Source organism: Agriterribacter sp. (genome assembly GCF_035445465.1).
Lineage (GTDB): Bacteria > Bacteroidota > Bacteroidia > Chitinophagales > Chitinophagaceae > Agriterribacter.
Map to the genome: position 1 here is coordinate 1 of NZ_DAOMQT010000017.1, position 85,839 is coordinate 85,839.

Annotated in this window: 68 protein-coding genes; 24 read left to right on the forward strand and 44 right to left on the reverse strand. The window is 40.3% G+C overall.

Annotated elements, in window-relative coordinates; translation table 11 throughout:
- Nucleotides 1-146: 146 nt before the first annotated feature.
- The 10 genes from traN to PLE34_RS10620 all read right to left on the reverse strand — a co-directional run bounded on the left by traN (nt 147) and on the right by PLE34_RS10620 (nt 8,411).
- Nucleotides 147-1,046 (reverse strand): conjugative transposon protein TraN, encoded by a 900-nt coding sequence (gene traN, locus PLE34_RS10575; RefSeq protein ID WP_324556632.1) that lies wholly within the window; start codon nt 1,044-1,046, stop codon nt 147-149.
- Between the two features lie 28 nt (nt 1,047-1,074).
- The gene (gene traM, locus PLE34_RS10580) at nt 1,075-2,403 is read right to left on the reverse strand and encodes a conjugative transposon protein TraM (RefSeq protein ID WP_324556635.1); all 1,329 of its coding nucleotides are present in this window, start codon (nt 2,401-2,403) and stop codon (nt 1,075-1,077) included.
- Entirely contained in the window at nt 2,390-2,677 is a 288-nt protein-coding gene (locus tag PLE34_RS10585; RefSeq protein WP_324556638.1) for a nitrogen regulatory IIA protein, read from the reverse strand. Before PLE34_RS10585 ends, traM begins: the two co-directional genes overlap by 14 nt.
- Nucleotides 2,678-2,688: 11 nt before the next feature.
- Nucleotides 2,689-3,312 carry a conjugative transposon protein TraK gene (gene traK / locus PLE34_RS10590; protein WP_324556641.1) on the reverse strand — a complete coding sequence of 208 codons (624 nt, stop codon included), beginning with the start codon at nt 3,310-3,312 and terminating at the stop codon, nt 2,689-2,691.
- Nucleotides 3,313-3,329: 17 nt separating this feature from the next.
- On the reverse strand, nt 3,330-4,325 hold the full coding sequence (gene traJ, locus PLE34_RS10595; protein ID WP_324556643.1) for a conjugative transposon protein TraJ: 996 nt from the start codon (nt 4,323-4,325) through the stop codon (nt 3,330-3,332).
- Nucleotides 4,326-4,328: 3 nt separating this feature from the next.
- Nucleotides 4,329-4,955, reverse strand: coding sequence for a DUF4141 domain-containing protein (locus PLE34_RS10600; RefSeq protein ID WP_324556645.1), 627 nt, complete (start codon nt 4,953-4,955; stop codon nt 4,329-4,331).
- A 64-nt stretch (nt 4,956-5,019) separates the two neighbouring features.
- Nucleotides 5,020-5,235, reverse strand: a complete 216-nt coding sequence (locus PLE34_RS10605) for a hypothetical protein (protein WP_324556647.1) — start codon at nt 5,233-5,235, stop codon at nt 5,020-5,022.
- Between the two features lie 22 nt (nt 5,236-5,257).
- Nucleotides 5,258-7,765, reverse strand: a complete 2,508-nt coding sequence (locus tag PLE34_RS10610; RefSeq protein ID WP_324556650.1) for a TraG family conjugative transposon ATPase — start codon at nt 7,763-7,765, stop codon at nt 5,258-5,260.
- Nucleotides 7,762-8,094, reverse strand: a complete 333-nt coding sequence (locus PLE34_RS10615) for a DUF4133 domain-containing protein (RefSeq protein WP_324556653.1) — start codon at nt 8,092-8,094, stop codon at nt 7,762-7,764. The genes PLE34_RS10610 and PLE34_RS10615 overlap by 4 nt, the downstream gene beginning before the upstream one ends.
- Nucleotides 8,095-8,105: 11 nt before the next feature.
- Nucleotides 8,106-8,411, reverse strand: a complete 306-nt coding sequence (locus PLE34_RS10620) for a DUF4134 domain-containing protein (RefSeq protein ID WP_324556655.1) — start codon at nt 8,409-8,411, stop codon at nt 8,106-8,108.
- 422 nt (nt 8,412-8,833) lie between these two features.
- On the opposite strand from PLE34_RS10620, the gene PLE34_RS10625 reads away from it, so the two are divergent.
- Both PLE34_RS10625 and PLE34_RS10630 read left to right on the forward strand, forming a co-directional pair.
- Complete coding sequence (locus PLE34_RS10625) at nt 8,834-10,792, forward strand: ATP-binding protein (protein WP_324556657.1); 1,959 nt, start codon at nt 8,834-8,836, stop codon at nt 10,790-10,792.
- Nucleotides 10,793-11,035: 243 nt separating this feature from the next.
- Entirely contained in the window at nt 11,036-12,178 is a 1,143-nt protein-coding gene (locus PLE34_RS10630; protein ID WP_324556659.1) for a hypothetical protein, read from the forward strand.
- Nucleotides 12,179-12,275: 97 nt separating this feature from the next.
- Here PLE34_RS10630 and PLE34_RS10635 read toward each other — a convergent pair whose 3' ends face one another.
- The 5 genes from PLE34_RS10635 to PLE34_RS10655 are packed head-to-tail and all read right to left on the reverse strand — an operon-like array spanning nt 12,276 to nt 14,674.
- Nucleotides 12,276-12,905 (reverse strand): conjugal transfer protein TraD, encoded by a 630-nt coding sequence (locus PLE34_RS10635; RefSeq protein ID WP_324556661.1) that lies wholly within the window; start codon nt 12,903-12,905, stop codon nt 12,276-12,278.
- Between the two features lie 2 nt (nt 12,906-12,907).
- A complete protein-coding gene (locus PLE34_RS10640) occupies nt 12,908-13,180 on the reverse strand; it encodes a DUF3408 domain-containing protein (protein ID WP_324556663.1) in 273 nt (90 codons plus the stop codon).
- Nucleotides 13,181-13,191: 11 nt separating this feature from the next.
- Nucleotides 13,192-13,479, reverse strand: a complete 288-nt coding sequence (locus PLE34_RS10645) for a DUF3408 domain-containing protein (RefSeq protein WP_502875869.1) — start codon at nt 13,477-13,479, stop codon at nt 13,192-13,194.
- A gap of 19 nt (nt 13,480-13,498) precedes the next feature.
- Complete coding sequence (locus tag PLE34_RS10650) at nt 13,499-13,903, reverse strand: DUF3408 domain-containing protein (RefSeq protein WP_324556668.1); 405 nt, start codon at nt 13,901-13,903, stop codon at nt 13,499-13,501.
- A 12-nt stretch (nt 13,904-13,915) separates the two neighbouring features.
- The gene (locus PLE34_RS10655; RefSeq protein WP_324556670.1) at nt 13,916-14,674 is read right to left on the reverse strand and encodes a ParA family protein; all 759 of its coding nucleotides are present in this window, start codon (nt 14,672-14,674) and stop codon (nt 13,916-13,918) included.
- A gap of 719 nt (nt 14,675-15,393) precedes the next feature.
- Between PLE34_RS10655 and mobA the strand changes: the two genes are divergently transcribed.
- From mobA to mobC, 3 genes are all read left to right on the forward strand, one after another.
- Nucleotides 15,394-15,837 carry a conjugal transfer protein MobA gene (gene mobA / locus PLE34_RS10660; protein WP_324556672.1) on the forward strand — a complete coding sequence of 148 codons (444 nt, stop codon included), beginning with the start codon at nt 15,394-15,396 and terminating at the stop codon, nt 15,835-15,837.
- The gene (gene mobB, locus PLE34_RS10665) at nt 15,837-17,156 is read left to right on the forward strand and encodes a conjugal transfer protein MobB (protein ID WP_324556675.1); all 1,320 of its coding nucleotides are present in this window, start codon (nt 15,837-15,839) and stop codon (nt 17,154-17,156) included. The genes mobA and mobB overlap by 1 nt, the downstream gene beginning before the upstream one ends.
- A gap of 448 nt (nt 17,157-17,604) precedes the next feature.
- Nucleotides 17,605-19,602 (forward strand): conjugal transfer protein MobC, encoded by a 1,998-nt coding sequence (gene mobC / locus PLE34_RS10670; RefSeq protein WP_502875870.1) that lies wholly within the window; start codon nt 17,605-17,607, stop codon nt 19,600-19,602.
- Between the two features lie 124 nt (nt 19,603-19,726).
- Here the strand turns inward: mobC and PLE34_RS10675 are convergent, their stop codons facing one another.
- From PLE34_RS10675 to PLE34_RS10710, 8 genes are all read right to left on the reverse strand, one after another.
- Nucleotides 19,727-19,984 (reverse strand): hypothetical protein, encoded by a 258-nt coding sequence (locus tag PLE34_RS10675; RefSeq protein ID WP_324556677.1) that lies wholly within the window; start codon nt 19,982-19,984, stop codon nt 19,727-19,729.
- Between the two features lie 72 nt (nt 19,985-20,056).
- Complete coding sequence (locus PLE34_RS10680; RefSeq protein WP_324556680.1) at nt 20,057-25,465, reverse strand: helicase-like domain-containing protein; 5,409 nt, start codon at nt 25,463-25,465, stop codon at nt 20,057-20,059.
- A complete protein-coding gene (locus PLE34_RS10685) occupies nt 25,455-25,886 on the reverse strand; it encodes a DUF1896 domain-containing protein (RefSeq protein ID WP_324556682.1) in 432 nt (143 codons plus the stop codon). Before PLE34_RS10685 ends, PLE34_RS10680 begins: the two co-directional genes overlap by 11 nt.
- Before the next feature lie 64 nt (nt 25,887-25,950).
- Entirely contained in the window at nt 25,951-26,835 is an 885-nt protein-coding gene (locus PLE34_RS10690) for an ORF6N domain-containing protein (protein ID WP_324556685.1), read from the reverse strand.
- Complete coding sequence (locus PLE34_RS10695) at nt 26,832-28,916, reverse strand: type IA DNA topoisomerase (protein WP_324556687.1); 2,085 nt, start codon at nt 28,914-28,916, stop codon at nt 26,832-26,834. The genes PLE34_RS10690 and PLE34_RS10695 overlap by 4 nt, the downstream gene beginning before the upstream one ends.
- Nucleotides 28,917-28,934: 18 nt before the next feature.
- Nucleotides 28,935-30,389, reverse strand: coding sequence for a DUF3945 domain-containing protein (locus PLE34_RS10700; protein WP_324556689.1), 1,455 nt, complete (start codon nt 30,387-30,389; stop codon nt 28,935-28,937).
- Between the two features lie 81 nt (nt 30,390-30,470).
- A complete protein-coding gene (locus tag PLE34_RS10705) occupies nt 30,471-30,779 on the reverse strand; it encodes a helix-turn-helix domain-containing protein (protein WP_324556691.1) in 309 nt (102 codons plus the stop codon).
- Nucleotides 30,780-31,021: 242 nt separating this feature from the next.
- A complete protein-coding gene (locus PLE34_RS10710) occupies nt 31,022-32,284 on the reverse strand; it encodes a hypothetical protein (protein WP_324556694.1) in 1,263 nt (420 codons plus the stop codon).
- A 534-nt stretch (nt 32,285-32,818) separates the two neighbouring features.
- On the opposite strand from PLE34_RS10710, the gene PLE34_RS10715 reads away from it, so the two are divergent.
- Nucleotides 32,819-33,106, forward strand: a complete 288-nt coding sequence (locus PLE34_RS10715; RefSeq protein WP_324556697.1) for a helix-turn-helix domain-containing protein — start codon at nt 32,819-32,821, stop codon at nt 33,104-33,106.
- 34 nt (nt 33,107-33,140) lie between these two features.
- Here the strand turns inward: PLE34_RS10715 and PLE34_RS10720 are convergent, their stop codons facing one another.
- Nucleotides 33,141-33,500: a hypothetical protein gene (locus PLE34_RS10720; RefSeq protein WP_324556701.1), complete on the reverse strand. Its 360-nt coding sequence runs from the start codon at nt 33,498-33,500 to the stop codon at nt 33,141-33,143.
- Between the two features lie 19 nt (nt 33,501-33,519).
- The gene (locus tag PLE34_RS10725) at nt 33,520-34,224 is read right to left on the reverse strand and encodes a hypothetical protein (protein ID WP_324556704.1); all 705 of its coding nucleotides are present in this window, start codon (nt 34,222-34,224) and stop codon (nt 33,520-33,522) included.
- Between the two features lie 157 nt (nt 34,225-34,381).
- Here PLE34_RS10725 and PLE34_RS10730 point away from each other — a divergent pair, with 157 nt between their 5' ends.
- Nucleotides 34,382-34,894 (forward strand): REP-associated tyrosine transposase, encoded by a 513-nt coding sequence (locus PLE34_RS10730; protein ID WP_324556706.1) that lies wholly within the window; start codon nt 34,382-34,384, stop codon nt 34,892-34,894.
- 160 nt (nt 34,895-35,054) lie between these two features.
- Here the strand turns inward: PLE34_RS10730 and PLE34_RS10735 are convergent, their stop codons facing one another.
- The 7 genes from PLE34_RS10735 to PLE34_RS10765 all read right to left on the reverse strand — a co-directional run bounded on the left by PLE34_RS10735 (nt 35,055) and on the right by PLE34_RS10765 (nt 48,611).
- Nucleotides 35,055-35,432, reverse strand: coding sequence for a hypothetical protein (locus PLE34_RS10735; protein ID WP_324556708.1), 378 nt, complete (start codon nt 35,430-35,432; stop codon nt 35,055-35,057).
- An 11-nt stretch (nt 35,433-35,443) separates the two neighbouring features.
- Entirely contained in the window at nt 35,444-40,294 is a 4,851-nt protein-coding gene (locus tag PLE34_RS10740; RefSeq protein ID WP_324556711.1) for a DUF6443 domain-containing protein, read from the reverse strand.
- A gap of 38 nt (nt 40,295-40,332) precedes the next feature.
- A complete protein-coding gene (locus PLE34_RS10745; protein WP_324556713.1) occupies nt 40,333-40,887 on the reverse strand; it encodes a hypothetical protein in 555 nt (184 codons plus the stop codon).
- Between the two features lie 30 nt (nt 40,888-40,917).
- Nucleotides 40,918-45,279, reverse strand: a complete 4,362-nt coding sequence (locus PLE34_RS10750; protein WP_324556716.1) for a DUF5977 domain-containing protein — start codon at nt 45,277-45,279, stop codon at nt 40,918-40,920.
- Nucleotides 45,280-45,388: 109 nt separating this feature from the next.
- Nucleotides 45,389-46,252, reverse strand: a complete 864-nt coding sequence (locus tag PLE34_RS10755; RefSeq protein WP_324556719.1) for a hypothetical protein — start codon at nt 46,250-46,252, stop codon at nt 45,389-45,391.
- Nucleotides 46,253-46,358: 106 nt separating this feature from the next.
- Complete coding sequence (locus PLE34_RS10760) at nt 46,359-47,060, reverse strand: hypothetical protein (RefSeq protein WP_324556722.1); 702 nt, start codon at nt 47,058-47,060, stop codon at nt 46,359-46,361.
- A 33-nt stretch (nt 47,061-47,093) separates the two neighbouring features.
- Complete coding sequence (locus PLE34_RS10765; RefSeq protein WP_324556724.1) at nt 47,094-48,611, reverse strand: hypothetical protein; 1,518 nt, start codon at nt 48,609-48,611, stop codon at nt 47,094-47,096.
- A 1,277-nt stretch (nt 48,612-49,888) separates the two neighbouring features.
- Here PLE34_RS10765 and PLE34_RS10770 point away from each other — a divergent pair.
- From PLE34_RS10770 to PLE34_RS10795, 6 genes are all read left to right on the forward strand, one after another.
- Entirely contained in the window at nt 49,889-50,206 is a 318-nt protein-coding gene (locus PLE34_RS10770; protein ID WP_324556726.1) for a hypothetical protein, read from the forward strand.
- A gap of 951 nt (nt 50,207-51,157) precedes the next feature.
- A complete protein-coding gene (locus PLE34_RS10775) occupies nt 51,158-51,754 on the forward strand; it encodes an RNA polymerase sigma factor (protein ID WP_324556728.1) in 597 nt (198 codons plus the stop codon).
- Between the two features lie 54 nt (nt 51,755-51,808).
- Nucleotides 51,809-53,011, forward strand: a complete 1,203-nt coding sequence (locus PLE34_RS10780) for a FecR domain-containing protein (RefSeq protein ID WP_324556730.1) — start codon at nt 51,809-51,811, stop codon at nt 53,009-53,011.
- A gap of 177 nt (nt 53,012-53,188) precedes the next feature.
- Nucleotides 53,189-56,455, forward strand: coding sequence for a SusC/RagA family TonB-linked outer membrane protein (locus tag PLE34_RS10785; RefSeq protein ID WP_324556733.1), 3,267 nt, complete (start codon nt 53,189-53,191; stop codon nt 56,453-56,455).
- Nucleotides 56,456-56,487: 32 nt separating this feature from the next.
- Complete coding sequence (locus PLE34_RS10790; protein ID WP_324556734.1) at nt 56,488-57,843, forward strand: RagB/SusD family nutrient uptake outer membrane protein; 1,356 nt, start codon at nt 56,488-56,490, stop codon at nt 57,841-57,843.
- Between the two features lie 30 nt (nt 57,844-57,873).
- Entirely contained in the window at nt 57,874-59,154 is a 1,281-nt protein-coding gene (locus PLE34_RS10795) for a TlpA family protein disulfide reductase (RefSeq protein ID WP_324556736.1), read from the forward strand.
- A 119-nt stretch (nt 59,155-59,273) separates the two neighbouring features.
- Here the strand turns inward: PLE34_RS10795 and PLE34_RS10800 are convergent, their stop codons facing one another.
- The 5 genes from PLE34_RS10800 to PLE34_RS10820 form a co-directional block, all read right to left on the reverse strand.
- Entirely contained in the window at nt 59,274-59,540 is a 267-nt protein-coding gene (locus tag PLE34_RS10800; protein ID WP_324556738.1) for a hypothetical protein, read from the reverse strand.
- Between the two features lie 36 nt (nt 59,541-59,576).
- Nucleotides 59,577-60,038: a MauE/DoxX family redox-associated membrane protein gene (locus PLE34_RS10805; RefSeq protein WP_324556740.1), complete on the reverse strand. Its 462-nt coding sequence runs from the start codon at nt 60,036-60,038 to the stop codon at nt 59,577-59,579.
- Between the two features lie 94 nt (nt 60,039-60,132).
- Nucleotides 60,133-61,110, reverse strand: a complete 978-nt coding sequence (locus tag PLE34_RS10810; RefSeq protein WP_502875871.1) for an AraC family transcriptional regulator — start codon at nt 61,108-61,110, stop codon at nt 60,133-60,135.
- Between the two features lie 875 nt (nt 61,111-61,985).
- A complete protein-coding gene (fbp, locus tag PLE34_RS10815; protein ID WP_324556745.1) occupies nt 61,986-62,981 on the reverse strand; it encodes a class 1 fructose-bisphosphatase in 996 nt (331 codons plus the stop codon).
- A 336-nt stretch (nt 62,982-63,317) separates the two neighbouring features.
- Nucleotides 63,318-68,114, reverse strand: coding sequence for an FG-GAP-like repeat-containing protein (locus tag PLE34_RS10820; protein ID WP_324556747.1), 4,797 nt, complete (start codon nt 68,112-68,114; stop codon nt 63,318-63,320).
- A 561-nt stretch (nt 68,115-68,675) separates the two neighbouring features.
- Here PLE34_RS10820 and PLE34_RS10825 point away from each other — a divergent pair.
- Genes PLE34_RS10825 through PLE34_RS10840 form a run of 4 tightly spaced genes read left to right on the forward strand, consistent with a single transcriptional unit; the run spans nt 68,676 to nt 74,000 of the window.
- Nucleotides 68,676-71,627: a DNA polymerase III subunit alpha gene (locus tag PLE34_RS10825; RefSeq protein WP_324556749.1), complete on the forward strand. Its 2,952-nt coding sequence runs from the start codon at nt 68,676-68,678 to the stop codon at nt 71,625-71,627.
- On the forward strand, nt 71,614-72,771 hold the full coding sequence (dinB, locus tag PLE34_RS10830) for a DNA polymerase IV (RefSeq protein ID WP_324556752.1): 1,158 nt from the start codon (nt 71,614-71,616) through the stop codon (nt 72,769-72,771). Before PLE34_RS10825 ends, dinB begins: the two co-directional genes overlap by 14 nt.
- Before the next feature lie 26 nt (nt 72,772-72,797).
- A complete protein-coding gene (locus tag PLE34_RS10835) occupies nt 72,798-73,178 on the forward strand; it encodes a hypothetical protein (protein ID WP_324556754.1) in 381 nt (126 codons plus the stop codon).
- A 27-nt stretch (nt 73,179-73,205) separates the two neighbouring features.
- Nucleotides 73,206-74,000, forward strand: a complete 795-nt coding sequence (locus tag PLE34_RS10840; RefSeq protein WP_324556755.1) for an SOS response-associated peptidase — start codon at nt 73,206-73,208, stop codon at nt 73,998-74,000.
- Here PLE34_RS10840 and PLE34_RS10845 read toward each other — a convergent pair.
- The 3 genes from PLE34_RS10845 to PLE34_RS10855 form a co-directional block, all read right to left on the reverse strand.
- Nucleotides 73,997-74,239 (reverse strand): hypothetical protein, encoded by a 243-nt coding sequence (locus PLE34_RS10845; RefSeq protein ID WP_324556758.1) that lies wholly within the window; start codon nt 74,237-74,239, stop codon nt 73,997-73,999. The two genes, PLE34_RS10840 and PLE34_RS10845, sit on opposite strands and share 4 nt — an antisense overlap.
- 288 nt (nt 74,240-74,527) lie before the next feature.
- Complete coding sequence (locus PLE34_RS10850; RefSeq protein ID WP_324556761.1) at nt 74,528-75,154, reverse strand: hypothetical protein; 627 nt, start codon at nt 75,152-75,154, stop codon at nt 74,528-74,530.
- Nucleotides 75,155-75,162: 8 nt separating this feature from the next.
- Nucleotides 75,163-75,708: an OmpH/Skp family outer membrane protein gene (locus tag PLE34_RS10855; protein ID WP_324556764.1), complete on the reverse strand. Its 546-nt coding sequence runs from the start codon at nt 75,706-75,708 to the stop codon at nt 75,163-75,165.
- Nucleotides 75,709-76,014: 306 nt separating this feature from the next.
- Between PLE34_RS10855 and PLE34_RS10860 the strand changes: the two genes are divergently transcribed.
- From PLE34_RS10860 to PLE34_RS10890, 7 genes are all read left to right on the forward strand, one after another.
- Nucleotides 76,015-76,437 (forward strand): type IV pilin protein, encoded by a 423-nt coding sequence (locus PLE34_RS10860; protein ID WP_324556766.1) that lies wholly within the window; start codon nt 76,015-76,017, stop codon nt 76,435-76,437.
- Nucleotides 76,438-76,967: 530 nt separating this feature from the next.
- Nucleotides 76,968-78,398 (forward strand): GspE/PulE family protein, encoded by a 1,431-nt coding sequence (locus tag PLE34_RS10865; protein ID WP_324556769.1) that lies wholly within the window; start codon nt 76,968-76,970, stop codon nt 78,396-78,398.
- A gap of 51 nt (nt 78,399-78,449) precedes the next feature.
- Nucleotides 78,450-80,354, forward strand: a complete 1,905-nt coding sequence (locus PLE34_RS10870; protein ID WP_324556772.1) for a type II secretion system protein GspD — start codon at nt 78,450-78,452, stop codon at nt 80,352-80,354.
- Between the two features lie 2 nt (nt 80,355-80,356).
- Nucleotides 80,357-81,574: a hypothetical protein gene (locus PLE34_RS10875; protein ID WP_324556775.1), complete on the forward strand. Its 1,218-nt coding sequence runs from the start codon at nt 80,357-80,359 to the stop codon at nt 81,572-81,574.
- A gap of 141 nt (nt 81,575-81,715) precedes the next feature.
- Nucleotides 81,716-82,120: a hypothetical protein gene (locus tag PLE34_RS10880; protein ID WP_324556778.1), complete on the forward strand. Its 405-nt coding sequence runs from the start codon at nt 81,716-81,718 to the stop codon at nt 82,118-82,120.
- Between the two features lie 25 nt (nt 82,121-82,145).
- A complete protein-coding gene (locus tag PLE34_RS10885; RefSeq protein WP_324556781.1) occupies nt 82,146-82,475 on the forward strand; it encodes a hypothetical protein in 330 nt (109 codons plus the stop codon).
- Between the two features lie 13 nt (nt 82,476-82,488).
- Nucleotides 82,489-82,998: a hypothetical protein gene (locus PLE34_RS10890; RefSeq protein ID WP_324556784.1), complete on the forward strand. Its 510-nt coding sequence runs from the start codon at nt 82,489-82,491 to the stop codon at nt 82,996-82,998.
- Nucleotides 82,999-83,102: 104 nt separating this feature from the next.
- On the opposite strand, the gene PLE34_RS10895 is transcribed toward PLE34_RS10890, so the two are convergent.
- From PLE34_RS10895 to PLE34_RS10910, 4 genes are all read right to left on the reverse strand, one after another.
- Complete coding sequence (locus tag PLE34_RS10895) at nt 83,103-83,444, reverse strand: hypothetical protein (protein ID WP_324556786.1); 342 nt, start codon at nt 83,442-83,444, stop codon at nt 83,103-83,105.
- Between the two features lie 5 nt (nt 83,445-83,449).
- Nucleotides 83,450-83,845: a hypothetical protein gene (locus PLE34_RS10900; protein WP_324556789.1), complete on the reverse strand. Its 396-nt coding sequence runs from the start codon at nt 83,843-83,845 to the stop codon at nt 83,450-83,452.
- A 637-nt stretch (nt 83,846-84,482) separates the two neighbouring features.
- Nucleotides 84,483-84,968 (reverse strand): hypothetical protein, encoded by a 486-nt coding sequence (locus PLE34_RS10905; protein WP_324556791.1) that lies wholly within the window; start codon nt 84,966-84,968, stop codon nt 84,483-84,485.
- Nucleotides 84,968-85,839: RHS repeat-associated core domain-containing protein (locus PLE34_RS10910; protein WP_324556794.1), on the reverse strand; the 872-nt coding region annotated here is incomplete at its 5' end. The genes PLE34_RS10905 and PLE34_RS10910, both read right to left, overlap by 1 nt.

Here is an 85,839-nt window from a genome sequence, read left to right on the forward strand (position 1 = left end):
GGGCTTCTTTTCTTTCCACATCAGCGACCAAAGAAAAGAAGCAAAAGAACGCCGCCTGTTTGCAGTGAATTTTTTTGTAACGTGTGGACTTTATTGCATAAGGACATACTGCTGTCTTCAAATTGTTTTATTTATATTATTTTGACTTAGTTAATTTTTAAGTGCATGTCCTCAATAAGTTTTGCATGTACCAGGTCAGCATTTTCCACCCGTAACACTTGTTGCCTGCCGCCATTTTTTTCAAAGATTTCAATCATCAGCGCCTTGTCACCGGCGATAGTAAACTGATCTAACAGAAATACATTTTGTTCTGCCGTATTACCGGCTATGTCATCAAGGGGTTTATAAATGCGTATGGGCACAAGTGTCTTTTCCTGTACCACAGTGCGTTTTGCCAATTTTTTATCTATAACCCTGAAGGTTACAAAATCAATTTTAAAAGGAACATTGCTGTTGTTTCGCAGTTCGGTGTGGAAATAAAACAACCCGTTATGGATATATATGCCTTTGAGAAGAAACTGTATCCCGTAGCTTTCAGCCCTGATATGCCTGATGACCCTTTTATTTTTTTTGTAGATGCTTTGCATCAATAGCCCGGTCAGTGAAGGAGCATTACTGCCCAACTCCTCAAACAATACATCATTGCCATTCTCCCTGTCCGTAGATTTTTGCATTTGCAGCAAGTCATAATTCAGGGTTACAGGACTGCCGTTATAAACCACATTGAAATTGTAAAACCGTCCGTCATTGGTGATAACTGAAAAATTGGTTTCTTCTTTAAAATCCCTCAAAGCAGCTTTTATGCGCAACACATTTTCTGCGTCCTCTGCCTTACCGGCTATTAGGTACTCACTGCCAAGATCCACGTAACGGATGCCGGCAGGAAAAATAAGATGGGAAGTTTTGTTATAAGTCACTTCCATCCGGTATGGGTCTACCTTTCCGAGGTCTAACTTTGCGGTGTTGCAGACAGTTTGTCCATTTGACCAATTGTAAAAACCTATTATCAGGGTTAATATCAGAATGAATTTAATTATTATTTTCATGTCTATCTTTTATTGATTTTAAGAATTATTATTTAGAAACAAGCAGCACCTGGTGTCCTGCTTTCAGTGTTACTTTGGGCGTTCTTATTTTTTTAGAGAAATACCCTGAGATTCCCTGCACCACGCCACGGCCCAGGTCTCCGCCCATTTGCTGAGGGGCAGAACGGGTCATCATAATGCTGGTGCCGGAGGACTGGCTCATATTGGCGGCTATTTCGGAGAGCGCATTCATTTCAGGCGAATACGGTACGAACAGCCCCGGCTGCCCATCGAGATCATACACCGAAATATCCACCGGAATTATGTTGCCATCTATTTCAATGGAAGATATTTTTAGCTCCAAACGTCCGTTTTGAAATTTGGCATTTGCGGTGAGCACAGAACCTTCGGGGATGATTTGCCCCGGTGTTCCGGCCGCTTCCAGCAAGCGCAGTTTTACGGTGCTTTCCCCTGTAATGATTTTTGTCTGTTGCACAGTGGCCCGAATACTATTTTTTGATTGCATCACCTGGGCGGCGACACCGGCGGTATAAAAATCACGGTTCCTGGTTTGCGCAAGATTTACCGCGAAAGCACTGTCTGCAGGCTCCCGGTACAGCGCAGATACGGCGTTTTTTCTTGCAGGAGCAAAGGCGACAAAACTTTCCTTTTGGCGAGCAGGGGCGGGCGCCACAACAACCGGCGTTTTGGGCTGTTCGGTAGTTCCCATATTTGCAGGGAGGTATTTGGCCGCCATCTGGTAAGATTTTTCCATCAGCGCCAGTTGGTTATCAATATTACCGGAGGGTTGGGTCGTTTCCTTATCTGAAAGCTGCTGCTTCAGTTCTTCAATTTGTTTACGCAGTTCCTGCGCTTGGGAATGATCTTGCTGGTAGAACGAGTTCAATGCATCCCGGGTATTCCTGTAGTTATTCAATACTGTGTTACCATTGCTACGGTCAGGCAGACCCGACGATATGGTTTGGCTTCTTTCTTCATTCGGCAGATAGCCATCTTCGGCCTTTACACTGTCTTCATTCCAATAGTCTGACAGGGAAGCCAGGGCGCTTCGTTTTTCCTGTTCTTTCAGTTCCAGTTGCTCCTGCTCGTATGCCTTTTGTTTGTCCGGCTGTAATCCTGCAACTGTAGCCTGCGGTACTGCACCATTTAAGCCTGTATCCTGCATCTTTTTCTTGTTATCCGAAGGCTCAAAGATCAGGTACATGCAACTGGCAAATACGATTGCCATCAATGCAAAAATGACAGGCTTTTTCAGCTTTTCCGCTCTGTTCCGCACGGTGCTATCCGGCTCATTCCCATTTTTTTGCTGGTCGTTTTCTTCAACCAGTACACTTACGCTTTTGTTATTTAAGTTCATACATTTTATTTTTTAAGATTTTTGAAATAGAATCCTGCACACTGGTTCCGGAATCTTTCTTCGGCAGGATCGGGTTTTCAATATGTTCAATAGTCATCCGTTGACCAGGTTGCAACAGATCGTACCATACTTTCAGGATAACACCTATAGAAAGTAGCAGATAGAAAATAAATAATAGCAGTATATATTTTTGTTGCTTGCCCACTGGTAATGCTTGCCAACGGCTACCCCACTTGCTTAACCAGGCCTCCAGTCTGACTCTTAATTTTTCCATCAGATTATTTTTTACCGTTCTATCACTTCTTCATCCCTGTTGTCAAGCACTCTGAACTTTTCGATATTGAATCCCTGCGGGTTACTGTCGGATCGGACAGAATTCACCAGGTAGCAGGAAGTAATCAAACCACGCCTGGTGATATTGCTGGATCGGATGATAAACTGCTTTGCATAAGTTTTAACCCAGTAGGGATAGTGGTCAAAGTCGCACACTATGCTATCCACTTCTATGCGTTGCTGCACATTACCTGATATAATGCGATTGTAATAGCCCTTTTCAGAGAGGTCCTTATAATAATCAAATACCGATTTGTCCGCCAGGTAAAAGGCACGCTGCAAATTGCTTTCTATAGCATTCTTATCCGGCGCCAGCGTAAAGAAGAGTTCATGGAACCGGCGAACGTGTTCACGGGCTTCTACCGGCCGGTTGATGCTTGCATCCTGAGAAAGCGCCAGCATCAATGATTTGCCGCTGTCTAACACGTATATTTTCTGGCGTTGCAGTTCTGCGAAGCGGTAGGATTGCCAAAGCGCATACCCTGTAACAACGGTGCAGAGCGCAGCAAACACGATAGCATAAAGCCTGATCTGTTTGAAGCTGCTTTCTATATTTCTTAGCGTTTTGAATTCCATTTTTATAATAATTGATTTTATATTTTTAAAAGCCGACCGGTGATATTTCCTGCTACAGAGCCTGTGCCTGCTCCGGCAATATTCCCGGTTTTCATAGCAGTCTGGTTGACATTCCTGGCAAAATTGCCTCCGCCACCGGCCTGTATAATCCATCCTGTTACCGTCGGGATAGTGAAATACCCGATGATACCAATGATCATAAATATGATATACACCGTACCCGAGCTATCGGGTATGAAATTGGGGTCGGACAGACTTTCTATATCCTTTTGCAGGATTAGGGACTGGATCTTAGCCAGCATAGAACTGAACAGGTCTGCCACCGGCAGCCACAGATACACACTCACATAGCGGGTGATCCATTGGGTAAGGGTAGACTGAAAGCCGTCCCAAACCGATATGGCAAAGGCGATTGGCCCAAGAATAGAAAGTACAATCAGAAAAAATGTTCGTATCGTATCAATAACTAATGCAGCCGCCTGAAAGAGTATTTCCAAAAGATTGCGGAACCAATCTTTGATCACTTTTTCTAACTTGTATGCTTGTCTGTCCAGATACATCCCCGTCATGGTAGCAATATCTGAGGGAGACCATCCCAGTTCATCCAGCATCTTATCGAACTCTTCGTCTGATACCAGGTAGGCTGTTTCTGGATTTCGGAGCATGGCTTCTCTTTCCAACTGGTCTTTTTGCTGCTGCAGCTTATTAAGGTCAAGTACCTGGTTTTCCAGTATGCCGTGCGTGCCTTTTACCACCGGGCTAAGAATTGCATTAATGCTTCCAAGCACAATGGTTGGAAAAAACATAATACAAATACCCAGGGCAAAGGGGCGCAGCAGCGCAAACATATCAATCGGCTCGGCACGGCTCAGCGCCTGCCATACTTTTAATGCGACATAAAACAAGGCTCCCAGGCCGGCGAGGCCCTTTGCCACAGCCGCCATATCGGCGGACAGTGGCATCATCTCATCATATAATGAGCGAAGTACCTGATGAAGATTATCAAATTCCATAGCTTACCAGTATTTTTGTTCAGCGGTTCCGTATAGGCTGAGCACTCTTTGCGCAGCATTTTTCTTTTTTGATCTCAGGTAGCTTACCGATATATTTTTATTGGTATAGTAACGCACCAGGTTGTAATAGTCCTTTACTTCTTTGTGTACCCGGTCAATGATATCCATGCGTTCTTTGTCATTCAGTGAAAGGCTGGAAGAAGATACGATCTGCTTTAGTTCTTTTAGCAGCGCTGTACTTTCATTAAGCAAAATGGAATAGCCGTTGGCAATGGCTGAGAGTTCCTGCGGGGTGAAATTGGGATCGTTCATCATTTTTCCGAAATTGGTTACATACAAATCAGCCACATCACCTACCAGCAGTACGGTTTGCTGTACCTTACGGGCATCCTTCACCAGGTTATTTACCGCTTTGAGTTTATCATAATATTCCTTTCCCTGCTTGTATACTTTTTCTACTTCCTTAAAACTTTTTATCACATTGGAAACAGTAGATGAGGTTTGTACAATTTCATTGGCACTGTTAAGAATGCCCGAGATTAAATTGCCGGGATCAGTTACAATAAACTGTGCCTTCGCGGATACTGATACTAACAGTACCGCATACACTATAAATAGTATTTTTTTCATTTTTTTCTTGCTTTTAAAAGTGATTAATAATGGTTTGTTTTTTTTATATGTTACAGGCGCTGCTTTATATTTTCCTGCCTACCTTTCTGCTGGTTTCAGGGGATTGTTGCTGTTGCAGATTGCTTAGCCGGATAAAAAATTCCTGTATGCTTTGGGGCTGTGTTGCTGCAACTTCCCTGCATTGTTTTGCAAAATCCAGATCCGCCGTATTACCGGGATCGGCTTCAAATATCAAAGCCTTGTTATTGCCAATGGGCAGGGTGATTTTTTCTTTTTCCATACGACTTGATTTCCTGAAATAATTAATAATTGTTTTGCTTTTCTCTGTTTTGCGTAGCTATCCGTTTAATAGCCTGTTCCACGTTGCCATCCAGTTCCCCGGCGAGTTGCATAACCTCCAACTTCTCGGTTTCTTCTGTGGTATAGGCTAAGTATTCCTCAACACTAACTTCTGTGGCGTACACGGCGGAGTGCGTACCCCCTAAACCGATCCATACTTCTTTGTACAATCGTTTCGGGTCGTTGTTCATGTTGATGGAAAGGATTTGTGATTTTTCTTTTTCAGTCAGCCCGAGCATTGCCTGGATATCATCGAACTTGTTCATGTACTTGCGCTGATCAAGCAGTATTTTACAGTCGGAGTTGTTGATGATACTTTCCTTTACAATGGGTGACTGGATAATATCATCCACTTCCTGGGTAACCACGATGGCTTCACCGAAAAACTTGCGAACTGTTTTAAAGAGGTACTTGATATACTCAGCCATACCTTCTTTCGCAATGGCTTTCCAGGCTTCTTCAATAAGGATGAGTTTACGGACGCCTTTAAGCCTTCTCATTTTGTTAATAAACACCTCCATAATGATGATGGTGACAATCGGGAACAAAATCTTATGGTCTTTTATGGCATCAATTTCAAATACGATGAATCGTTTATTAAGTAAATCCAGTTGCTTGTCTGAGTTTAACAGATAATCGTATTCACCACCTTTGTAGTAAGGCTCCAACACGTTCAGGAAGTTGGCAATATCAAAATCCTTTTCCCTTACATGCTTTTCCTCCAGTTCCTTTTTATAATCTGTTTGTACATACTCATAGAAACCATTGAAGGACGGGCAGGCAATCGCCTGTTTGATATGTTCAATATATCCTGCTACCGCGTTGGACAGCGCCACTTCTTCCGAACGCGTGGGAGGTTCATCATCGCGTTTCCAAAGGGTTAGTATCAATGTCTTGATGCTTTCCCTTTTTTCGATGTCAAATACGCCGTCATCGGTATAGAATGGATTAAAGGCAATAGGGTTATCTTCTGTGTAGGTAAAGTAAACCCCATCTGCAGCTTTGGTTTTTCCTTTGATGAGTTCACATAAGCCCTGATAGCTGTTACCGGTATCTACCAGCAACACATGAGCGCCCTGCTCATAATACTGCCTCACCATGTGGTTGGTGAAAAAAGATTTACCCGAACCTGACGGACCTAAGATGAACTTATTGCGATTCGTGATAATACCCCGCTTCATCGGCAGATCAGAAATATCCAGGTGAATGGGCTTGCCGGTGAGCCGGTCAGCCATCTTAATACCGAACGGCGATGGAGAACTCTGGTAATTGGTTTCTTCGGTGAAAAAACACAGCGCGGGTTCTATGAAGGTGTAAAAACTCTCTTCAGCCGGGAAGTCACCTGCATTACCCGGCATGGCTGCCCAATAGAGCGTTGCTGCGTCTACGGTGTTGTGGCGTGGTTTGCATTCCATTAAAGCCAATGCGCTACCGGTATCATTTTTCAGTTGCTTTAATTCAACCGGATTATCTGACCACGCCATCACATTGAAATGCGCACGGATAGATGAAAGCCCGTAGGAATGCGCTTCGTTCAGGTAGCGTTCAATCCATTCCTTGTTAATCTGGTTGGCACGGCTGTAGCGTGCCAGCGAATGCATATTCCTTGCCGATTTCTCAAACTTGCGCAGGTTCTCCTCGCTGTTGTCAAGGAACAGGTACTGATTGTAAATGTGGTTACAGCTTAGGAGCAGTCCCACCGGAGCGGCAAAGGACAAAAGACAATCACTGCGGTCGGTGGACAGCTTTTCGTACCTGGTGTTGGATGACACCGCCGCGGGCAGATCATCTGTATCTGATAAAGTGTGCAGGCAAAGCCTTTTGTTGCCGATGCGAACTTCCTCCGCTGCCAGGGCGATATCCTGCATGGGTGTTCCTGCATCCCGCGACAAAGTGAAGTACTGCTCCAGTAAGCCTTGCTGCTCACCTGCGCCTATAATATCATCTTCGCTTAGTCGTTGCAGTTTGATAAAACCGCTGTCGTTTACAATTCGTTCAAACTGCGCTACTGCTTCCATAAAACGATGGATGGCTTCTTTGTCCCGCATTTCCCTGGGAACAAGCGCACCTTTGCAAAGCGAAGAGAAATTACTTTGCATCCGCATCCGGTCTTTGGTCGTCTTGGTCACAAACAGATAGCAGTAGTGATTAAGGAAGGGGCGTTCATTGAAATGCTGCTGATATGATTTTGCCAGAAAACTCAACCCGTCTTGTGCAATACCCGGTTCATAGTTTTCTTTGATAAACCAATCCTGTTTATGAACAATGGTAAAATCCGGTAGTGTTTTAATGGCTTTGTGCCACGCCGAATGTATGGCATCATATTCTGCAGAGGCTACTGTAAACAGTTCCGGTAAGTGTACCCGGAAGCAAGCAGTAATATCCGCATCCTTTGAAATGATGCAATGGTTCTCTACAGCCAGTAGCGGAAACTTACTTTCCAGCGTGGCGATTTTTGACATGTTTCTCATGGGCGATCGGATTTTGGAGTGAACTTCAGATAGCGACGGATGGACTTTCGGCAAACGATGTAGCGCGGATGCTTTTTATTAGCGGCTCGTTTCATTAAACCATGCTCACCATATTTTTTGTTGAGTGAGAAGGTTTGCCATACAATGAGCGAACCGCCACCGGCTCCAATGAACAGGCATACAAAGGAGTTTGCCCCTGCCATGTACAGGATCATCACCAGGATTAAAACCCCAAGTAATCCGCCGGCAAATATGAACAGGTACTGCGCTTTCAGGCCTTTGAACTCAACCGTTCTTCCAATGCCCTTATTGATATTGTAGTTACTCATACGATGGGGCATTAGAGGAAGAATGAACGAAGGATGGTAGCGGCCACAATGAGGAAGATGCAGGCGCCGAACCAGCTTGCCGCGGTCTTGCTGGTATCGGGATCACCTGCGCTGAATTTGTTGTACACTTTTACCCCACCGATAAGGCCAACAACAGCGCCAATGGCATAAATCAGTTTTGTTGCCGGATCAAAATAAGAGGTGACCATTTGGGTGGCTTCGTTGATCCCTGCCGAACCATTACCTTGCGCAAATGCGGACATTGCAGTAAGCATAACCATGCCTGATAACAGGACTTTTTTTCTTTGTTTTTCCATGATCTGAAACAATTTTTTATTACTCAATTCCGCTGTATGCGGGTGTGAGAACAAAACTGCCATAGAAAATGAATGGCTATAGTGATGTGGAAGTGAGAGGAATTATTTGTCTCGAATTGGCTTTTGAATACCTGCTTTTTAGGATAACAAGCATTAGAATGCAGGTGGCTGACAGGGTCTTGCAATATGGCGATGCGGCGAATCTATTACATCTCAGCACGCTGGGTAAGGGGAAACACATTATAATTTTCAATAAATTTCATTGACGCAATATGATATTCAAAATGAATAACATTAAAAACAACGTTTTCAATTATTTATGCTTTACGTAAATTGTGTACAATAATATAAATTTGAGAGTTGCCTGCAAGTGTATCGGACACACCCTATTAAATGAATGGACATAAAGACATACAAACCAAATGAGCAAGATAATAGACATCGGTGTTGAAAAAGACCATATTGAATCTTTAACTAAGGCGAACGGTATAAATGCACTTGCGGAACTTTTGTGGAATTCTCTTGATGCTGACGCAAGTGAAATAAAAATTGAATACCTGCCAACCAAATTAGGAAACTATGATTACATAAAAATAATTGACAATGGACATGGTTTGACTTATGAGAAAGCACAAGATGTTTTTTCAAGACTTGGCGGATCTGAAAAAAAACTCAAAAGCCAAAGCCCGAACGGCAGACAGTATCATGGGAAAGAAGGAAAAGGAAGATACAAAGGATTGGCTTTAGGCGACTTGGTAAAATTTACAAGCATTTATCAAACTAACGGTACTGCTTCACAATTTACAATCACTATTGACAGAAACCAATTATCAAAAACTGAAATCAGCGACCTAAAACAACTTAAAAAAGGAGAAGTTTCAACTGGATTTACCGTTGAAATCGCCAATGTCAATCTGAAGAATGCCGACTTTGCACTTAAAGCAGAAAACAGGAAAGAACTTGAAGAAAAGTTTGCATCTTATTGGATAAGCTATCCGAAATTTAAAATATTTTTCAACAACTCTGAATTGGAATTCGCCTCTCTTATCAAAAATTCAGATCAAACAGAAATACAAGCAGAAGTTGGTGAATTCACTTATAAGTTTGTTATCAAAGTTTTGGAATGGAATTTTGACAATAAGAAAAAAACATATCTCTGTAATGCACAAGGAATTCCCTTTTTAGAAACTAACTTAGGAATTCGTTCTAGCATACCTATTTCCGTTTTTATCCAATCAGTCTATATAGAAAAACTTCAAAGGGATAATACTATTGATTTTTACGAATCAGATGAAGCCATAGTAGGCATTTTAAAAGCAGCGAAAGAATTTTCTAGAGATTATGTTCGGAAAAGACTTCATGAATATTCAAAAGAATTTATAAAAGATTTAAAACAGAAAGGAATTTATCCATATAAAGAACCTGCAGAAAATCTAATAGAAGTATCAAAAAGGCAGGTCTTCGATATAGTCGCATTACAGCTTAATGAATATCTACCTTCGTTTAATGAGCAGGACGATAAAAACAAAAAGCTTACTCTAAAATTAATAAGCGAAGCTTTAGAAAAGGATTCCAATAATTTAAGAAAAATACTTGGAGAAATAATAGAACTCCCAGAAGAACAACGTGAAGATTTGGCAGAGTTGTTAGAAGATACTTCACTTTCAAATATCATTGATGCAATGACGGAGGTTAAAAATCGGCTTAATTTTCTAAACGGATTAGAGCAAATTATCTACGACAAAGATTTGAATAAAAATATTCTTGAAAGGAAACACTTACATAAAATTATAATCAACGAAACATGGATATTTGGCGATGAGTATACTTATGGAGTTGACGACCTAACATTAAAAAATGTGTTGAAAGCTTATCTAAAAGAATGCTTAAAACGTACCGACTTTGAAGAAGTTGTAAATTCCGAAGATAATCAAGAACTTGAAACGATTCCGGATGTTTGTCTTTGGCAACAATACAGTTTAGGCACAGCAGGAAAAGAAAATCTAATCATAGAGTTAAAGCGACCAAGCCTAAATGCAGGACTGGTTGAAATGGGACAAATAATGTCTTATGCTTCAAAAGTATCTACTGACAAACGTTTTCCAAAAGAGAAAACGAGATGGAAGTTTATGGTTGTAACCAAAGACGTTGACAAGGAGTTGGAACCACAGTTAAAGCAAAAGAATAGGAAATTTGGGCACGTATCGGAAGGCGAGAATTTTGATGTTTTTATACTTTCTTGGGGCGACATTATTAGTGAAGCTAAACAAAGACATGAGTTCATTAAAGAGAAATTGAACCTTAATTTGAAAAACAATGAAGAAGGCTTAAATTATCTTAAAACAAAATATAAACAATATTTACCAACAGAAAACGAATGACAGAATACCAGCAGGCAATAAAAGTATTTGCAAAAGCAGGGCAGGACAATGTAACATCAGCGATGTGCTACTATCAGTAGCGGTTCTGGCTTGACGTTCAATATTCAGCTTTAGTTCTTGGCTTCAACATCAGTTTTTCAAATGAGCATTTGTGCCGGGCTGGACGAACAATGAATTCCCTGCCTTTGCAAATACTCAAACGTTAGCGGCTTATTGACAAACTCCAACCTTTTTATAACAGAAATGAAAGCTCGCCAAACTTTAAGGCGACCTTCTAATTGGCAAGACTTTGAATCTCTTTGCAAAATTCTTTGGGGCGAAATTTGGAATTGCCCAGAGATTCAAAAAAATGGAAGGCTTGGACAAGAACAATCGGGAGTTGATGTATTTGGAATACCATCAAATGACGATTCTTATTACGGTATTCAATGCAAGGGTAAAAGTGAATACAACGACAACCAATATGACCATCCTCAGTTTACGGAGCAAGAAATTGAAATGGAAATTGAAAAAGCAAAAATATTTTCACCAGCTTTAACGAAATTTTATTTAGCGACAACTGCGTTAAACGATGCGAAAATTCAAGCTTTTGTTCGACAGAAAAACATTGAACATAGAAAGAATGACTTATTTGAAGTTCATCTTTTTTGCTGGGAAACAATAGTTGATTTAATTGATGAAAACAAACGAACACACGATTACTATGTCAAAAGTCAAAACTATAAAACAAACCAAAGCGTAGCTGTGACGTTTGAGAATAGCGAAACTGAAATTATTTGCAAGCCCAAATTCAAAAAACAAATAACACATTTTAGACAGAAAATTGTATTAGCTGAACCCAATTCCCTCTTTGAATCAATACGTAAACAACAAGTATTTTTAAAGGCTTTAACACCAAAGCCGATGTTCTCCAAAGAAGTCAACAAAAGTTATTTTGGGTTCAATATTAAAGTTCACAACAATGGAAAAGACCCAATCGAAGAGTACAAATTACTTTTAAATTTTGAAGGTGATGTTATAGGATTGAAAGATAGCAATGACTTCGGCATGAACATATTAGCACTTCCAAAAAACTATTTTCATACGACTTACCTGTGGTTTGATTCTCTGTCCGGAAAATTAATTCCAAGAGAGCCGATCCTTGTTGGTGACGATACTTTTTCATCTGAAAGAATTTACATTAAGACAAGGCCTGTAGAATCAGAAATATTCATAAAGTGGAAATTGCTATCAAAAGATTACAAAAACGAAGGGATACTTACAATAAAAGTTAAACCTAACATAATCACTGAGTATGAAGATATTTTAGTTGAAGACCCTTTAAAAGTAAAAACAGTTGAAGGTGAAATAGAAGACTACGTTACCGACAAAGATGATGACGACTGAAAAGCAGCCGCTACAACAAAAGTATCCGATCTGTTAGATAAACCTTTCATTTTCATTTGAGGGGGTAGTATATTTCAGAAAAAGGAAGCCTGTCCTTTCAGACAAACTCCCCAATATCAAATCCATCCAACCCTTTATTCCGCATAGAGGAAGAACTGAAATTTGTTTGCTCACTAAAACTCCTGTCCAATAGACTGGCTATCTTTTTTGAAGCATCATTGACAGATTTCTCCAAAAGGCTGAAAAGCTCGGTTCCCTGTATTTTGTGAACGATGTCCACTGCTTGTTTTTGCAAGGATGGCTCCAGCACTTTCTGCTGAAGCAACATCCCCACGGTGCTTAGTTCTTCAAAGGTAACCCCTGTGGCAAACCCGTCTTCGCCGTTTGGCTCTGCCTTAGCACTCCACTCTTGTTCCTCGTCCTCCCAATCAGGTTCATCGTTAAAAACATCATCCAGTTCTTCCTGCGGAATAGCTTTGTCCTGCTCCTGCAGACTTTCTGGTTTAAAACTACCACCATCTTTTAGCGGATTTAGCTTTTGACGCCCTATGGCTTTAGTTGGCGATGAATGTCTTTCAACCGGTTTGGGTAGGCCCATAATATCCGGTAGTCTGGGATTCACAGCCGGAAAATCCTTTTGCTTATTTGTGGGCTTGTTAATAACCACTTTGTCTTTTGCCAGCAGGATGATGACAATTACCAGGCATATTACGATGAGCGTTTCCATAACTAAGGAAAGGGTTTTGTCATTTCATTGTGGATGGCCCTTATTTCCTCACGGTAATCTTCGAAATGTTGTTTTAAAACATTAGTGAGGTAATCAGAAATAGTGATCTTTCTTCTTCCCACTATAAAAACGATCCGGGAAATGTTTTCATGAAACTCAGGACAGATATAAGACGATTTTCCATATCTGGCCATAAGATTGGTTGGCTTCAGGAATATGTCGCTGTACTCATTAACGCTTGTTGTCTTGTCCACTTGTTGTTGTATCTTTTTCATGATGATATATTTTAGAATATAGGTTTTTGTTTTCTGTTATAATCCTCAATGATTGCTTTTTCAAAGAGATTAAAATGATGTGTGAGAATATTATCCAGGTAAGCATACATGGGTATTTTACCTTCACCAATTACCTGCACAATGCGGATGAGGCGATGATGATAATCCTGGCGTATATAGATAGACCTGTCGCCTCGCCCAACCTGGGTATTATTTTGCAGAAACAGGGTTTCATAATTTTCATTCTTTGTTGATTGGTTGCCGCCTGTGGCAACAGTTGGCTTTGCATTCTTTTTCATGAATTTATTTTTTTTCGGGTTATAAAATTGGTTTAAACCTGCCAGTAAAGTATGCTGTAATGTCTGTCCCAAATTCCCTGAAGTGATAGTCAAGGATATTGTCTATATAGGAATAGAGCGTGGTTTTATCTTCTCTTGCCAGTTGAACAATCCGCAGAAGTCTTTCATGAAATTCGGGGCGTATATAAACTACCTTGCCGTTGCGACCTGAAGGATACCGGTTAACAAGAAAGATGTCATCATAATCTATTTTTTTAGAAGAGGACGAACGGTATTTTTCTTTGGATTTAGTCTCTTTAGCTTCCGGCTCCTGTTTGGTATTGTCATTACCCCCGGCAGTTGCTTCACCACTCATAATGTTCATCAGATACTCCTCATCTACATTGGGCTTATCAAAATCCTTACGCGATTTTTCAGTTGCCATACATTATTGGATTTAGGGGTTAATAATTTTTAAAAACTCCTCCACAAACAGGTCAAGCCTCGTAGCTTTCATCAATTGCGTTTCAGCGGGGAGCAGGCTGGAACGAAAGATGGAATTGCCGGCATCATCGGTCTCTTTGCGGAAGCGTTTGCTATCCATTATCCTTGCTTCCATTACCAGTAAACCTAACTGTTGTATTACACTTTGATAGGCTTCATACAGGTGGGTTTTTTCCCTGCCGTCCACCTGGTTCCAGAACAACCAAAAAGCCAGATCCTTGTTCCCGTTTTCTGTTTCGGGAAGCTGAAGGAAGGCTTTTGCAAAACCCAGTGTACTTTCCACCACCAAACGATCTGCAGTAACGGGCGAGAAAATAAAATCCATTGTTTTTAAGGTAGTCAGTACGCCTTTTGTATTTGCCGTTCCCGGCAGATCAAAGAAAATAATATCCGGTTCAACTGCCGGGCCATTTATATACTCTAATGCCTTATCTAATGCATATTCAGCCCTGCTTTTGATTATGGGATATGCCTTTTTATTAATCGCCTGAAACTGCTTCATAGCGGCCCGCTTGTGGTATTCGCTTTGCATAACCGTCTTCATGTCCCGCTCCCGCATATTGAACAGGCTATGCTGTGGGAAATCGCAGTCCATGACTATTACATTAAAACCTAACCGGTAGTGCAGTATGCTTGCCAGCAGGCTTGTCATTGTTGATTTTCCAACACCTCCCTTTTGAGTAGAGAAGCTGATCTTTAAAGTTTTTTTCATTGTTGCTATTATTTAAATATTTGTTGTTTTATACAAGGTTGTCAACGTGTTTGCGCAGACACCTGCTTTTTCTTTTTATTTTATTATAATCTCTGTTGTTTACTATTTGTAATGTTTTCTCCATTCTTCTACTTCTCTAAATCTGCATTACTATATATTTTTAGTGTCTGTAATTTTTACAGTTTTTAAAATGCGTTGCTGTTTTCTTTTTTTACCCGGTTCTTTTAAAACCCAATGTTTTTATGCTTTTATTACTTACCTGTTGTTAGCAGGTAAATTGTTATTGTCACGTTGTTTACCTCTTTACTTCAGATCCTGTTTTCAGCGCTCCTATACAACTTTAAAGCAAAGAAAATAGCAGATGAATGTCATTTTCTAAATGTGGTATTCATTGTCGCTTTATGTCTTCATTTGGCATTGTCTAATGCCATATAGCAACCGTTTGCCTGTGTTTACTTTGTAATGACTGAATTGTTGAAAGAAGAAACTGGACTATGGTTGTTTAAGTGAACAGTTTAATAATCGGCATGAAGCCGTTTTTTTCCCTGCTTACTTTAATCCCGCCCAAAGCGGGATTTTCCTTTCACCGGAAAGGAGCAAGTTGTGTTTTGAGCAGCGCCAAATGCAGGGCGCAGCTCAAAACGAACTTGTCCGCCACAGGCGGAGACTTAAAACACCCTCCGAAGTCGGGTTTTTTCAGCATTTTAAAATGATGTTTTATGGACGAGAATAATAAGAAGAATGGAACAAAAAAATATGGACGTCATCCCAAAAATGATCCTGCGGTATTCAGGTATTCTATATCATTAAATGCTCAGGAGAATGCCAGGTTCCTCTCACTATTTGAAACATCCGGTATGCAGGTAAAGGCGCATTTTATTACAGCCTGTGTATTCCAGAAGACTATTAAGACGGTAAAAATTGATAAAGCAAAAATGGACTTTTACATGCGGCTGACAACATTGTACGGACAATTTCGTGCAGTTGGGGTGAATTATAACCAGGTAGTTAAGATATTATACCGCAATTTTTCGGAGAAAAAAGCAGCCGCATACCTCTTTAAATTAGAAAAGCAAACAACGGAAATGGCTGCATTATGCCAGAAAATAATACAGTTGATACAGCAGTTTGAGACAAAGCATTTGAATAAAAACGGGCAGTAATGATAGCGAAGATCGGCAGGGGGGAGAATATTTACGGGGCTTTATCTTACAACCAGATCAAAGTAAATAATGAAAACGGAGAGATTTTGCTCCTGCATAAAATGCTGGAAACACCCAATGGCAAATATTCCGTGGCCCAATTATCCCGCTCTTTTGAACCTTACTTATTAGCTAACCGCAATACTGAAAAACCGGTATTACACGTCTCTCTCAATCCTGATCCCAACGATAAGGTGAGCGATGAAAGGTATAGGCTGATGGCGCAGCAATACATGCAGGAAATGGGTTACGCAGATCAGCCGTTTGTGGTGTTCAAGCATAACGATACCAGCCGTACTCATATTCATATCGTTTCTGTATGTGTAGCCGAAGATGGCAGGAAGATTTCTGATTCATTTGAACGAAAACGTTCTATGAATGTTTGCCGGTCATTAGAACAGCAGTATAATCTTATAGCGGCCGCAGAAAAAACCCGTGAAAAGGATGAGCGGATATTTAAACCGGTGAATTATAAAACAGGCGATATAAAAAGCCAGATGGCTGCCGCGGTCAGATACCTCCCCAAACACTACCAGTTTCAAACGCTTGGGGCATATAACGCCTTACTTTCCTTATTTAACATTACCGCCGAAGAAGTTAAAGGCGAGCTGAACGGCCAGCCAAAACATGGTTTGGTTTATATTGCTTTGAATGAACAGGGAGAAAAAGCAAGTAACCCGTTTAAGTCTTCACTATTTGGAAAATCTGCTGGTATAGTCTGGCTCCAAAAGCATTTTGAAAAATCAAAGGAGCAAATGAAAACAAACCAGGTAAGGGCTACACTTAAAAACAGCATTGAGACGGCAATGCATATAACTTCCAATGAAGCAACTTTTAAAAAACAATTACTGGAGCAGGGAATCAATACCGTTGTTCGCCGTAACGAAGAAGGGCGTATTTATGGAATGACTTTCATTGATCATGAAAGCCGCACTGTTTGGAACGGATCGCAATTGAGTAAAAATATATCTGCGAATGTCTTCAATGAATTATGGCAACAGGAAGTAACGCAAAATCATGAAGTCACTTTACCGGACAGTACCCGGTTTACCAGTTCGATAGACAGGACAAAAGATGATGATTCCGATAAGGATAAGGAACAGCCCCATGAACTTTTTGATTTTCTATACAAGGATAAACCTGCGGGTTCTACTGAAGGATTCGATTTAGCAGAAGGCATTGGCGGGCTTTTACCGCAGGCGCAGGGTGAGGATTATGAGGAACTGGCCTTTGAAAGGCAGATGAAGAAAAGGAAGCGGAAAGCCAGTAGAAAGTCCTAAGCTTAGCGTAATATAAAAACTACTGCTTTTGCGGATTGCGGGTCTTGTTATAAAATAATAGGGAGGTCATTTTCTAAGGTATGGAATTATGAACACCTCACACATGCCGGGAATATGTGATAGTTGAAGAAGGCTTAACGGATATGCTCAGATAGATGTTACGCCTTACGAACTGGAAGCAGCACTCTCATTTCGGATATACAAACGAAAAACAATTATATACAGCCTCGATTTGCATTATTATGATGAAGCATACGAGCACTTAACCCTGCCGGAAGATTTTGACAGATACATCACCACACATGAAAACAGGATTTTTTTTGCCGGTGAAAACAGGTATAAGATGAACAGGAAATAACGTTCATCTGCCATATACATCCAAACAAAGCCAATCAGTTCCAACAGTATAACCTCTTTTGCTCTAACGCATAATTTTTCAAAAAACATTATGCAGGGAGAAGACGATTTGAGAGGACTGGCCAAGATCATGGCGTTCATGCGTGCCGTAAGCATCATCATGGTGCTGATGCACTTCTATTGGTTCTGTTACGGGTTCTTTGCCCAGCGTGGCTGGACCCTGGAGGTTATCAATAAAGTGTTGGGCAACTTCCACAGAACAGCAGGACTTTTTTCAAATACACTTTACACTAAAATATTTGCATTGGTACTACTGGCATTAAGCTGTCTCGGTACTAAAGGGGTTAAGAATGAGAAGATAACCTGGCCGAGGATTTATTCAACCTTAGCCATCGGGTTTATATTGTTCTTTTTCAGCACAACGCTATTAAAATTATCGGCTAGCATAGCAGCATCTTCATACATCCTCACGACCTCAACTGGGTACATCGCTTTAATGGTTGCAGGAATATGGATGAGCCGCCTGTTACGTAACAACCTAATGAGCGATGTATTCAATAATGAGAATGAAAGCTTCCAGCAGGAAACCAAACTCATGAGTAATGAGTATTCTGTAAACCTTCCCACTAAATTTTATTACAAAAGCAAATGGAATGAGGGATGGATCAATGTAGTAAATCCTTTCAGAGCTACAATAGTATTGGGTACGCCTGGTTCAGGTAAAAGTTATGCCATCATAAATAATTATATCAAACAGCATATTGAAAAAGAGTTTTCAATGTACATCTATGACTTTAAGTTTGATGATCTTTCTACCATTGCTTACAATCATTTACTGAAACACAGCGGTAAGTACAAAGTAAAACCAAAATTTTATGTGATCAACTTTGATGATCCGCGAAGGAGCCACCGCTGCAATCCGCTTAATCCTGAATTTATGACCGATGTTTCCGATGCCTACGAAGCAGCTTATACCATCATGCTAAACCTGAACCGTAGTTGGATACAAAAGCAGGGCGATTTTTTTGTAGAAAGCCCGATCATTCTTCTGGCTGCTATCATCTGGTTTTTGAAAATCTATGATAACGGCAGCTACTGCACTTTTCCTCATGCCATTGAGCTATTGAACAAAAAATATGCAGATGTATTTACCATCCTTACTTCCTATCCCGAACTGGAAAACTACCTGTCTCCGTTTATGGATGCCTGGCAGAGCGGCGCACAGGATCAGTTACAGGGACAGATTGCATCGGCTAAAATTCCGCTTTCAAGAATGATCTCCCCGCAACTCTATTGGGTAATGACCGGCGATGATTTTTCTTTGGATATTAATAATCCGAAATCACCTAAAATACTTTGTGTAGGCAATAATCCCGACCGACAAAACATTTATTCCGCAGCATTGGGCTTATATAATTCAAGGATCGTGAAGCTCATCAATAAGAAAGGACAATTAAAGAGTTCTGTGATCATTGATGAGTTACCAACCATTTACTTCAGGGGACTTGATAATCTCATTGCAACTGCCCGTAGTAATAAAGTAGCTGTTTGCCTGGGCTTCCAGGATTTTTCGCAATTAACCCGTGATTATGGCGACAAGGAAAGCAAGGTGATTCAAAATACCGTGGGTAATATTTTCAGTGGTCAGGTAGTTGGAGAGACTGCTAAACACTTATCCGACCGCTTTGGTAAAGTGTTGCAAAAAAGACAGAGTTTAACCATCAACCGTAGTGATAAATCTACCTCTATATCCACTCAAATGGACACCCTGATACCAGCTTCTAAAATCGCTACGCTTACCCAGGGTATGTTTGTGGGCGCCGTATCAGATAATTTTGATGAACGTATTGAGCAGAAAATATTTCACGCTGAGATTGTAGTGGACAATGACAAGGTAACTTCGGAGACAAAAGAATACCGGAAAATCCCCCAGATATTATCTTTTGAGGAAGCGGGAGAAGATAAGATGAAACAGGAAATTGAAGCCAATTACCGGCAGATCAAACAGGACATTATTGGCATCATTGAAACCGAAATGGAGCGGATAAAAAGTGACCCTGCATTGCAGCATTTGGTGCAGCGGGGATAAAGTTGCGTGGTGAGGTCCTGTATTTTTATTTACTGGTTGATCATTAAACCGGCGCTGCCGGTTCGTTGGATCAGCAGCTATTGCGCATCCCGGCACATGAATTTGCTCTTTGCGATTAATTTTTTTAGAACCGGGGATAAAGCTTTTGAAGATTTTCAAGCCAGGTATTGATTTGTTCATCCCTGATCGCATCCCGACTTAAATCCTTTCCGGTGAAGCGAACGGTTTTGCCATTCTTGTTTTTTATGAAGATATAATTTCCTCCGCTGTAAAGCGTATAGGCGTTGGATACTGATCCAATGAGTTTATAGTATTTTTCTTCTTCACGGCCCGGAAAATCAGAAATAAAACACAACTGTTCCATCCGGCTAAGATAAGCCATTTGGTGCAGCGCTATTTGTTATTTTAATCTTATTGTTTAGACTATAGCTGTGTATTGTACAGGATATATTACTTACATTGCTTTCAATTTTGCTGAAGATTTAATGGAAACGCTTTGTTTTGTTTCATCGGACTGAAAATGATCAGTCTGATCATCTTTGCGCTGTTCAGAACTAATAGACAACAGTATTTTCCTGTCCAGTCCCGCAAGTTCATTTTTTAAATCTGTGAGCTGCTTTTCTTTCGTCCAGGTTCCGTTTACCACTTCCTGCAAAACAGGCAAATCTTTTTTCATACCGGCAATTTTCTTTTCTTCCTGTTCCATCAGTCCGGGTAGTTTTTCCAAAGCATTCAGAAAGTTCATGGAAGCCAGCTTTGGATCGGATGCCATCTGCCCGTTATTGTAGGTGTATTTGATACCGCCTTCGCCCATCACAAAAAAGCGGTTATCTTTTATATCCATTCCATCTTTCTTAGATATCTCGGTTTTTACAAGTAGGGTAAATCCATACAGGCTGCCGATTTCCAGGTATTCTCCTTCGGTTCGGGATTTGGCAGATAGTTCATTCAGTTTAGTGCCAATTTGTTTCACATCGGCGGTGGCAGGCAGGTCAGTTAACTGCACAGGATTGGCAATTGTGCCATCCTGTCTTTTCTGTATGCGTTTTTGAAGGTTATCCCAATCTGTTTTCATTCGCTCAAGGCGTGAGCTTGCAGCTTCCATTGATACTGTTATATCTTCCAGCTTATATTTGGAACTGAACTTAGAGCGGTTGAATGCCTGGCGTTCACTGTGCAGACCTGCAATTTGTTTTTCCAATTTTGCTTTTTCCAGCAGATCGGTGTTGCCTGAAAGTATGGCTACGTATTCAGAAAAATTCATTCCGGACTTTTCATCAATACCACCTTCATCAATGGTTCGTTTTCCGAGGTTATTGCTTTTGAGCTGATCAATAAAAACCTGTTTGTTGTACAGGAGATTGAACTTATAACTATCCAAAGATTTTTCCACCGCGTAAATAATAACATCCACTGTATTCCCCGCAAAGAATTTTGCAATTTCATTGCCTTTGCGGATAGCCCGGCCATCGCGTTGGGCAAGGTCGCTGGGTCGCCACGGCGTATCTAAGTGATGAATGGCTATAGCCCTCTTTTGACCGTTAACACCTGTTCCAAGCATGTCAGTGGAGCCGAATAACACACGGATTCTACCCTCGTTGAATGCTTTAATTATTTCTTTCCGTTGCTTTTCATTCTTCACTTCCTGGATAAAGCGAATTTCATAGGCCGGTATGCCATAATCTTCTATCAGCTTGCGTTTGATCTCACTATACACATTCCATCCGCCAGGCTTATAGGTTCCCAGGTCAGAAAAGACAAACTGCGTTCCTTTCTGAGCATTGAACCTTTGATAGTATTTGGCAATATTGGCAGCGCAATGAGATGCTTTGTTATCGGGATGGTCGTCATACTTTGAACTTATCATCCGCATATCCAGTGACATCTTACGGGCATAATCAGTAGCAATCAGCATCTTTGCTTTTTCTTCTGACTCAGATAATTTTGATCTTCCAAGCAGGGTAGCATCACCCGTTTTGGCAAACTCCATCAATTTTTTGATAAACACTTCCTGCTGTGGTGTTGGTGGAATATTGTGCAGTATCTCTTTTTTTTCAGGACGATCAATTCCGATATCTTTTGCGGTTCTGTAGTCTGTTATTTCTGAATAGAACTGCGCCAGTTCAGGTACTTTAATAAAAAAACGGAAGCGCTCTTTCTGTACAATATTGTTGGCTACAGAAAATTCATAATCGGTGGTTTTTCTTGCATAAATAGCCGCCCAGGCGTCAAAACAGTTAATACCCTGTTTTTCCAATGCTTTAGGGCGCAGGTATTTGAACAACAGATAAAGCTCTGTCAGTGAGTTACTGATAGTAGTCCCCGAAAGAAAGGTTGCACCTAAATCTTTACCGGTACGTTCCTGAATAGTGCGGATAGCAAAGAGCAGGTTCATTGCCTTTTGGCTACCCTGCATATTACCGAGCCCGGCAACACGCTCATGGCGGGTATTGAACATCAGGTTTTTAAAACGATGGCTTTCATCAACAAATAAATGGTCTATACCCATCATTTTAAAATCCACTACATCATCCTTGCGGCTTCCAATATCGTGCTCCAGTGTTTTGAGCTTCACTTCAAGGTTTTGCTTTCGGACTATAACACCTTTGAGCATCGCTCTTGAAATCTCTTTACTCTGCTTTTGTAAAGCGGCAAGATTTTCTTCCACACTATCCAGTTCAATTTGCAGTATCTCCTTTTGCAGCTCCGGTGATTGTGGTATCATGCCGAACTGGTCGTGTGTGAGTATCACGCAATCCCAATTGTTGTTTTTAATCTCGCCGAAAATGCGTAGCCGTTTCTTAGGGGTAAAATCCTCTTTACCAGGGTAAAGAATCCTGGCGTGTGGATAGGCGGTTCGGTAAGCCTCGGCAATTTCGTGGACGTTACTTTTCAAACCAATGATCATCGGTTTGTGGGCTAAGCCCAAACGCTTCATTTCCTGTGCTGCCGTACACATCACTAATGTTTTTCCGGCTCCTACTTCGTGATCACAGATAGCGCCGTTGTTCAGCTTGATCATCCATACCGTATCCTTTTGACTCGAATACAGGTCGTCAATGCCCAGGCCTTTCCTGTTCAGTTCGGGAAACTCCTGGTGGCTTCCATTGTACTGCGGACGAACAAAGCAGTTAAACGTATCGTTGTATTTATCGGTAAGTCTTTTTTTAAACTCATCATTCTGGGCGTGCAGCCATTCGGTAAAAGCAGTACGTATCTGATCAATTTTAGTGCCGGCCATCTGTATAGCCTCCATATCCCGCACCTTCATTTCCTGGTCGCCCACCATAATCTTTTTGGTGATATCGGGCGTAGTATTTACCAACGCATGTTTTAACAGCGCAATGCCATCATAAGTACGGCTTTCAGATTTTACAGCATACTTGTCCCATATATGCACATTCTTCCGGTCGCAATTAATGGAAAAATCATCTGTGTTTTCACTGTAGTGAATCCTGACTTCTGTATCGAATAAAGATGAGGCAAACCGGTTGTAAATACCTTGTGGTATCCATCGTTCACCCAGGTTAAAATCCAGTTCTTCAAATTCAATTCTTGTTGGACGGGCTTGTGTTAATGCCTTCAAACTTTCAACTGCTTCCTTATCACCGGGGTTTTCATTTACATAAGTTTGTACAGCCGCTGCTTTTTCTACCACATCTCCGCAAACCCATCGCTCGGAAATTTCATATTCCCTGTCAAGTGGATTATAATAAATCCGGCCATGTAAAGCAGTCTTCAGCTCCTCTGTAGTTATTCCACTGATCCGGGACATAAAATCCAAATCAACTTTACCTGATTTGTTGAGAGACGCCGCTAATGCTTCATCAGGATTACCGGCAGCTATTGTGTTTGTAGAAAAACTTACCGGGCGATGGAAGATATCTGCCTTATGTACAACACCGCCCACCACGCGTTCCATGTAGGGTATCTCATTTCCGACGCTATCTGTTTTTATCAGCTTTATATTGTCAGCGCTGTTCAGGTTGCCATACCGTTTTACAAAGCCGTCATACAGCCTGTTAAGTGTTGCCCGTTCTTCATTATGTTCACTTTGTAGTACTGCTTCTTTGTGGTAAAGATCAAGGTAGCTATCACGCACAGCGATATAGGCTTCCGCTCTGACTTTTTGTGAACCACTCAACTGCAAAGGATGAAACATAGCCTGTTGCTTTTCACTGTCCACTTTTCGCAGGTAACCCACAAAACCATTACCCGTTACAAGACAATCATCCCTGTAATAAGAACAAAAGCTTCCGCTGTAAAGGGAAGGTTCCGGTAAGACTGCGGATTGTGAAACAGATACATTAACTCCATTTCCATTTAGCCCGGAAAACAGGTCGCCTGCTACGCCCTGTGGTTTATTACCATTAAAAGGTTTGCCTTCGCCATTCAACGGTTTGCTATTGACAGGAAGTGGATGTGGTTGCTGATTTACAGCGCTGAATAAATTGGATTGTGCTGTGGCAATGGTCTTTTTTTTAACAGGGGATTGTTTGACGGCAGTGGAGGTAGCGCCTGCTGATGCTGTCTGCTGCGGGCTTGCCAACAAATCAAACAGGCTCAACTGCACATGCCCTGTGGATCTGCTACTGGTGTTTTGAGCAGGTGCATGACCAATCTGCTGCTTAATAGTTATTTGTTCATCGCGGGGGAGTTCCGGCTTTGGCCCGGTGAATATTTTAATTACAGGTTCATCCTTTTTTAATCCCCTGTACAACCCGATGTCTAAGCGTTCAGTCAGGTCTGATAACAACATTTTTTTCATGTCCCTTGCTATACCTTCAACACCTTCCCCGTGTTCATAAATCCAGGCAGGTCGTCCGTACAGATCAGTGTCTTTGTACAGGGAGGTATGAACGATACGGTCCAGGTTTTCAAACAGCACATTATTGGTAGTATCGTCAGCGGTGGTATAGGTTTGGCAAAACCGCTGTTCAATCTCTGAAAGACCCTGCTTTTGGCTGTTTTTTTGAAGTACGATTAAGTCACTACCAACCTGCGTACCCGCATGATCTGTAAAAAGATTATTGGGTAACCGGATGGCAGAAATCAGGTTATTGTCATGCATCAATGCCTTTCGGATGGGCTCGTTCCTTGCGCTGTTGAGCACAGCTTGCGAAGTAATAAAAGCAAGCAAGCCACCATCGCGGAGCATATCGGTTCCCTTCAGGAAAAAATAATTGTGTATGCTTCTTGCCGCCTGTACCCTGGCTGGATATTTACCACGGCAATAAGAAAGATCAAATACCGAAGTATCCCCGAACGGAATATTACTTGTTACCAGATCATAGCTGTTCTTTTCATTTTCCGGGATTTCTTCAAATCCACTTACGCGGGTATTGACATCCGGATAAATGTGTTTTAATATCTTGGCTGTAAGCAAATCTTTTTCATACGCTGAAATCTCACTGGTAGCACCAAAGGTTTTTTTAAAAGATTCAATAAAAGCACCCGAGCCTGCCGATGGTTCCAGCATCCGGTCTATTGCTATGCTTTTTTCTTTTAGTGCCGCTGCAATGGCATTGATGACAGGCGGCGGCGTATAAAAAGCTGTTAGCACAGAACCGCGCATACTATCTACATAGCTGCGGTACTGCTTTTCATCAGTGGAATTTTCCCTTAATAATTGCAGGAGTTCCTGCGTTTTTGCAAACAGCGGGTGATCTGTCTTTCTCCATTCGTTGATGTCAATAGGATTATCGGCAGGGTTTAAAACGAATTTTAAGCCGCCAAAACCACTGTATTGCATCAGCAGCAGGCGCTCGCTGGCAGTAGCATTACGCTTTTCTTTTTCAAGTTTAAAAGCAATACTAAGGGCATCAATATTGCACTGGAGATGCTGCGGTTTACTAAAGCCCATGTTCCTCAATCCAGGTTGCTATGGTTCCGGTTAATTCGGTGTAGAGCAGGTCAAAATCTGTACCGTATGCGAAGTCACCGGTGAGTTCATATTTTGCAAATACCGGTTCGCAAACCGGCAGCATTTTCAAGGCGAAGGGACGAAGTTCCTCATCCATCATAACGGTGTCGAACTCGTTACTTACCGCCTGCATTACGGTATCAAACTTTGAGAAATACAACCCATCAAACAGTACACTGTCGGCAATGGCCTGGCATTGCTCTATCCTGTTCCCTGCTTTAAACGCACTCTCATAAGTTTCGGCGGCGTATTGGGAACGTTGTTGAATGAAGACATTATCATGTGCCAGTTCCGGGAAGCTTGTATTTAGTAATTCCTGTAGTCTTAATGAGAAATAGGAAAGTTCATTTTGCTGTTCCATATAGTTTTATTTAGTCTTTAATTGTTTGAAGATGCACCTTTGATAAATAATAGCTAAGCGTTAATTAAGTGTCGTTTAAAAAACCAAGCATCTTGCTTACCTCCCGGTCTATTTTGGAAAATGCAAACCATTTTTTACCCAGATCTTTTAGCGACGCACCGATATGATAAAGCTCCATCCCGTCAAGCAGTATAAACCTATCGTGGGCGTTAGAGAATCGCTGGATTTTGATATTGGGGTACTGGCTGTTGTAGCGTTGTAAATCCAATTGCAAGTGACTGTCAAAATTTTTGGTGTAAATGGTGGCTGATACCCCGGCGCCACGCTTTCCAAGAAGGGTGAGCACTGTGTCATCCACATAGTTGTCAATAAGTATAATGGACCTTTTGGCCGAACGGATAATATCAGCCACAAAACTGTAAGCATCAAATATCTGACCGTCGTAGAAGATACCCTTATCACTTTGCAGTTTGTCGCTGTCTAATGCCTTAAACAGCTCTTCAAACTTCAGGTCTGCCTCTGATTGTTTGATCTCGATCCTTTCCAGGCGGCAAAAGAGGTTACCGTTTTGGATAATAAAGCGCCGCATTTCCACAAAAGCTTCCATTATCTGCACACTCACTTTTATGGCTGTTTGAGAGTGAAGAACGGCGGAAGCCATCGCAATCCCGGATTCGGTAAAAGCATATGGAAAATATCTGTTACCTCCATGTACTGAACTTGAGGTTCCAAATTGGAACCTCAAGTTTTCTGCCTCCTGCTGAGTTAACTGAAAACAGAATGATTCAGGAAACCTGTTGCTATTGCGCTTTACAGCTTTATTCAGGTTCTTTGTTTCAACCTGGTATAATACTGCCAGGTCGCGATCCAGTATTATTTGCCGGTCCCGCACGGTATAAATAAGACTCCTGATGTCAATTGGGTTGGTTAGCGCCATAGCTTCCGTCATTTTTTATATGATTTTCTCGTTTCAAATTCAAAGTGGGTCGCGCATTCCTCGTTCATCACGATGTATGCATTAAATGTTTTCCCAGCCTTGCTTTTCATTCCTTTCAAAAGCGATGTTCTTCCTTTGCTGACAAGTCTTTCGATGTCTTCCACGCTGATCTGAATCCCGCATACACTGCGAAACTGTATCCAGTTGCATTGTTCATCCGGGCATTTTACAATTTTATCCCTGATAATTAAATGATACTTTTTGCATTTGGGACATAATAACACCGGTAGCTGTTCCATATTTTCAGTAGTATTTAAAAGTTCATGGGTAATGCTGGTCGCATAGGCTTCCATTTCTTTTTGAAAATCGTCAGCATTCACTTCGTTATTTTCAATCTTCTGCAGGGCGATTTCCCATTCGGCAGTCATGGCAACATCCGCGATCTTTTTGTCCTTCATCAGATGGTACACCTGTAGTCCCTTTTCAGTAGGAATGAGCGCCTTTTTTTCCCGTATTATATAGCCACGCTTAAACAGGGTTTCAATAATGGCGGCTCTTGTTGCAGGCATTCCGATGCCAATACCCTGCAATGCTTTTCGCTGGTCTTCACTTTCAATTTCCTTTCCGGCATTTTCCATTGCTGATAGTAATCCGGCTTCGGTATAAAGTACCGGTGGTTTGGTTTTCCTTTCAAGCACCGCAGCATTTTTGATTTTCAGTTCATCACCTGCGTTTAGCTCAGGTAGTTCCACTGCTGCGTCCGTTTCATCGTCTGAAAAATTGCCTCTGATCACCCGCCAGCCAGGTTCCAGTACTTTGCAACCTTTCACCATGAAATCATAGTGTGAGGCCTGTAAGGTTACATCAGTAAACTCCTTAACACAGGGCTGGGATATAGCTTCCAGTAACCGCAAGGCAATCATATCATAGACAGCATTTTCCTTAGCTGATAATGCCGATGGAATTTTACCGGTAATGAGTAACCCGTGATGGTCGGTTACTTTCAGGTCATTGACAATGCGTTTATTGAAACGTCCCCATATTACTTTAGATACAGCATCTTTACATGAAGCGCTGCTTTCCAACGCCCGAACAAGGTTCGGGATTTCAGCCCACATATCTTCGGGGATATACCGGCTACCTGTTCTTGGATAAGTGATGAACTGCTTTTCATACAAGCCCTGGGCAATGTTCAGCGTTTCTTCAGCAGAAAGACCAAGCTTTTTATTGGCCTCTTTCTGTAGTCCGGTAAGATCAAACAATAAAGGTGGTTGTTCTGAAATGTTTTTATTTTCTATGGAAGAAATGGTGGCAATGCCGGCACGTAAAACGGATTTTAAAATCTCATCCGCTTTCTTCTTATCCTCCCATTTATTTTTGGAAATGCTTTTAAAATCTATGAACTCCTTTCGGTGTTCAAGTCCGATTTGCCAGAAGCGCTGAACCGAGAAGTTTTTGTTTTCCAGGCAGCGCTTACAAATCAATGCAAGTGTGGGCGACTGCACTCTTCCGAGCGAATAGATGCCGCTTCCTGCGGCAATGCTCAGCGCCTGCGAAGCGTTGATGCCTACTAACCAGTCAGCGCGGCTCCTGCATTGGGCTGCATGGTAAAGTCCATTAAAATCGCTTCCGGGTTTTAGGTTTTCAAAACCCTGCCTAATAGCTTTCTGCGTTAGTGAACTGATCCATAAACGCTCAAAAGGTTTTTTACATTTTAGATATTCGTAGATGTACCGGAATATCAGCTCACCTTCCCGTCCTGCATCGGTGGCAACAATAATGCTGTCGCATTTTTTTAGGAGTTGCTCTATAATTTTCAGTTGTTTTACTGCGCCACTATCAGCCGTATACCCCTTATCGTTTCTAATCTTGCGAACTGTAAGTATAAAGGGATCGGGAAGTATAGGCAAGTTCTCTCCCCTAAATCCGGTAACTCCATAATCTTCGGGCATTGCCGGTACTATCAAATGACCCAAAGCCCAGGTTACATAATAGCCGCCACCTGCCAGGAACCCATCTTTTTTTTCGGTGGCTCCCAGCAGGGCGGCTATCTCCCTGGCTACACCTGGCTTTTCTGCAATAACTACCTTCATGTCTTAGCGTATTATTTGCTAAATCTTTCTGCCTTTGGATTTGGCAGGTTTCTGCGTTTGTTTCTCCTGCTGTTTTTTGCTATCCGGCTCTTTTTGCCCTGACTTCAGCGGCTCTTTGATATTTTTAGTAGCCTCGTTGGTTTTGCCTTCGGAGTTTACGGCTGTCTGGGTTTTGTGTTCTTCCGTCGGTTTTACTTTTTCACGCAGCTTGTTGGGGTCGCTGAAAGAGAATTCGGTTTTAGCTGTCTCTTTGTTGAACGTCAGGTAACCTTTGTATTCTTTGCCTTCCTTATCTTTTAAATCAGGAACGTAAATAGTCTGTCCGTCCTTAAACCGCTGGTATTGATTATCATCCAACTCTTTACCCCGTATAAATCTCGGAGCATCCTTGCCCTGGTTTTGCTGTACGTTATCAGACAGGTTATTATTGAACAGGAACTCTACATAACGCTTGTCTGCATTGTACTGTACGGTAGCATTAAAAAGGTCTCCTTTTTTGGAGATCATACCTTCAATATAGAGCGGTTTACCTTCCTGCAAGACCTGCTTTTGCTGTTCATCCAGTTTTACACCTTTAATTTCATCAGGGGCTTTTATCTTATCAGTTCGCAGGGCTATCAGTTCATTAGTTAGCCTGTCAACACTGATGATGGATGGTATGGTTTCCCCGGTCTTAGAATTGGTAAGATCAACAACCCGCCCCATGTTGCCTGTTTTTAGCAGGTTGTCTTTGTCTTCCTTTGTAAACGCATGGCCGAAAAATGGAAAATTCAGTTGTGGCTCTTTTCTTATTCCATGTATAGCTACTACCGCCTGACCGTTATCGCCGGATTGCAGTGAGAGCCTTGCATCCATGCGGGTAATAGCTGTACCGAGGTTGAGGCTGATGGGTACCAGTTCATTGGTTTTATAGCCTTTTAGCAAAGGATCGAGCAGGTTCATTTTTTCGAGCCGTTCCTTACTTAATCCAAGATTGGACATCGTTTCCCAGTCTATCTGCTGCGGCGTGTAGCGGTACTCGCCATTCTGCGGTTTTGCCTGTGTTGTTGTTTCCATATTGTTTGTATTTTCTTGTTGACGACCTTTCTGCTGTGACTGCTCCTGTTTTGGTTCTGTTTTTACTTCGTATTTTGACAGAAGTTGTTCACCTTCTTTGGTTGGAGTATCAATATGTTTTTGCATTTCTGTGGCAGTGTCAACGACAATAGATACGGGTATTTTGAAAAATGAAAACCGGGTTGGATCCTTTAATTGTCGCAGAAAATTGGAAAAGAAGTTGGAGAATATATCTCCATGCTTATCCACCCGCATGAACTCACTATTGTTTTTCCCGTTGGGTTCTACTGTTTCCAGCCCGCCGTTTTTGTCAATACCTTTTACGGCCTGGATTTTCTTTTTTTCTTTATCCAGAACAAGAAGTATATCTGTTAACTGATCAGGTGATGACTGCTGCTGTACATTTTGTTCGTTCATCGTTATAATATTTTATTGTTTGCTAAAAATAGAGTGGATGCATACAGATTTTAAGAAATTGTCGCCTGTTGGCATCCCTTGTCATTTTATGGCTTTGGCTGGTTGTACAGGTTTATTGAAACTATCGCGGATAAATTGATGGACATCCGATAGTTTATAATACAGTTTACCGCTAATACTATAGTAGGGCAGCCTTCCTGATGAACGATAGCGCTGAAGGGAGCGGTTACTGATCTTCAGCATCTGGAGCAAATCCTGGTTATCCATCAGCTCTTCACCATCAACAACCTGCAACTTCTTTTGTTCAGTGATAAGATGTTCACTGAGAATATCGAAGCGCTCCATGATCCGCTCCATCCATGCAACAAATTCCATCCGGTCTATATTCATACAATTTGCTTTTGTAGCCGCAATTGAAATGCTGGTCTCTATAACCGGCAATGCGGCCGTATCTGATAGCAAAAAAACAACCTTGATAACCTCCTGTCAAGTCCAACTTTATGCTGTACCCTTTTGTACCCCTCTGGATTTGAATGGCTGAAAGGGAACAAAGGGAGTAGTATGGAAATCCTCCATAGGAGAGCATGTATGTTATCGGAGATATGCTGAATGGCTAAAGGCTGAACGAAATATTAGTATTCCCTAATTTTTTTAATGATTTGCTCCAGGGTTTCTATTGCAATTCTTTTATCTCTTTCTTCTGCAGAATATGATTTGCTTCTCATGCCATCATAAGACAGATGCTCTCTTGCCGGAGTGGACAGATAGGGTACAATTACTTTAAACACTTCGCTCATGGATTTTGCAAGCAGTATCCTTTGCTCATCGGCTGCACGTAATATTAATCCAATCTGATCGGAGGATAACAGACAAATAACCTTGTGCCTTTTTGTTAAAGGCAGGGTATTTTTTTGTAAGTCGTTACCAGACTTTCTGCTGGAAGTAATTGTTGATAAATGTTCTTCCAGGTACAACAACTCCTGGGAGAACCAGTTATTTATGAGGGTTTCAACGCTGTGGAAGTTTTTGTTATAGGCTGTATCCGGGCTTTTGTGCATTTGATTAAATGATTTATACAGAAAAAGCAACCGGCTCTTTTTTTCTTCCGTAGTCTCCCCTTTACAAATCCTCGTTTCAATATATTCAATCAAATAATTAATATATTCTCTACTATTGAAGTTTAGATAAATAAGAACCCTGTCAACCGTTGTATACCCCTGAGCTGCTTTTTGGTTAAAATCTATTTTTTCCAGTTCCGCAATAAGCTTTTTTTTGTAGCTAATATCTTTATAGCTGGTACTGTTCTCGAATTCATTGCTGCCAAGAAATCTTTTTAATTTGCTGGTAACTATTTTAAATGAATCCTTTTGCGGACTATTAATGGATATTTTGCTTTGTAGTCTCTCTAATCTTAAAGAGCATTCTTTTTGGACAAGACGGAAGTATGTTCTTGACACATATTCGTTCCTGCTCAGGTAAGCCGAAAACCGGGTTTCAATAAATGATATTAATTCCTCTAACAGTTGCAATAGTTCTGTAACGATTCTATGTGCATTACTTTTCCCGGGAGAAATATTTTCAAGATTGGAGAACGTCTGGCCCGACAGTATGGTTAGTGTAGTATGATAATTTCTGATCAATAACTCAGCTTCGGCTTTTGATTGAACGCAAAACATCTGTTTCTGAACCAGACTTCGAATCTTTAATGCTTCCTCACCAAGTCGGTCCAGGATGCGTATTTCATCCTGGTCAGAAATTTCATCAGGATAACGATTTTGGGGATTTAGCGTGAAGTTCACTAAAATGTCTAACCACTCTAATGCATATGCTTCGCTGCATTTAACGGGCGAAGTAATCCCTTGAAATCCTTTCTCTGGTTTTTTGTTGCTTAGCATAGGCTCGCAGGTTTACAGGATGTTAATCCTTCAATAACTTAATCTATAAATGAAGTTTATTACTTCGAACAATAAGAGATCAGATAGCTGATAATGCTGAATCAAAATATTGTTCAGGAATCAATTACAGAGGTTGAGGCTGGATATTTTACAGAAGCTTTTCTCATGGTGTTGAGAACAAGCCATATAGTAACGAAGTAAAATCAAAATATAGGTCTGATAATGGATATAGTGCTGTGAATTTCCCGCAGTTCTACCCGAGAGGATATAGATTCGGATTGAGAAATGCCGTTTCAAATACGGCGCAAACACAGAAAAATCTAAATACCAACGAAAAAGTATTTAAGATTTTCTGACCATTAAGTTACACCAATTCTATTTTCGGTTTATACTAAATTGTTTTGCGAAACATTTGCAAAGTATTGCAATCGGGATTATTTGGTAAAAAGAAGATTATAGTCAAACACCTCCAAAATTAATAATAACTATTAGCTGCTTTTTGAACGACCATCGAGACGTTATAATATAAAACAGTTGAGTCAGGCGCAGATGGCAGACAACAGTATCGTTTCCGGTGTGATGATCGGTAAGTATGAACGCGGCGAAGCCGTGCCTTCTATTGATGCCGCTAAAAAAATTGCGGATGCCCTGGAAGTGTCTTTAGATAATTTAGTAGGCGAAGGTTTACTGAACGGCTTTGATAAAAAAACACTCAAGCGATTCCAGGAGTTTGAACACCTCGAAGATGATAAAAAGAAAACACTCTTTGATTTAATTGATACTTACATACGTGATGCTAAAGCAAGAAAATCTTATGCGTAAATACAAAAGCCCGCCCGGGCTTTTGTATTTTACTTTATTTCTTTAGATAAAATATCGTTTGATTTATTTTAACTTCCTTTTTGCTTCTCAACTTTACTACCGTACCATCCAAATTTAAAAAAACTGTATCAACCAATTGTTTATCTATCTTGGGCGTTATCCCCTTTATACTCTCCAATTTAATACTTTTTTTATCAGCATTCAAAACCCACACCCCCTTTGAGTATTTTAAAGCAGGCCCCCCTTCACTATATTCAAATGTGGAGTCTTTATAAATTATCAATTTGCTTGGAGAAAAAAGATGATCTTGTGGTGCCTCCAATTCTTTCCCATATAAACTTGTGAGTATCTTTAATTTATTACTACAAGAATACGACAGTAAAACCACTGCCAAGAAAAGCACCTTTCTTTTTCTAATGTGATACATAATTACTAAAGGTTGTTGATTTCACATCTATATATCGTTTAATACCATCATTACCCAAGTTAGGAATATAAGTTATACCAGATGTCAACTGATGAGCAATATTTATTGTATGTAATGTGGAGTTTTGATTCAATGACATTGAAGGCAATGTCTTATATGCCGAATTCAATCCTCGGATATAACTGTCTGTTATATTAGAAAGCGAACTTACTCCAGTGGATTTCGAATTAATGACAAACTGCCTTCTATACGCATTGATCTCATCAGTCATATCATGTAGAAAACCTCTATCAATTCCTGTAGTTCTATTGAAATCTGTTTCGCCTTTTTCAAATTGGTACGCATGTGTAGCTTCATGTGCGAACCCTGCAATCCCGTAAGATTGCGAAATATTTATATCAATTGCTTTAGTTTGAGTATTATAACTCGTAAAACCGTCTGTGCCCCCAGGAGATGGAGTATATTGACTGTTAATATGATATTCCTGTGTAGAAGCACCTAATCCATGTATATCCGAAACTAATCCTGCCACTTCATTCTGTTGCTCATTAATAGCAGCTACCTTCCCTTCTAATTTTTCTGTACTTTTTCCTTTTGCTTGTCTTTTTTCAATTTTCCTTTCTAAGCGCTCTCTTCTATTAGCCAAGCTTTGATATATATATCCTGCTCTGTCTAATAAGTCATCCTTCATTTTCGTATCACCAGTAAAAAACCTTCCATCAGGATCTATTAATACAATTTTTTCCTTTGTTGGTATTCCCGCTCCCCATCCTTTACACCGCCCCTGCCTGGTGTTGTCACCAGCAGGATAATCAGCATTAGCTACTAAATTTTCCTATATTAGTCGTATGAACCTTCACTGTGCAACTGAATATCCACAGTTCTTTACGGCTTCTATACACAATTGGCTGCCACTACTACTTGAAGATAAATATAAAAATATCATTACAGGAAGCCTTCACTTTCTTGTTCAGCATAAAAGAATTGAGCTGAATACTTTTGTCATTATGAATAACCATGTTCACCTCATTTGGCAACCCCTTCCCGGTCATACCCTCAAATCCATTCAACTGAGCTTTATGAAATTTACTGCACAACAACTAAAGTTTGCCTATAGCAATGATAAGAATTCTTTAATTGAACAGTGCAAGGTAAATAAAGCCGACCGTGAATACCAGGTATGGAAACGAAAACCGCTGAGTATCGAATTGCGTTCTGAATCGGTTTTTGTTCAAAAATTAGAATACATACATTATAATCCTGTTAAGGCCGGGCTTTGCAATTTTCCTGAAGAATATCATTACTCTTCTGCTTTATTTTATGAAAAAGGTATTGACCATTTCAATATGCTTTCTTATTAGTTGACATAAAAGCTCATTCAGCAAGGCGGGATTACACAGGCGGTCTTTGATAAAAGTAAATGCTCGTCTTCTGTTGTTGGTACGCCTCCCGCATCACCTGCCCTGCATACACAACAACGGCGCAGCAGTGGAACACCAACGCGGGCAAAAAAGGAGGCACTCATTTTTTTATGCCTTTGGGTATAAAATTTAAATCGGTAGGGATTCCAGTTGAGTCTAAAATGATCTTATACCCAAAGACCTCATTGGCCACCCTTTTTGTAGAGGGGTACCCTTTTGAAGGAGCTACTAGTTTGAGGAGAATATTATGATCTTTAATGGACACATCTAAAATTACCCTTTTCCCCTTATATATTTCTTTTATTTCCCCATCTTTTTCCACTTCTACAATATCTGGACTTCCACTGGTTATATAGCTGTAGTAATACCACTTAAGGGTAATGTCATTAGTTTGTATTTCTTTTCTTACAAGTTTCGTATTCTTAAAACCACATCCTAAAAAGATACTGATAACAGGAATAATGAGTAATACTTTCATGTAAATATATATTAGGGGTTTTTTCCAAAATAGCCGTAATAAATGCTTGTTCCAGAATAAGTATGCTCTCCATAAAAGGGCCACCCATTATTGTAGCCATTACCGTTATTTTGATGTTGATTGTAAGCGCCAACTGCCGGCATAACTGACATGTAAAAAACGGCAGGTGGTACTATAGCTTGTGTTGCTGTAACTCTGTTTATTGATCGCATATTTTTGCCAAACAAAATATTTCCTAAAGTCCTAGCTGTAGTTATCTTGCCGCCAAATGACACAGCCGTATAATAATCAGGATATTTAGTTTTGATATCAAGAACACCACCATTTTTTGATAGAATGGCCAATAATGCTAAAGATTTTTCGGTAGATTGCAATGAAGCTGCAGTTAGTGCCCACCAAGTAGATAGCATTGATACTTGTCTGCTTCCATTAGGTAAGTTTTTCAAATTGAATGTTAGACCTGTTGCAGGTCCTGAAAAAGTACCATCCTCATCATTAGTTACCATAAAGTCCCATGGATTTTGAGTCTGGCCAATTATTTCTCCTGTTCTATTACCATCTGCCCCTCTTACATAAATATTATTATCATTATCAGCTTTTGCATCTTCCACAGTATAGGAGCCGTCTTTGTTCCTTCTGACGTCAGTACTTGCTATGTCATGAGGCTCAAAATTATCATTTGGTCTGAATTTAGGTTGATCTTTGTCTTTCTCTAAGCCAAATCTCCAAGGATTATGATCGTCATTGTATTCAACTTTATTCTTATCCAAAGGATCTCTGCCTATTGCATTAGCGTTCAACATTCCATTTGGGTCAACGAACTTAATGGGGTTGTTAAACCCATAGTTGTAGGGTGACCACCGTCCCGATAGCTGAGCTAACGGATCCACTACATGCCATCTTCCAATCTGTGGATCATACATCCTCGCCCCATAATCCAACCACTCCAATCCACTACCATCGCTAAACTCCTTCCTTTGCTCTTCCTTGCCGTTGTACTTGTATTTATTCTCAGGACTTCCGAACGCTAATGCCTTGGAGCTTATCCCCGCCATAGTAAGCCCGAATGGATAATAATGCGTTTCCTCCAGTATGGCTCCCCTGGTATGTATCACCTGTAAATTATCAAAGAACACTTCAACCTGGCTTTGGTTGCTGACATAAATATACACATATCCATTTTTAGGTGCAACCTTTTGTTGCAGATGGTGCGATTTAACCTCACCGTTGTTCTCTACAGGATCGAACCCACTGGCTTCACTTTTAAACTGCTCATCAAAAAAGATATAGTTGATAAATGCTCTTGGCTTAGATGAACTCTTGGGTATATTAGCAAGTTGACCGTTAAACAGCGCCGCAATACCATCGGTGGTATTTGTGATTGCATCGAGTTGTATATCAGTAACACCACCATGCGACACAGCAGCAGTACCGCCTGTTGGCCCCCCGAGCAAACCTGCAAGAATGCTGAGTGTTGTAATGTCTTTGTTATTGGTAGTACCATCGTCTACATTAGTGAAATAATAGCTCTTTCCAAAAATATCTATCTTATCGCCTGCCATTACCTTTAAGGTTATGCCCAAACCAGTTACACCCTCAGAGGTAGTGGCTTTGAGCTTATAGAGCTTAGCACTGGTAGCAGTACTAACGCTATAGGGGTTCGGGTTCACCTGTGGATCGGTTTCAAAATCACCTCCATTCTTATTTTTATAGGATTGGGTATTTATTCCGGTTGCTTCTGCATTATCAACCACATTGGTACTGTTGATGGTGTAAAAATCTTTCTCTTTAAATATCGCATTAGGGCTGCTATCTGTATTGATATCTCCTTCCAGTGTGGCTGCAGGGTAAATATCCTGCTTGATTTCCTCGGTAAGCACCATCCGTACATTGCCTAAATGATCTTTGATGAAATAATCATATTCAAAGCCAGATGGGGTTGGGGTAGCGGAAACGCTACTGAATAAGGGTCTTATCCGGCCTTCTTCATGGGCTGCGAGCTGCAGCTTGTCGCTATAACCCTGGGCTGTATTCAAAGTGCCATTGCTGTATACTTTACTTTCGTACACAAAGCCGCCTGTATAATACACAGTGGTGGTGGTAATGTCTGTAGGGTAAGGTGTGCCGTTATAGGTAACCGTGGCGCCGGTTTCTATTGTTTGCTTTTTGATCTTGTTGCCTGTAGCATCATAGGTATAGGTGATGGTACCCTTACCTGTTATAGCAATGGTTTGTGGCAGATTCAGGTAATTGTACGTGATGCTGCTGATATCTTTGTTCAGATCGGCGGTCAGGTTGCCATTTACATCGTAGCTGTAATCATTCGCAGAGCCACTGCTGCCGTCTTTAAAATCCCCCAGCTTATGGTCAGGGGTTATTGCATCCACCACTTTCAGCAGCTTATTGCTGTTACTGTTATAGGTATAAGTCAACTGGTCTATAGGAATGGATGTATTGAGCTTAAGCCCATTCTGCGCCATGGCTTTGATGTTCCCATTAGCATCATAGGTTAAACCGCTTACTGAGAAATCTACATTGGCACTGTTGTCGAATGTAGCGCTCTCTCCCGAGCCTGATGCGTATTGGGTGAACGCTGCTGCCGTAAGGCGGTTGACCGCATCGTAATTGAAATCGTATTTTCTCTTTTCCTGGTCGCCCTCGCTCTTCCAGAGCATACCGGCTATGTTACCGTTGTATACAGGGGCAAACGTACCATAGCTGGCATTTTTGTCATAGCCCAGTTCCATGGCAAAATACTGGTTGGCATTGGCATTACTCATATACGCCTTGTTCACATTCAGCAACCAGCCCCGGATATTGTATTCATACGCCTGTTCCTGCAAGGGTTGACGAGGACTATAATAAGTGTTGGTAGAAGGGTTCTTTTTGCTGCCAACTGTTTTTTTCTTTAGCTGCCCGAGGGCATCGTAGCTGTTGCTTGCAATGGTATTTTCACCTGTGCTGTTTATATTCTTTTTTATATTCAATAACCGGCCCAGGTCATCGTATTCCATTTTGGTGATCACCAGGTAGTTTTGAGGATTGGTACTTTTTTTCTCATGCCGCAGCACGGTTTGCAGCAACTGCCCAGAAAAACTATACTGATTGGTGGTGATGTCTATACCTCCCGTTTGATTATAGTTTTTTGTTTGAATGACCCTGCCCTTATCATCATAGAAGTTTACCGTAAGCAGGCCTGGACCTGTTTTATCCCACATGCCAGTGGGCAGTCCACGGGTTTGGGTAGACTGGGTAAGAGACTGGGGGTAGGGAAAGCTGGAGGAGGCAGGGGGAAAATAGCTATCGTAGCTGTTGTCCTTGCTGCCAAACAATGTGGCTTCGTATAATCCCGTCCAGCTATAGTCATCATAATAGGTTACTGTTAAAATGTCTAACTGGGTCAGATCAATAAATGTGGGAACATGGCTTACATCTTTGCTCTTCACCGTACCCCCTGAATTGATCGCCGGTTCTAATGTAGTTTCAAAATTATCGGCAGTTACACTTTCAAATCCGGGGTTGAATGTTATGCTGGTCACGGCCTTGTATTCCGATATGGAAGTTACACGGCTATTTACCGCAATATCTATTGGTAATCCTGAAGACTCGGCTGAACCATTTTCAGCCGCCTGGTTTACCGCGGTTTGCAGATCGTAGAAAGAGTTGTTGCTGCTATAGAAAGCCGTAACTGCAGGCCTGTTCAATGCATCATAAAGATGCATGAGCCATTTGCCCTGAATCGCCAGGTTAAGGTCTTGTGTAAACACCAGCCTGTCACGGCCGTCATAGATCATGTATGTCTCCCCTGCACCGGGTATTTTTTTGATGATCATGCGGTTGCGTTGATCATATTCATAACGGAAGCACTGCTCCTTTAAGATGTCTCCGTTTAATGCATTGATGTTCCAGCTATTTTCTATTAACAGTTCCACACCCCGGGGCTGTACCACGCAGCGCAGGTTGTTCAGGTCATCATAAATGTAATAAGTGCACAGCCACCCGTCGTGGTTCTTACCCGCGCCATCATCGGCTGCTGCCGTAAGCTGTACTTTCTTTAAGACTACTTTGCCTTCCTTGTCTTTAAACTCAACAACCTGATTGTTCTGCTCGTCAACACTAATGGTTTTATACAGCTCCCCTGCCGGGTAAGCGCCCGGGCTGGTATAAGAACTCAAGCTGCCAAAGGATCCGATGGCAACATTCCATATCCGCACCGCATCAATTGCCGTATTGGCATAGTATTTTGTTTTGATAGATTTACGGTCTGCCTCCTGCATTTGGCCGGTGGTACCCGCCCAACTGTTGCCCGGTGCAAAAACCTCGGTTACGCGGTTCAGTGGTGAAGCCTCAAAGCGGGTCTCTCCATAATAAAAGGTTTCTCCCTGCCCGGCTATGGGTGAGCCGGAACCTCCATAAAATGTAGCCTGCTGGGCAAAGGGATCCAGCTTGAAGCTGCCGTCATTCTTTGTAACACCGGTAGCAGTGGAGGGAGTGGGCAGGTATTTGAAAGGCTCTCTTCCAAAGCCATCGTATTCTGTCATGCTCACCAGGTCAACAGCGTTGGCACCAGATGGTGGGTTGGATGGATCAGTGGCAAAGGAACCCTGCTTTACCACCGTCTGCAGCGGACGACCCAAACCGTCAAAATATTGGGTGGTCTGCTGCACATCCCGCAAAGAACGGTTTATTAAGGTATTGGGGTTTTGTTCAGGCGCCTTTGCATCCCATATACGAATGAAGCTTTTTTGGGTGTTATTATAATTGTCAGGAATGGTACGCGGAAGTTGGGCTATAACCGTATCTATGCAAAATATTACAAGGCATAAGATCAGGGGTAGTATTATTTTTCTGGATGTATGCATATATAAAGTAGTTAGAATAAAGATTAATGAGTGCGGTTTTAATGATCCGGTACCTGCATCGCCAGTATATTGCCCATTACCGATCCGTTTACTGCCATTGAAGGTTTTAGTACGGCGAATAATCTCCCGGTTTCACTAATCACAAATAAGTATCCGCCTCCCTTTATATCGTGGTCAAAATGCCGGTTTTCGTTTTTGTTCGTCACCCACCGGAGCAAAGGATGTTGTGCACTTCCGCTGGATTTTTTGCCAGCGGAAAACCGGGAAACCTGGTAGTTTCCGGATAAGCCCTGCCACCGCATTGTATCAACAGCTTTGGAAGAAGGGGCTAAATCATTTATGGGAATAACAATAACCGCAAGCCTTTCCTGATATTTTCGCTGCAGGTCCTCAAGCTGCACGAGCAGTTGTGAATCGGGGTTGTATGCATCGCACACCGCCACCAAAACCTTTTTGCCCTGAAAGACAACCATGTTAATAGAGCGGCTTGAATCTCTTACCGGAACAGACAACTGGTATAAAGAGCTGGCCTCCTGCCCTAAAAGAAGCGAAGCAGGATACAAGTATAGGAAAACATAAAAAAGGAGTTTCATTGTTTATATCTGTTTTAAGTTTTAATGTATTTAATATGCAGTAACAGTAGTAATGGCAGTATTTAACAGCACATTGGTAGCGCTGAAATCCGTGTCGGGTATTGCCTGCACATAACTGTTGATACTATAGTACTCTGATTCTCCGTTAACTTTCATTGTTACATTGTAGACACCTGTGGGTATTGTGCCCGCCGTAGTGGGTGTGGTTTTTTTCGGAAGCGAAAAAGTGTACAGGATGCCCGTCAGGGTATTGGTCAACTTGAGGGTTATCGTTTTGGGCATCTGGTTGGTGTAAACAATATCCGTCGTCGGAGGTATTGGAGGCAGGCAGGTGCCGTTGGCATTGGCATACAACTGTCCGGCAGACGCTGTTTGTGAGATTGCCTGGGTATTGGCATCCGCCTGTGAAATAAAGGAAGTGTAAATGTTAGGGGCAACCACATAAACCACCGTGGACGGTGTGTTATTTGGAGGACAGTCATTACGGGTATAATTTACATTTTGCGTGGTATTTTGATATACCCCCGCATAGATTGTCATCGCATCAGTAATACTTACATTGATGTAAGTTACAATGCTCCCTGTCTTTACCTGACCGTTCAAACTAAACTTAAGATTATCACCGGACTTGACCTCTATTTCAATATCGTAGGTTCCCCAATATACGTTATTAGTGTAACTGGCACCAGAAGCTATTGTTTTATTAATGAAACCGAAATGAGAACTTACCTCGTTAGCTGTAAAGTTTACATAAAAGGTCTGCTGTCCCTGCTCACCTGAGTTTTTGAGCGTTACAGCTATAGGAATACGCTGGCAGGTTCCATTGGTATTAGCATATGCCTGCCCGTTTGCATCCACATCGTTCTGAGCCAACAGATCAGCAGCTTCCTGGCTTATTGTTGAGTTGTAGCTATTGGCCGCAACAGTATATATTACCGAAGAGCCATTATAACCTGCTCCACAATCACGAGCGAAGCTGCCGCTCTTCTCTTCATTATAGTAATAAGTCAGACAGTCCTCGGGCTGACCTGCATAATTGTAACATAACTTTTTGAGAACATTTTTACTCTGGTCTTTTACAAGTGCAAGCCTGCCAAAACCGTCATATTCATAATAAGTAATACGGTTGCTGGCGTCACACTGGCTGGTCATGCCAATCAAAGGTTCATAGGTGTAGGTGGTCATCTGGGCAGTGACAGGATAAAGGCGGAGCTCATCAATGCTTCCGCTTCCGCTGATAGTGGCGACATTTTGACCGCTGACCTTATGCTCATAATACTTCCAGCCATTTACCGTTCTGCCGCTGATGGGATAACCACTTATAGTTCCTGCAATGCTGAGTGCAGATAAACTTGTTGGTCTCCAGTAAGAAATAATATAAGTTGTTGCACTGTTGACTGATCTGGTAATGTAGCCTGAAGAAATATCATACGCTTTTTTTCCGGTAGGTGCTAATAGCTCCCTAAATGGAGTGCCACTAAAAGTCCAGTTACCTTTGCCATCCGACTCGAACGAGGTATAGGCAATGTCTGATTGGGAGGCGTTGGTTGCTTCAGCAACTAAATATCTTGAGTGATAGTCCCAAATAAATGAATGTGATATGTCATTGACTTTATGTTGTTCGTTGGGATTGCCCGCGTCATCATACGAGTCTATAATCAAATTCGCGTGATACTTACTATCTGGTGAAAAACCTGTAGAACTTCCGGCCGGAGGTAAAATGCCAGTGGATCTGTTGCTAAATTTAAAATTGGTCATTGGAATTTTCCCTGGATTTTCCATATCCATTACTTCATCAATTTGCCCTTTACCTGATTCCTTGTATTTCACAATCTGACCAGATAATATGTACTTTGTTCCATTAGTTTCATTATACTTCACCCTTTCGATAGGAAACTTTAGTAAGTTATTGTTTTTCATATCATCAAGAAAAATAGTCCCCGCAGGAAAGTCTTCCGGATACAATGCCATACTACTCACAGGAACACCATTACTGCCCGTAGTCGTATGCCTTACAAGATATCCACTACCATTATAGTGATAATCGTGTACTACCGTATTTGAAACTCCTCCTGAAAGACTATACGTCGTCTCCTCAACTTGCTTTGGAAGAAACGGATAATAATATTTTTTGAATGATTGTACTATTCCTCCGGTCATGTGCGCTCCTGCAATATGAAAATCGGGGAAATCTGACGAACTGGTAAATAAGTTTGTTTTAGTTTCTTTAATAAGTACCGGGTCGTCATTTTCGTCATATTTAAAATATCTTACGCTTTTCTGAATACCACGCTCAAAGGATTTATCGTTAAAATAAATGCCTACATAACTATTATGTAGATGCTTATTTGTAATGCCATCAAATAATGTTGGATCGAGTTTAATCGTGTTGTAGCTATTTTCATCTGGATTTGAAATATAGTCTGTAAACAGGTAGTTAGTATAACCATTTTCCACCATTTTTTCGGTAACTTCCGAGTACTGTATATAATGTTCATTACCTGAATATGTATTGTTGAAACTAGTACTTCTTATTCTTAAGTGCTTGGTTGTAGCTGTGCCAGGGACAACATTCTCCCAATAAAATAAATATCGAGGCCACTGCAACAAAACACCACTTGAAATATTACCAGCAGGATAATCTTTTTTGTATATAAATTCCCTCACATTACTGACCTTAATTCCATCATATTCTTCTATTCTTGCAATTCTCGCTCCTCCAGTATTGCCTGATACCTCATAAAGATTGGGCAAAAAATTAAAGTCGTTCTTTCGTTCTAATCGCCAATGATATTCATGCGCTTGGTAATCAAACTTTGAATATCCCGAAGTAGGATATGTGATCTGCTCAAGCATTGCTGTCTTGCACTTTGTAGTATCTGGATCGCGCTTATTATCTGTTATGGTCTCGTCACCATTAACACTATAATCGATTTGTGGAATAACCGCCTGATAAGTATTATTACTACCATTCCAAAATCCCCAATGATCGATGGAGCCGGTTAATGGAGAGGGTAGATTAGAAGTATTGTAATAATTAAAAGTAAAAGGTGCTTTTCCAGATTCAGTAAGAGAAGTTAAAAATAGTCTACTCTCAGTTCCGCCTAAATACGCATAATCAAATTGAAATTCTTTTCGCGTATTCAATTTATAGTCCCTAATTGCTATCTTCTTAATACGTAAATTATATTGATTGAAATCATTATTAACATTATCGGGGTCCTGATAAAATTTGTTCTCATTTTGTACATAATCAAATTTTATAGAAGCCCTGTTGTTCACGAGAATTTCTTCAAGATAAATCGTTTTGGTAACTGATTTCGAGGTTGTAACTGAAGCACTACTGCCCGCCACGTACGCGCCACCAGCATAAGCGTACTCATCCGCTCGGGAATTCCTTATGTGGTTAACGTTAAATAAATAGTGAAAACCATCATTGGGCCCATTTTCCTGATGTAAATCTGAATTAAATGGCTTGTATTTATACTCAACAATTTGCCCATTGGGAGCAGTAATTTTCTTTAAATGCCAAGAGTTAATAACGGGATTAAATACTTCATTTGAGGGATATAGATTAAAAGCTACTTCCAAAAAAGAAGTATTACCACCGAAATCGTATTTATATCCGTCATCGGTAATAATAGAAATAGAAGAGTTCTCAACTTCGCTTGTAGCGATGTCCCGCATCAATTGAATTCCGACTCCGGAAAGGTCAATCTTGAAGGGTTTATTGCCAATTGTTCGAACTTCTCCATTGTTTTCTATATAAAATTTGCCACTTAAACCGGGAACATTAAAACTAAAAAGATCTGGTTCAGCTTCACATGTGCCAATATTCCAATATAAATTTTGGGAAACACTTCCTGCAGACAAATTAAATATGTTTGACTTACTAGTTGTTTTTATTGCTAAATTGTTCTTAATTCCATACAACAATCCATTAAGCTGATAATACCCACCGATATCTTGAAAATTATATGAATCATCAGGAACACCATTAACAACTCTCGTAATAGCTCCTCCTGCGTTTAATGACCACCCAAGCCCCACAATACCTTCTCTTTGATTTGGCATAAAACCAGGTGAATTGTATGCAATGTAGACGGGGATATTAAAATTATTATCATTATATGAATATATGGGAATATCAACCCAAATCTGTCCGGTAGATAAGCTTACCTTGTGCCCTCCGTATTTTGTAAAACTAAATGCCTGAGGAGACATAAGATTTCCACCAAAATTGAAATCTTGCTTCTGCAAGACTTCGTGTCCTGTCTGGTTATATCCTTTGGTTAGACTGAAGAACATACAGATCCACAGCAACCTTTTTCCACTGTGAAAAAATGTATTCATGAAGATTTTTGATTGTTTTTTTTTGATAAAAAATATCATCTCTTTTTAATTTATTTCTTTTTACATTGCATTCAATGCACCGCAATACCTTATTGAATTTAATTTTTTTAAAATCCGGCTAATGCTCTCTGATATAACACTGCTTTTGCTATTTTCTCAGCTGCCTGATCTCCATTTCCAGTTTGGCCTGCCTTTCAATCATTGATTCATTCTCCTTTTTCAGATCAATAACATATAAAGTCAGCTCTTCAATTTTCTTAAGTAATAAAGCCTGGTTTTCACCCAGGTCCAGACCATTCTGTTCTACTTCGGTGGCAGAGGGGATATCCGGCAGATGCTGGTGCTCCTTTATAAATTGTTCAACTTCGGCTAATGAGGGCAGCCTGTATTTCTGATCAAACACGTAGTCCGGCCAAGCCGACTGATCCACTTTGATTTTTCTTGTGCGTATACCCGTTTCTACGAATAACCGGTAGCCGGGATCTGAGGTGTTAAGTGTTCCTATCCCTACTTTCCCCTCTCCACGAAAAATAGCCACATCTATGGCATCCACCCCTCCGTTATAGCTTTGGATCCTGACATCACCTCTCACATCGCGGTTCAAATAAATTACTCCTCCTTCCTTTGCATTGATTACTATATGCCCTGCATTGTTTCGTATTCCAGCCTGTGTAGGATCAAACGTGGCGGCTTCATTAAGATAAAAGCGATGAATGCCTGTAAGCATCACAACATTTCCCAGTATATCTAATTTTTTGGATGGGGCATTGGTACCTATCCCAATGTTACCGTTATTGAGGATGCTGAGATAATTAGCAGCGGATTTTTTTATGTTAAGATAGAAGCTGGTGCCAACATCCAGATCTGTATTTTCTGTGAGCGTCCCCCCAAATTTTGCCTGGTTACCGGATTGCGTTAACCCGTTTGCAACCGTAGTTATTTGAGCAACTGAAAATTTAACTGCACCTGTTAACAACAGGCATATCATGACTTGTTTTATAAAAGGTTTCATAAGAAGCAAAAATTGGTTTAATAAATCCATTGTTTTTGTATGATTGAAAAAAGAGCTATTATAAGTCAGACTAAATCACCCCTGTTGCTGTCACCGATTTTTTTCTTTACTTTTCTTTTTCAAGCCGTTCTACTTTTTTGTTCAACTCGATAATGTAAAGAGTTAGCTCCTCAATTTTTTTAAGCAATAACGCCTGGTTATCACCCAAATCCAAGCCGTTTTCTTCTACTTCAACGGCGGAAGGAATGTCGGGCAGATGTCCGTTGGATTTAATAAAGTCTTCAACTTCCCACAGGCCGGGCAACCTGTATTGAGGAGAGAAAACATAATCAGGCCAGCCGGATGCTATTACTTTTATTTTTTGAGAAAAAATATTGCCATTCACCGCAAGCTTAGCCTGCGGACTTGATGTACCAATGCCCACATTACCACTGGTCGCATCTATTTTCATCACTTCCCTTTCGCCAGATGAAGAATTTGTTACCCAGCTAAAATAGCCACCCCAGTTATCCAATTTGGTTTTCAGATATCCGGCTCCACCGCTTGCTCCGGCTATTATTTGGGCATTTGAATAATTATTATCAGTAGGAAATCCTGAAATATCAATGATGAAGGAAGAACCGGAGGCAGATGAAGAAAACCTTCCATTACCCGTTACTTCCAATTTAGCTCTCGGCGTTGTTGTTCCAATACCCACATTGCCGGAAGAAGGAAAAGTATTCGTTTGTGCTGATACTCCAGCTGATATACAGAAAATAACAGAAAGCAGGATTATATTTCTGATAGATTGGCGTTGTAAAACTTTCATGTTTTTACTATTTAAAATTTAATCATTTGGTTGTTAAAAATTATATCCCACTCTCCACACAAAAGCCGGTGTAGGCGGTATATGTTGTTTGTGTAAAAAATCATACTGCACCTGCATGGATCCCACTATCTTCTTGCCCTTCTTCAATGGAGAGCTCATACTGTACTTTTTGCTGATGCCTGCCAATGCGCTTTTGTTCCAGTTGCTATAATTTTTAAATACCGCCAGACTTTCTACCGTTCGGTTGTAGTTCATCTCAGCGCCAGAGGTTAACCACAGGCTGCTGATTAATTTACTGTTGCTGCCAAACAGGTTGGGCACCTTCCATTCTACAAAGGCACGCATGCCAGCACCCTGCCCGGTGATTTTGATATGTTTCCAGCTTTGGCCCCAACCCATTTTCCCAGCCAGTCCAATTCCAATATTTGTTTTGTCATTTGCCTTGTAGGCGGCTGTTACCGCTATATCGGTAGTGGTAGGCCAGTAGTTATTGGAGCGCTGTGTCTGAAAATTGGTTCCAAGTTGAATTCGTTTCCAGAGAGACTTTGTTTTATTGGAGTTCGGTGTAAAGTGCTCCGGCATTACCATATCGCTGCTGCCGCTGCTACCATTGCCCAACTGGTTAAGCTTGTCTTTTATTTTTGACAACTCACCCTGCGCCTGTTGCATCTGCTGTTGCAGGTATTGGTCGGGGTTAGCATTAGCTCCACTAGTTGCAGGTATTCCTACCCGTTGCTGCAATACCTGCTGTACATTCGCCCTTGTTTGCAATCCTGCTAATGCCTGTGGTGTGCCGTAGTTTTCCGGCGTGGGGAAAAGTTGAGCCAGCATGGAATATTTTTGCATAAACTTTTTAAAAGCTGGCAAAGTTTGAAGCGTAGCCAATACTTTTTTAAACAGTTTATCAGGATCATTCAAAGTTTCTTTATATTCCTGTACCTGTCTGCCGTAGTAGTATACGTCCTGCTGGTATTTGCCGAGATGTTTGGTAATGCTTTTAGGCAGGTTGGTATAGCTGCTCAACAGTGTTTTGAGTTGCTCCTGGCGTTGCTGCACATAGTGTTTTATCTCATCTGCCTGCTGCAATTTGTTTTGCAGTTGCTTTACCTGCTGCAGGGAACTGCCGAGCTTTTGCTGAATATCTTTTGATTTGGAGACAATGTTCTTTGCATCTTTTAAAAAGCCAAGAGAACCTTGCAGGGAGTCTAAGTAAGGAAGGTATTGACCGCTAAAGGCTTTATCCATTTTGCCGTTGGTGGCAGCCAGCTTTTGGGAGAGCTGCTCGTAGGTTTTTTTAGTATCGCCAAACAGCTCAGCCGGTTTTGCTGAATCTAATTTTGCCAGTTTCCTGCGGATCTTTTCTTCCTGTTTGGATAAGCTGTTTAAATATTTTTCGGACTGGCGGGTGAGTTGTTTATCTAAGCCGCTGATTTTTTTATCAACACTGCTGAGGTATTTACCTGGTATTTGAACAAGGCTGTCGGAACCAACATGCTGTGCGTGTACACTAATGATTAGCATAACCAATATGAAGGTTAAGATAGATTTCATTGCAGCCAGGGTTGTTAGGGTTGTACATAATTGTACTGCACAAACATCGCCGAAAACCCGACATAACAAAATAACATCCGTCAATATTCAATCTATTTTCCGGAATGGAAAAGTTGAATCTATTGATAATTAATGCGTTTAATTTTTTGCTACCGTTTAAAAACATTAAAAAAACGTTGTTTTAACGGTAGCGGGTACCCGTTGTTTAACAATAAAAAAATACCGTTTAAAAACGGTATAAAAAACGTTGTTTTGTTTTTGGTGATTTCAAAATACAAACCTATGCACCCAACAACTAACGCCAATGATTAACGAATTCAAACCTACCGCTCATTTTCCGAAACCTCGGTTTTCCTTACCGGCATTCAGATAAAACCGAAAAAAGGATCCTTGAGTTTGCATGCTTCATAGGTATTATTAAAATAGCCAGGAGGATTGTTACACGCGAAATCATGGGTGAAGAAGGAGGGAAAAGCCAGGTTGGGACAGAATTAAACTACCAATCTTGCTCTCCGCCTAATATCAGCGATAATATCTTTACCGTTTTTGCACCCGACATCGGACACCGAAAAAATATTTATGATTGCATCCAACTACCTGTCACAGTACCACTGGCATTTCTGTATTTTGCTTTTACGGTATTGTTTGGTGTCCGTCTGTAACATGAGTCAAGATGGTCTGGAATCTATACTTTTTGCATAATCTGCTGGTTAATGCAGAAACAAAAGCCTTGGATAAATGGGTTTGTCTTTTCACCGGAGAAGCAAATAATTTAATCCGGGCAATTAGTGAAGCGATTGCAGGTGAGGAAATATAAAGCACTTTTTATATATTGGATTTTAATCCAGGTTTGCAGCAGTCAATCCTTCCGGAATGGCATCCTGGCTCTTATTTGTATTCCCTAAGGTTAAAAATGCCCTTTGAATATTTGAATAAAAATCATAAAACAGCTAAATAAAATTTTTAAAGCCGGCATTATAAAACTAACTTGCCTAACTTTCCCAAGGGTTTAGGGTTGAAACTAATAAGGGGTCTGTTTTTACGGTGCCCCTTTTCTTTTGGCGATTTTCGCAATATGATCGCTACAGAAAACATTATAGACAGAGAGTGATATTGTAAAGATGTAAATCTGTCGACCGGCTTCAAAACAAAAGATGGATTTATAACAATTTTGAAGCTGCATGTAGAATCGCACTTGAAGATATAGCGCGGCCACAATTCACTGAATGCATTAGAGGGGTATTACTATAACCATGTACTACTAAAAGAAACTTTAAATGAAAAAATTTGACATCATACCTGGTAAGGATCCGGAATCTGGGCTAATAGATGTTATGCATATTGAATCGCCGCATTGTCACATACTTATTAGTGACCTAAACATAAATGATGCGCATAAGGGTGATACCGAATGTCCAGTAAAAATTTATGATTTTGTAGATGCTGAAAATGATGGGCATTACTATTGGGTGGAGATCATGATCCTTGAGATGTTTGAAAGCGGGGATTACAATCAGGTAATGGAGGACTGCTGGAAATGGTGGGTAGCGATGCAGATTAAAAAGCGAAATACGGGAAACTTTTCAGAAGATTAAAGCATACATTACAACTTACTCCCGCTCTAAATCTCCACTCATATAATACAGCATATTCTGTATATGAAAATTTGGTTGAATAACTTATCCTTTTTTTCATGATACCTGGCAGTAATGAACTTCACAATCATGGGTGTTATGATTTTACCTTTGCTTCATTACAACAACGATGGAGAAGCCAGGTTTAAATTACAAATTTTTATTGTTTACACATACCCGGTATTCTTTGTAAATCTTTTTACCCAGGTTGGAAAAGCGACAACTGAATTTTTTGAAGCAGGTTTTAGAAAAATAAAAGTTTATTTATTATCTTGTCAACGGTGTTTTTCATAGGTTAGCAAAAGCCCCGGGCATTCTTGTCCGGGGCTTATAGTTAAATTGACAAGGTTATAACGGCTTATCCGGCATAAAATCTTTTGGGGAACATTTAAACAATTTGGCTAATTCATTTATGTGCTGAGCGTTGTATTTTGCTCTCTGGAAAGGGCTTTCAACATGACTTATGAAACCGGGAGAGACATTTAAATGTATAGCAACATCATCCTGCTGCAAATCATCTTTTTGCCTTCTGTGTTTGACCTGCTCTATAATATAAAGGTCAATTTTTGACTTAATAATCTTCCTTGCCATTTGATATGTGCAAGGACGTAAAAGAAATTACTTATCTTCAATACACTGGTATAGGGAAATATCTTATATTGCAGTTAGAAATTTGCGAATCCTTCATAAGGAAACTTATCTGAAGCTTTCGCTTTAAGTCTCGACTTGGAAACCTCGGAAATTTTCATTGAACACGAGATGATAAGCAAGGGCTCACGTTCAGGCGTGGGCTCCCTTATTGTGTTCAAGGGCTCTCCGAGGGCCTCCAAGCCAATTTGTGGAGTTCCATGCCATTTTTTTGCCTGCTGCTCCACTGCAAGATTTTTTAATAATGATTAAAATGAGCTGCAGGTGCGCCATTCAGCGTTATACCATCCCGATGAGTATGCTATCGCCTTTCAAAATGGCGATGAAAGGGCGCTCTCCTTCTTTTTCAAGGAACTTCATCCTGCACTTACCCATTATGCCAATCAATGGGTAAACAATCTGCCACTTTCCCAGGATATAGCTTCGGAAGCATTTGTAAAAACCTGGCAAAAACATTTTAAATTCAATAGTTTCGATGGAATAAAGGCGTATTTATACACCATAGTGCGCAGAGATAGTTTCAGAGCCGTTCAAAAGCAAAAGCGCTATCTTCAGCTTGACCCTGCTTCCGCATACGATACACCGGAGAGCGATACCCCTTTCAGTTTCCTGGTTCGGGCAGAGACCTGCCGGCTATTGTATTCCGCGTTACAAAAACTTTCTCCGGGTAATAAAAGAGTAATTGCGATGTATTACTTAGAGGGGAAAACCACAGGCCAAATTGCACGGGAACTGAATCTTCATCCTCATACTGTGCAAACCCAAAAACTCAGGGGTATCAAAGCCCTTCAAAAAATTATGCGCCCCGGCTTTTTGGGGGTTTTATGCCTGTTGGGAAAAATTTTCTTTTCAACTTTGTAGGGTATTTCTCCACCTGCATACTTTCTTATAAGAAGCATGCGCTAATTTAATGGTATGAATAATAATCCATACAGCCAAATGGATAAGGAAGCTTATCGCGTGGCCTACCTTATCGCCGGATATATCCGCAACACACTCACCCGTGCAGAGCATCAGGAGCTGGATGATTGGGTGAATGCGAGTGATAAAAACATGAAATTATTTGAAGACCTTACCGATGAAAGAAATATTGAAGCAAACCTGAGCATGATGGAGAAAATACAGTCTGAGCAAATATTTCAGAACTTACAACAAGAGGGTAGATTTGAAAAACCAAAACAGAGGAGGAAGATCAGTTTGGTATGGATGTCTGCAGCCGCAACGGCAATATTATTATTGTGTGTGTTTTTTATATGGCGTTTAACCAATACATCTTCCTCCCAAAATACAAAGCAGCAATCGGTTAAAAGCGATTTACTGCAACCCGGCGGCAATAAGGCTACGCTTACTTTACCAGATGGCTCGGTTATTGACCTTGCCAATGCACAAAACGGAGTTCTTTCAAATAGTGAAGCTTTAAACATTTCAAAAAAAAATGGCAATAATTTGGTGTATCAGAAGAGTGCGGCGCATAGTAGTACAATAGGTATGCATACACTGTCTATTCCTGCCGGCGGACAGTTCCTGTTAACGCTGGATGATAACAGCAAAGTATGGATGAATGCCCAAAGTGTTTTACGCTATCCGGCAGTCTTTTCTGGCAAAGAGCGTAAGGTAGAGCTATCGGGTGAAGCATATTTTGAAGTATCGCCTAACGCGAAAGCACCCTTTATAGTTGTTCTCGGTAACGATGATACCGTGTCTGTTTTAGGCACCCATTTTAACGTGAAGGCATACCCTGAAGAGGATAGGAAAGCTGTAACACTGGTGGAAGGCAAGGTGCTTGTACAAAACTATGGTAATGAAAAAGTGTTGACACCTGGAATGCAGGCATTGATCCACGGAAATGAAATGACCACCATTGCTAACGTTGATATAGAAGAAATCACCGGCTGGAAGAATGGGTTATTTGTATTTCATGACGCGCCGATTGAAAGAATAATGAGTCAGGTAGCCCGATGGTATAACGCAAAAATTGTTTACGAGGGTTCCATTAAACATCAGTTCAATGCCACCATAAAAAGATCTGAACCATTGGAAAAACTGCTTCACCTTTTGCAATTAAACGGATACGTAAAATTTAAAACCGAAAATAATATCATCTATGTATCGCCCTGACGGATAAAAATAGGAGAGGGGACCAAACAAAAAACCGGAAGTGTTAGAGCACCTCCGGCGAATGTTTGGGTCAACCCAAAATAACACCTTGCGCAAACAAACTGTATTTAAAAACCCAAACATGGCAAAAGTATGCAAATACGCATTTCCCTCAGGAAGTATTTAACCCTACTGACTATGAGGCTCTTACTTCTGTTAACGCTGCTGGGCTGCCTCCAGGCTACCGCCCGTGGTTACGGTCAAACCGTTACTCTTGAACTTCGCAATGAGCCCCTGGAAAAAGCCCTGAAAGAAATAAAAAGGCAAACCGGCTATTCATTTATCTATACAAGAGTGCAGATAAAGCATGCACTTCCGGTTACCCTACAGTTAAAAGACGCAACTGTTGAAGAAGCCCTGGATTATTGTTTTGTGAACCAGCCATTGTCTTACACTATTGAAGACAAATATGTAGTTGTGCTCGATAAACCCGACAGAGAAGAAACAAAACCCGATCAAACAATAGATGTTTCCGGTAAAGTTGTTGACGAAAATGGCAATGCATTGCTTAGGATAACAGTAACTGCTGTCAAATCTAAGAAATCCACTTTTACCAATGAAAAGGGAGAATTCACATTAAAAGCTGTTTTGGAAAACGACATTCTTGAATTTACTTCTGTGGGTTACGGAAAGGTAGAAATTGCAATTGGCAAAAAGGCGTTTTATAATATAACAATGAAGTTGGTAGTGGGCGTGTTAGACGAAACGGTGATAATGGCTTATGGTAAAACAACGCGGCGCCTGAATACAGGAAATATTGGGAAAGTAAATAGTAAGGAAATATCGCAGCAACCCGTCCTGGATCCTCTTGCGGCATTGCATGGAAAAGTGCCGGGGTTGGTAGTTACTCAGTCAAGTGGAATGCCGGGAGGAAGTATAAAAATCCAGGTGCGGGGGCAGAATTCCCTTAACCAGGGCTCCGAACCCCTGATCATAGTAGATGGCGTACCACTTGCTGCGAATAATCAACCCATCAATATCCAATATTCAATTCTTACTACCAGTAGCGGTACATCAGGACTTAGTCCTATTGCCAATATCAACCCATTGGATATAGAAAGCATAGAAATACTAAAAGACGCCGATGCAACCGCGATATATGGCAGCAGGGGCGCCAACGGCGTTGTATTAATAACAACAAAAAAGGGAACTGTAGGAAAGATGAGAGTGTTTGCGAATTTTTACACGGGATGGAGCAAAGTTCCAAAATTGCCTGAAATGCTGAATACTGCTGAATATATTGAAATGCGCAGAGAAGCTCTTGCGAATGATGGTTTTACAGAATCAACTGATCCGTCATCGCAAGGCTATGCCCCAGATCTGCTTATATGGGATACTACAAGGAATAATAATTTCAGTAAGGCTATGCTCGGCAATACCTCCCGTACATATAATGGGCAGGTCGGGCTTTCCGGCGGCAATGAAAATATCCAGCTTTTTTTAAGTGCCGGCTATAATAAAGAAGGCACTGTATTTCCCGGGAATATGGGTACAAACAAAATATCTTTCACTAATAATATCAGCTATTCTACCAACGATAATAAGTTCTCTGTCAGGTTGGCCTCCGGCTTTTCAAGTGCAAAGAACAATCTTATCAATGCATCAATTTCATCTTTTCTTTCCATCCCCCCTAACGCACCTCAGCTTTACACTGCTGATGGAAAATTGAACTGGGAAGAAGGAGGGTATTATTTTGATAACCCTGCTGCATACCTGCACTTCAAATATGCCTCCGTAACAGATAATCTTCTCAGCAACCTCCAGGTAGAATACAGGATTGTAAAAGGTTTATCTATTCGCAGCAGTTTTGGCTATAATTTGATGCAGGTATCAGAAAAGTCTACCGTCCCCATTTCAGCACAAATACCAATTTATAACCCTACAGGCAGCCTGAGCGTTTCTGACAACGTTTACAAAAGCTGGATAATTGAGCCACATGCGGAATATGAAAGGTTGGTGGGAAAAGGAAGATTGGATATTCTTATCGGATCCACCTTTTCACAAAACAAGCAAAATGCGCTCTCGGTTGATGCACAAGGATATAAAAGCGACAACCTGTTAAATTCGCTCAGCGCCGCTACTTTAACCTATACTAATAATATTTTCTCCGATTATAAATATGCGGCATTGTTCGGCAGGATAAACTATAATTGGAATCAGAAATACATACTGAACCTGACTGGCAGAAGAGATGGCTCCAGCAGATTTGGACCAGGTAAGCGCTTTGCAAATTTTGGTGCCGTTGGGTTAGCGTGGTTCTTTCAGGAAGAAAAATTCATGCAAAAATTATTGCCTTTTATCAGCTATGGCAAAATACGTACAAGCTATGGGTTAACCGGAAATGACCAGATCGGGAATTATCGGTATTTAGATGCATGGACAATTAACTATTATACCTACCAGGGCGCATCTACCCTTTACCCGTCAGCTTTATTTAATCCTCTTTATAGTTGGGAAATAAATAGGAAATTTGAAGCTGCATTGGAGCTTGGTTTCCTTAAAGATCGTATTTATCTTTCTTCCGTCTACTTTAATAACAGAAGCGGCAATCAACTGGTTGAATATGGTCTCGCCTTCCAAACTGGTTTTGGCACTATTATAAGCAATTTTCCTGCACTTGTGCAGAATGACGGCTTTGAGTTTCAACTTACAGCAATACCCATTCAATCAAAAAAATTCAACTGGTCAGTTTCAGCCAATATCAGTATCCCTTCCAACAAATTAGTTCGATTCAATGGGTTAAGCTCATCCGGATACTCGACTACTTACGTTGAAGGGAAATCGTTAAATGTAATATACAAGCTCAATTCGTTGCGCACCAACCCTGCAACAGGAGTTTTTGAGTTTGAAGATATTGATAAGGATAATATTGTTTCAATTCCGAAAGACTTTATCGTTAAAGGAAATACTGACCCCAGCTATTACGGCGGTATCAGGAATACGCTTACATTCAAAAAAATTGAGCTGGATTTTTTTGTTGACTTTAAAAAGCAGACAGGCCTAAATTACCTGTATTCAATCTACAGCAATTTCCCTATTCCAGGCTTCCCCATAAACCAACCTAAATATGTGCTTGACCGCTGGCAAAAGCCGGGTGATGTAACAGTAATTCAAAAATTCACGACGATCACATATAATGAAGTGTATGCAGCTAAGGAGCTGCTCAGATATTCAAACGGGGTTTACAGCGATGCTTCATTTATAAGGTTAAAAACGGCGTCTGTCGCATGGCAGTTGCCAGCAATCATATTTAAGGTTATAAAAACCTACAATTCAAAAATTTTCGTATCAGCGCAAAACCTTTTCACTATTTCCGGGTATAGGGGGACTGATCCCGAAACACAGAATTACTATGCTTTGCCCACACTACGAACAATAGCAGTGGGCATTAATTTGAAATTTTAAGCCAAGCCAAAATGAAGTATATTAAACACATTATGCCATTACTATTCCTTTTACTTACAACATCTTCCTGCAGGAAATTTATTGAAGTAGAACCGCCTATTGACAAGCTAAGCGCCGAGGTTGTTTTTACAGATGTGGAAACTGCAACATCAGCAGTTACAGGAATATATACAAATATGCTGGTAACACTCCCTGTTATATCCTCCGGCGGAGTAACTGTATATACAGGATTAACTTCTGATGAGCTGTATAGTTCAAATACAACAAGCACAACCTTGGCTGAATTTGCAAGCAACGCAATATCTCCGGGCAATTCGGTACTTAAAAATGATTTTTGGCAGAAAGGATTTAACCTTATCTATCACGCCAACGCCTGCACCGAGGGGCTTGAGAATAACACATATCTGCCGGTACAGGTCAGGGATCAGTTGCTTGGCGAAGTATATTTATGCAGGGCGTTTATTTATTATTATTTCGTCAACTTGTTTGGTGATGTCCCGTTATTGCTAAAAACAGATTACCAGGAGAATCAGAAAGCGGCAAGAACAGCAACTACCACCGTGTACGGACAAATTATTACTGACCTAAAAAATGCACAGGCACTTTTAGGTACTTCATATCCTACAAATGAACGGGTGCGTCCCAACAAATGGGCAGCCACTGCCTTATTAGCAAAAGTGTATTTAATATTAGGTCAATGGACATTAGCAGAGCAGGAATCATCTTCTATCATCAACAGCGGGGATTATTCCCTTGAGCCTGACCCCAATAATGTTTTCCTGGCTACAAGTAATGAAGCCATCTGGCAAATTATGCCTACAAGAGGGTATAATACTACCGAGGGACTCACTTTTATTCCGGCAAACTGGTCTTCTGGTCCTCCTAATTTCCCTTTAACAGATTATTTGATCAGCTCATTTGAAACTGATGATTTGAGAAAAAGCAGTTGGGTGTCATCGAAAACCGTGCAGGGGCAAACCTATTACTATCCACACAAATATAAGATTGGTGCATATGGTCAGCCGGTAACAGAATACTATATGGTTTTCCGTTTGGCAGAGCAATACCTTATCAGGTCAGAATCTCTTACATGGCAGCAGAAAATTGATAAGGCAAAGAATGATCTGGATATTATAAGAAAACGTGCCGGCTTGCCTGACACGCCGGCAAGTACAACCGAAGAACTGCTTGCAGCCATGGCTCACGAAAGACGGATTGAACTTTTTGCTGAATGGGGAAATCGGTGGATTGATTTAAAGCGCACAAAAAAATCTGCCGATGTGCTGTCGCCAATTAAAGCAGGATGGCAGCCAACGGACACACTATTTCCTATTCCTTTGGAAGAAATCCAGCGCAACCCCTCCTTAGCTCAAAATCCGGGCTATTAAACTATCTCTAACACATTAAACACATTTACAATGAAGTTTTCGAAGTTCCAGGTAGACAAACATGTACTTACGGTAGTTGTTTGGCTTTTATCAATCTCAACAACCACAGCGCAAGGCTTACAGATTGGCGACCCTATCATTAGTGTTGAAGTAAAGCCCATCCTTAACTATACAGCAGATAGTGCTCGCCTAACTGACTTTGTAGGCAGCAAGGCACTACTGATAGATTTTTGGTTTACTGCATGCGCTTCCTGTATTGAGAGTTTTCCAAAGCTTGATTCGATACAGAAAGAGTTTAAAGATGACCTGAATATTCTGCTGGTCACATTTGAAACTAAAGAAAAAACACTTCGTACATTCAATACCATAAATAGAATAAAGCATGTAAAACTACCTTCGGTAGTAGCAGACACTTTACTGCACCTGATCTTTCCGCATGCATCTGCTCCACACGAAATATGGATCGGTAAAGACGGTAAAATCAAAGCCATTACAGATCATACTTCCATTAACCGGGAAAATATAAGATCACTGATAGCCAGTGAAAAGCTTAACCTGCCATTAAAAAAGGATAATATGGAATACTCACTTTTTGACCCACTTATAAAAAACATTGACCTGAATAAAATGTTTAAGTACAATATCATATCCTCGCATCAACCCGGATTGCCTGCTTCAAACGGTATGTATATACATCCTGACAATGGATTTTTAAGAGCACAAGCTACAAATGTTCATTTTCAGAACTTATACGTTATGGCTTATGGTCAGTGGGGCAAAGGTTTTAATTATAGCAGATTAATCATTGAAAAAACCGCTTTAGAGCGCCTGAAAGAAACTAAAAATCAACAAAATGCATTTTGCTATGATAGCTGGTGGCGTGATACTACGAGAGCCAAAGCGTGTTCAGAAATGCAAGATGAGCTGGATCGCTTTTTCAACCTTACAAGCTATTCGGAAAAGAGGAAAGTTCCCTGTATTGTTCTCAGGCAAATAAGCACTAAAAAAAGATTTATATCTACTGCACCTGCGGGGAGGGAAGAAACCTATTATGAAAAGGATACCCTCTTTTTAGAAAATGTATACTTAAAATACCCTGTTGAAACTGTATTGAATTTTGGCAGATACCCCTGGTCACCATTCCAATTTTTTGATGAAACTGGGTACGAAGAAAGGGTAAGCATCCGTTTGCCCAAAAAATTTGAAAGTATTACCCAGGTCAATCGCTTTCTTCAAGATTTTGACCTTGAAGTAATAATGGAGGAAAGATGGCTGGACGTTGTTATTATAAAAGATAATGAAAAACCATAAACTGCCTGCCACGAATTATAAATGCCTATTCTGACAACAGCTTTTTTCTCATGTATTACTAAAAAAAAGAGGCTACTTCATTCCTGAAGTTGGCCTCTTTTTGTGGTAACAGTCGAAGGTTAAGGTTTCAGAATGTCTGGCAAGCGAGTTCCTGCAGGTTTATTTTGCGCAGTTTTTTGTGTCCAAACCTGTGCGCAGAAGACTTGATCAGAACCTGGGCAGTTATCATTCTTTAACGTCATTACATCAGGAGCACTGTCTATATAGATGCCTGTTGAAGTGAAGGCATGCACGTCAGCAAAAGACGCTTTTTCAGGTGAAGCTGTAAATGCAAATGTTATTGCAGACACTGCCAACGCCAGCAATACAAAACGAAACTTTTTCATAATAAAATATTTTGTTGATTAAATGCGCCTACTATTTTATGCAGGTGTTCGGCTATTCCTGTTTATTGCAATAATATTTTTATTTGATTTTATAACTAACCATGCCCATGCTGCGAGGGCAACCAAAATAACATTTACTATCAAATGCTGTTTCCAGGTCAATGCTTTCATTATCCCTCCACAGTTGCACGGCAGTTCGCTGGCAAAGAACATAAGGTAGCTAACGTATAAGGTGAATGCAACCATTAAGATCAAAGAAAAAAATAGTCCCGCTTTTCGCGTAGCAGAAAAAACGAGTAAAATAACAATCAATAATTCAACTGCCGGAACTGCAACAGCCATAAAGTTTGCGCAGTTCACAAGAACAGGCGATTGCACTAAGGCGATCCTGAATGTAGGGTAATCTATAAGTTTGTTTACGGCGGTATAAGTAAACAGGATGATGAAAATTCCGGAGACAATATCGGCTATTCTGGTATTTTTAAGCAGTAACCTCATGTTGCATTAATTGGTTTGGTAAATTTCCAAAATCATTTGCTCTTTATCAGAACTAACTGCTATGCAACAGGTATAAAAAGTTTTGCAATCAGGATTATTTTCTTCGCAGCTCGCCAGGAGTCACTCCAAAGCGCTTTCTGAAAGCAGTAATAAAATTTGTTGTTAGAGGGTAGCCTACCAGCGTGCATATTTCTTTGATGGGTTTATTAGTGTTTAAAATAAGCTCCCGGCTATACTGCAATTTTTCTTCCTGCATCCATTGGCCTATACTGGAGTTAAAATATTGACGAAATCCCTTTTTTAGTTTATACTCATTAAGTGCTACAAGCCTGGATAACTCTCTTATAGATGGTGGCTTACTGGCAATATGATCAAGTAGTATTTTTTTAGCTTCATGAATGCGATTGATTTCCCATGGAGTAAAGGACAGTTTATTCATACCCTGCCGGAATACATTTTCAAGCATGTGGTACAATACTTCTCTCACTTTTAAATCAAAGTAAAATTGCCGGGTGTTTTCATCATAAGGGCAATTAAATAACTGATTCGTTATTTCTTTAATAGTAACCGGAAGCCAAAACGGTTTTTGGGTGATAAGAACCCCTGGATTAGCACCAATTACTGATTTTAATTCCGGGAAAAAAGGTACTAATTCTTCCAGGAGAAGGGGCGAATAAAAGATATTCATCATCCGAAATTCTTTGCCCATCTCAAAATAGGAACTGCATTCAGAAGGTTGTGTATAAAAAAAGTTGTATTGCCCCTCTCGTAAATGCGTTTCACCAAGACGTAGTACTTTTTTTCGGGCACTGCTTCTGAACATTAGATTGCTGTATAAACCCTCGGTGTGTATCCTTCCTTTTGCATAAAATTGTTTCAGGAATTTTCCGATAATAAATCTTATATCATACTCCTCACCCCGGAGTTCCTGCAGCACTAATTCCGAAAGATTTGATTTCGTAAAAGAGCAGGCAGCACCCACTAATACCGGGCCATTGTAACCGGCAGGAAGTCCGTTAATAAACTGAAATGGTTCACCGGCTTCTAATGATAAGCTAAACGTTTTTGCCATAGGCTTCGGTGATTTTAGGCATGAGGATTAGATAATCGTTCATGCAATGGTAGCTTTCTTTTGTGGAATCACTAAATAAAATTAAATTTTCATTTCCAAAAATATCAATGAAACATAATTACTGTTTAAGTAATCGTAATATCATGATGAACTTTATACCAAAACCAGGGAAGTTCAAAATATAAGTAACCCAGGTTTATGGATAAACGACGAAGCTGTTTTGCAAATACCATAAATCTGCCTGTTTGAGGCTTTTTCTGTACAAATTTGAATCAAGAAGCAATATGATGATCGATAAATGGCTTTCCGCTGTTAGTGATACTATGCATACCGTCACAAATGATGCTGAAGAAATACATCTAATTTTGTCCAAACACGGTTCTGTCTCAACCCAAAAATTCTTGCTTTTATTTTTTCAAAGCCTTCAACCAATACCACACGGAATGATTTCTATAAATCCGTATATGCGAGCTTATAAACCGGAGGAAACTATGTCCGAAAATCATCAAAAAATGCTTCCACTTAATAAAAAGAGGCTGTCCCAGACTTTTGACAACCTCTTCAGAAGTAAGCACAGCCAATCTATCTGACCTGAAATGAATACCATCAATCTTGCCTTTCTAAAGTCTTTTAAGATTCTAAGAAAATATGTTTATAAAATTTGCAACTAATTTGGGAAAAAGGGGCAGCATAAAAATGCACCCCGTTTCTAAATCCAATATCCTATGAAAAACCAATGCAAATATAGGTTTGCATTTACTTTAACTAAGTATTTCCGTTATACAATTCGATAGATGGTCTGTTTACCTCGATGAATTGCATTATATAGTGTAAAAAGTTAGACCATTGTTATAACTATTAGTGGTTTCACCTGTTCATTTCCATTCTTCCATCATATTACGGCTACCAATAAATAAGGGGGTGCGCTGATGCAGACCGGTGGGCACAATATCTAATATGCGTTTATAGCCATCCGTGGCCATGCCACCGGCCACTTCCACAATAAAAGCAAAAGGATTGCATTCATACTGCAACCTTAGTTTTCCCTGTGGCATATCAGTTGTTGCCGGATACATAAAAATTCCCCCTTTTAGAAGATTGCGGTGGATATCACTAACCATACTGCCAATATAGCGTTGTGTATATGGCCCACCTTCCTGCGCTGTATTACATTGATATTTTTTGATAAGGTTTTGTACCCTTTTGTCAAAGCGATAAAAATTGCCATGGTTGACTGAATATATTTTTCCATGCGCAGGGCATTTAATATCAGGATGGCTAAGACAAAATTCTCCTATGGAAGGATCCAATGTAAATCCATTTACGCCTCTGCGGGTGGCGTACACCAAAATGGTGGATGAACCATAAACAATATAACCTGCCGCTACCTGCCGGATACCAGGTTGCAGGAAATCATCCAGCCTAACTACAGTTCCTTTTGCTGTAAGGCGACGGTAAACACTGAATATCGTTCCTACAGAAACATTTACGTCAATGTTAGCGCTTCCATCCAATGGATCAAATAGACAAATGTATTTGGATTGACAGCTCACCTCATCATCGAATGCTACAAAGTCATCCCATTCTTCGCTTGCAATGCCTGCGCAACTGATGCCATGCTGTAAAACACCTGTAAACTGATTGTTTGCAAACAGGTCCAATTTCTTTACTTCCTCACCCTGTACATTCATCATGCCGACTTCTCCAAGTATATCCGCTAACCCCGCTTTGTTTACTTCCACGTTCACTCTTTTTGCCGCAAGTCCAATATCTCTCAGCAAACCCGAAAGCTCGCCGGTGGCGTTGGGGAAATTCCTTAACTGCTGAATAGTGAATTCGTCAAGCGTATAGACTTTTCTGCTGATAGCCATTTGAAATATATTTAAACTAACGACTGTTAGTTCAATATTATACTTTTTGTTGCTTCCTGCAAAAAAAAGATGAAGCAAAACTTTTCCATTTGGATTGGTTGTGGCATTGAGATAATTAAGGACGAAGTGCGGAGGGGAAAAGCTTGAAATGATTCAGTTGCGTCGGCCGAAACTTTGATCGGACTAAGCAAATTACGCAAGCGTAGAAGCTATCCCAGGTTTATTCATCTTCAATCCTCAATACATGGGTACGGCTTGCCATACCCGATATTTGATTCGGCTACAAAAGGGTAGCATCCATAGAATGGAACAAAATTTCAGACTCCTCCTTTCGCGTTAAAGTTTTACAAATCGTACAATCCTTCGTTCACCATTACTTTTTACCAGTACGGCTATATATCGCCCTTTGCTTAACATATACACAGGAATCCGCACTGTGGTCAATCCTTTAATATTTTTAGTTACAAGCTTACTTATGCCATTCATGCCTGTAATTTCCAAAAGCACAAAATCTTCTGAAAGGTCAAGTGAATCCAATACGAATTCGTTAGTTGCCGGATTTGGATAAAGCCGTGCACTGACTTCACGACCGGAAGGTTCAGGAGAAATTACAAATGTAAGTTCTCCACTTATCAATTCACTTACAACTGCGCACGGATTTGATGTGGTATAAAAGCACCTCACTTTATCACCTGAAGTTTCAGGCTTGTATACCAACTTTGACTGTACCGCACCGGAAATATCCTGCCAGACACCTGTTGTTTTTTTCTCCTGCCACTGAAGCATATCCTGGCCTGCAGCATTTGTTAGCGTAGCAGTAATAGTAACGGATTCACCTGATTTTATCGAAGTATCACCGTAAATCTCCAATGCGGGGTTAACGATTTCATTTACCCTAATTCTAATAGAATTGCTAGTTACTGCAGTTGTATCAACACAGCTGGCATTACTGTTCATTCTGACTTTGATCTCATCATTATTTTGAAAATTATTATTACTGTATTCAGCGGTGTTCACTCCGATGTTTTCGCCATTAAGCGACCATGTATATTTTGGTACGGCTCCAGCATTAACTGCAGTTGTTGTAAATGTTAAGCCTGAACCTTTACATATCTCTGTTGCGGATGAGGCAATGGTAATGGAAGCAACCAGTCCAGTATTAATTTTGATGGTTAAGGTATTACTTTCTGACATTAAGGGAGCCCCGCATTCATTAACGGCAGTATATATGGCCTTAACACTGCTACCGTCTCTCAGGTCTGCTGTCATCAGTGTATCACTATTGCCCCCCGTTTCTTTGTCATCAACCATCCACTTATACATGCCGTCATTATATTTCTTGTTTTTGGCGGTAAAAGTAATAGTTTCTCCCACGCATATCTGAACTTTTGAAGCCTGGATTTCTACATTTGGATTCCGAACGGGGTGTACACTCACCCGCCCCGCACTACTATACACAGTCTGCTGGCCGGAACATGATGTAGCCGCAACAGTTAAACTGGCTTGTATCTCATCAAGATCTTTTAAATCGTACAGTACAATTGTATCATTATTATCTCCAACGTTCGTTCCGTTAAGCAGCCATTGTATAGTATATGAGTCCCCGGCATAAAAGGTTTCCGCATAAAAGGTTGTCGCGGCGCCCGGGCAGATTATACCGGGATTATCTCTATGAATATTTATTGCAGGTTCATCTCCTTTTACACTCATCGTAATTACATTGCTGGTATCGCGCTGCAAATCCACACTACAAAAGTCACTGGAAACGAGTACTGCCCACACCCGGTCACCATCCTTCAAATAATCAGGTTGATATATTGTATCCTCCAGGTCCAGTTGGTTGGAATTGTACATCCATTCAAGATGGCCATCAAAACCCAAACCGGAAGTATCGGCGATAAAGGTTACAGTAGTACCGTGGCAAATATTTGTTTTATCTGCCGTAATGTTCACGTTCGGGATCCTTTTTTGTCTTACCTGTATGGTTACAACACTGCTGTAGTTCGCACCAACCTTACATCTTAATTTGTATCCCCTGGCCGTTAAAGGTACCCTGTAAAAGTACAGGGACTGTGTATTTGCACCGGAATAGCTGGTATCCTCTGGCGATATCTCCTTAAAGCCGTCTCCCTTATCCAGTTGCCATTGATAAGTGCTGCCATAGAGATCAGTATCAATAGTGGTTGTCCATCCTTCGCAGATCGTTTCGGACAGTTCTGAAGGAAAATTATTACCATATATGGTAATGGCATTTCCCCCCGAGTTTACAATATCTGTACGCCCATCCAGGTCAAAGTCTACAGCACTTGACGCATCTTTGGAAAGTAGTGTTTTCACCCCGGGATCAGCAGCTATTTCCCCCGGAGTGGAAATATTCCTGAATAAAACGCCAGCAGAAACAAGGTCAGGCTTATCATCTCCGCTAAGATTGGCCGCTATTACACCTAATTTTGATCCGCCAGGATTTACTGGTGATGCAAACGAAATTACACCGTTGATTGTTGTATTTCTGAATACAGCAGTGCCAATAATAACATCCAATTTATTATCGTTGTCAAAGTCAACAATGTTAATTTCTCCCCTGTCTGTTCCATGCGCTACAATATCAGCTCTTTCATCAAAAGTGAATTTGCCGGGAGTTGATGTATTTTTGATGTAAGAAAAAACCACTCCATTGGGATCGTCGGTTTTGCAAAAAATAATTTCATTTTTATTGTCACCATCCAGATCGCCAATTCCAATAAAACCTGATTGTGCGGAAACATCGATGCTTTCTGCAGCAGCAAAGGATGGTATTCCTGGTATGCTTGTGTTCCGTATGATGTATATTACGGACATAAAGGCACCGCCTGCGATAATATCAGGTCGTCCGTCACCATCAATATCACCGGTAGCCAGAGCGCTGTTACCGTAATTACCTGTGGAGAGTGGCAGATGAATTTGTTGGTCAAATATGATTTTGCCGGGTGAACTGTTATTTCTTGCAAAAATTACATAATCCATATTGTTTGCTGCAATTAAGTCCTGTTTTCCATCGCCATCTAAATCATTGAGATGGAAGCCCCACCCAAAGGCATAAGAATCGGCAATGATCTTCTTTTCTTCGAATGAAAAACTATGTGGTGCTGAAGTGTTTCTATAAACGACAATGCTGCTTTGAGAAAGGTGCTGGCCCGAAATGATATCCGGTTTGCCATCAATGTCTACATCGGCCGCTGATACACGATAAAACTGGTACTGACTGTTTTCGGGACGGTAGGTTATTTTTTGAGTAAAGGAGTTTAATGTGAAGTTGCCTCCATTGGGAAAAGTAAGCTGGAAGCCAGTCCTGGATACGCCGCTCAAATGTGTGCTGGTATTAAGTAGTGTAATCGGTGCAAAACTGGTACCTGCAGGAACGATGCAGGTTATTTGGCCGGAAGACGCAGAGGCGACTTTTGCTCTAACTGCTCCAAAGTAGACAATATTGTTTCCAGGATTTGAATTGAAGTTCGTTCCCGTTATCGTCACCAGGGTACCAGCCGGCCCTGCGGCAGGGGATACTCTACTGATTGTGGGAGCCGGCGATGCATTAAGGTCAGTATACGTAAACCCTGCCATTTCAACTGTGTGATAAATATCTTTCACAATAATGCTACCTGTTGCTCCATTTCCCACTACGGCCTCTATGTCGGACGGCGAGAGGATAGTAAAAGATGCCGCAGGAACATTACCAAAATTAACCGAAACAATTTTTTCTAAATTGTTTCCTTTTATCCTGATTACTGTCCCTGAACCTCCAGCCGACGGTGAAAAGGAAGTAAGGTTTGGCACACCCGGAATCACAAAGTTTTGATTCCGGATCAGGGTATCTTCTGTAATACCGTTAGACACAACCAGTGCGATGGTGTCCCATGCGCGGTTGATATCATGTTGGTAGATTGCATTAAATGATTGGCTAATTAACTCGGAATTCAGGTACCATTTGTATGTATAACCTTGCTTAGAATGATTGTTTAGGTTGACCTTGCCCGTTACATAACTATTTGTAGTATCTATTATGAAATTAGCCGCCGGAATAGGTGTTCCACCACCATTGGTGCTTATCAGCAAAGCCCCATGTAATCCTCCTGCCCATAATTGGTTTTCATCCCATAGTGAGAGTTCCTTCATGCTGTATCCATCGGCTAAATAAGCTTTCTCTCTGGAAAGTTTTTCCCAAAAGCTACCACCATCCATTGTTTTAAAAATAATGCCAGTTCCGTTCAAAGCAAAGCCTACGCTATCATTTAAAAACTTCATGTTGATGCCGGTAAATGGGTTGACATCGGGGTTGTTTTTTAATGACCAGCTAACACCACCATTGGAGGTATAATAAATGCCGCCTCTATCATCATTTTCAATACTGATCCATCCTTTGGAAGGAGTGATAAAATAAGCGTAATGAATCTGTCCCGTTGGAGTGGGTATCTCCTGCCAGGTACTTCCGCCATCGTTCGTTTTTAATAGTTTATTTTTGTTGTAGTCAGTATTAAAGGCAAAAATATTGTCAGTGTCTGTATAAGTAAGTCTATTGAATTCATCCGTTCCGGACCTTATAACGTTCCACGTTTTTCCCCTGTCGGTAGTTTTTAGCATCCGTCCGAGGTCTACTGCATAGCCCATATTACCATTCCCGGGAAACACCATGTCGCTTACTGTCGCATAATATCTTTGAGGATTATACCCTATATGGAATATTAGTTTGTAAGTGCCACCGCCGTCAGTCGAATATAGAATAGAAGGGCCAAATCCATAGTCGCCATAAACAATAATATTTTTCGCATCAAAAGCTTTTACTCCTTCAATCGTAAAACCAAATGTGAGATTTACCTGGTAATTGTTGTAGTTAACATTGCTGATAGTGATATACTTTTTGGTAAATGTTCGTCCGCTGTCCTGAGTGAACCCTATCCATTTGTCAAATGCAACATAACCCTGAGCAGGGGAGAAAAAGCTAATCTTTGAAATTTTTTCATCCGGTGAGCTATCAACATAAATCCCCCTTACCTGGCCGAAAGCTGTGAATGAACCGGCTGTCAAAGAAAATAAATAAAATAAGATGGCTAAGCTGCTAAATCGCGTGCGATTGGCTATTGCAAGAAATTGATTCATAAATGCGTTAAGGTTTAGGGGTGTTACATACTGCCTTTGGATATTAAAAAATATCGGAATAAAACAATCAAAAAGAGGTTTGTAATAGGATTGGTAAATAATTGGTATGGAAGAAGTTTCCTTTTATTAACTACAAAATCTTTGATGGATAAATGCAAGGAAGCATTAGTGAACAAACCAGATACCGAAAGTACCCACAGGGATTTATTTTTCCAAATAAAAAAATAATGTTCTTTCCAATAACGATTAACTGTATGCGAAACATATTGGAATCCAAGCCGTGTGCCGATGATTATAGATTCAGTGAAGAGAAGCTGTGATTTTGGTAATTGCATTACCAAAACCTTGTTACACAACCGACATTCAAATGAATCCACTGTCGGCAAAGAAAAACCAGCTTAAAGTTTAGGCCAAACAGAAAAGGATGGAATTTCTAAAAACATTTACTCGAAGTGACATACAATGCAATCGATTCATTGCCATAATCTTATATAATATACTAATTGTATTAGCATATATTGGCTAATTTATTTAGTTTATTTTTGTATTCTTGCTCTTGTTATGTACCTAAACTGCAAAACATATTTCAGCTTCCGCTATGGAACTTTCGGCACACAGGAACTGGTGAATACTGCTGTGGACGCAGGTGTTACTTCCCTGGCCCTTACTAATATCAATTCAACATGTGACACCTGGGACTTCGTTAAGTTCTGCCGGGAAGCCGGCATTAAGCCGGTGGTTGGCGCGGAGATTCGCAATGGCAATAACTTGGAGTACATATTACTGGCCGCCAATAATAAAGGCTTTCGATGGATCAATGCATTTTTATCTTCTCATCTACAGGAACAAAAGCCATTCCCCACCCATACCGAAAACATTCCCTTTTTTGACGATCTGTGGGATGGTTATGTCATTTATCCATCCGGTAAGAAAGAACTCAGGGAGTTACTTGCTAATGAACATATTGGTATTCTGCCCTGGGAAGTAAACAAACTGTTTGGTATAGACGTAAACAGTGCTGGTGACAAACTTGTCATTCGCCAACCCGTTACCTTTCAAAACAAAGCCTATTATAACCTGCATAAGCTATTGCGGGCAATTGACTGTAATGTGGTTGGTACCAAACTACCCGCTGAAGCCGTCTGTAGCGATCAGGAATATTTTGTACCTCCATCCCGCCTACTGGATGCTTTTAAGCAATATCCATCCATCGTTACCAATACCTACAAGCTTATAGATAGCTGTAACATTACTATGGATTTCCATACCGATAAAAACAAAAAGACTTTCAGCTATTCAAAAGAAGATGACAGGAATTTGCTGGAAAAGCTGGCTATGGATGGACTGGCATACCGGTATGGAAAAAATAAAGAGGCAAAAGCAAGAGTAGAAAAAGAGCTGAAGATCATTAACGATCTTGGCTTCAACGCATATTTTTTGATTACCTGGGATATTATACGCTATGCACAAAGCCGAAGCTTTTATTATGTGGGAAGGGGTAGTGGCGCTAATTCCATTGTAGCGTACTGCCTGCGCATTACCGATGTGGATCCTATAGAACTGAATTTATATTTTGAGCGGTTCTTAAATCCCCACCGTACCAGTCCTCCCGATTTTGATATTGATTTCAGCCATCGGGACAGAGATGATATTATTGATTACGTGCTTAAACGATACGGTAAAAATCAGGCTGTGCTGCTCGGCATGTACAGCACTTTCCAGTATAGAGCTGCTGTACGGGAATTGGGTAAAGTTTTTGGATTACCCAAAGAAGAAATTGACGGACTTGCCACAGGCAGCCCGCCTGATGATGGCATCAAACAAATGATTTTGCGGTATGGCAAATTAATGGAAAACTTTCCCAATCACCTGTCCATTCATCCGGGTGGAATACTGATATCAGAATCATCCATTCATGATTACGCGACCGTGTTCATGCCGCCCAAAGGTTTTCCCACTGCCCAATTGGATATGTTTGTTGCGGAAAATATCGGATTATTTAAGTTAGATATATTGTCGCAACGCGGGCTGGGGCATATCAAGGAAAGCCTGGAATTGATTAAGAAAAACAAAGGCATTGATGTCAATATACATGACTTTGAAACCTTCCGAAAAGATGAAAAAGTAAAAGCACAAATCCGGAGCGCTAATACCATTGGTTGCTTTTATATAGAATCTCCGGCTATGCGGCAATTGCTAAAAAAATTAAAATGTGATGATTACCCCACACTGGTAGCAGCCAGTTCTATCATACGCCCGGGCGTAGCGCAATCCGGTATGATGAAGGCGTATATTTATCGTTACCATAACCCCGGCAAGTTTGAATACCTGCATCCGATTATGAAGGATTTGCTGCAAGAAACCTTTGGCGTAATGGTGTTTCAGGAAGATGTGATTAAAGTGGCGCACTACTTTGCGGGTCTTGATTTGGGTGAAGCAGATGTATTGCGCCGGGCTATGAGTGGGAAATACCGGTCTAACAACCGCTTCCAGTTGATCAAGGAAAAATACTTTGCCAGTTGTAAAGAAAAAGGACACCCTGATGCATTGGCTGCTGAAGTATGGCGGCAAATGGAAAGCTTTGCCGGTTATAGTTTTAATAAAGCACACTCCGCCAGCTTCGCGGTAGAAAGCTATATGAGCCTTTACCTGAAGACCTATTATCCCAAAGAGTTCATGGTGGCGGTGATCAACAACTTTGGCGGCTTCTACCCCCGTGAACTTTATTTTTTGGAACTGCTCAAAACAGGTGGCGATATTAAAGCGCCTTGCGTAAATAACAGCGACTACTATACGAACATAAAAGGCAATGAAGTGTATTGTGGGTTCGTACATATCAAAGGACTGGAAACGGCAATGGCTGAATTAGTGCTGGAAGAAAGGCAGCTCAATGGTCCCTACCTGCACCTGCAGGATTTTATCGAGCGCACAGCCATCGCCAGGGAGCAACTGAACTTACTGGTAAGCGTAGGCGCTTTTAGCTTCACCGGTAAATCAAAAAAAAGATTGCTTTGGGAAGCTAATTTTCTGCAGGCAAAGAATAAAACTCATATTCCTGCAGGTATTTCCTTATTCCAGGAGAAGCCGGTTGAGTTTACCCTTCCCGAACTGGTGGATCATCCCTTAGATGATCTGTATGATCAGTTGGAAATACTCGGCTTCCCGCTGTGTAATCCTTTTGCACTGGTGGATGATGATCCTGAAAAATATGTATATGCCGGTGACCTGGATGAGCATATTGGTAAGACCATTACCGTGCTGATCTATTTTATTGCCTATAAAGTGGTACCAACGGTGAAGCAGGAAGTGATGTCGTTTGGAACTTTCATAGATGCCAGGCTTGATTGGATTGACACGGTACATTTTCCGGATTCATTTAAGCGCTACCCAATCAGCAGGAACGGATTTTACCGGGCCAAAGGAAAAGTAACAGCGGATTTTGACGTGTGTAGTCTGGAAGTGCACTACATGGAAAAGGTGGGATATAAAATGCGAAGCTATGCTGGCATCTGAGCGGCATATTACACACATGGATCTTGATACATTTTTTGTATCGGTAGAATGCCTGAATAATCCAAAGCTGAAGGGGAAGCCAGTATTGATTGGTGGTAGTGGCGACAGGGGAGTAGTTGCATCATGCAGTTATGAAGCCCGCAAGTTCGGTATACACAGTGCTATGCCCATGAAGACAGCCAGGCGCTTATGCCAGCATGCCGTTGTTGTTAGGGGCGATATGGAGCAGTACAGTAAATACTCCAATCTGGTTACAGAAGTGATCCGCGATACTGTACCCATGTTTGAAAAAAGCAGCATTGATGAATTTTATATTGACCTCACGGGAATGGACAAGTTTTTTGGCTGTTCGCTGTTCAGTAAGGAACTTGGTAAAAAAGTAACCAAAGAAACCGGTCTGCCCATTTCCTTTGCCCTTGCCAGTAATAAACTCATCAGCAAGGTTGCCACCAATGAAGTAAAGCCTAACGGGCAGATTGAGATACCATTCGGCAATGAAAGATCATACCTGGCGCCGCTTAGTGTAATTAAAATACCCGGTGTGGGTAAGCAAACCGCGTTTTTGCTTTTGAAAATGGGAGTGGAGACGGTGAAGGTACTGGCGGACATACCGGTTGAAATGATGCATAACCTTTTGGGGAAAGGTGGTATTGAGCTTTCCAAAAAAGCCAATGGCATTGATGAATCCCCCGTTATCCCTTATCGTGAACAAAAATCTATTTCAACCGAAAACACTTTTTCCCAGGATACCATTGATGTTCAGTTCCTGCACAGCCAACTGGTACGCATGACTGAGAAAATTGCCTTTGAACTCAGGAGCCAGAATAAGGTAACAGGTTGCGTGGCAGTTAAAGTCAGGTATTCCGACTTTGAAACACATACCGTACAAAAGGCAATACCTTATTCCAATGCTGACCATATACTGCTTAAAACTGCCCGTGAACTATTTGATAAATTATACCAGCGAAGGGTTCTTGTACGTTTGATAGGCATACGTTTCACCAACATTATTCCGGGTAATTACCAGATCAATCTGTTTGATGACACTGAGGAAGATATCCGGCTATACCAGGCGATAGACAGTATAAAAAAGCAGTTTGGTGAGAAAGTATTGTTTCGGGCGGCAGGAATTGAAAGATTTTAATACTTTAGTAAAACACAACTTTGGCAATGACCGGACCTGTTACCGATTTACTACGGGATATTGAGGTAGATATTGAAAAATCTAAAAGTAAGAAGTTAAGGAAAGCAATTATCAGGATAATAGTGCTTGCCTCTGTAATGGCAGTTTTACAAATGGTTTTTCTAAAATTTGGACATCCGTTCTATAGCAGGGCGGCATTTTATCCAACTGCTATAATGGTATTGTTAGTTCAGTTTTTTGCATTTCCATTGGTTTCCTGCGTCCTTGCCTTGTGCATTAAATTGATACAGCAGAGAGGAAGAATAGATTCAGAAAAGGTATTTAAATTTGGCAGTTCGATTCTGATTGTATTCTATTTTTCAGAAATTCCGTATTGGATATTCGTTATTTTCAAGTATATTTTTTAATAATTTTGCTAATGAAGTAATTGAAAAATGTGCTATTACAACGGTATAAAAGTAACACGGGATGAATACATCCGCTTGAAAGCGCTGGAAAAGCGTTTCGCTTTTCTTAATGATGAAATGGCAATTTACAAAGGGTTTGACTATGGCGATTATCCGGTCATACGACCTAAAGCCAATTCACATGAAACAGAGCGTGTGGAAATGCAGTGGGGCTTTTTACCTCCGTATGTAAATACAACAGAGAAGATAAAAAACTTCAGATATGGTTATAAGGATGCAACAGGTAAATGGAAGCCTTCCTATACCACGCTGAATGCCACCAGTGAACAGTTATTGGAAAAAATGTACAAGGATGCGGCATTGCACCGGCGCTGTCTGATACCATCTGCTGGCTTTTATGAATGGCGGCACGTACAGGTAGTTGGGAAGAGCGGCAAGTTGTTAAAAACGCCGGAAAAATTTCCTTACCACATTGAGATGGTCAACCAGCCCGAATTTTATATGGCAGGTATTTGGCAACCCAATACCAATTTGGATACCGGCATTACCACCGATACATTTGCGATTGTAACTACTGATGCCAATACACTTATGAAGCAAATTCATAACAGTAAAGAACGTATGCCCACCATATTGCCGGGAGATGTAGCAGAGGCATGGTTGTATAAAGACCTTAACGATCAGGAAATATTAGACATAGCCAACTATCAGGTAGCATCTGCCGAAATGAAGGCTACACCGCTGCATAAGGATTTCCTGAAAAGAGATAATCCGCATGAAGAAGTAATTTATCAGGAGGTGCCTGAGTTGGTATATTCTTAATCGTCTTTTCGTTCGTGGAAATTTATATAATCCTCGATCAGTCTGCCTACACCTTCAGCTTCTTTCTGCCTTCCTTCAGGAATAGAAGTCCAGAATTCACCAGAATTGAAATCCATTGCCCTGACCACAAGGAGGGGTTTGCGTTCACTGCTGAAAATGATATGGAATGCCAGCCAGTTCTCCATATCAACAGGTTGGATACGAAGCGTTGTATTACCGTAAGTGATTTCAAATGGCATTTCTGGAAACAAGGAATCTATCTGCAAATTTTATTTAAACAGCACATTATTTTTCAAGTTCACATTTCGTGGTGTTCAATCACCTGTCTCAATGCTTTTAATAAATCATTTAAATTTCCTTTTTCGCCTGTAAAAATTATATAATCACTTTCTGTTGGTTTGGGTTTTGACAGTAAATCCCTTTTAAGGTATATTGCTGTCCGATGCTTGAATTGGGTTAATAAGCAAACCAACATTCGTTATCTCGGCAAGCTATACGTGCCGCCATATTTATCAAGATAAAACTTTTTACAACGACTTGCTATAATCCAATCTCGGCACCTTTGCTATATCACTTTTCCTGATCCTGAACTTTAGCGCTCCGGTTCCAAATCCACATTCATCAATATTGATATCAAAAAAATCAGATTCCTTCATTTTATTTTTATCAAAACAAAGGAGCAAGTTACTTCCGTCGCTCATGCCGTATGTCTGATCAAACAAATAGTCGCTAAGCTCCACTGTATCGCGTTGAGGACTTGTAATAAGGCTGACATACCGGTTCATTTGAAAAGAAAGCACCTGAACCATCTTGCTATAATCGTTAAAACCTCCTAATTGCCGGATGGCCTCTCTGCCATTCTTAGAAAACTTTAGACGAAAATAATAGTAATTATCATATTTTTTTTCAAGGGTCAATTTTTGCAATGAATCCGTTACGGGCATTGTTTGCATTTCCTGGGCCACAAAAAAGGAAGAGGGTTGATACGTAAGTGTAACATTAATACCATTCACCTTATGCGCTTGCACTAACCCGCTTTTTTTATCATTAATATAGCGTATTAATTCTGCTTTCGATAAAGCTTCATCTTTATTGGAGCTACAACTTCCCCAAAGCAGGATCCATATTAGATTCAGATAAGCTACTCTCTGCATTATCATAGTTATTTTGCTGTTACGGTATATTCCTTGTTCAGTTGCTCGACAATCTTATCCGTTATATCCATTGAAGGATCCGCATACGCTATATTTCCATTAGTTGCAACCAAAATCATTTTATAACCATGCTTTTTCCCATATCGTAAAAGATAATTATTAACCGTAGTTAAAACACTTTGGGTAAGCCTTTGCTCTTCCTGTGCTGCGTTTTGATTGATGGCATTTTGATAATCATACAACTGTTTTTGTTTATTGCTGATCAACTCACGGCTAAGTTGGCGCTCTTTTTCTGAACCGGAAACTGCTGTTTTTTCATATTTTACCATTGACTCCTGTACCTCCCTTGTAAGGGAATCAATGTTTGCCTCCCATGTTTTCTTTTTGCTTTCAAATTCATTTCTGGCATGCACCATAGCATTATAGCCATTAAGAAGCTTACCTGAATCAACATAAGAGATTTTTTTAGCAGAAAAGACAAATTCAAATAACAGAAAAAAAAGCACAATGACAAATAGTGTCAAAGTAAGCAGGTTAGTGCGAAGAAAATTCATCAGGCTTGCAGATTTAAGGTTGATAATAATTTTGACTAAAATAAGTGCTTTTTTGAGTTCAAAGTATTTTTAAGCAGTTTTTTTCTTTATGCGGGATTCCCTGTTGCTTCTTAGCCGCTTTTTTACAAAACCATTAAGTGTAATCATGTAGTGAGATCAATCTTTAAGGTTTACAAAGCCGTGGGGAACAAATGAAAATGTAAATTGTTTTACAGCAGGTAAGAGAAACTAAATAAATACTTGTAAACTATTTGATTTTATCATTCAAAACTTCTACATTAGTTAATGCAATCAACCTACGTTACTATGAGAAAGTTATCAACCAGGCTTAAGTTCTACAGAGTCAGTTCTTTTACGCTTACAGAAATATTGGTAGTATTAATAATCATGGGCATTTTAGTACTGCTGGCATTGCCAAATCTTATGCCTTTGATCACTAAAGCCAAAAGCACAGAGGCGAAGCTTCAGTTACAGCATGTTTATACACTTGAAAAAAACTATTTCTTTGAAAAATCAAAATACGCTTCCATATTAGAGGATATTTCATTTGAACAGCAAAAGCTTTCTGCTGAGGGAGGACAAGCCAATTACAAGATTGAGATTATTGATGCATCCTCCAATTCGTTCAGAGCTCGCGCTACCGCAGTAGTAGATTTTGATGGCGATGGAAAGTTTAACGTGTGGGAAATTGATCACAATAAGAATTTAACAGAAGTAACACCAGACTAAATGTACTTGATTGTCCTTTCGCTAATCTTACTGACAGCAGCTTACATCGGGTATGAAGATTATAAGTACCGCGCGGTAAGCTGGGTATTGTTTCCCATATTGGGTGTTTTGGGAATTTCCTCTTCAATTATGTTAAGCAATTCCTATACAACAGCGCTTCTAAACTTTTCCGTTAACCTTACCTTTCTTACAATACAACTTGCTGTATTGTTCCTGTATCTTAACTATAAAAAGAAAAGTAATAGAGCGCTTACAAAAAAAATAGGGGCTGGTGATATTTTCTTTCTTTTAATGAGTGCCTTTTTTTTCTCTCCGCTTAATTTTCTCTTTTATCTTATATCGAGTTTAGTTTTCGCTTTAATAGTGCATCTTCTTTTCCTAAAAGGGAAATTATATCCCCAAAATCTCACTACGATACCACTGGCAGGGTTACAGGCAGTTTTTTTAATCCTGTGCTTGCTAACCAGTAAAACTGCACTTCAAATAAATATAACTGATGATTCCTGGATCCTATATAAGCTTCTGATAGTATGAAAAATACCGACATTTTTAAAATTGATCCTAATGCCCTGCAGGCCATTTCTTCAAAACTTGCCTGGTTTTACCGGATTATACCTTCAGGCAATGCAAACGGCGTTTTGCATTGCTTTATAGACCGTGAAAAATACAAAGACAGGATTGAGGATGAAATAGAATTGTTCCTGGGTAAAAAAATATTACTGGAATCCGTGGACAGTAATACAATAGAAGATAATCTTCAAATTTACTTTCCGGAAAATACAAAGGACACAAGACAGCAAAATGTATATTACCACGGTGATGCGGATTCATTTTTAACACACCTGATATCCGAAGCAAAGTCATTAAAAAGCAGCGACATCCACGTAGAAATATACGAAGAGAAATGCAGGGTGAGAATCAGAATAGACGGCGTTTTGGTGCAACGGTATATTTTAGATAAAAAGCAATACCCTTCGCTCGTAAATAAAATTAAGGTTATAGCCAACCTTGACATAGCGGAAAAAAGGCTTCCCCAGGATGGAAGAATTCTATTTGAGTTTAAAGATGAGAAATTTGATATAAGGGTTTCTGTATTGCCTACCCTGTATGGAGAGAAGGTAGTATTACGTTTGCTGAATAATGATACAGCCAATATTGAATTAACCTCTTTGGGATTTTCTGACGATGATCTGAAAAAGTACATGGAAAGCACGAAAAAAAGAAGCGGTATTATTTTGATCAGCGGCCCTACAGGTTCAGGCAAAACTACCACTTTATATGCAACACTAAAGTTATTGAACAACGATGAAAGAAATATTACTACCATAGAAGACCCTATTGAATATACACTTGAAGGAGTGAACCAGGTACAACTTAAGGAGAATATCGGCTTTAACTTCAGTGCAGCGCTTAGAACATTTTTACGGCAGGATCCCAATATTATTATGGTAGGGGAAATAAGAGATGTAGACACAGCCAATATGGCTATACGAACGGCGCTTACAGGACATCTTGTTTTATCAACTATTCATACTAATTCAGCATGGGGAATTATTTCAAGGTTGATAGACATGAATATTCCCCCTTTTCTGATTGCTAATACATTAAATATGGCAGTTGCTCAAAGGCTTGTCAGGTTACTTTGCCCGCATTGCAAAATAGAATCCGACTCTCACGGAATTGTATACCCTCAGAAATTTAAACCATATAAAGCAATAAGCGCTCAATACATCGCCAGGGGGTGTCCTGAATGTCACAACACGGGCTATAAGCAAAGAAAAGCGATATATGAAGTAATTATAATTGATGAAGAATTAGCAGAATTAATAAAGTCGGGAAGTATCAGCACCCCGGAAATGCTGGAACAAAAAGGGATAAAAACTTTATCTCATAATGCTTTTGAACTATTTGAAAAAGGAGAAACAAGCCTGGAAGAGATTTACCCATTACTTATGAATTAACTACAAACCCTGATGCGAAAGTATATTATAGTACTCTTGTTGTGCTTAAGCATGTCTCATTATCTTGCCAGTGCGCAGCCCCAACAGCAGCAAAACCGCCTTACCTTAATCGAGCAGCGCCTTGCTGATCTTTCTCAAAATGTACCCGGATTAAATCAAAAAGTAGAAACCGCCGTTTCTAATAGCTCCCTGCAGGAGTTTTTAAAAGGGCTTGCTGCCACGCATAATCTGAACATTTATGTTGATCCATCTGTAAATCAAAAAATTACAGGCTATTTTTCAGATGAAAAAGTCATCAATGTGCTGATGTACGCTGCAAAACAATATAATCTTGATTTCACCTTTACCGGAAGTATTATATCCATTTCAACTTATAATGATCCGTTGGCCAACCTCCCGCCACCTCCTCGATTAATCCAGATACAATATGATCCAAACTCGGATCATTTAACTATGGACCTTCAGGATGATTCCCTTTTACAGGTAGCTAAAAAGATTACCCAGCTCACAAATAAAAATGTCGTTTTGGTTCCGCAGCTTTTTTTTAAAAAAGTAAGTGGATATTTTCAGGATATGCCCGTTGAAAATGTGCTTGAAAAACTGGCTATCGCCAATTCCTTCAAACTAAATAAAACCAACGATAACGTATATGTACTTGAACCACTTAAGGAAGGGGAAGAGATTGTTACCCGTGAAAATAAAAATGTAAGTCCGAACTACTCAATAAAAAAAACAATTACCCGTCAGCCCGGCAGCACGCTATCGAATTCCATCAACATTGAATCTTCTGAGTCGGGAAAAAAATTTGTAAATCTTAATGTGGTTAACGCTCCAATAAAGGATCTGATAAGGGACATTGCCGAACAGGCAGGTATTAATTACTTTATGTATTCAGAAATTACAGGCGTATCAACTGCAAGTGTTCAGAACATGCTTTTCAATGATGTACTGACTTTTATCCTTCAGGGAACAAAATATACATTTAATGTTGATAAAGATGTGTATTTGATTGGAGACAGGAACGACGAAGGCTTAAGAAAACATAAGCTTATACGTTTGCAACACCGGTCTGTAGACTCTTTGCTCGCCGTTATTCCGCAACAGATTAAAGGCAATGTAGACATTAAAGAGTTTAAAGAGCTTAACAGTTTTCTCCTGAGCGGGTCAGAACCTGAAATAAAAGAAATTGAAGGTTTTGTTTATCAATTAGACAAAACAGTACCTATGGTTATGATTGAAGTAATTCTAATGGATGTAAAGAAAAGCAAGACTATTGAAACAGGTATTAAAATGGGAGTTTCAGATTCAATTGTTAGCGGAGGCACCATCCTTGGGGGATTGGATTTTACATTTAGCTCCGGTGACGTAAACCGGTTTATAGACCGTATAGGCTTAAATAATGTGTTTAATATCGGTCGGGTTACGCCAAACTTTTATGCTTCTTTAAAGGCTTTGGAGAATAACAGTAATATAGATCTCAGGCAAACGCCTAAACTCTCCACCTTGAACGGACATGCTGCCACTCTTAGTATAGGCAGCACGCGTTATTACGCAGCAAGCACCCAAAATGTGGTAGGATCCCTAAATCCACAAACAATAGTAACACAGCAGTTTTACCCGGTTGAAGCAAACCTGGCAATTGATATCCGGCCTTTTGTTTCCGGAGAAGAGCAGGTAACATTAAATATAGATATCAACATTACTGATTTTATCGGGAATGCCTCAATTACGGCGCCACCGCCTTCAGCAACGAGTAAGTTTAAATCTATAATAAGAGTAAAAAACGAAGAGATGATCGTATTGGGAGGAATTGAGAGGAATGAAAAAAGTGATGAAGGGTCAGGCATTCCTTTCCTTGCAAGGATCCCGGTTTTGAAATGGCTGTTCAGCAGTCGAAGCAAGACCACAAGTAAAACAGTATCAGTAGTGTTTATTAAACCAAGTATTTTTTACTAATTATGTGGTCTACTATTAAACAAAAAATACTACAACTATCAAAAGCTACCGGCGTTGAAATTGTTTTTACGCAGGAGCATAAATATATTGCGCACATAGTTTGCCTTACCCTTAGGAAAAATAAGATTATTGTAGAAAGGCAGGTAACAGGTGATGAATTGGTGCTGGAAAACCTGCCTAAATCTATTCCGTTATTTCTTACTTTTAACGGAAAAGGTGTACTGGTAAAGAAAGTTCCTGTTTCTACAGGAAAGGTCAGCACAATTGAAGATGTTTTGCCTGAATCAAACCCCAATGATTTTTATCATTCTATTGACAATTTTAATGGCTTTTCAACAATTTCGATTGCAAGGAAATCGCTGATAGATGAAATAATAAATAGTTTCAGGGCAAGGGGCTTTAAAGTACTCAATGTATCTATCGGATTTAAACCCGTGATGCTGATATTGCAGCATCTTAATCAAAATACAGGAGCCATAAAAAGCAGTACTTACCAACTCGAAATACAAAAAAATGAAATTACGGATTTTGAAATTGTATCGCCTGAGGCTGACAAACCGGTAGGCCAGGAATTCATTTTTTCAGAACAATACATAGCTGATTCACGTACAATTGCCCTCGGAACTGCGGTAGCGCTGCTTACAGACCAGATAGAAGTGGCCCCCGGTTTTAAAAATGAGACTATTCTCAATGAAAGAAGTAATTTTAAAAGCTATCTTTTGTTTAAGTACTTCGGATGGGCATTATTGATTGGATTGTTGGGTCTGCTCCTGATCAATTTTTTTGTTTTTAATTATTACGCCCAAAAAAACAACGAGCAGGAAACGGCGCAAAGATATACTAGGGGGAATGCGGCTATTGAAGAAAAGCTCAGACAAAAAGTACGGCAAAAAGAAAAATTCCTGGAACATACGGGTTGGCTGAACCAATATAAAACCAGCTATTTCGCTGACCGGATGGCAAGTTTACTACCTGCAGATATTGTATTAACGTCCATGCAGGTTAACCCTTTAAATAAAGGAGGAAATACTGTTAAAGGCGTCTCTTTCAGAATGAATACCATTGAAATTAGCGGGGATTGCACCAGTACAAGCTACCTTACCCAATTTATGAATAATTTAAAGAGCATACAAGGCGTAAAAAAAGCGAGTGTAATTAACTATACCTATAATAAAGAAAAAAATACAGGTTCTTTTATCCTGGAAATACTTACCTACTAAATGCTTAAAAACCTATCATACAGGCAAAAATTAAAAATACTTCCATTTGCGGCAGTATTAAGCATATTAATATGCTATAAGTTCGGTTTTGTAAACACCGTAAAAGAACATGAGAAATACAGTCATCAAAAAAAAACCGCTATGTTTGAAAAACAATTGGGTTATTCTTTTCAAATGTTGAATTCCCGGGAAAAAAAACTCAATGAACTATTAGATGGATTTGTGCTGGATACGCTTGATAACAGTAAAAATCTTCTTTCTGTAGCCACAACCTGGTGCCGGAGCAATAACCTTGAAATAAAGGAATTCAAGCCTTATGCTTATGCTGTGCTGGATAGTATGAGTATTATTACACAATCACTAACGGTTGCAGGAGGCTTTATAGATTGCCTTAAGTTAGTGAATGCCCTGGAGACACAATTTCATACTGGAAAATTAAGCTCCGTACAGTACAAATCAGTTAGAGACCCTAAAACCAAAACATTGGAATTAAATTGTACACTTTACATCCAAAATATAGACAACTATGGAACGAAATATAAATAAGTATGTTTATTATTTCTTAGCTATAATGAATACTATGCTTTTGGGTTGCGAAACTGCATTAGAGAAACCGCTTGAAAAGGATTTCGTAATCTTGCTTTCCCCTAAAGATAGCCTGGTAACCAGCACTACTTCTCAAACTTTTTACTGGGATTTATTAGACGGCGCTGCGGAGTACCAGTTGCAGGTTGTATCGCCTCGTTTTAACGCTATAGAAAGGTTAATCAAAGATACAATTATGAATGGGAACCAATTTACAATAGAGTTAGCAAAAGGCGATTACGAATGGAGGGTAAGGGGGCTAAACTACAGTAGTGCATCCCGATTCAACAATATTAATAGGCTGTATATTCATTAATATAAGCGTTACGATGCATCCCAGGAAGTTTAAATATTTTTTAATTGCCGGTGTAGCCCTGGTATGGGGAATAATTATTTACAGGATTATTCGAAGCCTTTCAAATGAAACACCTGTTGTGCCTGTGCCTCTATTGGCTGCTCCCACTTTTAATTATACCATTGAGCCGGATACTTTTTTTTTATTCGCTGACTATCCCGACCCATTTTTGCCAGATGAAGAAAATAGCGACACCGGTAATGTTTCAGAACCGAAACCAATAACCAATACGGATCCTGGTTTAAATCAACCACCCTTGCAAACAGCTCCTGCAGATAGTTTTGATCCATCAATAATTAAATATACCGGAATGATCGCTAACCCGGAAATGAAAATAAGGATGGCTATCATTAAAATTAATGAGCGGGAAGTTGTGTTAAAGGAGAAAGGCAAAACGGCTGATTTTACGTTGCAAAAAATACTGAAAGACAAAATTATAATCATGCATAAATCAAAACGATATGAAGTGTTGCGTGATCAATGAGAAATTTTGTGTTGTGAAGGAATTGATCTTGACTTGTATTTTTAGATGTAACTTTTTCATAAGCCATTCATTTATGTATTTTATATGACAAGCTGCACTTTTTACTACTGTTTAATTTGTTTTTCCAGTTCCTCTACTCTTTTGTTGACCTGAATAAGATGCAGGGTTAACTCCTCCACTTTCTCAAGTAATTTCCGGTTCATCTCGCCCAGCTCAACACCACCTGATTCGTTTATTTCTGCTGCTGAGGGCATGCCAGGCAAATGTTGATGTGCCTGAATATAATTTTCAATATCAGTAAACGTAGGTAAAGCATAACTGGTTTGAAAAACATAATCCGGCCATGGATTAACTGAAGTTACTTTTATCTCCCGCGCTCCAATGGTGCCTTCTACAGCCAGTTTAAATGAACCGGTTGTTTGGGTACCAATACCTACGTTGCCCACAGTGGTTATATGTTTAACCAGGTATTTGTACCTGCTGTATTACGCCATAAAAATTCTGGGCCGTCAAAATATACACGTTCTACGGCTGAACCGACCCTGAGATGAAAATAAGGATTTCCAAGATTTTCATGTAGTCCGTATCTCACGTACGAATTGGCAGAATAGGTTTCCAGATCAAACCGTGAGGCAGCACTTGGTCCAGACGAAAGATTTCTCACTTTTGCTATGGTTGCCGTAGTTTCATCCCTGCGAATATCTAATTGTGAGGTAGGTGCAGTGCCTGTGCCTATACCTACATACCCGGTATTGGTAGTGTAAATATGGGGAGAAGAGGTAGACCATTGTACAATGGAAAATTTACCAATTACAATTGCAGTTAACAAAAAAAGAATTTTTCTCATTGGAAATGTTTTTGAATTAATAAAGATGGTTGCTGAAATTTTACCTGCGCAATTTTACTTGTTTTGGCATTATTATAAATACGTTGTGAATTGTCTGCCGCATCTCAATTATGAAACAGGATATTGTTTACTATAATATTATTGTATTTATCTGGTTTTAATAGTTCTCTCATTCAGGACTTGTTACTGGAAAAAATTGATTGAAAATGGCTACTGTAGTTGGTGATACCCAATCTCATCGCCTATACACAAATACCAACAAGGCGAGATTTTCAACTTACACGGAAAAGAAACTCTTGCTCTTTTCTTATACCTCATTCTCGCCAAAATGGGGACCGATACTTTTAACAACGAGGTGTCATTTCGGCGTGTCTTCGGTCGGTTTACTTTCGTTCAACTTCTTTACACTTACCTAATGCCTTTACAGGCAACTTTTGCCTGAACATTCAGCACCGCAACTTTTGATTAGAGCACCTTCAGGTGGTTTGCATATCCCGTCTGTACAGCGTATGCGGTAGGCCTATTACCATCTTCTATACAGCATTGAAAAAGAACTATCTATTCTATCCATTCGTGACACACCCAACAACGGCGGAAAAATATTTTCCTCATTAATCCAAGCCATAGCGATAATTCATTAGTCCTTAACCGGAAGAAAAAGTCCATCTAAAAACTCGTATCTATTCGAACTGTTCTTCTTGTTACTATAATAAATCTTAAACTCCGAGAAACCACTCTTGCCTTTAGAAACAATTTCAGATTTAATAAAGGGCGTTTTTGAAAGGTTCCAATACCCATCCTTCCATATAATCAAAAAATTATTAGCCCCAAACGTAGAGCCAAATACACCCATTTCTAAAGCATAGGCTTTATTATTATCCCGAGCAGTAAAGTTTATAAGAGAAGAATCTGGCAATTCAACATTAGTAAAAATAATTTGATCTTCAACAACACCATTCCTATCTATGCGGAATATCAAATCCTTATTATGTTTAAAAACGTTTAAATAAGTTCCGGTAGCATCTAGCTTATATACCTTAATTTTTTTGTAACAAATCTGTTCCTGACAATAGCTATTACTTACAGAACAAATTAACACCATTGCTAGCATTATAGTTTTCATTACTTATATTTATACATTCTTAAATAGTTAGGCCGTACGCCCTCTACATTTACTTCTTGCAATTGAGAAAAATTCCAATTGGGCTTTTTACCTGCCGGCACCATACTTCTCGGACTATAATACAATAATGAATTATTAGTAATATCTGAACTAAGACCCGCATGAACTTTATATGTTATACTAAGCACATTTAACCAGGCTTGTCTATCCGTATTTGTTTTTATACCGCTATAAGGATTATCATAAACTGATCTATTATTATCTCCTGGTAATAGAGAAGAAAACTGATACTTTTGAGTAATTACACCTGTATAAGTATCAGGGAATTTATCACTATCGGTCCTATTCTTAATTATATTAGCTACGCTTTCTATTTCAGGAGATTTTCCATTTCGAATCTCTGCAAACATAACTCTTGAAAAAACCCCGAGATCACTATTCCAATCCAATTTAGGATTGTTATCAATAAGAGAAAAATATTCCTTAGTAATTGCCTTATCCCATTTAGGGAGGTTAGCAATAAAATTAACTCGTATAAAATCATCATTGTTAAGAAAAACAACCTGATCAATGCCGTCCTTAACATGCTTAACAGCTCCAGTTTGAGTATTTACAAAATCAGTATTTGTCTTTCCGCCATCTGGGTCAGTAAGACCAACCGGATCATTTCCCATGCTCACATAAGGAGAGTGGAACTGACCTTTTGGATCCACGCTGAGCCATCTTGCGATCTTGGAGTCATACATCCTCAGCTCGAACGCGTTCCAGTCTGTTTCGGGGTCTTTTTCCGCATACTGCCCCTGGTAGCCGTAGCGATAATCATTGGTGCCCGTGGTTTGCGGGGTGATCACCATACCGTAAGGATAATAAT

What these genes read in the sequence shown, in the direction of transcription:
- traN (WP_324556632.1), bottom strand. Translation starts at nt 1,046, where the DNA reads ATGAAAATAATAATTAAATTCATTCTGATATTAACCCTGATAATAGGT.
- traM (WP_324556635.1), bottom strand. Translation starts at nt 2,403, where the DNA reads ATGAACTTAAATAACAAAAGCGTAAGTGTACTGGTTGAAGAAAACGAC.
- PLE34_RS10585 (WP_324556638.1), bottom strand. Translation starts at nt 2,677, where the DNA reads ATGGAAAAATTAAGAGTCAGACTGGAGGCCTGGTTAAGCAAGTGGGGT.
- traK (WP_324556641.1), bottom strand. Translation starts at nt 3,312, where the DNA reads ATGGAATTCAAAACGCTAAGAAATATAGAAAGCAGCTTCAAACAGATC.
- traJ (WP_324556643.1), bottom strand. Translation starts at nt 4,325, where the DNA reads ATGGAATTTGATAATCTTCATCAGGTACTTCGCTCATTATATGATGAG.
- PLE34_RS10600 (WP_324556645.1), bottom strand. Translation starts at nt 4,955, where the DNA reads ATGAAAAAAATACTATTTATAGTGTATGCGGTACTGTTAGTATCAGTA.
- PLE34_RS10605 (WP_324556647.1), bottom strand. Translation starts at nt 5,235, where the DNA reads ATGGAAAAAGAAAAAATCACCCTGCCCATTGGCAATAACAAGGCTTTG.
- PLE34_RS10610 (WP_324556650.1), bottom strand. Translation starts at nt 7,765, where the DNA reads ATGAGAAACATGTCAAAAATCGCCACGCTGGAAAGTAAGTTTCCGCTA.
- PLE34_RS10615 (WP_324556653.1), bottom strand. Translation starts at nt 8,094, where the DNA reads ATGAGTAACTACAATATCAATAAGGGCATTGGAAGAACGGTTGAGTTC.
- PLE34_RS10620 (WP_324556655.1), bottom strand. Translation starts at nt 8,411, where the DNA reads ATGGAAAAACAAAGAAAAAAAGTCCTGTTATCAGGCATGGTTATGCTT.
- PLE34_RS10625 (WP_324556657.1), top strand. Translation starts at nt 8,834, where the DNA reads ATGAGCAAGATAATAGACATCGGTGTTGAAAAAGACCATATTGAATCT.
- PLE34_RS10630 (WP_324556659.1), top strand. Translation starts at nt 11,036, where the DNA reads ATGAAAGCTCGCCAAACTTTAAGGCGACCTTCTAATTGGCAAGACTTT.
- PLE34_RS10635 (WP_324556661.1), bottom strand. Translation starts at nt 12,905, where the DNA reads ATGGAAACGCTCATCGTAATATGCCTGGTAATTGTCATCATCCTGCTG.
- PLE34_RS10640 (WP_324556663.1), bottom strand. Translation starts at nt 13,180, where the DNA reads ATGAAAAAGATACAACAACAAGTGGACAAGACAACAAGCGTTAATGAG.
- PLE34_RS10645 (WP_502875869.1), bottom strand. Translation starts at nt 13,479, where the DNA reads ATGAAAAAGAATGCAAAGCCAACTGTTGCCACAGGCGGCAACCAATCA.
- PLE34_RS10650 (WP_324556668.1), bottom strand. Translation starts at nt 13,903, where the DNA reads ATGGCAACTGAAAAATCGCGTAAGGATTTTGATAAGCCCAATGTAGAT.
- PLE34_RS10655 (WP_324556670.1), bottom strand. Translation starts at nt 14,674, where the DNA reads ATGAAAAAAACTTTAAAGATCAGCTTCTCTACTCAAAAGGGAGGTGTT.
- mobA (WP_324556672.1), top strand. Translation starts at nt 15,394, where the DNA reads ATGGACGAGAATAATAAGAAGAATGGAACAAAAAAATATGGACGTCAT.
- mobB (WP_324556675.1), top strand. Translation starts at nt 15,837, where the DNA reads ATGATAGCGAAGATCGGCAGGGGGGAGAATATTTACGGGGCTTTATCT.
- mobC (WP_502875870.1), top strand. Translation starts at nt 17,605, where the DNA reads ATGCAGGGAGAAGACGATTTGAGAGGACTGGCCAAGATCATGGCGTTC.
- PLE34_RS10675 (WP_324556677.1), bottom strand. Translation starts at nt 19,984, where the DNA reads ATGGCTTATCTTAGCCGGATGGAACAGTTGTGTTTTATTTCTGATTTT.
- PLE34_RS10680 (WP_324556680.1), bottom strand. Translation starts at nt 25,465, where the DNA reads ATGGGCTTTAGTAAACCGCAGCATCTCCAGTGCAATATTGATGCCCTT.
- PLE34_RS10685 (WP_324556682.1), bottom strand. Translation starts at nt 25,886, where the DNA reads ATGGAACAGCAAAATGAACTTTCCTATTTCTCATTAAGACTACAGGAA.
- PLE34_RS10690 (WP_324556685.1), bottom strand. Translation starts at nt 26,835, where the DNA reads ATGACGGAAGCTATGGCGCTAACCAACCCAATTGACATCAGGAGTCTT.
- PLE34_RS10695 (WP_324556687.1), bottom strand. Translation starts at nt 28,916, where the DNA reads ATGAAGGTAGTTATTGCAGAAAAGCCAGGTGTAGCCAGGGAGATAGCC.
- PLE34_RS10700 (WP_324556689.1), bottom strand. Translation starts at nt 30,389, where the DNA reads ATGAACGAACAAAATGTACAGCAGCAGTCATCACCTGATCAGTTAACA.
- PLE34_RS10705 (WP_324556691.1), bottom strand. Translation starts at nt 30,779, where the DNA reads ATGAATATAGACCGGATGGAATTTGTTGCATGGATGGAGCGGATCATG.
- PLE34_RS10710 (WP_324556694.1), bottom strand. Translation starts at nt 32,284, where the DNA reads ATGCTAAGCAACAAAAAACCAGAGAAAGGATTTCAAGGGATTACTTCG.
- PLE34_RS10725 (WP_324556704.1), bottom strand. Translation starts at nt 34,224, where the DNA reads ATGAAGGATGACTTATTAGACAGAGCAGGATATATATATCAAAGCTTG.
- PLE34_RS10730 (WP_324556706.1), top strand. Translation starts at nt 34,382, where the DNA reads ATGAACCTTCACTGTGCAACTGAATATCCACAGTTCTTTACGGCTTCT.
- PLE34_RS10735 (WP_324556708.1), bottom strand. Translation starts at nt 35,432, where the DNA reads ATGAAAGTATTACTCATTATTCCTGTTATCAGTATCTTTTTAGGATGT.
- PLE34_RS10740 (WP_324556711.1), bottom strand. Translation starts at nt 40,294, where the DNA reads ATGCATACATCCAGAAAAATAATACTACCCCTGATCTTATGCCTTGTA.
- PLE34_RS10745 (WP_324556713.1), bottom strand. Translation starts at nt 40,887, where the DNA reads ATGAAACTCCTTTTTTATGTTTTCCTATACTTGTATCCTGCTTCGCTT.
- PLE34_RS10750 (WP_324556716.1), bottom strand. Translation starts at nt 45,279, where the DNA reads ATGATATTTTTTATCAAAAAAAAACAATCAAAAATCTTCATGAATACA.
- PLE34_RS10755 (WP_324556719.1), bottom strand. Translation starts at nt 46,252, where the DNA reads ATGAAACCTTTTATAAAACAAGTCATGATATGCCTGTTGTTAACAGGT.
- PLE34_RS10760 (WP_324556722.1), bottom strand. Translation starts at nt 47,060, where the DNA reads ATGAAAGTTTTACAACGCCAATCTATCAGAAATATAATCCTGCTTTCT.
- PLE34_RS10765 (WP_324556724.1), bottom strand. Translation starts at nt 48,611, where the DNA reads ATGAAATCTATCTTAACCTTCATATTGGTTATGCTAATCATTAGTGTA.
- PLE34_RS10770 (WP_324556726.1), top strand. Translation starts at nt 49,889, where the DNA reads ATGAAAAAATTTGACATCATACCTGGTAAGGATCCGGAATCTGGGCTA.
- PLE34_RS10780 (WP_324556730.1), top strand. Translation starts at nt 51,809, where the DNA reads ATGAATAATAATCCATACAGCCAAATGGATAAGGAAGCTTATCGCGTG.
- PLE34_RS10785 (WP_324556733.1), top strand. Translation starts at nt 53,189, where the DNA reads ATGAGGCTCTTACTTCTGTTAACGCTGCTGGGCTGCCTCCAGGCTACC.
- PLE34_RS10790 (WP_324556734.1), top strand. Translation starts at nt 56,488, where the DNA reads ATGCCATTACTATTCCTTTTACTTACAACATCTTCCTGCAGGAAATTT.
- PLE34_RS10795 (WP_324556736.1), top strand. Translation starts at nt 57,874, where the DNA reads ATGAAGTTTTCGAAGTTCCAGGTAGACAAACATGTACTTACGGTAGTT.
- PLE34_RS10800 (WP_324556738.1), bottom strand. Translation starts at nt 59,540, where the DNA reads ATGAAAAAGTTTCGTTTTGTATTGCTGGCGTTGGCAGTGTCTGCAATA.
- PLE34_RS10805 (WP_324556740.1), bottom strand. Translation starts at nt 60,038, where the DNA reads ATGAGGTTACTGCTTAAAAATACCAGAATAGCCGATATTGTCTCCGGA.
- PLE34_RS10810 (WP_502875871.1), bottom strand. Translation starts at nt 61,110, where the DNA reads ATGGCAAAAACGTTTAGCTTATCATTAGAAGCCGGTGAACCATTTCAG.
- fbp (WP_324556745.1), bottom strand. Translation starts at nt 62,981, where the DNA reads ATGGCTATCAGCAGAAAAGTCTATACGCTTGACGAATTCACTATTCAG.
- PLE34_RS10820 (WP_324556747.1), bottom strand. Translation starts at nt 68,114, where the DNA reads ATGAATCAATTTCTTGCAATAGCCAATCGCACGCGATTTAGCAGCTTA.
- PLE34_RS10825 (WP_324556749.1), top strand. Translation starts at nt 68,676, where the DNA reads ATGTACCTAAACTGCAAAACATATTTCAGCTTCCGCTATGGAACTTTC.
- dinB (WP_324556752.1), top strand. Translation starts at nt 71,614, where the DNA reads ATGCTGGCATCTGAGCGGCATATTACACACATGGATCTTGATACATTT.
- PLE34_RS10835 (WP_324556754.1), top strand. Translation starts at nt 72,798, where the DNA reads ATGACCGGACCTGTTACCGATTTACTACGGGATATTGAGGTAGATATT.
- PLE34_RS10840 (WP_324556755.1), top strand. Translation starts at nt 73,206, where the DNA reads ATGTGCTATTACAACGGTATAAAAGTAACACGGGATGAATACATCCGC.
- PLE34_RS10845 (WP_324556758.1), bottom strand. Translation starts at nt 74,239, where the DNA reads ATGCCATTTGAAATCACTTACGGTAATACAACGCTTCGTATCCAACCT.
- PLE34_RS10850 (WP_324556761.1), bottom strand. Translation starts at nt 75,154, where the DNA reads ATGCAGAGAGTAGCTTATCTGAATCTAATATGGATCCTGCTTTGGGGA.
- PLE34_RS10855 (WP_324556764.1), bottom strand. Translation starts at nt 75,708, where the DNA reads ATGAATTTTCTTCGCACTAACCTGCTTACTTTGACACTATTTGTCATT.
- PLE34_RS10860 (WP_324556766.1), top strand. Translation starts at nt 76,015, where the DNA reads ATGAGAAAGTTATCAACCAGGCTTAAGTTCTACAGAGTCAGTTCTTTT.
- PLE34_RS10865 (WP_324556769.1), top strand. Translation starts at nt 76,968, where the DNA reads ATGAAAAATACCGACATTTTTAAAATTGATCCTAATGCCCTGCAGGCC.
- PLE34_RS10870 (WP_324556772.1), top strand. Translation starts at nt 78,450, where the DNA reads ATGTCTCATTATCTTGCCAGTGCGCAGCCCCAACAGCAGCAAAACCGC.
- PLE34_RS10875 (WP_324556775.1), top strand. Translation starts at nt 80,357, where the DNA reads ATGTGGTCTACTATTAAACAAAAAATACTACAACTATCAAAAGCTACC.
- PLE34_RS10880 (WP_324556778.1), top strand. Translation starts at nt 81,716, where the DNA reads ATGTTTGAAAAACAATTGGGTTATTCTTTTCAAATGTTGAATTCCCGG.
- PLE34_RS10885 (WP_324556781.1), top strand. Translation starts at nt 82,146, where the DNA reads ATGAATACTATGCTTTTGGGTTGCGAAACTGCATTAGAGAAACCGCTT.
- PLE34_RS10890 (WP_324556784.1), top strand. Translation starts at nt 82,489, where the DNA reads ATGCATCCCAGGAAGTTTAAATATTTTTTAATTGCCGGTGTAGCCCTG.
- PLE34_RS10900 (WP_324556789.1), bottom strand. Translation starts at nt 83,845, where the DNA reads ATGAGAAAAATTCTTTTTTTGTTAACTGCAATTGTAATTGGTAAATTT.
- PLE34_RS10905 (WP_324556791.1), bottom strand. Translation starts at nt 84,968, where the DNA reads ATGAAAACTATAATGCTAGCAATGGTGTTAATTTGTTCTGTAAGTAAT.